Annotated in this window: 107 protein-coding genes, 2 tRNA genes, 1 pseudogene, 1 riboswitch and 1 other annotated feature (2 of these 112 cut by a window edge); of the genes and pseudogenes, 77 read left to right on the top strand and 33 right to left on the bottom strand. The window is 44.7% G+C overall.

The window, feature by feature from the left end; translation table 11 throughout:
• Positions 1 to 469 carry the 3' portion of a two-component system response regulator TorR gene (torR, locus tag FKN08_RS07290; protein WP_005390726.1) on the top strand. The gene continues 242 nt to the left of window position 1, outside the view, so 469 of the gene's 711 nt are visible here — the last part of the coding sequence; the start codon falls outside the window, past its left edge; it ends in the stop codon at positions 467 to 469.
• A gap of 72 nt (positions 470 to 541) precedes the next feature.
• On the opposite strand, the gene elyC is transcribed toward torR, so the two are convergent.
• Positions 542 to 1,327, bottom strand: a complete 786-nt coding sequence (gene elyC / locus FKN08_RS07285) for an envelope biogenesis factor ElyC (RefSeq protein ID WP_170891649.1) — start codon at positions 1,325 to 1,327, stop codon at positions 542 to 544.
• Between the two features lie 114 nt (positions 1,328 to 1,441).
• Here elyC and cmoM point away from each other — a divergent pair, with 114 nt between their 5' ends.
• Genes cmoM through mukB form a run of 4 tightly spaced genes read left to right on the top strand, consistent with a single transcriptional unit; the run spans position 1,442 to position 8,745 of the window.
• On the top strand, positions 1,442 to 2,233 hold the full coding sequence (gene cmoM / locus FKN08_RS07280) for a tRNA uridine 5-oxyacetic acid(34) methyltransferase CmoM (protein WP_012841987.1): 792 nt from the start codon (positions 1,442 to 1,444) through the stop codon (positions 2,231 to 2,233).
• Positions 2,234 to 2,235: 2 nt separating this feature from the next.
• Positions 2,236 to 3,573 (top strand): chromosome partition protein MukF, encoded by a 1,338-nt coding sequence (mukF, locus tag FKN08_RS07275; RefSeq protein ID WP_170891648.1) that lies wholly within the window; start codon positions 2,236 to 2,238, stop codon positions 3,571 to 3,573.
• Positions 3,554 to 4,279 (top strand): chromosome partition protein MukE, encoded by a 726-nt coding sequence (mukE, locus tag FKN08_RS07270; protein WP_170891647.1) that lies wholly within the window; start codon positions 3,554 to 3,556, stop codon positions 4,277 to 4,279. The genes mukF and mukE overlap by 20 nt, the downstream gene beginning before the upstream one ends.
• Positions 4,280 to 4,281: 2 nt before the next feature.
• Positions 4,282 to 8,745: a chromosome partition protein MukB gene (gene mukB / locus FKN08_RS07265; protein ID WP_170891704.1), complete on the top strand. Its 4,464-nt coding sequence runs from the start codon at positions 4,282 to 4,284 to the stop codon at positions 8,743 to 8,745.
• A gap of 142 nt (positions 8,746 to 8,887) precedes the next feature.
• On the opposite strand, the gene FKN08_RS07260 is transcribed toward mukB, so the two are convergent.
• From FKN08_RS07260 to FKN08_RS07230, 7 genes are all read right to left on the bottom strand, one after another.
• Positions 8,888 to 9,040: a hypothetical protein gene (locus FKN08_RS07260; RefSeq protein WP_005390736.1), complete on the bottom strand. Its 153-nt coding sequence runs from the start codon at positions 9,038 to 9,040 to the stop codon at positions 8,888 to 8,890.
• A 219-nt stretch (positions 9,041 to 9,259) separates the two neighbouring features.
• Positions 9,260 to 10,228: an alpha-L-glutamate ligase-like protein gene (locus FKN08_RS07255; protein WP_161446152.1), complete on the bottom strand. Its 969-nt coding sequence runs from the start codon at positions 10,226 to 10,228 to the stop codon at positions 9,260 to 9,262.
• A gap of 3 nt (positions 10,229 to 10,231) precedes the next feature.
• Positions 10,232 to 11,737, bottom strand: coding sequence for an inactive transglutaminase family protein (locus FKN08_RS07250; protein ID WP_005390741.1), 1,506 nt, complete (start codon positions 11,735 to 11,737; stop codon positions 10,232 to 10,234).
• 11 nt (positions 11,738 to 11,748) lie between these two features.
• Positions 11,749 to 12,495: an ATP-dependent zinc protease gene (locus FKN08_RS07245; RefSeq protein WP_012841986.1), complete on the bottom strand. Its 747-nt coding sequence runs from the start codon at positions 12,493 to 12,495 to the stop codon at positions 11,749 to 11,751.
• Between the two features lie 276 nt (positions 12,496 to 12,771).
• Positions 12,772 to 13,743 carry a tRNA 5-methoxyuridine(34)/uridine 5-oxyacetic acid(34) synthase CmoB gene (gene cmoB / locus FKN08_RS07240; protein ID WP_167426749.1) on the bottom strand — a complete coding sequence of 324 codons (972 nt, stop codon included), beginning with the start codon at positions 13,741 to 13,743 and terminating at the stop codon, positions 12,772 to 12,774.
• Positions 13,744 to 13,828: 85 nt separating this feature from the next.
• Positions 13,829 to 14,566 (bottom strand): carboxy-S-adenosyl-L-methionine synthase CmoA, encoded by a 738-nt coding sequence (gene cmoA / locus FKN08_RS07235; RefSeq protein ID WP_012841984.1) that lies wholly within the window; start codon positions 14,564 to 14,566, stop codon positions 13,829 to 13,831.
• 93 nt (positions 14,567 to 14,659) lie between these two features.
• Positions 14,660 to 15,526 (bottom strand): DUF72 domain-containing protein, encoded by an 867-nt coding sequence (locus tag FKN08_RS07230; RefSeq protein ID WP_170891646.1) that lies wholly within the window; start codon positions 15,524 to 15,526, stop codon positions 14,660 to 14,662.
• A 273-nt stretch (positions 15,527 to 15,799) separates the two neighbouring features.
• Between FKN08_RS07230 and aspS the strand changes: the two genes are divergently transcribed.
• The 21 genes from aspS to FKN08_RS07125 all read left to right on the top strand — a co-directional run bounded on the left by aspS (position 15,800) and on the right by FKN08_RS07125 (position 34,824).
• A complete protein-coding gene (gene aspS, locus FKN08_RS07225; RefSeq protein WP_170891645.1) occupies positions 15,800 to 17,578 on the top strand; it encodes an aspartate--tRNA ligase in 1,779 nt (592 codons plus the stop codon).
• Between the two features lie 143 nt (positions 17,579 to 17,721).
• Positions 17,722 to 18,468: a YebC/PmpR family DNA-binding transcriptional regulator gene (locus tag FKN08_RS07220; protein WP_012841981.1), complete on the top strand. Its 747-nt coding sequence runs from the start codon at positions 17,722 to 17,724 to the stop codon at positions 18,466 to 18,468.
• 102 nt (positions 18,469 to 18,570) lie between these two features.
• The gene (ruvC, locus tag FKN08_RS07215; RefSeq protein WP_012841980.1) at positions 18,571 to 19,092 is read left to right on the top strand and encodes a crossover junction endodeoxyribonuclease RuvC; all 522 of its coding nucleotides are present in this window, start codon (positions 18,571 to 18,573) and stop codon (positions 19,090 to 19,092) included.
• Between the two features lie 67 nt (positions 19,093 to 19,159).
• A complete protein-coding gene (gene ruvA / locus FKN08_RS07210; RefSeq protein ID WP_012841979.1) occupies positions 19,160 to 19,771 on the top strand; it encodes a Holliday junction branch migration protein RuvA in 612 nt (203 codons plus the stop codon).
• Positions 19,772 to 20,060: 289 nt separating this feature from the next.
• Entirely contained in the window at positions 20,061 to 21,065 is a 1,005-nt protein-coding gene (gene ruvB / locus FKN08_RS07205; RefSeq protein ID WP_031780162.1) for a Holliday junction branch migration DNA helicase RuvB, read from the top strand.
• Between the two features lie 461 nt (positions 21,066 to 21,526).
• Complete coding sequence (gene cydA / locus FKN08_RS07200) at positions 21,527 to 23,113, top strand: cytochrome ubiquinol oxidase subunit I (protein WP_012841977.1); 1,587 nt, start codon at positions 21,527 to 21,529, stop codon at positions 23,111 to 23,113.
• 17 nt (positions 23,114 to 23,130) lie between these two features.
• Positions 23,131 to 24,267 carry a cytochrome d ubiquinol oxidase subunit II gene (gene cydB / locus FKN08_RS07195; RefSeq protein ID WP_006742909.1) on the top strand — a complete coding sequence of 379 codons (1,137 nt, stop codon included), beginning with the start codon at positions 23,131 to 23,133 and terminating at the stop codon, positions 24,265 to 24,267.
• Positions 24,268 to 24,279: 12 nt separating this feature from the next.
• The gene (gene cydX / locus FKN08_RS07190; protein ID WP_000270284.1) at positions 24,280 to 24,387 is read left to right on the top strand and encodes a cytochrome bd-I oxidase subunit CydX; all 108 of its coding nucleotides are present in this window, start codon (positions 24,280 to 24,282) and stop codon (positions 24,385 to 24,387) included.
• A complete protein-coding gene (gene ybgE / locus FKN08_RS07185) occupies positions 24,380 to 24,682 on the top strand; it encodes a cyd operon protein YbgE (RefSeq protein WP_170891644.1) in 303 nt (100 codons plus the stop codon). Before cydX ends, ybgE begins: the two co-directional genes overlap by 8 nt.
• 172 nt (positions 24,683 to 24,854) lie before the next feature.
• Positions 24,855 to 25,274, top strand: a complete 420-nt coding sequence (ybgC, locus tag FKN08_RS07180) for a tol-pal system-associated acyl-CoA thioesterase (RefSeq protein WP_012841975.1) — start codon at positions 24,855 to 24,857, stop codon at positions 25,272 to 25,274.
• Positions 25,264 to 25,962: a protein TolQ gene (gene tolQ, locus FKN08_RS07175; RefSeq protein ID WP_005378301.1), complete on the top strand. Its 699-nt coding sequence runs from the start codon at positions 25,264 to 25,266 to the stop codon at positions 25,960 to 25,962. The genes ybgC and tolQ overlap by 11 nt, the downstream gene beginning before the upstream one ends.
• A gap of 3 nt (positions 25,963 to 25,965) precedes the next feature.
• On the top strand, positions 25,966 to 26,409 hold the full coding sequence (locus FKN08_RS07170) for an ExbD/TolR family protein (RefSeq protein WP_005378298.1): 444 nt from the start codon (positions 25,966 to 25,968) through the stop codon (positions 26,407 to 26,409).
• 13 nt (positions 26,410 to 26,422) lie between these two features.
• A complete protein-coding gene (tolA, locus tag FKN08_RS07165; RefSeq protein ID WP_065645383.1) occupies positions 26,423 to 27,490 on the top strand; it encodes a cell envelope integrity protein TolA in 1,068 nt (355 codons plus the stop codon).
• A gap of 12 nt (positions 27,491 to 27,502) precedes the next feature.
• On the top strand, positions 27,503 to 28,855 hold the full coding sequence (gene tolB / locus FKN08_RS07160; RefSeq protein WP_005390758.1) for a Tol-Pal system beta propeller repeat protein TolB: 1,353 nt from the start codon (positions 27,503 to 27,505) through the stop codon (positions 28,853 to 28,855).
• A 30-nt stretch (positions 28,856 to 28,885) separates the two neighbouring features.
• Positions 28,886 to 29,410, top strand: a complete 525-nt coding sequence (gene pal / locus FKN08_RS07155; protein WP_005378293.1) for a peptidoglycan-associated lipoprotein Pal — start codon at positions 28,886 to 28,888, stop codon at positions 29,408 to 29,410.
• Between the two features lie 15 nt (positions 29,411 to 29,425).
• Complete coding sequence (ybgF, locus tag FKN08_RS07150) at positions 29,426 to 30,178, top strand: tol-pal system protein YbgF (protein WP_047008561.1); 753 nt, start codon at positions 29,426 to 29,428, stop codon at positions 30,176 to 30,178.
• A 253-nt stretch (positions 30,179 to 30,431) separates the two neighbouring features.
• On the top strand, positions 30,432 to 31,493 hold the full coding sequence (gene nadA, locus FKN08_RS07145) for a quinolinate synthase NadA (protein WP_046874745.1): 1,062 nt from the start codon (positions 30,432 to 30,434) through the stop codon (positions 31,491 to 31,493).
• A gap of 118 nt (positions 31,494 to 31,611) precedes the next feature.
• Positions 31,612 to 32,655 (top strand): potassium channel family protein, encoded by a 1,044-nt coding sequence (locus tag FKN08_RS07140; protein ID WP_170891643.1) that lies wholly within the window; start codon positions 31,612 to 31,614, stop codon positions 32,653 to 32,655.
• The gene (locus FKN08_RS07135) at positions 32,655 to 33,071 is read left to right on the top strand and encodes a DUF350 domain-containing protein (RefSeq protein WP_005390766.1); all 417 of its coding nucleotides are present in this window, start codon (positions 32,655 to 32,657) and stop codon (positions 33,069 to 33,071) included. The genes FKN08_RS07140 and FKN08_RS07135 overlap by 1 nt, the downstream gene beginning before the upstream one ends.
• Before the next feature lie 8 nt (positions 33,072 to 33,079).
• Complete coding sequence (locus tag FKN08_RS07130; protein ID WP_005390768.1) at positions 33,080 to 33,649, top strand: DUF1190 domain-containing protein; 570 nt, start codon at positions 33,080 to 33,082, stop codon at positions 33,647 to 33,649.
• A gap of 8 nt (positions 33,650 to 33,657) precedes the next feature.
• Positions 33,658 to 34,824: a glutathionylspermidine synthase family protein gene (locus FKN08_RS07125; protein WP_139059952.1), complete on the top strand. Its 1,167-nt coding sequence runs from the start codon at positions 33,658 to 33,660 to the stop codon at positions 34,822 to 34,824.
• Positions 34,825 to 34,897: 73 nt separating this feature from the next.
• Here the strand turns inward: FKN08_RS07125 and FKN08_RS07120 are convergent, their stop codons facing one another.
• The gene (locus tag FKN08_RS07120) at positions 34,898 to 35,509 is read right to left on the bottom strand and encodes a YecA family protein (protein WP_139059953.1); all 612 of its coding nucleotides are present in this window, start codon (positions 35,507 to 35,509) and stop codon (positions 34,898 to 34,900) included.
• Between the two features lie 53 nt (positions 35,510 to 35,562).
• On the opposite strand from FKN08_RS07120, the gene FKN08_RS07115 reads away from it, so the two are divergent.
• The 4 genes from FKN08_RS07115 (at position 35,563) to FKN08_RS07100 (ending at position 40,981) form a co-directional block, all read left to right on the top strand.
• Positions 35,563 to 37,983, top strand: coding sequence for a hybrid sensor histidine kinase/response regulator (locus FKN08_RS07115; RefSeq protein WP_170891642.1), 2,421 nt, complete (start codon positions 35,563 to 35,565; stop codon positions 37,981 to 37,983).
• A 519-nt stretch (positions 37,984 to 38,502) separates the two neighbouring features.
• Positions 38,503 to 38,952 carry an L-alanine exporter AlaE gene (locus FKN08_RS07110; RefSeq protein WP_170891641.1) on the top strand — a complete coding sequence of 150 codons (450 nt, stop codon included), beginning with the start codon at positions 38,503 to 38,505 and terminating at the stop codon, positions 38,950 to 38,952.
• 144 nt (positions 38,953 to 39,096) lie between these two features.
• Positions 39,097 to 39,184 (top strand) — tRNA-Ser (locus FKN08_RS07105).
• Positions 39,185 to 39,277: 93 nt separating this feature from the next.
• The gene (locus tag FKN08_RS07100; RefSeq protein WP_170891640.1) at positions 39,278 to 40,981 is read left to right on the top strand and encodes a site-specific integrase; all 1,704 of its coding nucleotides are present in this window, start codon (positions 39,278 to 39,280) and stop codon (positions 40,979 to 40,981) included.
• Between the two features lie 127 nt (positions 40,982 to 41,108).
• On the opposite strand, the gene FKN08_RS07095 is transcribed toward FKN08_RS07100, so the two are convergent.
• Positions 41,109 to 42,047, bottom strand: coding sequence for a hypothetical protein (locus tag FKN08_RS07095; protein WP_233267817.1), 939 nt, complete (start codon positions 42,045 to 42,047; stop codon positions 41,109 to 41,111).
• A 192-nt stretch (positions 42,048 to 42,239) separates the two neighbouring features.
• Positions 42,240 to 42,794: a recombinase family protein gene (locus FKN08_RS07090; protein ID WP_170891639.1), complete on the bottom strand. Its 555-nt coding sequence runs from the start codon at positions 42,792 to 42,794 to the stop codon at positions 42,240 to 42,242.
• A 268-nt stretch (positions 42,795 to 43,062) separates the two neighbouring features.
• Between FKN08_RS07090 and FKN08_RS07085 the strand changes: the two genes are divergently transcribed.
• Positions 43,063 to 43,260 carry a DUF2158 domain-containing protein gene (locus tag FKN08_RS07085; RefSeq protein WP_139059957.1) on the top strand — a complete coding sequence of 66 codons (198 nt, stop codon included), beginning with the start codon at positions 43,063 to 43,065 and terminating at the stop codon, positions 43,258 to 43,260.
• Between the two features lie 21 nt (positions 43,261 to 43,281).
• Here FKN08_RS07085 and FKN08_RS07080 read toward each other — a convergent pair whose 3' ends face one another.
• Positions 43,282 to 44,097, bottom strand: a complete 816-nt coding sequence (locus FKN08_RS07080) for a hypothetical protein (RefSeq protein WP_139059958.1) — start codon at positions 44,095 to 44,097, stop codon at positions 43,282 to 43,284.
• A gap of 157 nt (positions 44,098 to 44,254) precedes the next feature.
• On the opposite strand from FKN08_RS07080, the gene FKN08_RS07075 reads away from it, so the two are divergent.
• The 5 genes from FKN08_RS07075 to FKN08_RS07055 all read left to right on the top strand — a co-directional run bounded on the left by FKN08_RS07075 (position 44,255) and on the right by FKN08_RS07055 (position 51,783).
• A tRNA-OTHER gene (locus tag FKN08_RS07075) sits at positions 44,255 to 44,372 on the top strand.
• 358 nt (positions 44,373 to 44,730) lie between these two features.
• Positions 44,731 to 46,368 (top strand): methyl-accepting chemotaxis protein, encoded by a 1,638-nt coding sequence (locus FKN08_RS07070; protein WP_170891638.1) that lies wholly within the window; start codon positions 44,731 to 44,733, stop codon positions 46,366 to 46,368.
• Positions 46,369 to 46,831: 463 nt separating this feature from the next.
• Positions 46,832 to 47,971 (top strand): efflux RND transporter periplasmic adaptor subunit, encoded by a 1,140-nt coding sequence (locus FKN08_RS07065; protein WP_005390787.1) that lies wholly within the window; start codon positions 46,832 to 46,834, stop codon positions 47,969 to 47,971.
• A 2-nt stretch (positions 47,972 to 47,973) separates the two neighbouring features.
• Positions 47,974 to 51,135, top strand: a complete 3,162-nt coding sequence (locus tag FKN08_RS07060) for an efflux RND transporter permease subunit (RefSeq protein ID WP_046874752.1) — start codon at positions 47,974 to 47,976, stop codon at positions 51,133 to 51,135.
• Positions 51,136 to 51,327: 192 nt separating this feature from the next.
• Positions 51,328 to 51,783, top strand: coding sequence for a MarR family transcriptional regulator (locus tag FKN08_RS07055; protein ID WP_161445607.1), 456 nt, complete (start codon positions 51,328 to 51,330; stop codon positions 51,781 to 51,783).
• Positions 51,784 to 51,827: 44 nt separating this feature from the next.
• Here FKN08_RS07055 and FKN08_RS07050 read toward each other — a convergent pair whose 3' ends face one another.
• Positions 51,828 to 52,784 (bottom strand): AEC family transporter, encoded by a 957-nt coding sequence (locus tag FKN08_RS07050; protein WP_170891637.1) that lies wholly within the window; start codon positions 52,782 to 52,784, stop codon positions 51,828 to 51,830.
• A gap of 601 nt (positions 52,785 to 53,385) precedes the next feature.
• Here FKN08_RS07050 and trpS point away from each other — a divergent pair.
• On the top strand, positions 53,386 to 54,408 hold the full coding sequence (gene trpS / locus FKN08_RS07045; RefSeq protein ID WP_170891636.1) for a tryptophan--tRNA ligase: 1,023 nt from the start codon (positions 53,386 to 53,388) through the stop codon (positions 54,406 to 54,408).
• Positions 54,409 to 54,499: 91 nt separating this feature from the next.
• Here the strand turns inward: trpS and FKN08_RS07040 are convergent, their stop codons facing one another.
• Both FKN08_RS07040 and FKN08_RS07035 read right to left on the bottom strand, forming a co-directional pair.
• A complete protein-coding gene (locus tag FKN08_RS07040) occupies positions 54,500 to 55,456 on the bottom strand; it encodes an ATP-dependent dsDNA exonuclease (RefSeq protein ID WP_170891635.1) in 957 nt (318 codons plus the stop codon).
• Complete coding sequence (locus FKN08_RS07035; protein ID WP_170891634.1) at positions 55,453 to 56,781, bottom strand: sphingomyelin phosphodiesterase; 1,329 nt, start codon at positions 56,779 to 56,781, stop codon at positions 55,453 to 55,455. Before FKN08_RS07035 ends, FKN08_RS07040 begins: the two co-directional genes overlap by 4 nt.
• A 292-nt stretch (positions 56,782 to 57,073) precedes the next feature.
• Here FKN08_RS07035 and FKN08_RS07030 point away from each other — a divergent pair, with 292 nt between their 5' ends.
• The gene (locus tag FKN08_RS07030) at positions 57,074 to 57,340 is read left to right on the top strand and encodes a hypothetical protein (RefSeq protein ID WP_012841963.1); all 267 of its coding nucleotides are present in this window, start codon (positions 57,074 to 57,076) and stop codon (positions 57,338 to 57,340) included.
• Between the two features lie 155 nt (positions 57,341 to 57,495).
• On the top strand, positions 57,496 to 59,124 hold the full coding sequence (locus FKN08_RS07025; protein ID WP_170891633.1) for a methyl-accepting chemotaxis protein: 1,629 nt from the start codon (positions 57,496 to 57,498) through the stop codon (positions 59,122 to 59,124).
• A gap of 129 nt (positions 59,125 to 59,253) precedes the next feature.
• On the opposite strand, the gene FKN08_RS07020 is transcribed toward FKN08_RS07025, so the two are convergent.
• Positions 59,254 to 60,024, bottom strand: a complete 771-nt coding sequence (locus FKN08_RS07020; RefSeq protein WP_170891632.1) for a tRNA isopentenyl-2-thiomethyl-A-37 hydroxylase MiaE — start codon at positions 60,022 to 60,024, stop codon at positions 59,254 to 59,256.
• 97 nt (positions 60,025 to 60,121) lie between these two features.
• Positions 60,122 to 60,886 (bottom strand): hypothetical protein, encoded by a 765-nt coding sequence (locus FKN08_RS07015; protein WP_005390808.1) that lies wholly within the window; start codon positions 60,884 to 60,886, stop codon positions 60,122 to 60,124.
• A 313-nt stretch (positions 60,887 to 61,199) separates the two neighbouring features.
• Here FKN08_RS07015 and cysB point away from each other — a divergent pair, with 313 nt between their 5' ends.
• Positions 61,200 to 62,174 carry an HTH-type transcriptional regulator CysB gene (gene cysB / locus FKN08_RS07010; RefSeq protein WP_006742885.1) on the top strand — a complete coding sequence of 325 codons (975 nt, stop codon included), beginning with the start codon at positions 61,200 to 61,202 and terminating at the stop codon, positions 62,172 to 62,174.
• Between the two features lie 53 nt (positions 62,175 to 62,227).
• Entirely contained in the window at positions 62,228 to 63,424 is a 1,197-nt protein-coding gene (locus tag FKN08_RS07005) for a methyltransferase (protein WP_170891631.1), read from the top strand.
• A gap of 93 nt (positions 63,425 to 63,517) precedes the next feature.
• Here FKN08_RS07005 and ald read toward each other — a convergent pair whose 3' ends face one another.
• Entirely contained in the window at positions 63,518 to 64,642 is a 1,125-nt protein-coding gene (gene ald / locus FKN08_RS07000; protein WP_005378241.1) for an alanine dehydrogenase, read from the bottom strand.
• A gap of 156 nt (positions 64,643 to 64,798) precedes the next feature.
• On the opposite strand from ald, the gene lrp reads away from it, so the two are divergent.
• The 8 genes from lrp to FKN08_RS06960 all read left to right on the top strand — a co-directional run bounded on the left by lrp (position 64,799) and on the right by FKN08_RS06960 (position 73,728).
• Positions 64,799 to 65,293 carry a leucine-responsive transcriptional regulator Lrp gene (lrp, locus tag FKN08_RS06995; protein WP_005378234.1) on the top strand — a complete coding sequence of 165 codons (495 nt, stop codon included), beginning with the start codon at positions 64,799 to 64,801 and terminating at the stop codon, positions 65,291 to 65,293.
• 152 nt (positions 65,294 to 65,445) lie between these two features.
• A complete protein-coding gene (locus tag FKN08_RS06990) occupies positions 65,446 to 68,496 on the top strand; it encodes a DNA translocase FtsK 4TM domain-containing protein (RefSeq protein ID WP_124008698.1) in 3,051 nt (1,016 codons plus the stop codon).
• Between the two features lie 74 nt (positions 68,497 to 68,570).
• Positions 68,571 to 69,197, top strand: coding sequence for an outer membrane lipoprotein chaperone LolA (gene lolA, locus FKN08_RS06985; RefSeq protein WP_139060898.1), 627 nt, complete (start codon positions 68,571 to 68,573; stop codon positions 69,195 to 69,197).
• A complete protein-coding gene (locus tag FKN08_RS06980) occupies positions 69,198 to 70,553 on the top strand; it encodes a replication-associated recombination protein A (protein WP_212762630.1) in 1,356 nt (451 codons plus the stop codon).
• Between the two features lie 91 nt (positions 70,554 to 70,644).
• On the top strand, positions 70,645 to 71,952 hold the full coding sequence (gene serS, locus FKN08_RS06975) for a serine--tRNA ligase (RefSeq protein ID WP_053807197.1): 1,308 nt from the start codon (positions 70,645 to 70,647) through the stop codon (positions 71,950 to 71,952).
• 206 nt (positions 71,953 to 72,158) lie between these two features.
• Entirely contained in the window at positions 72,159 to 72,890 is a 732-nt protein-coding gene (locus FKN08_RS06970; RefSeq protein ID WP_085343595.1) for an ATPase, read from the top strand.
• Entirely contained in the window at positions 72,884 to 73,324 is a 441-nt protein-coding gene (locus tag FKN08_RS06965) for a hypothetical protein (protein ID WP_085343596.1), read from the top strand. The genes FKN08_RS06970 and FKN08_RS06965 overlap by 7 nt, the downstream gene beginning before the upstream one ends.
• A 137-nt stretch (positions 73,325 to 73,461) precedes the next feature.
• Positions 73,462 to 73,728, top strand: a complete 267-nt coding sequence (locus tag FKN08_RS06960; RefSeq protein WP_104971493.1) for a DksA/TraR family C4-type zinc finger protein — start codon at positions 73,462 to 73,464, stop codon at positions 73,726 to 73,728.
• Positions 73,729 to 73,797: 69 nt separating this feature from the next.
• On the opposite strand, the gene bioA is transcribed toward FKN08_RS06960, so the two are convergent.
• On the bottom strand, positions 73,798 to 75,078 hold the full coding sequence (gene bioA, locus FKN08_RS06955; protein ID WP_085343597.1) for an adenosylmethionine--8-amino-7-oxononanoate transaminase: 1,281 nt from the start codon (positions 75,076 to 75,078) through the stop codon (positions 73,798 to 73,800).
• Between the two features lie 130 nt (positions 75,079 to 75,208).
• Between bioA and bioB the strand changes: the two genes are divergently transcribed.
• The 4 genes from bioB to bioD are packed head-to-tail and all read left to right on the top strand — an operon-like array spanning position 75,209 to position 78,888.
• The gene (bioB, locus tag FKN08_RS06950) at positions 75,209 to 76,261 is read left to right on the top strand and encodes a biotin synthase BioB (protein WP_167426728.1); all 1,053 of its coding nucleotides are present in this window, start codon (positions 75,209 to 75,211) and stop codon (positions 76,259 to 76,261) included.
• A complete protein-coding gene (gene bioF, locus FKN08_RS06945; protein WP_170891629.1) occupies positions 76,248 to 77,399 on the top strand; it encodes an 8-amino-7-oxononanoate synthase in 1,152 nt (383 codons plus the stop codon). The genes bioB and bioF overlap by 14 nt, the downstream gene beginning before the upstream one ends.
• Complete coding sequence (gene bioC / locus FKN08_RS06940; protein WP_046874764.1) at positions 77,399 to 78,205, top strand: malonyl-ACP O-methyltransferase BioC; 807 nt, start codon at positions 77,399 to 77,401, stop codon at positions 78,203 to 78,205. Before bioF ends, bioC begins: the two co-directional genes overlap by 1 nt.
• Entirely contained in the window at positions 78,202 to 78,888 is a 687-nt protein-coding gene (gene bioD / locus FKN08_RS06935; RefSeq protein WP_170891628.1) for a dethiobiotin synthase, read from the top strand. Before bioC ends, bioD begins: the two co-directional genes overlap by 4 nt.
• A gap of 76 nt (positions 78,889 to 78,964) precedes the next feature.
• On the opposite strand, the gene FKN08_RS06930 is transcribed toward bioD, so the two are convergent.
• Positions 78,965 to 79,168, bottom strand: a complete 204-nt coding sequence (locus FKN08_RS06930) for a hypothetical protein (RefSeq protein WP_162860661.1) — start codon at positions 79,166 to 79,168, stop codon at positions 78,965 to 78,967.
• Between the two features lie 473 nt (positions 79,169 to 79,641).
• On the opposite strand from FKN08_RS06930, the gene htpX reads away from it, so the two are divergent.
• The 9 genes from htpX (at position 79,642) to FKN08_RS06885 (ending at position 86,876) form a co-directional block, all read left to right on the top strand.
• On the top strand, positions 79,642 to 80,511 hold the full coding sequence (gene htpX, locus FKN08_RS06925) for a protease HtpX (protein ID WP_005390832.1): 870 nt from the start codon (positions 79,642 to 79,644) through the stop codon (positions 80,509 to 80,511).
• 225 nt (positions 80,512 to 80,736) lie between these two features.
• A complete protein-coding gene (locus FKN08_RS06920; protein WP_170891627.1) occupies positions 80,737 to 81,156 on the top strand; it encodes a nuclear transport factor 2 family protein in 420 nt (139 codons plus the stop codon).
• Positions 81,153 to 81,878 (top strand): SDR family oxidoreductase, encoded by a 726-nt coding sequence (locus tag FKN08_RS06915; RefSeq protein ID WP_170891626.1) that lies wholly within the window; start codon positions 81,153 to 81,155, stop codon positions 81,876 to 81,878. The genes FKN08_RS06920 and FKN08_RS06915 overlap by 4 nt, the downstream gene beginning before the upstream one ends.
• Before the next feature lie 12 nt (positions 81,879 to 81,890).
• Positions 81,891 to 83,201 carry an NAD(P)/FAD-dependent oxidoreductase gene (locus tag FKN08_RS06910; protein ID WP_170891625.1) on the top strand — a complete coding sequence of 437 codons (1,311 nt, stop codon included), beginning with the start codon at positions 81,891 to 81,893 and terminating at the stop codon, positions 83,199 to 83,201.
• 1 nt (position 83,202) lies between these two features.
• Entirely contained in the window at positions 83,203 to 84,021 is an 819-nt protein-coding gene (locus tag FKN08_RS06905) for a DUF1365 family protein (RefSeq protein WP_170891624.1), read from the top strand.
• A complete protein-coding gene (locus FKN08_RS06900; protein ID WP_170891623.1) occupies positions 84,015 to 85,271 on the top strand; it encodes a cyclopropane-fatty-acyl-phospholipid synthase family protein in 1,257 nt (418 codons plus the stop codon). Before FKN08_RS06905 ends, FKN08_RS06900 begins: the two co-directional genes overlap by 7 nt.
• Before the next feature lie 6 nt (positions 85,272 to 85,277).
• Entirely contained in the window at positions 85,278 to 85,790 is a 513-nt protein-coding gene (locus tag FKN08_RS06895; RefSeq protein ID WP_170891622.1) for a DUF2878 domain-containing protein, read from the top strand.
• Positions 85,750 to 86,343: a hypothetical protein gene (locus FKN08_RS06890; RefSeq protein WP_053807208.1), complete on the top strand. Its 594-nt coding sequence runs from the start codon at positions 85,750 to 85,752 to the stop codon at positions 86,341 to 86,343. Before FKN08_RS06895 ends, FKN08_RS06890 begins: the two co-directional genes overlap by 41 nt.
• An 11-nt stretch (positions 86,344 to 86,354) precedes the next feature.
• Positions 86,355 to 86,876: a DUF3833 domain-containing protein gene (locus tag FKN08_RS06885; RefSeq protein ID WP_170891702.1), complete on the top strand. Its 522-nt coding sequence runs from the start codon at positions 86,355 to 86,357 to the stop codon at positions 86,874 to 86,876.
• A 116-nt stretch (positions 86,877 to 86,992) separates the two neighbouring features.
• On the opposite strand, the gene purB is transcribed toward FKN08_RS06885, so the two are convergent.
• The 3 genes from purB to mnmA all read right to left on the bottom strand — a co-directional run bounded on the left by purB (position 86,993) and on the right by mnmA (position 90,263).
• A complete protein-coding gene (gene purB / locus FKN08_RS06880; protein ID WP_005390853.1) occupies positions 86,993 to 88,363 on the bottom strand; it encodes an adenylosuccinate lyase in 1,371 nt (456 codons plus the stop codon).
• A gap of 147 nt (positions 88,364 to 88,510) precedes the next feature.
• Positions 88,511 to 89,128, bottom strand: a complete 618-nt coding sequence (gene hflD, locus FKN08_RS06875; protein ID WP_170891621.1) for a high frequency lysogenization protein HflD — start codon at positions 89,126 to 89,128, stop codon at positions 88,511 to 88,513.
• Positions 89,129 to 89,138: 10 nt separating this feature from the next.
• Positions 89,139 to 90,263: a tRNA 2-thiouridine(34) synthase MnmA gene (gene mnmA / locus FKN08_RS06870; RefSeq protein WP_005390857.1), complete on the bottom strand. Its 1,125-nt coding sequence runs from the start codon at positions 90,261 to 90,263 to the stop codon at positions 89,139 to 89,141.
• Positions 90,264 to 90,451: 188 nt separating this feature from the next.
• Between mnmA and FKN08_RS06865 the strand changes: the two genes are divergently transcribed.
• Positions 90,452 to 90,721, top strand: coding sequence for a hypothetical protein (locus tag FKN08_RS06865; protein WP_005390859.1), 270 nt, complete (start codon positions 90,452 to 90,454; stop codon positions 90,719 to 90,721).
• Between the two features lie 117 nt (positions 90,722 to 90,838).
• Complete coding sequence (locus FKN08_RS06860) at positions 90,839 to 92,143, top strand: inosine/guanosine kinase (protein ID WP_005390861.1); 1,305 nt, start codon at positions 90,839 to 90,841, stop codon at positions 92,141 to 92,143.
• 127 nt (positions 92,144 to 92,270) lie between these two features.
• Here the strand turns inward: FKN08_RS06860 and FKN08_RS06855 are convergent, their stop codons facing one another.
• Positions 92,271 to 92,678, bottom strand: a complete 408-nt coding sequence (locus FKN08_RS06855; RefSeq protein WP_005390863.1) for an H-NS family nucleoid-associated regulatory protein — start codon at positions 92,676 to 92,678, stop codon at positions 92,271 to 92,273.
• 582 nt (positions 92,679 to 93,260) lie between these two features.
• Positions 93,261 to 93,443: riboswitch (Lysine riboswitch) on the top strand.
• A 109-nt stretch (positions 93,444 to 93,552) separates the two neighbouring features.
• Here FKN08_RS06855 and tet(35) point away from each other — a divergent pair.
• Positions 93,553 to 95,154 carry a tetracycline efflux Na+/H+ antiporter family transporter Tet(35) gene (gene tet(35) / locus FKN08_RS06850; RefSeq protein WP_005390865.1) on the top strand — a complete coding sequence of 534 codons (1,602 nt, stop codon included), beginning with the start codon at positions 93,553 to 93,555 and terminating at the stop codon, positions 95,152 to 95,154.
• Between the two features lie 327 nt (positions 95,155 to 95,481).
• Here the strand turns inward: tet(35) and FKN08_RS06845 are convergent, their stop codons facing one another.
• Positions 95,482 to 96,435: a sigma-54 dependent transcriptional regulator gene (locus FKN08_RS06845; protein WP_005390867.1), complete on the bottom strand. Its 954-nt coding sequence runs from the start codon at positions 96,433 to 96,435 to the stop codon at positions 95,482 to 95,484.
• A 365-nt stretch (positions 96,436 to 96,800) separates the two neighbouring features.
• Positions 96,801 to 96,938: a sequence feature (His leader region), on the top strand.
• Between the two features lie 53 nt (positions 96,939 to 96,991).
• Between FKN08_RS06845 and hisG the strand changes: the two genes are divergently transcribed.
• The 8 genes from hisG to hisIE all read left to right on the top strand — a co-directional run bounded on the left by hisG (position 96,992) and on the right by hisIE (position 104,162).
• A complete protein-coding gene (gene hisG, locus FKN08_RS06840; protein ID WP_005390869.1) occupies positions 96,992 to 97,888 on the top strand; it encodes an ATP phosphoribosyltransferase in 897 nt (298 codons plus the stop codon).
• Between the two features lie 5 nt (positions 97,889 to 97,893).
• Positions 97,894 to 99,186 (top strand): histidinol dehydrogenase, encoded by a 1,293-nt coding sequence (gene hisD / locus FKN08_RS06835; protein WP_005390871.1) that lies wholly within the window; start codon positions 97,894 to 97,896, stop codon positions 99,184 to 99,186.
• 18 nt (positions 99,187 to 99,204) lie between these two features.
• Positions 99,205 to 100,245 (top strand): histidinol-phosphate transaminase, encoded by a 1,041-nt coding sequence (gene hisC, locus FKN08_RS06830; RefSeq protein WP_170891620.1) that lies wholly within the window; start codon positions 99,205 to 99,207, stop codon positions 100,243 to 100,245.
• 65 nt (positions 100,246 to 100,310) lie between these two features.
• Positions 100,311 to 101,384, top strand: coding sequence for a bifunctional histidinol-phosphatase/imidazoleglycerol-phosphate dehydratase HisB (gene hisB / locus FKN08_RS06825; RefSeq protein ID WP_006743043.1), 1,074 nt, complete (start codon positions 100,311 to 100,313; stop codon positions 101,382 to 101,384).
• Between the two features lie 26 nt (positions 101,385 to 101,410).
• Positions 101,411 to 102,025, top strand: a complete 615-nt coding sequence (hisH, locus tag FKN08_RS06820; protein WP_047008596.1) for an imidazole glycerol phosphate synthase subunit HisH — start codon at positions 101,411 to 101,413, stop codon at positions 102,023 to 102,025.
• 12 nt (positions 102,026 to 102,037) lie between these two features.
• The gene (gene hisA, locus FKN08_RS06815) at positions 102,038 to 102,775 is read left to right on the top strand and encodes a 1-(5-phosphoribosyl)-5-[(5-phosphoribosylamino)methylideneamino]imidazole-4-carboxamide isomerase (RefSeq protein ID WP_005390889.1); all 738 of its coding nucleotides are present in this window, start codon (positions 102,038 to 102,040) and stop codon (positions 102,773 to 102,775) included.
• On the top strand, positions 102,757 to 103,530 hold the full coding sequence (gene hisF / locus FKN08_RS06810; protein WP_004749837.1) for an imidazole glycerol phosphate synthase subunit HisF: 774 nt from the start codon (positions 102,757 to 102,759) through the stop codon (positions 103,528 to 103,530). Before hisA ends, hisF begins: the two co-directional genes overlap by 19 nt.
• Positions 103,527 to 104,162, top strand: a complete 636-nt coding sequence (hisIE, locus tag FKN08_RS06805; protein ID WP_170891619.1) for a bifunctional phosphoribosyl-AMP cyclohydrolase/phosphoribosyl-ATP diphosphatase HisIE — start codon at positions 103,527 to 103,529, stop codon at positions 104,160 to 104,162. The genes hisF and hisIE overlap by 4 nt, the downstream gene beginning before the upstream one ends.
• A 434-nt stretch (positions 104,163 to 104,596) precedes the next feature.
• Here hisIE and FKN08_RS23775 read toward each other — a convergent pair.
• From FKN08_RS23775 to FKN08_RS06790, 5 genes and pseudogenes are all read right to left on the bottom strand, one after another.
• Positions 104,597 to 104,944, bottom strand: a pseudogene (locus tag FKN08_RS23775) (transposase); the annotation flags it as partial.
• A 98-nt stretch (positions 104,945 to 105,042) separates the two neighbouring features.
• Entirely contained in the window at positions 105,043 to 105,348 is a 306-nt protein-coding gene (locus tag FKN08_RS23770; RefSeq protein WP_282136932.1) for a hypothetical protein, read from the bottom strand.
• A gap of 20 nt (positions 105,349 to 105,368) precedes the next feature.
• Positions 105,369 to 105,632 (bottom strand): hypothetical protein, encoded by a 264-nt coding sequence (locus tag FKN08_RS23765; RefSeq protein ID WP_249373362.1) that lies wholly within the window; start codon positions 105,630 to 105,632, stop codon positions 105,369 to 105,371.
• 283 nt (positions 105,633 to 105,915) lie between these two features.
• Positions 105,916 to 106,935 (bottom strand): DUF2955 domain-containing protein, encoded by a 1,020-nt coding sequence (locus FKN08_RS06795; RefSeq protein WP_048625735.1) that lies wholly within the window; start codon positions 106,933 to 106,935, stop codon positions 105,916 to 105,918.
• 9 nt (positions 106,936 to 106,944) lie between these two features.
• Positions 106,945 to 108,009: an HlyD family secretion protein gene (locus FKN08_RS06790; RefSeq protein WP_005376744.1), complete on the bottom strand. Its 1,065-nt coding sequence runs from the start codon at positions 108,007 to 108,009 to the stop codon at positions 106,945 to 106,947.
• Between the two features lie 99 nt (positions 108,010 to 108,108).
• Here FKN08_RS06790 and FKN08_RS06785 point away from each other — a divergent pair, with 99 nt between their 5' ends.
• Both FKN08_RS06785 and FKN08_RS06780 read left to right on the top strand, forming a co-directional pair.
• Positions 108,109 to 108,969: a LysR family transcriptional regulator gene (locus FKN08_RS06785; protein WP_005376746.1), complete on the top strand. Its 861-nt coding sequence runs from the start codon at positions 108,109 to 108,111 to the stop codon at positions 108,967 to 108,969.
• A gap of 150 nt (positions 108,970 to 109,119) precedes the next feature.
• On the top strand, positions 109,120 to 109,662 hold the full coding sequence (locus FKN08_RS06780) for a hydrolase (RefSeq protein ID WP_005457944.1): 543 nt from the start codon (positions 109,120 to 109,122) through the stop codon (positions 109,660 to 109,662).
• Positions 109,663 to 109,701: 39 nt separating this feature from the next.
• Here the strand turns inward: FKN08_RS06780 and FKN08_RS06775 are convergent, their stop codons facing one another.
• Complete coding sequence (locus tag FKN08_RS06775) at positions 109,702 to 110,598, bottom strand: 1-aminocyclopropane-1-carboxylate deaminase/D-cysteine desulfhydrase (protein WP_170891700.1); 897 nt, start codon at positions 110,596 to 110,598, stop codon at positions 109,702 to 109,704.
• Positions 110,599 to 110,878: 280 nt separating this feature from the next.
• Between FKN08_RS06775 and FKN08_RS06770 the strand changes: the two genes are divergently transcribed.
• Positions 110,879 to 112,117, top strand: a complete 1,239-nt coding sequence (locus FKN08_RS06770) for a leucine-rich repeat-containing protein kinase family protein (RefSeq protein ID WP_170891618.1) — start codon at positions 110,879 to 110,881, stop codon at positions 112,115 to 112,117.
• Positions 112,118 to 112,197: 80 nt separating this feature from the next.
• Here FKN08_RS06770 and FKN08_RS06765 read toward each other — a convergent pair whose 3' ends face one another.
• Together FKN08_RS06765 and FKN08_RS06760 are read right to left on the bottom strand one after the other, a co-directional pair.
• Entirely contained in the window at positions 112,198 to 113,502 is a 1,305-nt protein-coding gene (locus FKN08_RS06765; RefSeq protein WP_170891617.1) for a HAMP domain-containing sensor histidine kinase, read from the bottom strand.
• Positions 113,499 to 114,176, bottom strand: coding sequence for a response regulator transcription factor (locus tag FKN08_RS06760; RefSeq protein ID WP_005457963.1), 678 nt, complete (start codon positions 114,174 to 114,176; stop codon positions 113,499 to 113,501). The genes FKN08_RS06765 and FKN08_RS06760 overlap by 4 nt, the downstream gene beginning before the upstream one ends.
• A 578-nt stretch (positions 114,177 to 114,754) precedes the next feature.
• Between FKN08_RS06760 and FKN08_RS06755 the strand changes: the two genes are divergently transcribed.
• On the top strand, positions 114,755 to 115,343 hold the 5' end (the start) of the coding sequence (locus tag FKN08_RS06755; protein WP_170891616.1) for a methyl-accepting chemotaxis protein. It continues 1,508 nt past the right edge of the window; only the first 589 of its 2,097 coding nucleotides appear in the window; it begins with the start codon at positions 114,755 to 114,757; the stop codon falls past the right edge of the window.

Here is a 115,343-nt window from a genome sequence, read left to right as displayed (position 1 = left end):
ACGCACGGATAGCATTGATAAAATCGTAGGCCTAGAAATGGGCGCTGACGATTATGTGACAAAACCTTTTGAACTGAGGGAATTGTTGGTTCGCGTTAAAAACTTGCTGTGGCGTATTTCAGCAGCGCGTAGCGGTAGCGCGAAAGCGAACGAAACCAGTGAAGAACATATTGTACGTTTTGGAGAGTGGACATTCGACATTCAACGTCGTGCGCTGAGCCGTAACGGCGAACCCGTAAAATTGACCAAAGCAGAATACGAACTTTTGGTGGCGTTATCGTCTTACCCTAACCAGGTGTTAAGTCGCGAGCGTATTTTGAATATGATCAGCCACCGAGTTGATGCTCCCAATGATCGTACTATTGATGTTCTTATTCGACGTATGCGCGCAAAAATGGAGTTTGATCCAAAGAACCCGCAAATTTTTGTGACGGTGCACGGCGAAGGCTATATGTTTGCTGGTGATTAAACTGAACAAACCTAAGTCTTAAAAAGAAAAAGGAGAGCTTTGGCTCTCCTTTTTTGTGGTTTCAAGATAGTACTACTTTGCTTCAACCATTGGTGTTTGGCCGACAGTATCACGCAATCTTTGCCAAATGCTGCCCAAGTACTCATGCCAATAAAGCTCTGTTTGTTCTAAGTAACGCGCTTTAGGTGAGTATTTATCCCAAGGTTGACTGATTTCGCTAATAGCTAAGAAGTTGGTCGGGGCTGGGATTGGTTTAATGCCTGCTGCGTTGAACTCATACAATGCACGGCTCATGTGACTCGCAGAAGTGACTAACACCATCTCCTTTTGTTGAACGAATGCAGCCGCTTGACGCGCCTCTTCCCACGTATCTTTCGCATCTTCTAATAAAATGATATCGGATTTCGCGACTCCCAACGCAAGGGCAACGTTCGCCATCATTCTCGCGTGGCTAATTTCAGATCCGCCAGCATAGCCTGACAAAATTAATTTAGCACCTGGATACATTCTTAAAATACGAATGCCTTCAGTTAAGCGCATTAATGCTGCACGGCTTAACTGCGAGGTGGGTGGAATTTCGTCATCAATAACATGACCATTCCCTAAAACCATCACGTAGTCGATGGTGCCAGAAACTGGCAAAAAGGCTTTATGCTCTCGCTCTAATGGCATAAGAAGCTTGGTTGAAACAGGTTGGAAGGCAACAAGAAAAATGCCAACAAAAGAGAATAGAACAACGAAGCAGCCAGTTTTACGTTTTGTGGTAAAACTAATGAGAGCAAGACCCAACAAGCCTATCAGCAGCAATGCCGGAAGTGGCATAAGCAAGGCTGACACTACTTTTTTCAGCTCAAACATACATAAATAGTCCGAAAAAACATCAATTGATAATAAAAATGAGGGTACCCCTCTTTATTCCTGCTTTCCTTGTGCCAGAATAGCGGCACAATCCGTTATGATAACTCAGCAGAAGTGACAGAAGACCGCAATTTCGACGATATCGCCCACAAATTTGCAAAAAATATTTACGGCTCCGACAAAGGGGAGATCCGCCAAATCATTGTGTGGGAAGATTTTCTACAGATTCTAAGTGAATTAGATGCTGACCAGCAACCCCTAGAGGTGTTGGATGCTGGTGGTGGTTTGGCACAAATGTCGCAAAAGCTTGCTAAGCTCGGACATCGAATCGCTTTATGTGATCTATCTTCGGAAATGCTGCAGTTGGCTAAGCAGGATATTGAAAAAAACGGTTTGCTTGAGCAGTATCGCCTGATTCATTCGCCTGTCCAATCCATTGGTGAGCATATGGATGAACAGGTGGATCTTGTTATGTTTCACGCCGTCATGGAGTGGTTGGTCGATCCTAAGGCCGCACTTGAAACGGTACTAGAACAAGTAAAACCGGGAGGCATTGCATCAGTGATGTTCTATAACCACCATGGTTTAGTCTATAAAAACGTGGTTTGTGGCAACATTCCTCATATATTAGACGGCATGCCCCACCGAAAAAGATTTAAACTACAGCCGCAAAAAGGCTTAAAACCTGAAGAAGTCTACCAATGGATAGAAGATTCAGGCTTTAGTATTTGTGGCAAATCTGGTATCCGCTCATTTAGTGATTACATAGGTAATATGCAATACATGGGCGATTACGAGTTTGAAGATGTGTTGGCGCTAGAAAAACAACTTTGTCGACAAGAGCCATACCTCTCATTAGGCCGCTACATTCATGTGTGGGCTAAAAAGAACGATAAACAGGAATAACAATGAGTGAGATGACTCTCAATGCTGCAGAGCAACCAATCGATGAGTTGGTTGGCTGGGTTAAGCAGCACGATTTCTCGTTGAACCTGACCACAGAGCGATTGGCATTCTTGATAGCCATTGCCGTACTGAGTAATGAAAGGTTCGATGAAGAATTGGGTGAAGGTGAATTGCATGATGCGTTTGCCATCGTCACTCGATTATTTGATGAGACTGGCGAAGCCTCCGCTTTTCGTGCGAACAACGCCATCAACGAGATGGTCAAGCAGCGCCTTATTAGCCGTTTTGTCAGTGAGATTACTGACGGAGCGAGCATTTACCGCTTGTCGCCTTTAGCGATAGGAATTACGGATTACTACGTGCGTCATCGTGAGTTCTCGAAACTGCGCCTTTCTATTCAACTGTCTATGGTGGCAGATGAAATGGCGAAAGCGATTGAGGCAGCACAAAAGGGTGGCACACCGGGCCACTGGAAGAAAAACGTATACGGAGTTTTAAAATATTCTGTAGGCGAAATCTTCGATCAAATCGATCTTAACCAGCGTGTTATGGATGAGCAGCAGCAATCTGTAAAACAACAAATTGCCGACCTGCTAAATAAAGACTGGCGCGAAGCGATCAACAACTGTGAAGCGCTCCTATCAGAAACATCAAGCACGTTGCGTGAACTTCAAGATACGCTGCAAGCCGCCAGTGATGAACTGCAAACTCAGATCCTAGATATTCAAGAAATTGTGTACGGCGATCCTGAGCTGGAGTTCATCGAAGAAGCTTTGTTTGGTCTGCAAATGAAGCTGGATCGAATCACAAGCTGGGGCCAGCAAGCGATTGACCTTTGGATTGGTTACGACCGACATGTGCACAAGTTCATCCGTACTGCAATTGATATGGATAAGAACCGTGCGTTTAGCTCGCGTCTACGTCAATCCGTCAAAGATTACTTCGATGCGCCTTGGTATCTGACTTATGCAGATGCGGAAAGGCTTTCTGACCTTCGTGATGAGGCCCTAGTCCTGCGTGATGACGAGGTAACGGGTCAAGTTCCGATGGAAGTAGAATACGAAGAGTTTCAACAAGTCAATGATGAGTTGTCTGAACGAATTGGTGACATGCTAAAAGCGCATAAAGATCAAGGCACACCAATCGATTTGAGCGTGGTACTGCGAGATTACCTTGCACTCCGCCCTTACACTCATCATTTTGATTTAGCTCGCATTATCGTTGATCAAGCCGTACGTCTGGGGTATTCAGAATCGGATTACCAAGCGATTCAACCGGACTGGAAAGCGATCAACGAATTTGGGGCAAAGGTACAAGCGAATGTCATCGACCGATACTAATGAATACATGTCAGAGAATCTGGCAAAAGCAATCTCTAACCCTCTGTTCCCAGCGCTAGACAGCATGCTACGAGCAGGGCGTCATATCTCAAGTGAAGATCTGGATAACCACGCGTTGTTGTCGGATTTCGAACTTGAGCTTTCTTCTTTCTACCAGCGCTACAATACCGAATTGGTGAAAGCGCCAGAAGGTTTCTTCTACCTTCGTCCTCGTTCAACGTCTCTGATTGGCCGTAGTGTCCTTTCTGAACTGGATATGCTGGTGGGGAAGGTACTGTGTTTCCTTTATCTAAGCCCAGAGCGTCTTGCTCACGAAGGCATCTTCACTAACCAAGAGTTGTACGACGAGCTACTTGCTCTGGCTGATGAAAACAAGCTGATGAAGCTGGTGACCAACCGTGCTACCGGTTCTGACCTTGATAAAGAAAAGCTGTTTGAAAAAGTACGCACGTCACTTCGTCGTCTACGCCGCCTAGGCATGATCATCAACATTGGTGAGACCGGTAAATTCAGCATCAGTGAAGCGGTATTCCGCTTTGGTGCCGATGTACGTATTGGCGATGATATGCGTGAAGCGCAGCTACGTCTGATCCGTGATGGTGAAGCGGTAGTGCACACCAAAGAGCCAAGCCAAGGCAGCCTATTGTCTGAAGAAGATCAAGACGACCAAGCCCAAAAAGAAACAACAGAAGAGGGTGAAGCATGAGCATGATTGAACGCGGTAAATACCAATCGCTGACCATGGTCAACTGGAACGGCTTCTTTGCCCGTACTTTTGACATCGATGGTCTGGTCACCACGCTATCAGGTGGTAACGGTGCAGGTAAATCAACCACAATGGCGGCGTTCATCACCGCATTGATTCCTGACCAAACGCTACTGCACTTCCGTAACACCACAGAAGCGGGCAGCAGCCAATCGTCTCGCGACAAAGGTTTGTACGGTAAGCTACAACCGGGGGCGTGTTATGCAGCGCTAGACGTGGTGAACTCACGCAATCAGCGCCTACTGTTTGCAGTAAAACTGCAGCAAGTAGCGGGTCGTGATAAGAAAGTAGACATCAAACCGTTTGTTATTCAAGGCCTTCCAAGCCATATAAAACCAACAGATATTTTGGTTGAAAGCGTATCTGCGACGCAAGCTCGTGTACGTCAAATCAATGAAGTAAAAGAATCAATCGCGGAATTTGAAGGCGTTCAGTTCAAAGCGTTCTCTTCTATCGTGGATTACCACGCACAAATGTTTGAATTCGGTGTAATTCCGAAGAAACTGCGCAACTCTGGTGATCGCTCTAAATTCTACCGTCTGATCGAAGCATCGCTTTACGGTGGTATTTCAAGTGCGATTACGCGCTCGCTACGCGACTACCTTCTGCCACAAAACGGTGGTGTGAAGAAAGCGTTCCAAGATATGGAATCGGCGCTGCGTGAAAACCGCATGACGCTAGAAGCGATCAAAACTACGCAAGCAGACCGTGACTTGTTCAAGCACTTGATTACAGAGTCGACCAACTACGTGGCAGCGGATTATATGCGCCATGCCAACGAGCGTCGTAAAAAACTAGAACAGACACTGTCTTTGCGTTCAGAGTTATTTGGTTCTCGCGAGACCTTGATTGAGCAAAACAACCTGCTTAACCGCGTTCAAGAAGAGCTGGAACTGCTGATCGAATCAGAATCTTCTTTAGAGCAAGACTACCAAGCGGCTTCGGATCACTTGCAACTGGTGCAAAACGCGCTGCGTCAGCAAGAGAAGATCGAACGCTACCAAGAAGATCTTGAAGAGCTGAGCGAGCGTCTTGAAGAACAAATGATGGTAGTGGAAGAAGCGCAAGAACGCGTGATGATGGCTGAAGAGCAAGCGACCGTTGCAGAAGAAGAGGTGGACAGCCTTAAGACGCAACTTGCTGATTACCAGCAAGCTCTTGACGTTCAGCAAACTCGCGCGCTTCAATACCAACAAGCGGTTCAAGCGCTGGAGAAAGCGAAGCAGCTACTTGACGATGACAGCCTAACGGCGGAATCAGCACAAGCGTTAGTAGCGGAGCTGAAAAACAAAGAGTCGGAAAATACCAATACGTTGTTGTCTGTGAAACATAAGCTCGATATGTCATCAGCTGCGGCAGAGCAGTTTGATACTGCATTGAAGCTTGTACAGAGCATCGTTGGCCCTGTTGAGCGCAAAGAAGCCTCTGAGCACGCAAAATTGGCAATCGCTAAAGCTCGAGAATCACAGCAAATTGCACAAAACGAACAGCAATGGCGAGCGCAGCATCGCGATCTTGATCGTAGCCTCAATCAGCAACGTCAAGCGCGTGAACTGGTTGCTGAATACAAAAAGCAATATCACGTCGAGCTAACCGATGAAGTTACGTTTGAACAAGAACGTGAACGTCATGCGATGCAAATCGAATCACTAGAGATAGCTCAAGAAGAAGTTCGTGATCAGCGTGGTGAACAGCGCCGTCTAGAGCAAAACGCGGCGGCAGAAATCAGTAAACTTGAAGCGATAGCGCCAGCTTGGATTGCGGCTAATGATGCGCTAGAGAAACTGAGAGAGCAGAGCGGGGCAGACCTTGAAGATCGTCATGCGGTAATGAACCACATGCAGGTTGTTCTTGAGCAAGAAAGGGCGCTGTCCTTAGCTAAAGATAAGCTTGCTGAGCGCCGTAGCCAGCTTGACACTGAGATTGAACGTCTTGCTTCTCCTGGTGGTTCAAACGACCCTCGCCTGAAAGGTTTGGCTGATACTTTAGGCGGTGTATTACTGTCCGAGATCTACGATGACATCACGATTGATGACGCGCCTTACTTCAGTGCGATGTACGGTCCGGCTCGTCACGCTATCGTTGTTTCTGACCTGTCAGGTATCGAAGAGAAACTGGTAGAGCTAGACGACTGTCCAGAAGACTTGTACATCATTGAAGGTGACATCGATGCCTTTGATGACAGCTCGTTCGATGCAGAAGAGTTAGAGGGCGCGGTTTGTGTTCGCATGAACGATCGCCAAATGCGTTACTCTCGCTTGCCTGAGATCCCATTGTTTGGTCGTGCAGCACGTGAGCAGCGTCTTGAGTTGCTGCGTAACGAACGAGAAGAAGTGGTAGAGAAACACGCTAAAGCGGCGTTTGATTCTCAGAAAATGCAGCGTTTGTACCAAGCATTTAACCAATTTGTGTCTAACCATATTCAAGTTGCTTTTGACGCCGATCCAGAACAAGCACTGGCAACCATTCGTGATAAGCGTAACCAAATCGCTCGCGTGCTGGCGGATCTGGATGCAAAAGAGCAGCAGCAACGCTCTCAGCTTCAAACCAGCAAGCAAGCACTGTCTTCTCTGGACAAGCTAGCATCACACATGGTGCTTGTTGAAGATGAATCATTGCAAGCGCGTTTTGATGAGCTAGAAGAGAAAATCGCTCAGCTTGCAGAGGCGAAAAACTTCTTAAACAATCATGCAAAAGCCGTCGCGCAACTACAGAATATTGCGTCTGCGCTTGATGCTGACCCAGAGCAATTCGATGCACTAGAAGCAGAATACAAAGCAGCAGATGAACAGTTACAAGATCTTAAGAAGCAAATCTTTGCACTCTCGGATCTGGTTGAACGTCGTCACTACTTCGCTTACTCAGACTCGGTTGATCTTCTGAACAAAAGTAGCGAACTGAGTGAGCAGCTCAAAGCGAAGTTGATTCAAGCTGAACAGACTCGTTCTCGTTCTCGTGAAGAGTTGAAGCAAGCACAAGGACAAATGAACCAATACAACCAAGTATTGGCGTCTTTGAAGAGTTCGCATCAAGCTAAGCAAGAAACCGTACAAGAGTTCAAACAAGAGCTGCAAGAGTATGGCGTAAATGCCGACGAAGGCGCGGAAGAGCGTGCAATGCGCCGTCGTGACGAGCTGCACGAACGCTTACATACTTCACGTAGTCGTAAGAGTGAATACGAGCGCACGATAACGTCGACCGAGCTTGAGATGAAAGGCTTAGCGAAACGTCTGAAGAAAGTGCAGAAAGAATACGCAGAGCTGCGCAAATTTGTCGTTGCAGCGAAAGCGGGTTGGTGTTCAGTACTTCGCTTAGCGCGTGAAAACGATGTTGAGCGTCGTCTACACAAACGTGAACTGGCGTATATGTCGGCAGATGAATTGCGTTCCATGTCGGATAAATCATTGGGTGCGCTGCGTCTTGCTGTTGCAAACAATGATGACTTGCGTGATGCACTCCGTTTGTCTGAAGACAACGCTCGCCCAGAGCGTAAAGTTCTGTTCTACATTGCGGTATACCAACACCTTCGTGAGCGTATTCGTCAGGATATCATCCGTACTGATGACCCAGTTGAAGCAATCGAAGAGATGGAAGTGGAACTGGCGCGTCTAACGGAAGAGCTAACGCAACGTGAAAACCGCCTAGCGATCAGCTCTGAGTCGGTAGCGAGCATCATCAAGAAGACGATTCAGCGTGAGCAAAACCGTATTCGTATGCTGAACCAAGGCTTGTCGAACATCTCGTTCGGTCAGGTCAAGGGCGTACGTCTAAACGTGAAAATTCGCGAAAGTCACGAAGTGCTACTGAACGGTCTAGCGACACAACAAGAGCAGCATAAAGATCTGTTCGAATCGACTCGCTTTACCTTCTCTGAAGCAATGGCGAAACTGTTCCAACGTGTGAACCCACATATCGATATGGGTCAACGTTCTCCTCAGGTTCTGGGTGAAGAGCTACTGGATTACCGTAACTACCTAGAGCTAAGTGTAGAAGTGAACCGTGGTACAGATGGCTGGCTACAGGCTGAGTCTGGCGCACTATCAACAGGTGAAGCGATCGGTACCGGTCAGTCAATTCTATTGATGGTCGTGCAAAGCTGGGAAGAAGAGTCTCGTCGTCTACGCAGCAAAGACATTGTGCCTTGTCGTTTACTCTTCTTGGATGAAGCAGCGCGTCTGGATGCGAAATCGATCGCGACATTGTTCGAATTGTGTGACCGTCTGGATATGCAACTTCTTATCGCGGCACCAGAAAACATCAGCCCAGAGAAAGGGACTACCTACAAGTTGGTGCGTAAGGTGTTTAAAGACCATGAGCACGTACACGTAGTTGGTCTACGTGGTTTTGGTCAAACGGATAAGCCTAAGACTGAAGCGCAAGAGATGATCGAAGAGTTTGAATCGTAAACTCCGAATCTAGCAAAACGCCCGCAATGAACGCGGGCGTTTTTGTATTTGTTAGCGGGAGGCTTCAAAGCGTATAAAATAAGCCGAGACTGTAGGACGACAGTCTCGGCTTATTAATAGAACTTAGCGGGGAGGCTAAGTTTTATTCCTCTGAAATATCGTCTCTGATATCGATCATTTCAGCAAGCTCTTCAAGTGCTTGGACAGAAAGCTCAGACAAGCGTTGTAAATGCTGGTCTAAGCTCTCTTGTTCTTCAAGCTCTGGTTCATCGTTATCTGTTTCTTTTGTTAGCATTTCTCAACCTCTCAAGTTGAGTAAGGGGAGACCTCATCATACTCAAAAGTTAAAGGAGAAAAGAAACGATCTATGTTGATTCTGTTAGCTCGATCATTGATTCAAGTTATAGGTGAGATGAGTTTGTTTAATAAGATGAGTAGGTAGACGGTTTTGGAAACGGAAACAAAAACGCCAGCAATCCGAACAATTACTGGCGAATGATATTGTGATTGGCGATTAGAACTGTGGTTTTACCCCAAACTGCTCTGCTGCGTAGGCGACACGTTCAATCGGCTTTGGATACTCGGCAGGTGTGCCGAGGCTCTCTATGTGTTTCAAACGAGGAAGCAAGCCCGCACCATTAGCGATTTGGATTGCTAAGCCAGGACGAGCGTTGAGCTCTAAAACCATAGGTCCTTCTTCTTTATCTAACACCATATCAGTGCCCATGTACCCCAACCCTGTCATCTCCCACGCACTAGACGCAAGCTCAAGCAAGCGCTCCCAGTGCGGGACTTGGAGGGTAGAAAGGTCTTTGCCTGTATCCGGATGGTGGGTGACTGGATGGTCGAATTGCACCGCTCGGATTGCTTTACCTGTGGCGATATCAATGCCCACGCCCACAGCGCCTTGGTGTAGGTTTGCTTTACCGTCCGACGCCGCCGTAGAACAGCGCATCATTGCCATAACAGGGTAGCCTTTAAATACGATGATTCGAACATCAGGCACACCTTCATAACTGAAGCCATCGAAACAATCATCAAACTTAATCAGGTTCTCAACGACTGCGACGTCGTTTTTACCACCAAGAGAGAAAAGGCCAGCAAGCGCATTACTGATATGACGTTCAACTTCATCCTTACCAATTGTAGAGCCGGAAGGTTTGGTATAGACCCCATCTTTATGCGAGGTAATAACCAAAATACCCTTACCACCACTACCTTGAGCGGGCTTGATAACAAAACCAGGCCAATCTTGCACCATCTTATGGATGGTCTTTACTTCTGCTTGGTTATGAATAACACCGATCAGGGCAGGGACGGTCGCCCCTGCTGCCTGCGCAATAATTTTAGTCTTGAGCTTGTCATCAACTAATGGGTATTTAGAACGATCATTGTAACGGCCGATATAACTGTGGTTACGTTTGTTCATCCCCATAATGCCTTTATGGCGAAGCTTAGCTGGCGAAGTAAAACTTTCTAACATCGTTTAGTCCTCCGCTAGTGGTTTGAAACGACGTAACTCAGTTAGACGGTAACCTGTGTAAGTACCTAGTAATAGAATACCGGCCAGAACAATCAACTGTAGACCAATGAAGTTAAAGGTTAGGTGCTGAATGTATGAGTTCGTCATCGCTAAGTAAACCAATACTGCGGTGAGCAGTGAGCCCCCACCTTGCAGAGCGACTTCTTTCGCACCTTCTTCTTCCCATAGGATAGACATACGTTCAATTGTCCATGACAAGATGATCATAGGGAAGAACGTAATTGTTAAGCCTTCCGTTAAGCCCATCTTAAATGCGACTACTGTGAACACCGAAATGATCATAATAACGGTAATAATGACCGCTGATATCCGTGCTACAAGCAGTAAGTTCAACCTCGATAAGTAACTTCGAATAATCAAGCCTGTGCCAACGATCAGTAAGAAACCGACAATACCCGTTAATAGCTGGGTTTGAACAAACGCAACAGCAATCAGTACTGGCATGAAAGTACCGGATGTTTTTAGACCGATAATCACACGCAAGAACACCACGATAAGGGCACCGATAGGGATCAGCATGATGGTCTTAAACATCGCTTGTTCTTCAAGAGGCAAGCTATGAATTGAAATATTCAGCAGCCCATCAGCTTCTATCTTGTTGTTCGTCGCTTGCTGTGGAGTCATTTCTTGTTTGATCATTGAAAAATGAACTTGGCTATTTTTACCACCAACAAGATCAAGCAGGGATACATTCGACTCATCCCAAACTAATAAGTTTGGTTTCACGGCTTTCTGTTCGGAATTTGGTGAGAACAGCACCCAATCTTTACCCGACCAAACCTGAACCATTGGTTGAATGGTTTGGCGTCGACGTCCATCTTCTAGTTCGATAACACCGACGGTTTTGCTCTGTATACCTGCGGTAAGCAAAATATTATGTAGTGCATCAGTACGGCTGAAGTCATTCAGTAGTAGCGATGAGTTTTGACTGTCTGGGTCATTAAGCGCTTTGATGAGCTCACGAGTAAAGGTCACATTGTCGGCAGAACGACTCATCGCACGCTCTACAAGGGCATTTGCCGCCGCAGCTTGTGGCGCTGATAGCGTTGGTGGCGTAATGTCTTCAGTTGGTGGTAGAGGCGTAACTTTAGCCTGAGGGTCCACTAAGAACTGCGCTTTGTAGTAAATGGTTTGAGGACCTTTGGCCTGACGAATTGACCACTCGGCACGACGTCCAGAATCAGAATTAATGTAGGAAACGCCATAACCAGAAGAGGAAGCGGATTCACCGATAAGCGTATAACCACTTTGTGTATGAGGTGCTGCGAGTGAAGCTTTGACTTCATTGCCGTTAGCATTGAACTCAATACGTGCCTCTACATCCCATACCTGACGAGTTTCGCCTGGTGTCCAAGGCACGCCGTAGTTTTCATGTCTGAAAACACTCAAAGCAATGCCCGCAATCACCAATAAGATGATTGAAAGGTAAAACGGTATTTTTGACGTCATAATCTACCTTATTATTTTTTATCTTCGTCCGTTTGGATATAGGTACGACTTACATCGACAAGTGCGATGTCGCGCATAAATTCTCTACCCAGTAAAATAGGATGGTTCATATGCGAGCGATCTGCCAACGTAAATTGCGCTTTTTCATGAATTTTTCCAACGCGCACCCAAAGTTCGACTACAGCGCGACGTTCTAGTTCTTCACTGGTAACTTGGCGAATTTTTACGTAACGAATGACTGGCGCTTCGATCCAAGTATTTTTTTCTTCTTCAGATTTACTGGTATCTGCCAGGTGGAATCGAACCCAGTTTTTGCCGTTTCTTTCGAACTCTTCAATATCAACTGCATTTAAAGATGAGGTTGCGGCACCGGTGTCGACACGTGCATCAAAAGTCTGCTTAATGGAGTCGATAGTGACCTTTTCAATTGAGCCAAGGACAATATCATGAGTTGGTGTTGGTTCCACAGGAGCAGGAGATTGGACAATAATCGGCTCTTTTGGCTTTTTCACTTCTGCCATTGCTTCATCACGAAATGTCAGAAGTTCAACCTGTAGTTTATCGACTTGTTCTTCAAGGCTGTCGATATAGTCCGATTGGTTGCTGAGCTGAAGCTCTAAGTTAGTAATGCGATTATTGACATTCGCTTCTGAAGTTTGAATAGCCGCTAACGTTTCTTGGTGGTACTGTTCGCCTTTGGTTAGTGAGCATCCAGATAGTAAGGCGATGGCAACAATCGGGGTCAATCGTAATAACATTGAAAACCTTGGGATTGGATTAAGTTGTTTATTTTTTAGGAGTTTAGCTCATATCGATAAAGCCTCACAAGTAAGAATGTTTCTCTATTACTTATTGTTTGAGGAATAGTGATGAAAAGCTAAAAATCAAGGACATAAAAGCGCATCCTTATTTAGAGCGTGCTTATGTTTTGATGTAACAAATGGACTCGAAAAACAAACACGCTCAGTACGAGGAAAGAGGGTAATGTCTTAACTCGTAAAATGAGTTAAGACAATGTCAGGAATCTCAGCGAATTATGGTTTGCGAGCGACAAGAACCGCGCGGCGAGGGGCAGGGTAACCTTCTACAGTCTTGCTTGGGTCGTTCGGATCTAGATAGTCTGGTAGAGAGTTATGCGTCATCCAATCTGTGGTACGTTGCTCATCAACCGAAGTGACGCTTTCATCAACGATGCGCACATCTTCAAATCCTACCAACTCTAACCACACTTTCAGCGCTTTTGCTGAAGGGAAGAAATAGACATTACGCATTTGTGCGTAACGAGAAGTTGGAACCAACACTGCATTCTCATCACCTTCAATCACGAGTGTTTCCAATACTAGTTCACCACCAGACACTAATTGATCTTTTAGCTGCACCAAGTGATCCAGTGGAGAGCGACGGTGGTAAAGTACGCCCATGCTGAATACCGTGTCGAACGCTTCTAACTTAGGTAGTTGTTCAATACCCAACGGCAGTAGGTGCGCACGTTGGTCATCACCCATTAGTTTACGAATTGCTTCGAACTGAATTAGGAACAGGTGAGATGGATCGATACCGACGGTTAAGCGGGCACCTTCACCCAGCATGCGCCACATGTGGTAGCCGTTACCACAACCAACATCGAGTACGCTGCGGTTTTTTAATGGAGAAATATGCGGAAGCACACGGTCCCATTTCCAGTCACTGCGCCACTCAGTATCAATATGAATGCCGTGTACGTGGTATGGCCCTTTGCGCCATGGGTGGAATGTACGAAGTAAGTTCTCTAATTTCTTTAGCTCACCTTCATGGAAAGGTGTGTCGTTGCTGATGGTCACTGAATTCTTGATATCAATTTGATCCGGTGAGCCTTCTGGAATCTTGTTCAGTGCTTTCAACCAGCGACCAAAGTCACCGTGCTCTGCATTTTGCCAATCCGTTAGCTGTTGTGGTAGCACATTGAGCCAAGGTTGAAGACGTGTGTCTTGGGCAATCAATTGGTAGAAGTTTGCAAAGTTAAACATAGTTAGTTAATCGCTGAGTTGATGGTATTAAAATTATTAAATAACAGCCTAAAGTGGCGTAATTCAGGGCCTTTGTATGCACGGTTTATTTAATTGCGAACATAGAGCCAAAGTTAAAGCATTGGAACCAAACATCGTAGCTAGAAAAGCCAATTTTAGCGAAACGCTCTTTATGCTCTTTCTTGGAATCTGGGCGCATTACGTTTTCTATCGCGCTGCGCTTTTGGCTGATTTCTAGTTCGCTATAACCATTTGCACGTTTAAAGTCGTGGTGAAGGTCAATTAATAGCTCGTTTGACACTTCATCTTCGAAGACGAATTTCTCCGACAAAATCAAAATTCCGCCAGGACGTAGACCTGCATAGATTCGTTCAAGCAGGGCGTAACGATCGTCTGGAGAAAGAAATTGCAGAGTAAAGTTCAGTACGACAACTGATGCGTTTTCAATATCGATATTACGAATATCCGCTTCAACCACATCTACAGGAGTATCGCTTCGGTACGCGTTGACGTGAAGTTTACAACGCTCAACCATCGCAGGAGAGTTGTCCACTGCGATGATTTGGCAACCTTCTTGTTTGATATGGCGACGCATAGACAATGTTGCAGCACCCAAAGAACAGCCAAGGTCATAGATGTTTGAGTGGGGCTTTACAAAACGCTCTGCCAGCATACCAATTGCAGAAATAATGTTGCTGTAACCCGGCACCGATCGTTGAATCATGTCAGGAAATACTTCCGCTACGCGTTCATCGAACGTGAAATCCCCAATTTTATCGATTGGAGCCGAAAAAATAGTATCTGGATTGCTCTTAGGGTTCATAACCAAGTCTCTGCATACAAGCCGCCTGAAAACGTCAGGCACCAAAAAAGGCGCGTATTTTATGGGAATTTCACGCCTCTGTCATGTGTTGCGTTAGAACATCTGCAACTGCGAGTTGCCATCGTTAGCCGGGAAAGAGGCTAAGTCAGGAAGTGTTATACGCTTTTGTATGTCTTTATACAGATTGGCTGCCAACTCCGGCGCAATTATATTGTCCGCAGTATGGATCATGACATACGGCTGTTTACCTTCTGCAATCCATTGCGGCAACTTGCTGAGCCATGGTGTAAAAAACTCGTAATTTTGCTGTTCTTCTGGATGACCAATAAAGCGAATCAAAGGGTGTGAAGCGGTAGCAATGGCGTGGACTGGTACTCTTGGTTTTTTCATTTGCGCATCAATGATCGCTTCATTGTTTGGCTTAGCGGCAAAGACAGGGCGGCTATCCATAATAATGCGGTCAATGTTATTTTCTACTAACCATTGGTTAAGCGCTCGCTCTTCTTCACCTTTGGAGAAAAATGCCATATGACGAACCTCAACACCAAGAGGGAAGTTAGGTGGAAAGCTCGCACAGAACTTTTTCAATCGATCAAGGTGCTCAGGACCAAAAGCGGCTGGCAATTGAATTGTCCATTGCCCCACACGGTCATGCAACGGCTCCATGATTTTCATGAAGTCTCTCAGTTGTTCGCTGCAACCTCTTAGCATTTGCTCATGAGTGATGGCTTTAGGAAGTTTGAAAGTAAAGCGAAAATCATCGTGGGTTGCTGCTCTCCAGTTTTGCACCGTGTTGAGCGTCGGCGTGGCATAAAATGTCGTGTTGCCTTCCACGGTATGGAACACCTGTGCATACTTTTCTAAACGTTCAGCGGGCTTTGTCCCGCTGCCGTAAAAGCTTTGTTGCCATTGATTGTGCGACCACATCGTCAATCCAAGTCGAAGAGGTAAGTTATCCATTATTCTTTACTGCTTGCTACTCGTGTGAATACTTTACGAGAGTTTTGCTGAAATAGGTAATTTCACGCTATAATCCCCACCAATTTTTTCGCTTTGGTGCGCTTTTGAACATTTGTTGTACTAAAAAGCACCAGTGAATGATAAAACACACGTAATTGTATGTTGAGTAGTCGATTTTCGTGGACATTCAGCGTATAACTGAATCTTTACTCTGCTTGGCAATGAGGCTGACAGAGCGTAGTTAACAACATTTGAGAGATTGGGAATTTCATTATGCGTACCCATTACTGTGGTCACCTGAACAAGTCCCTTGCAGGACAAACTGTAGAACTTTGCGGCTGGGTTAACCGTCGTCGTGATTTAGGCGGTCTTATTTTTATTGATATGCGAGATCGCGAAGGTATCGTTCAGGTAGTTGTTGATCCAGATATGGCGGATGCGTATGAAGTGGCTAACACACTTCGTAATGAATTCTGTATCAAACTAACGGGTGAAGTACGCGTTCGTCCAGAAAGCCAAGCAAACAAAGACATGGCAACAGGTGAAGTTGAGATCCTTGCGACAGGTCTTGAAATCATCAACCGCAGTGACGTTTTGCCTCTAGATTTCAACCAAAAGAACTCTGAAGAGCAACGTCTGAAGTACCGTTACTTAGATCTACGTCGTCCTGAAATGAGCGATCGCATCAAGCTACGTGCTAAAGCGTCTAGCTTTGTTCGTCGTTTCCTAGACGACAACGGCTTCCTAGATATCGAAACACCAGTACTAACGAAAGCGACACCAGAAGGCGCGCGTGACTACCTAGTACCTAGCCGTGTTCACAAAGGCAGCTTCTACGCGCTTCCTCAGTCTCCACAGCTATTCAAACAGCTTCTAATGATGTCTGGTTTTGACCGTTACTACCAAATCGTTAAGTGTTTCCGTGATGAAGACTTACGCGCTGACCGTCAACCAGAATTCACTCAAATCGATATCGAAACGTCATTCATGACGGCTGAGCAAGTACGTGAAGTGACGGAAAACATGGTTCGCGATATGTGGCAAGAGCTACTAAACGTAGACCTAGGTCAGTTCCCAGTAATGCCATTCAGCGAAGCGATTCGCCGTTTCGGTTCTGACAAGCCAGACCTACGTAACCCGTTAGAGTTAGTTGATGTCGCTGACCTAGTGAAAGACGTTGAGTTCAAAGTATTCTCTGGCCCAGCAAACGATGAGAAAGGTCGCGTTGCCGTTATTCGCGTTCCAGGTGGTGCATCTTTGACTCGTAAGCAAATTGATGGCTACGGTGAATTCGTTGGTATCTACGGTGCGAAAGGTCTAGCATGGATGAAGGTTAACGACCGTGCTGCAGGCATGGAAGGTATCCAGTCTCCAGTGGCTAAGTTCCTAAACGAAGACGTGATCAACGCTATCCTAGATCGCACTCAAGCGGAATCTGGTGATATCATCCTATTTGGCGCTGATAAAGCGGGTATCGTTGCAGAAGCTATGGGCGCACTGCGTCTGAAGCTAGGTAAAGATCTAGAGCTAACTGACGAATCTGCATGGGCTCCACTGTGGGTCGTTGACTTCCCAATGTTCGAAGAAGATGACGAAGGCAACCTACACGCGATGCACCACCCATTCACGTCACCTCTAGGTGTGACTGCGGAAGAGCTAAAAGCGAACCCAGCTGCGGCAAACTCTAACGCTTACGATATGGTTCTAAATGGTTACGAAGTTGGCGGCGGTTCTGTTCGTATCCACAACGCAGATATGCAAGAAGCCGTATTTGATATTCTAGGCATCACTCCTGAAGAGCAACAGCTTAAGTTCGGCTTCCTGCTTGATGCACTGAAATTCGGTACGCCTCCACACGCTGGTCTTGCATTCGGTCTTGACCGTCTAGTGATGCTGCTATGTGGTACCGAGAACATCCGTGATGTTATTGCATTCCCGAAAACAACAGCAGCGGCGTGTCTACTGACAGACGCACCAAGCATTGCGAACCCAACAGCGCTAGAAGAGCTAGCAATCGCAGTGACTGCAGCGAAAGAAAAAGACGCAGAATAAGCGCACAACAATTTGAAGAAAACTCCCGCAACTGCGGGAGTTTTTGTTTAAATAAACCCAAGAAACTTCCAAAGCAATTTCCCAAGCAACGCTTTTTAGCTCATGTTTGCTATTAAGCGTCAAAATACATTAAAAGGTGAATTATGGCAGGTCATAGTAAATGGGCGAATATTCGTCACCGTAAAGCAGCGCAAGATGCGAAGCGCGGCAAAATCTTTACCAAATTAATCCGTGAAATCGTTGTTGCAGCAAAAGAGGGAGGCGGTGAGCCAGAAAATAACCCACGTTTGCGAGCTGCAATTGATAAAGCGTTGTCTAACAACATGACGCGTGACACTGTCAACCGCGCTGTCAGTCGAGGTGCTGGTGGTGAAGGCGATGACAATATGGAAACCGTAATCTATGAAGGTTATGGTCCGGGTGGCACTGCGGTCATGGTCGAATGTATGACGGATAACCGAAATCGCACAGTATCTGGCGTACGCCATGCGTTCTCGAAGTCAGGAGGCAATCTGGGTACGGATGGTAGTGTAAACTATCTTTTCGACAAGAAAGGCGTGATCTCATACGCCCCAGGTTTAGATGAAGATGTGGTGATGGAAGTGGCGTTAGAAAGTGGCGCTGATGACATCGAAACATCAGAAGATGGCTCGATTGATGTTTACACCGCGCCAAGCGATTTTGGACTCGTAAAAGATGCCCTTGATGCTGCAGGTTTTGAGGCGGAAAACGCCGAAGTGTCGCTTATCCCTTCAACGAAAGCAGAACTGGATGTGGACACTGCGCCAAAACTGCTTCGTTTGATTGACGCTTTAGAAGATCTGGACGATGTTCAGGAGGTTTATCACAACGGTGATATCTCTGACGACGTTGCGGCCTCTCTAGAGTAAACTCAATGTGCAGTGAGCGGTATTCGCTCCGAAGTTAGAAAGTAAGCTAAAAGTAATAATAAGAAATTGAGGCCGCATTCGGCCTCATTTTTAGGAACATTCATGTCAATTATTTTGGGCATTGACCCAGGTTCACGCATTACCGGTTATGGGGTCATTCGTCAAAATGGACGCCATTTGCAATACCTTGGTAGTGGCTGTATTCGTACTTCAGAAAAAGAACTTCCGGGCCGTCTTAAGCAGATTTACGCTGGCGTCACGGAAATCATTACTCAGTTTCAACCGGACGTATTTGCGATTGAACAAGTGTTTATGGCTAAAAATGCGGATTCAGCATTAAAGCTTGGCCAGGCTCGTGGCAGCGCAATTGTTGCTGCGGTGAATGCAGAGTTGCCGGTATATGAATACGCCGCGCGTCTTATTAAGCAAGCTGTAGTCGGTACTGGTGGTGCGGACAAAGCGCAAGTTCAGCATATGGTTCAGCAGATGCTTAAACTGCCCGCCAAGCCTCAAGCGGATGCAGCCGATGCTTTAGGTGTGGCGATTTGTCATGCCAATACGAACAAAACCCTCGTTGCCTTAGCGGGCAAAGCAACCAGTGCTAGAAAAGGGCGCTACCGATAAAATTAACTGGATGTCTATCCAGTTCTTTATTATCCTGTCGCAAATTCATTTCCAAAGAGTATTTATAGTGATTGGACGTCTTCGTGGCACACTGATTGAAAAACAACCACCTGAAGTATTAATTGAAGTTAATGGCATCGGTTATGAAGTCCAGATGCCAATGAGCTGTTTTTACGAGCTGCCAAATGTTGGCGAAGAAGCCATTATTTATACTCACTTTGTCGTCCGTGAAGATGCACAATTGCTATACGGTTTCAACACAGTAAAAGAACGCGCACTTTTCCGTGAAGTGATCAAAGCCAATGGCGTTGGTCCTAAACTCGGTCTTGGTATTCTCTCTGGTATGACAGCAACGCAATTTGTTACTTGTGTGGAACATGAAGACGTTTCTACGCTGGTTAAGCTTCCAGGCGTTGGCAAGAAAACCGCAGAGCGATTGGTTGTTGAAATGAAAGACCGCTTGAAAGGGTGGGGCGCTGGCGATCTATTTACACCATTTACGGATGCTGCTCCTGCGGATTCTGGTGCGACATCCAACAACGCGGAAGAAGAGGCAATTAGCGCGCTTCTAGCTTTGGGTTACAAGCCGACTCAAGCGTCGAAAGTGGTGTCTCAGATCGCTAAACCGGACATGAGCAGTGAGCAAATGATCCGTGAAGCTCTAAAATCAATGGTGTAACGCTGGTTTCACAGTGAGCATTTGTTCAAGATAACTCATTCTCTAAGGTTAATGCCAATCGCTTAACGATATTTTTTGTGTCATTCCAGCGAGCCTAGCGAGACTGGGAATCTAATAGCAGCACGCTGAGCGGTTAATGAAACAATTTGACCATAAACCGCTCGGATAGAAGATCCTGTATCACGCTCCTTCGTCGCTGTACAGGATGACGAGATATAGAAAAAATATGCCACTTGCTGTTAAACGAGCGGCATTATTCTCTCAGGTAACCATTTTTCAAGGTAAAAAGATGATTGAAGCCGATCGTTTAATCGCGCCAGAAAACCCTGCCTTTCGTGATGAAGATGTCATTGACCGTGCTATTCGGCCAAAAAAATTAGCGGATTACCAAGGTCAGGACCATGTCCGTGACCAAATGGAGATCTTCATTAAAGCTGCTCAGTTACGTAGTGAAGCTCTTGATCACCTTTTGATTTTTGGTCCTCCAGGTTTGGGTAAAACCACACTTGCGAATATCGTTGCCAATGAAATGGAAGTGAACATTCGCACCACTTCGGGCCCTGTACTTGAGAAAGCAGGGGATTTGGCCGCGCTGTTAACTAACCTAGAAGAAAACGATGTGTTGTTCATCGATGAGATTCACCGCTTGAGCCCGATGGTTGAAGAGGTTCTGTATCCGGCGATGGAAGATTATCAACTGGATATTATGATCGGTGAGGGTCCGGCCGCTCGTTCTATTAAGATCGATTTGCCGCCGTTTACTTTGATTGGTGCAACGACCCGAGCAGGCTCTTTAACGTCACCATTACGCGACCGTTTTGGTATTACTCAGCGTCTTGAGTTTTATAAGATAAAAGACCTACAAGATATTGTGCAGCGCAGCGCGGATTGTTTAGGTTTGTCAATGGAACCTGAAGGCGCCTTGGAAGTGGCAAGACGTGCACGTGGCACACCACGTATTGCTAACCGTCTACTACGTCGTGTTCGCGATTATGCGGAAGTGAAAGGAAATGGTCACATTTGTGCAGAGGTTGCCGACAAAGCGTTGAATATGCTTGATGTGGACGCCGAAGGTTTCGATTACATGGACCGCAAACTACTACTCGCAATTATGGAGAAATTTGGTGGTGGTCCGGTCGGACTCGATAACATGGCGGCAGCGATTGGTGAAGAAAAGGATACCATCGAAGACGTTCTTGAGCCTTATCTTATTCAGCAAGGTTATTTACAACGCACTCCACGTGGAAGAATCGCGACAGATCGTGCGTATTTGCATTTCGGAATTGAAAAATAAGATTCCCTCGCTGGGCCTTTGCGGCCCAGTGCTTCATTAAAGTTGACCAAACTCACATTTTTTGAATTTCTTCTCATATCAGTTTAGTAAGTAAAAAGCATTGATTGTTAACTCTATGTTTGCTCGCAACTGGTTAATTTCTCTCCTGATTACTCTCTCTTAACATCCGTATCTAATACTGGTTGATCTGGATCAATGTGATGGATTTTTGTGCAAATTCCGCGCATAAACATTGATGTATATCAAAGCGCATTCCGGCTATAAACCTTTTGAAACAATCTGTTTTTACAAGTAATATTAGCCCTAGCTATATTAGCTGATGCTTAACAATTAACTAACCAATGAAGCACATTTTTGCAACAATGAGTTGTGATAATTCAACATTTTTCAAGTGTAAATAACACTTGAGTATGGATTGCAATATGTAGAGAGTGTCATTCAGCCGACACATAGGAGTTACCATGATTGACGTAGTTGATCTATCGCGGTTGCAGTTTGCACTGACAGCGATGTATCACTTCCTATTCGTACCATTGACCCTTGGTATGGCCTTCCTTCTGGCCATTATGGAATCGATGTACGTAATGACGAACAAGCAAATCTACAAGGACATGACCAAGTTCTGGGGTAAGCTATTCGGTATTAACTTTGCACTTGGTGTGGCGACAGGCCTTACCATGGAATTCCAGTTTGGTACGAACTGGTCTTACTACTCCCACTATGTAGGTGACATCTTCGGTGCGCCGCTAGCGATCGAAGCCCTTGTCGCATTCTTCCTGGAGTCAACTTTTGTTGGTCTATTCTTCTTCGGGTGGGATCGTCTATCTAAACGTCAACACTTAGCGGTTACTTGGCTTGTGGCGCTGGGCTCTAACTTCTCTGCACTTTGGATTCTTATCGCAAACGGCTGGATGCAAAACCCAGTAGGCGCGGACTTCAACTTCGAAACCATGCGAATGGAAATGGTAAGCTTCTCTGAAGTTGTACTAAACCCAGTTGCTCAGGTTAAGTTCGTGCATACGGTTGCTTCTGGTTACACTTGTGGCGCAATGTTTATTCTAGGCATCAGTTCATACTACCTATTAAAAGGTCGTGACATTGCGTTTGCTCGTCGTTCATTTGCCATCGCTGCTTCTTTCGGTATTGCGGCTATCTTATCTACCATCGTTCTTGGCGATGAATCTGGCTACGAGCTTGGTGAAGTTCAAAAAGTGAAGCTTGCTGCAATTGAAGCAGAGTGGCACACAGAACCAGCTCCAGCAGCGTTTACGTTGTTTGGTGTTCCTAACCAAGAAACCATGCACACAGATTACGCAATCAAGATCCCTTACGTAATGGGTATCATCGCGACACGTTCTTTTGATGAGCAAGTAACAGGTCTTCGTGACCTACGTGATGAGCACGTCGATCGTATTCGTGACGGTATGTACGCTTATGAACTTCTTGAGAAGCTTCGTGCGGGCGACAAGTCAGAAGAAAACATGACTGCGTTTGATGAAGTGAAGGGTGACCTAGGTTACGGTCTACTTCTAAAACGCTACACAGACAATGTTGTTGATGCGACAGAAGAGCAAATCCAAGCTGCTGCGGATGACTCAATCCCAACAGTATGGCCGCTATTCTGGTCATTCCGTATCATGGTTGCTTGTGGTTTCATCATGCTATTCGTTTTCGGTGCGGCATTTATTCAAACGTGTCGTCAGAAGATCGAACAGAAACAATGGATTCTTAAAGCTGCACTATTCAGCATCCCACTACCGTGGATTGCGATTGAAGCGGGTTGGTTCGTCGCTGAGTACGGTCGTCAGCCATGGGCTGTTGGTGAAATTTTACCAGTGCACGTTGCAGCTTCTGCATTAACTGCTGGCGAAATCTGGACTTCACTATTCGCAATTCTGGCGCTATACACGGTATTCCTGGTTGCAGAAGTTTACCTAATGTTGAAATTCGCTCGTAAAGGCCCAAGTAGCCTGAAAACGGGTCGCTACCACTTCGAGCAAAATGCTGACTCTGTTGAAGACAAAGTTAGTCGCCAAGTAGAAGCGTAAGGTAAGGAGATAACAAGATGTTTGATTACGAAATCTTGCGACTCATCTGGTGGGTACTAATCGGTGTTCTACTAGTTGGTTTTGCAGTAACAGACGGTTTCGATATGGGTGTAGGCGCGCTTGTACCTATTATCGGTAAAAACGACACGCAACGTCGCGTCATGATTAACTCAATTGCCCCTCACTGGGATGGTAACCAAGTTTGGCTTATCACTGCTGGTGGTGCATTGTTTGCAGCTTGGCCTTTGGTTTATGCAACGTCATTTTCAGGCTTCTACTTAGCGATGATTTTGACACTAGCAGCGCTATGGCTTCGTCCTCTGGGCCTAGACTACCGCTCTAAAATCGAAGATCCAAAATGGCGTAATACCTGGGATATCTGTATCTCAATCAGTGGTTTTGTTCCACCAATCATCTTTGGTGTAGCGTTTGGCAACCTACTACAGGGCGTACCATTCCAATTGAGTGAGTTCTTGATGCCAACATACCACGGCTCATTCTTTGGTCTTCTAAACCCATTTGCACTGCTGTGTGGCCTAGTTAGCTTGTTCATGATTTTGATGCAAGGTTCGACTTGGCTACAAATGAAAACAACGGGCGAAGTGCATGTGCGTGCTCGCAACGTTGCTCAGTTGGCAGGTTTACTGACGGTTGCAGCGTTTGTAGCGGCTGGTTTCTGGATCCAAAATATCGATGGTTACGTCATTGTTGGCGGTATCGACACTAATGCAGCTTCTAACCCTCTAAACAAAGAGGTAATCCGTGAAGCTGGTGCGTGGATGAAGAATTTTGAAAACTACCCACTACTATGGGCTGCTCCTGTACTAGGTGTTGCAATGCCGCTTCTTGCCGTATTGGCATCTCGCCTTGAAAAGTGTGCGATTTCGTTCATTACTTCAAGTCTGGGTGTTGCTGGCGTTATCTTTACTGCAGGTTTTGCGATGTTCCCATTCATCATGCCTTCAGACTTAATGCCAAGCCACAGCTTAACAATGTGGGATGCAACGTCATCTGAACTGACTCTGAACCTAATGACAGGCGTTGCGTTTGTTATGGTACCAATCATCCTTGGTTACACGTCTTGGACTTACTACAAGATGTTTGGTCGCCTTGATGATCAGTACATTGAAGACAACAAAAACTCACTTTACTAAGGAGCATTTACTATGTGGTATTTCGCATGGATTCTAGGTGTACTACTTGCTTGTGCATTCGGTATCATCAACGCTCTTTGGTTAGAGCACTCAGAAATGATGGATAAAGACAGTGAGTAATCTCGCTGATAAGGTAGCGCAACTTCACGCTCCGATGGATAAGACTCTGTTAAGAGTCTTATCTCTCATCCTTGGCTTTATTCATGTAGGATTGGTGATGTGGGATCCTGAAGCTTACCATCAAGCAATTGGTGGTTTTAACTCAATCATCGCACCAGCACTGATTTGGTCTGTATGCTCAAGCATGGTTTACGGTGTGGGCTTCAAACCGAGAAACTGGTACTGGCAAGTTTTGTTTAGTCCCTACTTTTCGTTAGCTATCTTAATTTATTTAACGGCACTTTATTTCTTTTAGGCTGAAATACGCTGTAATAAAGTCGGTTACTAAATCATCGAATAAAAGCTAGGTATTTCGCCTAGCTTTTATTTTTTCTACAAATTTCAAAAATATTCCCTTAGCTCGGTACCAATTGCTGTCGCTTCAGTTATAGTAATTACTTTAAAGAATTGAATATATTGGGACTCCCTTGCAAGGCACATCAAATCTCTTTCGCTGGCCGATCACCGTGTACTATGAAGACACCGATGCGGGCGGCGTTGTATATCATTCTAATTATCTAAAATTCTTTGAGCGCGCGCGGACAGAAATGTTACGTGCTAAAGGCATTTCTCAACATGTGTTATTGGAACAAAATATCGGCTTTGTTGTCCGACACATGGATATTGATTTCAACCAAGGTGCAAGGCTGGACGAGCATTTGACAGTATTAACCCGAGTGTCAGAAATAAAACGTGCTTCCCTGCAATTCTGTCAAGAGTTGGTCAATGATCAAGGCAAGATATTGTGCAAGGCCTCTGTTAAGGTAGCATGTATCGATAATAAGAAAATGAAACCAATAGCTATTCCAACCTTTATAAATTCGGAGCTAACAAATAGTGACTGCTGATATTTCCATTTTAGATCTCTTTCTTCAGGCCAGTCTGTTGGTAAAGCTTGTGATGCTGACGTTGCTTGGCATGTCAATTGTGTCATGGGCAATGATCATCAAGCGCAGCAAAGTGCTTTCTCAAGCGTCAAAGAATGCAGAGCAGTTTGAAGACAAATTCTGGTCGGGTACTGATCTTTCTCAGCTTTACCAAAAAGTAAAAGCGCGTAAAGACGAAATTGAAGGCACAGAAGAAATTTTTTACGCAGGTTTCACGGAGTTTGCTCGTCTACGTAAGAGCAACGCAAACTCACCAGCGTACATCATGGAAGGCACTGGCCGCGCAATGCGCGTTGCTGTCTCTCGTGAAGTTGATGAACTAGAAACAAGCTTACCGTTCTTAGCGACAGTCGGTTCTATCAGTCCTTACATCGGCCTATTTGGTACCGTTTGGGGCATCATGCACGCTTTTATTGCGTTGGGTGAAGTAAAACAAGCTACGTTGTCTATGGTTGCACCGGGTATCGCCGAGGCATTGATCGCGACAGCGATGGGTCTATTTGCGGCTATTCCGGCTGTAATGGCCTACAACCGCCTAAGCAATAAAGTGAGCAAACTAGAGCACACTTACGCAACATTCTCTGAAGAATTCCACAGCATCCTTCATCGTCAAGCGATGGCTGGCCGAGACAGCGCGGATAAGGAATAAAGCATGGCGGGTTATCAACCTAAAAAGCGAAAAATGACAGCGGAGATCAACGTTGTTCCGTATATCGACGTAATGCTCGTACTGTTGATCATTTTTATGGCGACCGCTCCATTTGTGACTCAAGGCGTCGATGTTGATCTTCCGAAAACATCGACCGCTGAATCTATGCAAGACCTTGCTGGCGAAACTGACAGTAGTTTTATCATCATCGAAATTGATAGCGAGGGTAATTTAGGCCTAAGCGTAAACGATGAAGAAGTTCAGCGAGGTTTGTCGTTGCAAGATGTTATTGTGCGAGTGAAAGCGGAGCGAGAGGTTAAGCCAGATTCACCAGTTGCGGTAGGTGGCGACGCGGCAACACCATATGCCGATGTTGTCCTATTACTGGATGAACTAAGTCGAGCTGGTATCCCTAAGGTAGGTCTAATGACCGATATCAGGGAATAGACATCAATTATCTATGAAAGATCACAAGAAGAAACCCAACCAATATGCCAAACCGATAGCAATATCGGTTGGTTTGCATGCAATTCTCGTTGCAGCCCTGCTTTGGGGGACGGACTTCAACATGTCTAAACCAGAGCCTACAGGGCAAATGGTTCAAGCTGTTGTCATCGATCCAAAACTTGTGCAGCAACAAGCGAAAGAAATTCGCCAGCAACGTGAAAAGGCAGCAAAAAAAGAACAAGAGCGTCTTGATAAATTGAGACGCGAAGCAGAGCAGCTAGAAAAAAACCGTAAAGCTGAAGAAGAGCAAATTCGCAAGTTGAAAGAACAGCAAGCGAAAGATGCTCAAGCGGCACGAGAAGCAGAAGCAGCACGTAAGAAAAAAGAGCAAGAGCGCAAGCAGGAAGAAGAACGCGTTCGCAAAGAAAAAGAGCGAGCTGCTAAGCTAGAAAAAGAGCGCAAGGCAAAAGAAGAAGCCGTGCGTAAAGCTGAGCAGGAGCGTTTAGCAAAAGAAGCGGCTATAGCAAAAGCTGAGCAAGAACGTTTAGCTCGTGAAAAAGCAGCAAAAGAAGCGGAAGAAAAAGCACGTCGTGAGCGTGAAGCTGCTGAAAAAGCTGAACAAGAGCGCATCGCAAAAGAGAAAGCGGCAAAAGAAGCGGCAGAGCGAGAGCGCAAAGCGAGAGAAGCTGCAGAACGTGCAGAACGCGAGCGTAAAGCGCAAGAAGCCGCGCTAGATGATATTTTTGCAGGCCTTGAGGATGAGGTTAGTAAAAATAGTGCTGCTCGAAATCAATTTATTGACGACGAACTTTCTCGAATGTCATCCATCTATACTCAAAATATTCAGCAAAAGTTGATTAAGGATGACTACTTGCTGGGAAAGGAGTGTAGGGTAAACATCAAATTGATTCCGACAGGAACTGATATGATGGTCTCTGGTGTTACCGTTTTGAGTGGCGATACTCGAGTATGTGCAGCGGCGAAGCGAGCGATAGCTCAGGTAGGGACGTTCCCTAAATCTTCAGAAGCTGCGGTAAACGATAGACTAAAAGACATCAACATAACTGTTGCTTTGGACTAAAAGGAATAAGACGTGATTAGACGCCTTTTACTAGGAATGTTTGTACTGTTTAGCAGTATGACAAATGTGGCGAATGCCGCATTAGAGTTGGTCATTACCGATGGTATTGATTCAGCACGACCAATTGCTGTTGTTCCGTTTAAGTGGGAGGGTACTCAAGCGCTTCCAACGGATATTTCTGCTGTTATTGCCTCGGATTTGCAACGCAGTGGTAAGTTCAGCCCCGTTCCAACGAGCAAGATGCCACAAACTCCGTTCAGTGAATCAGAAGTCAATTTTGATGCCTGGACTAATTTAGGTGTAGATGCTCTGCTGACTGGCTCAATCAAACAAAATGCTCAAGGTGATTACGTTATCAACTACCAACTTGTTGATATTGTGCGTGGCCAACTAACGGGCGGGAAAAGTAAAGCGCTTGGTAGCGATGGCGAATTAGTACTGTCAAAAGATCATGTGCTGTTCAATAAGGTCGCGACCGTTCAAGGTCCTCGCATGCGAGAGTACGCTCACCGCATCTCTGATTTGGTGTATGAGCAGTTAACGGGTGACCGTGGCGCCTTCATGACCCGTATTGCATACGTGGTGGTGAATGATAAAGACCGTTTTCCTTACCAACTTCGTGTGGCTGATTACGATGGTTACAACGAGCGCTTGGTTTTACGTTCTAAGCAACCATTAATGTCACCAGCATGGTCGCCAGATGGTAAAAAGCTTGCGTATGTTAGCTTCCAAAATGGTCAAGCAGAAATCTTTATCATGAACATCTACACCGGTGAGCGTGAGAAGATTACTTCATACCCACGTCATAATGGTGCGCCAAGATTTTCGCCTGACGGCAATAAGTTAGCGATTGTTCTCTCTAAGACAGGCTCGCTTCATGTTTACACGTTCGATCTTAACACTCGCAAGCTGACGCAAATTACGCGTGGCAGATCAAATAATACTGAACCGTTCTGGCATCCAGATGGAAAATCGTTGATTTTCACATCGGATAGGGGTGGTAAACCACAGATTTATCAAGTAAATTTGGGCAGCGGTTCTATTGACCGTTTGACTTGGCAAGGCAGCCAAAATTTGGGTGGCCAGATTACTCCTGATGGGCGATTCCTAGTAATGGTGAACCGCAGCAACGCAGGATTTAACTTGGCGAAACAAGATTTGGAAACTGGTGCTCTTCAAGTCTTAACTAAGACCTTGCTTGATGAGTCTCCTAGTATTGCCCCAAACGGTGGCATGGTTGTGTATAGCTCGATTTACAACAAGAAAAACGTACTATCGATGGTGTCAATTGATGGTCGATTCAAAGCTAGATTACCGGCAACAAATGGGCGTGTTAGAGCGCCTGCATGGTCACCGTTTTTGTAGTAATAAGTTTGATTAATAAAGGAAAATAAGATGCAACTGAACAAGGTTCTAAAAGGGCTACTAATCGCGCTTCCTGTAATGGCTGTTACAGCGTGTAGTTCAAGCGACGACGCTGCTTCTAACACTGGTGCAGCAACAAACAACAATGGCGCAGTTGAAACAACAGTAGCTACGCCAATTGATCAAAGCGGTCAGCTAACAGAGCAAGAGCTAAAAGAGCAAGCGCTACGTGAAACTCAAACAATCTACTTTGCTTTTGATAACTCAACAATTGCAGCAGATTACGAAGAGATGCTTGCAGCTCATGCTTCTTACTTAAGCAAGAACCCAGCTCTTAACGTAACTATCGAAGGTCACGCTGATGAGCGTGGTACTCCTGAGTACAACATCGCTCTTGGTGAGCGTCGTGCACAAGCAGTAGCGAACTACCTGCAAGCACTAGGTGTTCAAGCTGACCAAATCTCAATCGTTAGCTACGGTGAAGAGAAGCCACTTCTTCTAGGTCAATCAGATGAAGTTTACGCTAAGAACCGTCGCGCGGTTCTAGTATACTAATTCGAGGTAATCCTCATGTTCAGTAACACTAAGCGCGCTGTTGCGCTTACGTTACTGGCAAGTGCAGCGAACTTTGCGTTCGCTGCACCAGCTCCAGTATCCGATCTCAACAGCACATCATCCGTCTCTAAGAGCCGTTCATCTGAAACGGAAGTAGAGCGTCTAGAGCGCTTGCTACAAAACCGCAATCGCGTTCAGCTCCAAATGCAACAGCAAATTGACCAAATGTCACAAGAGATCAGTGAGTTACGTGGTCAATTAGAGCGAAATAGCTACGAAATGAAGCAAATGTTGCAACGTCAACGAGAGTTGTTTGTCGAGCTAGATCGTGTGCGTGGAGAAATCAAATCCGCGCCTGCGCAAGATGCGAAACCGGCTAAAACAGGTGGTCAGTACACACCAAATGTTGATGAGCAAACGGCATACCAAAATGCAGTCGACCTCATTCTCAAGAAACGTGACTACACTGGCGCAATTGCAGCGTTCCAGCAGTTCCAGAAAGATTATCCTGACTCCACATACTCAGCGAATTCTCACTATTGGCTAGGCCAATTGTACTTCGCTAAGAAGCAGGACAAAGATGCTGTAAAGAGCTTTGCTGCGGTGGTGTCTTATAAAGACTCCAATAAGCGAGCCGATGCTTTGCTCAAGTTAGGTGAAATCGCTGAGCGTAATAACAATGCAGCTCAAGCGAAAAAGTACTACCAACAAGTGGTTGATGAATACCCAGGTAGTGCATCTGCAAAACTTGCCAGCTCTAAGCTGTAAGACGTTATGTTTTAAAAAGGAAGCTTCGGCTTCCTTTTTCTTTTCCGTTTCTTTATCGGTGGTGATCGAATAAATCGAGAGGAATGGCATCGAGCCTTTTATCCCCATCTTGCAACGGATCCTTTCAATCAGAAATGCTACCTGTAACAAAGATATACGGCTAGATAGCTAGAAATCCCCGCGACAAGTTGGTTTTTGAAAATTAACGAGGTTACAATACTCGGACTAAAGGAAGTTGCGTAGAGCAAGAGCAATGAGCCATATATTAGATAAAATCGACACTGTTTACCCATTCCCACCGAAGCCAGTTCCATTAAGCGAAGAAGAAAAAGCGTCTTACATTGAGCGCATTAAAAAGCTGCTAAAAGAAAAGGATGCGGTACTTATCGCGCACTACTATACCGATCCTGAGATTCAAGCCCTAGCGGAAGAAACGGGTGGTTTTGTTGGTGACTCGTTGGAAATGGCGAAGTTTGGTAATCGTCATCCTGCAAGCACACTGATCATTGGCGGTGTTCGCTTTATGGGCGAGTCGGCCAAAATCCTAACACCAGAAAAGCGAATTCTAATGCCAACGTTGGAAGCGGAATGTTCGCTCGATCTTGGCTGTCCAGCGGATAAGTTCAGTGAGTTCTGTGATGCTCACCCTGATCACACGGTTGTGGTTTATGCAAATACCTCAGCAGCGGTTAAAGCCCGTGCCGACTGGGTCGTTACATCAAGCATTGCGCTTGAAATCGTAGAACACTTAGACGCTGAAGATAAGCCAATTATTTGGGGACCGGACCGTCACCTAGGGTCGTACATCGCTAATAAAACTGGCGCAGACATGCTGCTATGGCAAGGTGAGTGTGTGGTTCATGATGAGTTTTCTGCTGATGCGCTACGCAAAATGAAGAGCGTGTATCCAGATGCGGCTATTTTGGTTCACCCTGAATCACCAGCAAGTGTCGTAGAACTTGCCGATGCCGTTGGCTCGACGAGTCAGTTGATCAAAGCAGCGAAAGCGCTTCCTCATAAACAAATGATCGTTGCGACAGACAAAGGCATTTTCTTTAAAATGCAGCAACTTGTGCCAGAGAAAGAACTTATCGAAGCGCCAACCGCAGGTGCTGGCGCAACATGCCGTAGCTGCGCACACTGCCCTTGGATGGCAATGAACGGTTTGAAAGCGATAGAGAAAGCGCTTAGTGAAGGCGGTGAAGAACACGAGATCTTTGTTGATGAAGAATTGCGTGTTAAATCGCTCATTCCGTTAAATCGTATGTTGGACTTTGCTGAGCAGCTAAATATGCAAGTGAAAGGTAATGTTTAAAAAGTAGGCGTAACTGAAAGTAAATCTCAAAAACCAGCCGAATATGGCTGGTTTTTTTGTGTCTTACTATCAATGAGTTACTATTGATGCAATCAATGAATATCGAGGTTATAAATTTATGGCGGTGTGGTTAGTAGTTAAAAAGTGGCTTAGTTCACACCTTTTTAAATTGAGCAACCGAAGTCTTCTCATCTTTAGTGGCTTATATGTGAGCCTTTCTTGGGGGCTGCTCATTCTCGCTGGTGAAACCGCATTAACAGACAGCTTCTCTAACTTTATCTATTACCTTATGGTTACGGCGAGTACGGTTGGCTATGGCGATCATTCTCCAGTGACAGATTTGGGTAAATGGGTTGTTGTACTGTTTGTGATCCCAGGCGGCTTGAGCCTATTCGCTGCATTATTGGGACGTGTCGCTGGAGCAGCGATGGATTACTGGCGAGCGGGTATTTTAGGAAAACGGAGAGTAAGAGTGGAAAACCATATTGTATTGTTGGGTTGGAATGGATCGAGAACGATGCACCTTATTCGCATGTTACAACATGAAGAAGAGGGGAAGCGTCCGATTGTTTTGTGCAGCCGTTCAGAAATAGAAAACCCGTTACCAGGCGAGATCAGTTTTATCAAAGTGACCAGCTACACGGATTCGCAAGAGATGAAAAACGCCAATATTGCTGAAGCAGCTTGCGTTATTGTTGATAACCTCTCGGACGATATCACGCTGTCAGCCGCGCTGTACTGTGCTTCTGTGAATCCTTCCGCACATTTGGTCGCTTACTTTAAAGATGAGGCGTTAGGCCGTCTTTTAAGTCAACACTGTCCTAAAGCGGAATGCATACCTGCAGTTGGCGCAGAAATGCTGGCAAAAGCGGCGGTAGATCCAGGCTCAAGTGCACTTCACCAAGAGCTATTAGCTTCAACACGAGGCATGACTCAATACTCGGTTATTTATCCTGAAAGGCTGCCACTAACTACTGTTGAGAGTCTCTTCGTTTTTCTCAAAAGACGTCATCATGCCACGCTAATTGCTTTTGACATTGGCCATGGTATCCAACTCAACCCAGATTTAGATGCAGAAGTACCACCGAGTACCAAGCTGTTTTACATTGCAGATGAACGTATTGAAGATTTTGCATGGAAAGAAATGAACAAGGAACAATAATGCACATGATTGCTGACCTGTTAGCAGGTTTTCCCAATTTTTTACTCTATTTTTCTGTTTCTATTATTTTCGTTTTGGCGTTTAAGTTCATCTACGTCAAGCTTACGCCTTACGATGAATGGCACCTGATCAAAGAAAAGCAGAATACAGCGGCAGCGATTGCACTAAGTGGCGCATTTCTTGGTTATTGTATTGCGATTTCGGGGGCTGCAAAAAACTCAGTCAACATTGTCGATTTTATGGTGTGGGGCGTTGTTGCAATGCTGGCGCAGATCATTGCATTTGCGATTGTACGTTTTGTTTTACTTCCAAAAGTGACTGAGCGTATCGAAAAAGATGAGCTGCCTGCCGGTATTGTATTAGCGGCTGTTTCTATATCGGTCGGTGTATTAAATGCCGCTTGTATGACGTACTAGGAGGAACGATGAAGCGGAGTTCTAACGTTAAACGTTCTTCCATGGACAAAAGTTTAAAGCTTGGGAAAATTATTCCCTTTGCTGCTTTTGGCGGTATTTTCTTCTTTGCGACACAAGAATCGAAAACCGAGGGCTACATTTTTTCTGACGCTGATGAATGCAAATCAAACTCGCCAGAGTTCAGTGAGCAGTGTGACATTGCTTATCAAGAAGCTTTGGCTCGCGCCGAACGAAATGCCCCTCGCTACAACAATGAGTTCGAATGTGAAAATGATTTTTACGAAGACGATTGTTACTACAGTTCCAGTTCCCGAGCTTATGTGCCTCACTTTGGGGGCTTCTTTTATAGTCGCGCACTGAGCGGTTTGAAAGGTTACAACAAGAGCTATTACTCTGAACCAATGTATCGCTATAAATCCAAATTCTATAATGGTGCCGGACAATTTTTTGGTTCCTATCGTAATCAGCCGACGAAGGTTGCGACCAGTAACCTAAATAAACGTGGTGGCGGAACTATTGGTAGAGCGATGTCTCGAGGCGGGTTTGGTAAAGCGGTATCGGTCAGCCGAGGCGGTTAATAAGCACTATGTTTCGACGAGAAATACAAGAACGAGAAAACTGGCGTGAGTTAGCACGCCAGTTTGGTTTTGGCTTCCATTCCATGTATGACCAACCGTATTGGGATGAGAGTGCTTACTATCAATTCACGCTTGAGCAAATAGAGAACGATATTGAAGCGCCCACTGAAGAGCTGCATCAGATGTGTCTGGCTATTGTGGATGAAGTAGTTCGGAGTGAGCGGTTGCTGACGCAATGTGCGATCCCTGAATTTATGTGGGAGCAGGTCGCTTCTTCGTGGCACCGAAATGAACCCTCGCTCTATTCGCGTCTGGATTTTGCATACAACGGAACTTCGCCAGCTAAGTTACTGGAAAACAATGCGGATACGCCGACCAGCCTGTTTGAAACGGGTTTTTGGCAGTGGGTGTGGTTAGAGGATGTTGTAAATAAAGGTCTAATTCACCAGAGCGCGGATCAATTCAACATTCTTCAAGACTTTTTGATTGAGCGTTTTTCCGAGATAGCCAAATATCAACCCGGGCAAACCCTTCACTTTAGCTGCTGCAAATACACTGAAGAAGATAAAGGGACTGTCCAGTATTTAGAAGATTGCGCGCGCGAAGCTGGGTTAGCGACGGCGTTTGTTTATGTCGAAGATATTGGTGCGACGGAAGATGGTCAGTTCGTGGATGCAGATGACAGAGCGATTCGTTGGATGTTCAAGCTTTATCCGTGGGAGTTTATGTTTGAAGAGGAATATGCGAAATACCTAGCGACCGCGAAAGTGAATTGGTTAGAACCCATGTGGAAGTCGATTCTATCCAACAAAGCACTTTTACCGTTATTGTGGGAGCGCTTTCCGAATCATCCTAATCTTTTACCTGCCTATTTTGCTAACGATTCAAAAGCGAACACTTTGAAAGACTATGTAATCAAACCACTATTCTCTCGAGAAGGCGCGAATATTGAGATCGTCAAAGGTGGGAAACGCATACTCAAAACAGCAGGGCCTTATGAATCTAAATTCAATATCGTCCAGCAGTATCATCCGTTACCCAAGTTTGGGCAAAGCCATACATTAATTGGCAGCTGGTTAGTCAACGATAGAGCCGCTGGGATTTCGATTCGGGAAGACACTAGCTTAGTCACGCAAGATATGGCGCGATATATTCCACATGTGATTTTAACATGATCAAAAAAGCTCTCCATCCAGAGAGCTTTTGTCTATTCTGCGGTTCAATCTTGATGGTCGACAGCGTTGTGTCTTATTGTTCTTCAGCTAATGCAACACCGCGCTGAGTAAGACCACATAGCATCACTGGCATGGCATTGAAGATCTCTTCAAACTGTTCTAAGCCTTCCATGCCTTGTTCTGCCAACGTTTCAATGGTCGTTTCTGGATCGTAAAGCATCGTAAGAGAAAGCAAAACACCGCCGAGCAGAGCATTATCTTCGCTGTCCTCTGGCATTAGCGTTTCCCAGTCATCACGAGCAAGTTGCCAACCTTGTAATACACCTTCACAGAAATCACGGGTCTGGCTTGTTACAATATCTTGTTCATCTAACGCGCATCCTTCAGGCCACTGCCAAGATCCTTCTAGAAGAGCAGGACGAGTTTGGTTCCACATTTGTACAATCTCATCAATGTATTGCTCTAATTGCTCACCGTCAGTAAATGGCGCTGTTTCTTCACCACCCCATAAGAATGGCAACCACTCTTGAGGCATTAATACGTTTGGCGCAGCAGCCATCGCTGTTACAAAGCCTTGAGTTTTTGCTAGGTTTAGTAGTTTACCGTCAAGTTCTGGGAGAGAAAGGATGTCTTGTAGTTTCAAAATAGAATACCATTTGTTAATGGGCTGGTTGATTACGCTCATCTTACCAATCAATTTGTGATAAATCGATATTAGGGAATGATTCACAGACATCTATGGAAATTCGCTCATCACTTAGAAAAAAAAGCATTCTCGCCTTGACACTGTACCTGTGTTTCTTTATCGCAACGATTGGTTCTGTTGCCTATTTGGTTGTCGAGCCTCCGGTTAGGCAAAAGCTAGAGCAAAACCTAGAGTTACGCACCCAACTGCTTGCACTAGAGATTAAAGAGCCTCTCCTTAGCTCTACTGGTGTATTGAGCAGCCTAGCAGGACTCGCCCAGGGGACTGAAAAAATTCAATCTCTCAACACGATAATTCCGCATATTCTCCAATTGAGTGATGAGATGCTCGTCAGTGGTGGCGTATGGCCTAAACCAGAACTCAAAGCTGAACAATGGCGATATAAAAGCCTATTCTTCAATAAAAACAGTGATGGCGGTATTGACCAAATTCACTCCTACAATAATCCTGAATCTGGCGGCTATGATAATGAACCATGGTATAAGGCAGCAGCTGACGCGCCAGTTGGTTCTGTGAGTTGGTCTACGGTTTATATCGACACTTTTACTCAGGTTCAGATGATTACTGCGTCTTCCCCATATTATCAAAACGGTCAATTCGCTGGCGTTGTAACGGTAGACTTATCACTTGATGCACTTTTTCAGTTTATTCGAGAGCACACGAACCTGCATTCTTTAGGTGTGGTGGTTCGCGATGCTGAATCGAACGTGATTATTGAGCACAACTTCCAACTAACAGACGAAATTTATGTCAGTGAGCTTGATTTTGGAGAATTCGATTGGCGTATGGAAGTTGTCAACGCGAAAGCTAAAGTAGCCGATCAAGTGTTTGAACAAGTCATGAGTGTTGAGGGGAGGATCATTCCATTCTTACTCTTGTGTGTACTGGTCGGGTATTACTTGCTGAATCGTTACATTGTCGAACCGATTGTCCGTATTGCCGCTAAGATTGATGACTCGAAAACTGGCGGGATCATAGACATTGATTACGATAGCGAAGATGAAATTGGACAGCTCATCGAGAAGTTCAATGAAAAAACCATCTATCTAGAGCAAGAGAGAATAAAAGCCCAGGCTTCGACGAACGCTAAAACGGCATTTTTAGCCACATTATCCCATGAGATTCGTACGCCAATGAACGGTGTATTAGGAACCGCTCAGATATTGTTAAAAACACCACTCACCGATGATCAACGTAAGCACCTGAGAACACTTTATGACTCAGGTGATCATATGATGACGTTACTTAATGAGATTTTAGATTACTCAAAAATTGAGCAAGGGCATGTTGAATTCGAAAATACGCCTTTCCCAATTGAGTCGATCATCGGCAGCATAAAAAGTGTTTATCAAACACTATGTGCAGAAAAAGGCCTTCGTTTTAGAGTCGTGTCTCATTTACCAACAGGGCGCTGGTACAACAATGACAAAGCCCGTCTGCGCCAAGTATTGTTTAACCTACTAAACAACGCTGTCAAGTTCACCGACCGAGGCATCGTAGAGGTAGAGCTGACCGAGAAATCGAGCAAGGCAGGTACCAAGTTTATTCTCGCGGTGAAAGATACCGGTATCGGTATTTCTCAAGAAGCGCAAAAACGCATTTTCCGTCCTTTTGAACAAGCGGAGTCCTCGACGACTAGGCGGTTTGGTGGTACAGGGCTTGGTTTGGCGATAGTAAAAGAAATTGCCGAGCATATGGGAGGGTATGTGATTGTGCAGAGTCAAGAGAATGTCGGGACAACCTTTACCGTCGAGATCGCGCTTACGCCTTGTGAGCCTGGGAAAGTGGAAGCAGTCAATGCACATAAGCTGAATTGCAAAGGTTTGAAAGCGCTCATTGTCGAAGACAACCGAACAAATGCGATCATTATGGAAACTTTCCTAAGAGCCAAAGGCTTTGAGTGCACAAGTGTTGAAAATGGTCAGCTTGCCGTCGATGAGGTGGCCGTTCAGTCATTTGATTTGATATTAATGGACAATCATATGCCTGTTCTTGATGGTGTTGGGGCGATATCAGCCATTCGAGCGATGAGTTCGCCTGTAAAGTCGGTACTGATCTTTGGCTGCACAGCGGATGTATTCAAAGAAACACAAGAGCGCATGATAAATGTAGGAGCTGACCACATAATTGCGAAACCAATTGTGGAGTCTGAATTAAATGATGCGTTATATCTCCATGCAGCACGGTTATACCAATACCAGTCGGACTTTGGCGATAATACAACGAATATCCTTGATGCGGAAAAGTGGCTACTAAACTTCTATGTTGCTCTAGATAATGGTCATCTCAACGAAGCGCTAGAGGCTATTTCAGCGATTATTGCTCAAGTCACTCCAGATGCTAATAAAGACGTTTCTTTAGTTGCCGAGCGAATAAGGCGTAACTTAAAGCGTCAGCAGTCTCCAAACCAAGATGATATCGATACATTAACGCTCTTGCTCGCATCATCATAGCTTAATCCATATAGCGCGATTCAACGCAATCATGAATTGTCTTTACTCTTCATACCTAACCTTTGGCTGAATCGTCTATTTTTTCCTTACTTTCAATGAGCTTAGCGCTGCTGTTGGATTCTGTCATAAGAGAAACGGTGCGGCTCTCAGTTGCGCTCACATCGGGAATACTCTGAATTTTTACAACTCAGTAGCATAAGTTATTAGAATGATCGTTTATTCCCCGAACTTTATCCTAACCCTCCATCCAAACAATCACTTATCCCACTTTTTGTGTAAGTTAAATCCGTATTTTTCTACCATTTTTACGTCATTTTAGGCGTTTTTAGTTGTTGTTGGTGAAAAAAACCACTTTCATTTTAAAAAATGGTTATAAATTTACAACTTGATTTCAAATACAGTGCCATACGCTGCTTTTTATGTGGTTTAATTGCCTTATTAACTGGTCATGTATTTGTTTGATGGTTGATAGTTTTATTTTGTTTATTGTTAGTGGTATTTAATTTTAGGGGTTGGTTAATGAAGTCTCGCGGACCATTTTGTATTCGTCACGCCGCAGCGGATACCTTTGCTATGGTTGTTTTTTGCTTTATCACAGGGATGATTGTCGAGATTTTGATTTCAGGGATGACGTTTGAGCAATCTTTAGCATCACGTACACTATCTATTCCAGTGAATATTGCTATTGCTTGGCCGTATGGCGTTTTTCGTGATTGGGTGCTACGTCAGGGCAAAAAGGTATCGCCGTCTTCATTTATGAAAAACGTATCTGATCTGGTCGCTTATGTGCTTTTTCAGTCTCCAGTTTATGCAGGAATTTTATTCGCAGTTGGTGCGTCTACAGACCAAATAGTGACCGCGGTGACAAGTAACGCCATTATTTCTTGCGGTATGGGTGTGTTGTATGGGTACTTCTTGGACATGTGCCGCCGTTGGTTCCGTGTTCCCGGTTATTCTCAAAGTATCTAAATGACCCAGTTTTGCTCAATTTAGTTACTTAGTGAGCAATCGAGTGGAAAAGGGCGCTTTTTTTTATGTTTAGCCTTGACCATCAGGCACATAATCATTAAATTAGCGCCTCGTTAGCAAATGATGCTAACCAAAAATTGATTCGGTGAGTTGTCCGAGTGGCTGAAGGAGCACGCCTGGAAAGTGTGTATACGGCAACGTATCGAGAGTTCGAATCTCTCACTCACCGCCACATTCTATAAGCCCTTGTAGTGTAAGAACTTCTTATAATACAGGGGTTTGGTGTTTTAATGTAAGCTGCCTACTGGTACAAAGAGTAGGTACAATGTCGAACATCATGGCAAGTCCTTATAAGCATCCTCAAACTGGTGTTTACTACTTTAGAATGGCTGTCCCAAAAAAGCTGGTTCCTATAATCGGTAAGACAGTCTTCAAGAAATCTCTTCAAACGAAAAACCTTTCTGAAGCAAAGCAGCGATTTCCTCAGCATCTTGATGATGCGCTCAAGCAAATCGACTTCGCTAATTTAAAGCTATCTAATTCATCTGATATTGAGCTTAATGTCCGTGATTGCGCGATCATTGCTGAGCGTTGGTATCTGCGTGTCAAAGATGAGGTTGATGGTAATGGTAACTATGATTGCTATCTTCGATATGAATGGTATGGCGTTGAGGGCGATAAGCGTCTCCACGTATTCGGCTTGTCTGACACATTTGAGTTTAGTGGTTTAGATGCGTCAAAAGCTACTGAAGAGGAATACCAAGAGCTTTTGGAAGGTTTTAAAGACTTCATTGAGGAGCAGCTAAAGATAGAAGGTTTAGTTGTATGTGAGACAAGCGCTTCATATAGACGTTTGGTCTGTGCCTTTTACGATTACGCCCGTCGAGTTGAGTCTCTCTGCTTGGCTCGTCACAAGCGAGACTTTGGGTATGAGCCAGTAACCAGTTCAATCGCTAGTGAGCCCATTTCAGTACCTAGGCCTGATAAGATACCGTCTAGGGCTTTGAAACCATCTCAGAACTCCATTTCGAGTCTATTGAAGCGTTACCTTGAGTCTGCATCTATTAATGGCAAAGCTTCTCAATCCTTGGCAGAGGTTGAGTCACAGATAGAGCGTCTTATTGAGATAATAGGGGATCTAGACGTTGCTGATGTAACCAGAGGTCATATCTCAAAGTACAAAGATACCTTATTACAATTGCCTAAATCTAAATCCAAAGAGATTAGAAATAAATCAGTGCCTGAGCAGCTTGAGCTTGTTAAAACAAAAGGGCTTGAAACAATCGCTCCTTCAACCGTTAAGACTATTCTCAGAAAGACTTCTCCTGTATTTGGCTATGCTGTTGAGCTTGGTTTGATAGACGTCAACCCATACAAAGGCGTAACACTTCCTAAAGTACAGAATAAGTCTGCGGTAGCTGAAGCTAAAGGGTTTACTCCTAGCGAGATCAATCAGTTGTTTAAGCTAGATATATTCACGGATGTGACTGCTAGTAAGCCTTATGGCATGGCTTGTTATTGGGTGCCTCTTCTATGCAGATATACGGGTTCTCGGATTGAAGAAATGGTTCAACTTAGAAGTTCAGATATACAACGATCAGACGAAGGTATTCACTTTATTTATGTTCGTGAGGGTGAAGAGCAGAACGTAAAAAACGTTAAGTCAGTTCGACAAGTGCCGATTCATGATCATCTCATTGATTTGGGTTTTTGGGATTATGTGGCGTCCTGTGGAGAGTTTCTATTCCCTGAGCACAAGCCAAACAAACACGGTAAAAGGTCTGGTGCTATTGGTAAGTGGTGGAGTAAACAGGTCAAGAGGTTGGGCATCACCAAGCAGCCATCACACTCGTTTAGGCACTCTTTGAGAACAGCTTTGCGTGGTCTAGGAGTAGTTGATTCTGTTAGTGATGCTATCACTGGTCACGCTCCGGCTAATATCGGAGCAGCATACGGTACGGTTGATATGAAGGCTAAGAAGAAAGCAATAGACTGTTTGCCTAGGTTGGCTGTCCCACGTCTTTGGTAGTTTTTCGTTAATGTCTTTACACTGTTGTGTACACCTAAAGTCTCCCCACTGTACACACGTGTACACTTTGGTTTGAATTAGCCCGTAGGCCTTGTGGTATAAGGCTTACGAGCTCACAATGTCATTTCTATAACTCGTAGTTTTCTGTTACGTTAGGGGCTTTATTTCCACTATTTTTATCTTGAATACTTCCTTCGATAGTCCCAGCTTTTTCCAGCCACTTACTCCGTTGAGATATCGAGATACCTAGTTGAGAGCCCCTAGTGAACTTCCTTAAGCCTTCCCTGAAGATATCCTCTCCAAAGAACTCAACGAGGCGGCTGATGCTCTTTGAGACGTCTTTAATTTGCTTTTGCTCCCACTGCTCATCATCTTTGTCAGGCACATACTCCTTACCCTTAAAAGCATCTGAGAGTCGTCTAATCTTCGGGAAACCCTTAGAGTCCCAACAGCTTTGGGGTAGGTAATAACGTGACTCCAAGCCAAACTTGAGGTTTTCAACAAAGCTCTCTAAGTCGTTCATCTCGATGTCATTCCCTAATGCTTCTTTGCAAGCTTTTAAGCCGTTAGCGATGTGTCCAGCTTGACCACGGCTACACCCAACAAGCTCCTCTATTTGAGAGACGCTTAGGTCAAACTCTCGGTTAACAATTAGCTTGCGAAACTTAGCTTGCGTTGCTTCATCTTTAGTAACTCCAACCCCATGTGCTTGGTTGACATCTTGGGCTGCTGAGAATGCCTCAGCGTAGGTACGGTTTTCTATGATCAACGAGTTAATCATCAATTCAGCATCGGGGTTTTCTTCAAGGTACTTCAAACAAGCTCCAGTGCGGTGGAAACCATCCACTACGTAATACTTGTCATCAATCACAAAAACAGTGATAGGTTGCCTTATAGGCTGTCCATTACGAAGGTCTTCAAGAATCTCCTTACTTTGGCTCTCTTGCTTAATCTCTTGCGCTGAACGTTCTCGTTTGTCTTTTATGAGTTCAACGTCACGGGCTTGCATCGCGGGATCGAGTATGAGAGTTCGAGGGTCTAAATACGCAAATCTGCTATCTGCCATGAATTGATTCATAGTGTGTTATGTACCTGTAGGTCAATGATTAATTATTAATGTTTCTCTTTTTGGTTTGATTGGAACCCTAGGAGGGGGGGAGGGTTCGGGGTAATACATATCGAATACGATTGCGGCGTACCGTTACGCACACACAAAACGGGATTTATAAAACTTCATTTTTTTGGTAATTACGGTGTACTAAGTCTTTGCTAAGGCTCTTTGGACTGTGGATAAGGAGACTCCTATTTCGGAGGCAATCTTTCTCAAGGAAAAACCTTGTGAGCGTAGCTCAGCGATACGCTGGTGGTTAGTTGTGTTAGTTGGTCTACCTTTATATTTCCCTGCTGCTTTAGCTTTCTCAATGCCTTCCTGACGTCTTTCCTGAATCATTGCTAACTCGAATTGAGCTACAGCTCCTAGCATGTTCAGCATGAGCTCAGACATATGATCACTTCCACCAGCATTAAAGCTTAGGTTTTCCTTGTGGAATCTCACGCTAACACCTTGGCTAGTCCAGTCGTTTATTAGTTGCTTCAAATCAACCAAATTACGAGCTAGGCGGTCGATGCTATGAACGTGGATTGTATCTCCTTCTCGAACGTAGCCTTTAAGAGCTTCTAATGCTGGTCGTTTAGTTGAGCCACCACTGCATTTATCTGTAAAGCTCTTATCAAAGGTGATACCAGAATCTGTAAGTTGACGGTCTGTATTTTGGTCTGTGGTCGAAACTCGCAGATAAGCTATGTGTGCCATTAGGTGTACCCGTTTAACTCTAAGATGTTAGAAATTTTATTGTGGTCACAATTTTAATTCAACCCTAATGGGTACTGTTTGATCAAGGTTTGACCGTAGTCGTTTGGGTATACCTAATGGGTACTCCTGAATACATGGTGTTTATCCTTTGCACGACGACTTCTAATTTGTATCAGTGTGTAGATCACACTTAATAGTAAACAGGTTGAGTATTTTGCTGAATGAGCAATGCTTACTTACGTTAGTAAACAAACATAAGGAAACGATAATGTCTTTCAGTAAAGGTGATGTTGTAAAACTCAAATCAGGAGGTCCTGAAATGACGGTTGTAGAAGTTGATGACGAAGAGTGCTTTTGTAGGTGGTTTGATAGTAAAGGGCAACAGATGTCTGACAATTTTGAACAGGTAGGCTTAGAGAAAGTAGAGCGCAATAAGCCTATGGGCTTTAGGACCACAAGAGCTTAACTAGGGCGGTGCTTGTCACCGCTATCCTAATCTTGTGATAACTTCGTTCATTGTATAGTGGACGAACTCTCTTCCGAGTTCTGTAAGTTCATATCGTTTAGTGTCTTCAAATGGTGATTCCATAGTATTTGAGTTTGATCTGGTTTTAGTTTGTTCTTTCATAAACTGGCCTTGGTGATTTTTTCTTCTAGACTGTCGTAGAACTCCTCCAGTACTAAGGTCTCTAATCACAAGGCTGAATAAGCCAGCGTCAGAAGAGTCATCTCGCGGCACACTATCAGAAAAAGACAACCATATTTGTCTTCTTGTTATTCCATCTGTATTTACAATAGCCTTAATTACAATGAAATGAATTTCATTATACTTGTCTATCCATTCGTTGAAGTGGCGTATTTGGTCATCGGGGCAAATAGAACTAGTTGCGGCATTTGTTAATAAATTCATTATGTACTTACGCTTCTCTTCTGTTTCTGCGTGGTCCCATGAACGAAAGGCTTTTCGTACCAACGACAAATAGCTTTCTGACTCCAACCTTGAGTCCAACTCCTCTTGATACTCCTCAACCCTTACAGAAAACTCATGCAGGTCTTTATATAATGCTTCAATCTTGATTTTATGAGTGTTCAACCACTCCTGATAAAGTTGGTTTATTTGTCCTTGCTCTTTGTCATTATGGATTGCATTTCCTGCCGCAATTACACCACCTACCCAAGGAATGACGCTCATAGCGTTAGCTGCAACTTTAAGTTTCCCTTTATGTTTCCCACCTTCAAGCAAAGCTAGTTCGTGAATAATAAACTCTTCTGCTCTAGGTGTATTGCTAACTAAATCTGACACTTTATCACCCCCTTATTTTATCAGTTGTACCGCTATGCAATTAAATTCTAGCGTTGTTACTTAAGCCTAAGAGTGTGAGGTTCTTAAAATGTGGCTACCATCTCAGTATGCTCCTCAATTGGTATCTGGACTCTCAAGTCTTCTACTGGAGCACGCTTTAGTTGTACAAAAAACTGGTACAAACCTTTAAAGTGATATATCTTTAAGTGGTTGATTTTAATTGTTTTAAACTTGGTAGCTAGCAATCGAGAGTTCGAATCTCTCACTCACCGCCACATTTGAGCCCTAGCAGAAATGCTGGGGCTTTTTCGTATTACGCGACAAGTTCAATCCCAGAGCTGTATATCGTATTGATTCTCAATTACTCATTGAGTCGGCAAGCCCTTCAAAAAGCCTCCTTTTTATTCATCTTTTGTTACACATTTTCCGTACAGGTAGTGCGTTTTTATTCGCATGTTGTGATGAGCGTTCCTTATTAAATTTTCCATAAAATCAATTAATTGTTGAAATTAGAACGCTTGTCAAAAAGTCATCAGATATCATGTTTAATAGAGTCTTTTACCTAATGGGATACTCTATTTGTTTGATATAATTTCTGGCAGTTTGTATACCATAATTAAAGAGAGTCTATTCATGTTCCAGAACTTAACGATCAAGCAGAAGATAGTGATTCCGCTGTCACTGATTATTGGATTGTTTATTGTGAGCTCTGTATTAAACGTTATGACAAGTTGGAAACAATCTGAGTTGAGTGAAACACTTAACGAACAGATAGTGCCGAACTTATTAACGATTGAGGATGCTTACCGCGACCTTTACCAAGCTACATCTGCAATCCAAGGTGTTGCCCTTTCTGATACTCAAACCGATATTGACCACCACATCGGTGAATATAAAGACAACGCATACAAAGCGCTGCCTCGTATGGAGAAAATGATTGAGCTATCGCAAGCTGGCGTGATGCCTTCTTCGCACGGTAATGAAGTGAGAAAGCTTGTCTCCCTAGGTGAAAAATGGTTGGCGAGTTATGAAGCGATGTTGCGTTTACCTCAATCACAATGGCTTGGTTACTACAACGAACACAAACACACCTTTGAAAATCAGTTTATCGAGGTAAGAGCGCAACTTAATGTTGTAAAAGATGCGATAGAAGAAAAACAAAGCCTATTGAAAGATGAAATCTCAGCAGCCGCAACACGAGCAGAGTTAATTCTTGAAGCGGGCATTGTGATTGTTATTCTGGCCGCTATTGCGATGGCGTTTTTGTTGTTGCAAACCGTCGTGAAGCCTATCAACGATATCAAAAATGCGATGACAGAAATTGCTTCTGGTGAAGGTGATTTAAGCCAGCGAATCGATGTGAAAACACAAGACGAAATTGGCAATTTAGCGAACGCGTTTAATCAGTTTGTGTCTAAAATCCAAGCGACAGTTTCTCAAGTAATTGAAAGTTCGAATACCTTGCGTAATGAGATGGAAAATCTTAGCTCGTTGACCACGACCATCGCGAATTCGACCGTTTCACAGCAAAAAGACAGCGAGGCGGTAGCGGCGGCAGTGCATGAAATGCAAGTCACCAGCAGAAATGTCAGCGATAGCGCTAACGAAGCTGCGGTTGCGAGCCAAACAGCGAATGATGAACTTACCAATACCAATGTTATTTTGGATCAAACCGTTAGCTCAATTCGTAGCCTCGCAAGTGAAATCGAAAGTGCAAGCCACGTCATTAACACATTGGATCATGATGTGAGTAACATTGCTTCTGTATTGGATGTCATTCGTGGTATCGCAGAGCAAACGAACTTATTGGCGCTTAACGCAGCGATTGAAGCGGCTCGTGCAGGAGAGCAAGGGCGAGGTTTTGCTGTTGTCGCAGATGAGGTTCGCTCGTTAGCCAGTCGCACACAACAGAGTACGGGTGAAATCCAAACCATGATTGAAAAGCTACAATCTGGTGCGGGACAAGCCGTAGAAGTGATGCGTGGTAGCCAAAATAGCAGTGATGAAACAATTCAATCGGCAGGGAGAGCGAGTCAATCCCTTTCTGAAATCTTGAACGCGATTTCACGTATGAACGAGATGTACACACACATTGCAACGGCTGCAAGCCAGCAAAGTACGGTAAGTGACGAAGTAAATAGCAACGTACAAGGCATTGCGGATAGCAGTACATCTATTGTGGAAATCGTAAATCAAGCGCAAGCATCTTTAGCCATGTTATCAGAGCAAACCCAGCGCTTAGATCATCAGGTTAGTCAGTTCAAAGTATAAGCTTGAGAACTGCAGTATCACTGACGAAATAACCCGCTTCTTAGCGGGTTATTTTTTAGATAAGGGTCGAACCTGACTTGTGAAGGCTCGACTATATTTACATTCCTCTTTTACTTAACTTTGTATACCAGAGGTGCAAATAATCCTAGACAGCGGTGACAAACTCTGTGCAGCGTGATGATGCTTTTATCATCACTTTTGCTGCTTTTTAACCATTGCAATTGCTCACAGGAAAGTGTGATTTCCAACCCAAAATCTTCAAATTTGAGAACTTCATTACACCTTTACCATAAACGTTTTTCGTAAGCGTATAGAACTGTAAATTTTGTTGTATGTACAACACTGGGTAATTATCATCCTAATTAATTTGTTCTGGATATACATCCGTTAGTCATCATTAAGTCATTCTAGAAGTTTTTAGCAAGGAATCTTGAAGGCTTGTAGGTAAAAGAGAGAAAAATTCATGAGACGTAAAACCACGCTATCTCTGCTGATTGCGTCGAGCCTTTTTGTGGTTGGATGTCAACCTAGCGAAGAAGGATCGAGCCAAGGTAGTGGTCCTGCGCCCGCAACCGAAGTTGAAGTGTTAACGGTGGAACCAACTCGCCAAGCGTTAACTGTCGAGTTGCCAGGTCGTAGCCGTGCATTCAAAGAAGCGGAAGTTCGTCCGCAAGTTACAGGCATTATTTCAGAGCGAAATTTTGTTGAAGGGGGCCTTGTTGAACAAGGACAGTCCCTATATCAAATTGATGATTCATCATTTCAAGCGGATTTGCTGAGCGCTGAAGCGGAATTAATCCGAGCTCAAGCAGCGGCAGAATCGACCCATGCCACAGTGAAGCGTTACAGAACCTTGATCACCAAAAAGTCCATCAGCCAACAAGATTTGGATGAAGCAGAAGCAGCATATAAGGAAGCGCAAGCACAGGTCCTAGTCGCAAAAGCGAAGATCAATACGGCAAAAATCAATTTAGATTACACGCAAGTGAAAGCTCCGATTAGCGGTGTGATCGGTAAATCGAGTGTGACGGCTGGTGCGTTGGTTACGGCTAACCAAGCAGCCAAATTAGCGACCATTCAGCAGCTTGATCCTATCAACGTTGATATTGTGCAATCATCCGCGCAACTGCTGCGTTTAAAAGCGGCTCTTTCCCAAGGTCATATGCAAGAAGATGACTCTGCGCAAGTTACATTGATGCTTGAAGATGGCAGCACGTACGAACATAAAGGCACGATGAAATTTACCGAGGTCAATGTGAACGAAAGTACGGGTAGCGTGACGCTTCGTGCTGAATTCCCAAACCCTGACGGTTTGTTACTACCAGGAATGTTTGTTCGTGCGACGGTTATTACTGGTGTTGACCCTGACGCGATTCTGATACCACAAAATACCGTTTCTCGCGATGCGACAGGCAAAGCGACAGTGATGATGGTGAATGGTGAAAACAAAGTGGAAGCGAGACCAGTGAAGACAGCCGAAGCGATCAATAATCAATGGCGTATTATTGATGGTTTGAAAGCGGGCGATAAAGTCATTACTGCTGGGTTACAAAAGGTAGGTCCAGGCAGCCCTGTAACTATCCAAAACGGTGAACAGGAGTAATCATGGCACGATTTTTTATCGATCGTCCGGTATTTGCTTGGGTTCTCGCGATTCTAACGATGTTGGCGGGGGTAATGTCATTATTCAATTTACCCGTCTCGCAATACCCAACGATTTCACCGACAACGATCACCATCAGTGCACGTTATCCAGGTGCATCAGCGAAAACCGTTGAAGACTCGGTAACGCAGGTTATCGAGCAAAATATGACGGGATTAGATTATCTTCGCTACCTATCATCGAGCAGTGATGCATTCGGTAATGCGACAATTACCCTGACGTTTGATAGCGAAGCTGATCCTGATATCGCGCAAGTACAGGTGCAGAACAAACTGCAATTGGCATTGACATCATTGCCGATGGAAGTACAAAACCAAGGTATCGTCGTGAATAAATCCAATACGGCGTTTCTCATGGTGGTGGCAGTTTATTCTGAAGATCCTGACTTTACAGAAAACGATATCGGTGACTTTGTTGTAACGAATATTCAAGACCCGATAAGTCGTGTAACTGGCGTAGGACAAGTGCAGGCGTTTGGTGCGCAGTATGCGATGCGAGTTTGGCTGGATCCATTTAAGCTTACGCAGTTCAACTTGACCGCAATCGATGTAGCAAATGCTATCAGTGAACAGAACGCGCAAGTTTCTTCAGGTCAACTTGGTGCAGCACCTGCGCAGGAAGGCCAGCTGTTGAATGCAACGATTTCGTCTGCAAGTCGTTTGAGCAGTGTGGAAGAGTTCCAAGACATCATTCTTAAGTCTGACGCCAGTGGTTCTAATGTTTATTTGAAAGATGTTGCTCGTGTTGAACGTGGTGCAGAAAGTTATGATATTCGAGGCCAATATAATGGCTTCCCAGCATCGGGTTTAGGTATTTCATTAGGTACTGGCGCAAACGCGCTTGAGACAGCCAATGCGGTAAAAGAGCGCTTAGACCAACTGAGTGCTACGTTCCCAGAAGGGTTGCAGATTGCTTACCCATTTGAAACGACGCCATTCGTCAAAGCCTCGATTCAAGAAGTGGTTAAAACGCTATTAGAAGCCATTCTCCTTGTGTTCTTAATCATGTATCTGTTCTTGCAGAACTTCCGTGCGACGATCATTCCAACGATCGCAGTGCCTGTCGTACTGCTCGGCACCTTCGCTATTTTGTACGCGACTGGATTTAGCGTAAACACGTTAACCATGTTCGCGATGGTTCTGGCTATCGGTTTGCTGGTGGACGATGCCATCGTTGTGGTGGAAAACGTCGAGCGTGTGATGCATGAGGATGGGTTAGAGCCCAAAGAAGCGACCAAAAAATCGATGGGGCAGATCACTGGTGCTCTGATTGGTGTAGGTCTGACGCTTTCTGCGGTATTCGTCCCTATGGCGTTTATGTCTGGTTCTACAGGGGTTATTTACCGTCAGTTCTCGATAACGATTGTGGCGGCGATGACACTTTCAGTTTTGGTGGCGATAATTCTGACTCCAGCATTATGTGCAACATTACTGAAAAAAGGCGATGCTGAGCTTCTAGAAAAGAAAGGCTTCTTTGGCTGGTTTAACCGCAAGTTTGATGCGATGACAGCTGGCTATGAAACCGGCGTTGCTAAACTCCTAAAGCGCACAGGTCGTATGTTGGTTGTATTCTTGGCAATGAGTGCAGGTGCGGGCTGGCTGTTTATGAATCTTCCGACATCATTCTTGCCGGATGAAGACCAAGGCACGGTATTCTCAATGGCCATTTTGCCGCCTAACTCAACGCAAGAGCAGACGGAAAAAACACTTGAGAAAATGCGCGACTTTTACCTTGTGGATGAGAAAGACAACGTGAAATCCGTCTTCTCCGTTGCGGGCTTTAGTTTTGCAGGCCAAGGCCAAAACATGGGGATGGCATTTATCGGTCTGAAAGATTGGTCAGAGCGTGAAGCGCCGGGTGCTGATGCAGCTTCCATTACGGGTCGAGCGATGGGGTACTTCTCAACCATCAAAGAAGCACTGGTGTTTGCATTTGCACCTCCTGCGATTCAAGAATTGGGTAACTCGACAGGCTTTGATTTCTATCTTCAAGATTCGTTGAACAAAGGTCACGACGCATTGGTCGCTGCGCAAGGTCAACTGCTTGGCATGGCTGCACAAAACCCGAAACTTGTCGGTGTTCGTCCGAACGGCCAAGCAGATGCGCCAATGTACAAAGTGAACATTGACCACGTTAAACTGCGTGCTCTGGATGTTAGCATTAATGACGTCAACCAAATCCTGTCAGCGGCATGGGGCGGAGCGTACATTAACGACTATATTGATCGCGGTCGAGTGAAAAAAGTCATGATGCAAAGTGATGCGGAATACCGTATGCAGCCAAAAGACTTCGATTCGTGGTACGTGCGCAACTCAAAAGGTGAGATGGTGCCTTTCTCTGCCTTTGCGAGCGGAGAGTGGACGTATGGTTCACCTCTTTTGCAGCGTTTTGATGGTTTGCCAGCGATGAATATCCAAGGCGGCGCAGCTCCTGGCGTCAGTACTGGTGAAGCCATGGCAGAAATTGAAGCAATGGTAGAAAAATTACCAGAAGGCTTTACGGTGAACTGGAATGGTATTTCGTATGAAGAGCGCCTTTCCGGAAACCAAGCGCCAATGTTATATGCGCTGTCTATCCTCGTCGTATTCTTAGTTCTCGCCGCTTTGTATGAAAGTTGGTCAGTACCTTTCGCCGTGGTGTTAGTTGTGCCTCTTGGTGTGCTTGGTGCTGTGCTCGCGGTAATGACGCGAAGTATGGACAACGATGTATTCTTCCAGGTGAGCTTATTAACGACGGTCGGCTTGGCAACTAAAAACGCCATTCTGATTGTTGAGTTTGCGAAAGATTACTACGAGAAAGGCGCTGGCCTTATCGAAGCAACCCTGCATGCCGTTCGTGTTCGTCTGCGCCCAATTATTATGACATCGCTTGCCTTTGGTCTAGGTGTAGTACCGCTTGCTATCAGCTCTGGCGTGGGCTCAGCAGGTCAAAATGCGGTAGGTACTGGTGTACTTGGTGGCATGATCAGTGCGACGATCTTAGGTATATTCTTTGTGCCAATCTTCTTTGTGGTGGTTGAGCGATTGTTTGATCGACGTGCGAGAAAAGAATCGGAGGCAGAGTTGTCTGAGACTAATCCTAAACCGGCTCAGCAAAGCGAGTAAGACTTGGTTGCTGTAACTGAGTTATACTGGTGATAATAAACACGATAAAAGGGCGCTTCGGCGCTCTTTATTTTATGTTTTCACTTGGTGGTTACCGTCTTTGACGCAAACTTGAAGGGGGAGAGTTTTGCCTTATGCAGAATCTGTTTATTCCTTCCGACCGAATGAAAGCCTAAAGAAGAACAAACGACGATGAAAGATCAGAAAATCTCCCCAATTTCCGTTTTGGATCAAAGCCCTATGTTTGTCTGCGGTGTGATGCAGCGAATGTACCGCAATCGTGCTCAAGCCGAGCTCTCTCGGCAAAATTTGATGACACTAGAAATGGCAAGTGCACTGGCCGCTTTGGAAGAGTTTCAACCCATGAGTCAGCAAGCGTTGGCTGACGCGGTTCGAACTGAGCGAAGTGTAGCAAAGCGAATGGTGGATAATTTGGAAAAGCGAGGGTTTGTTCAAGTTTCTAAAAGTACATCGAATCAGCGTCTTAAAATGCTCAGCATGACAAAAGAGGGGGCAAACGCTTTAAAGCAAGTTCATCAAATCATGACGAATTTACAGAAAGAGTTTTTTTCTTGTTTGTCGGAATCTGAAGCGAGTGAATTTTTTCGTCTGGTAAGAAAGCTCACTTTTGCGAATCACGACCAGTAACTTACATCAATGCCGTCTAGCGTCTTTATTTTATCGCTGGCCAATTATATTAAGTTGTAGAACTTAAGAAATAGGATGCCCAACGTACAGGTCACGGAAGAAAGCACCGTAGTGAGTGCGATGATATTTGCGGCTAATGTGGCATTGCCTCCCATGGAACGCGCCATGACATAGCTGGCAGCAGCGACTGGAGAGGCGTTCATAAAGAAAAGAATACCTAGCTCAATTCCTCGAAATCCTACTAAGTAAGCACCCATGGTGATGATGACTGGTGCCACGATGAGCTTGTAACTGCTCGCAAACCAAGATGGACCTTTCTCTTTTCTCATCAAGCTAAAGTCAAGTGAGCCACCCGTACACAACAGCGCCAAAGGCAATGTCATTTCGGACAAGTAGTCTCCTGCGTCAATAACCACATTCGGTACTGGAATAGCGAGTAAATAAAAAGCCATTCCTAGAACAATGGAGATTATGAGCGGGTTCCTAGTCAGTGTTCGACCCATCATCTTTGCTGCTTGCGAGGCAGACGTTGCCCCCTTGGGCGATAAGCAAATTACCGCTTGGACGTTATAAATAAATGTGGTGATCGCGACATAGAGCGCTGCTAGCGCCACACCTTGAGAACCATACGCATTGGCAACGTAAGCGATGCCAATAATACCTGTATTTGCTCGGAACCCACCTTGGATAAGAACACCTTGGTCAGGCGATGCTTTGAACAGAAGCTTGACCGAAAGGTAGGTGAAAATGAAAAACGAAATGCTAGCGATGACGCCGAAATTGACAAAGCCACTCGCCGCGGAAAAATCGTGTTCTGAAGCCACAATACTGACAAATAACATTGCAGGCAAGGTAACTTGAAACACCAGTTTAGAGCCTACTTCGATAAAATTATCGTTGATTAGACCAAAGCGCTTAAAAAGAACGCCAAGTACCAACATCAAACAGATAGGTCCGGTTATCGACAAAGAGAATTGCAACTGATGTAAAACAGCTTCCATGTAAGTATCCGCAGCAAAAGAAAAAAGTGTTCCTGCTGCCTATTAAGCCACAAACCCGGAGGGTAGGACAGTAACGTGATGAAATTTTCTTCTGTTGTAGGTTCCGGAGTCATTTACACTCCAAGTTATGGACGAGGTCCCAATTTAACAAAGCGGTACTGGTCCTACGTGCGATATGTTGGTTAACTCGTTGTCGTGATGCATCCACATGCGTATTAGATGTGAGGGCTGGTCATCGTAGTTATGGATAGGAGTTCATCAATGAAAAGGAAACACAACAAAACTGTACTGTGTGCGTTTGTCTCTGGTTCGGTATTTGGTGCGGTTTTGGTCATTGCGATGTCTTTACCAATGTAATCCTATTAATTGGCTGTTGGAACACTCACACTAATTCAGTACAAAACAGATTGAGTTCTGCGGTATGTGCTGTTAGTTTAAAAAACATGAAAATACACGTTCGCCCTTCATTAACAACCGTCTCTTGGTGGCGCTCTAAATAGAGCGGCGCGGAATACTCACATTCTTAAGCCGCTGGATGGTAGCTAAGAGTGTTTGATCTTTTTATCTCCAGTAGCGATCTATTAAATACTTGGAGATAAATATGAACACCATTCAAAGTACATCACAGCGTGAAATTATCCTGACCGGCGATCGAGCGACAGGTCCGTTACACCTCGGACACTATGTCGGTTCATTGCAACAACGAGTCAAATTGCAAACGGAGCATGAGCAAACGATCTTGGTCGCGGACATGCAAGGTTTGACGGATAACGCCCACAATCCATCAAAAGTATCCTCCAATATTCTCAATGTCGTTGCGGATTATCTGGCCGTTGGTATCGACCCCACACAAACCACGATCACGTTGCAATCTCAAATACCAGCGTTAGCTGAGTTAACGATGTATTACAGCAATCTTGTCTCTATTGCGCGTTTAGAGCGTAATCCCACGGTTAAAAATGAGATTCAAAGTAAAGGCTTTGAACGCTCTATTCCCGCTGGTTTTTTAACGTATCCAATTTCTCAAGCTGCCGATATTACGGGGTTCCACGCGACGTTGGTTCCGGTAGGTGATGACCAACTGCCGATGTTGGAGCAAACTAATGAAATCGTAAGAAAAATAAACCACCTGGGTGGAAAAGAGGTTCTTAAAGAGTGCCGTCCTTTACTTAGTGATGCACCTCGTTTGCCGAGTACTGACGGTAAAAATAAGATGTCTAAAAGCATGGGGAATGCAATCAACCTAGGGGCGTCTGAAAAGGAGATTTCTGCGGCGGTGAAATCTATGTATACCGACCCCAATCACCTGAAAATTGAGGACCCTGGCCAAGTCGAAGGTAATATCGTATTTACCTACCTCGATGCCTTTCACCCTGATAAAGATTATATCGAACAGCTAAAAGAGCATTATCGACGAGGTGGGTTAGGTGATGGTTTGACCAAGAAAGTGTTAGAAGAATGCCTACAAGAGATGCTTCGACCTATTCGAGAAAAGCGCACTATGTATTTGAATGATAAAGCACAGCTGATTGATATTTTAAAACAAGGCAGTCAGCGTTCTCGTGAGAAAACTGAACAAGTGCTATTTGATGTGAAAGATGTATTTGGTTTGAATTTGTTCTGAATTAAAAAGCAGGGTTCTGAATAAAAGGCACGGCTGTTTATTCGTAACGTGCCTTTTTGGACTTTAAATTCCCATCAATGAAAGCTGACGTTTAAGAAGAAAAGAACTCGCGGCGAAAATCCGCTATTTCTTGTTGGTAATAGCTTTGCCATTCCGGATCTGATAAACCAGCATGGCTGGTGGCTCTCTCTTTTCTGAGTCTGGACTCAAGTTGTTGTAATGCTTGTTGGTAATCTCTGACTTGCTCTTTTTGCTCGGCAATTTGTTGCTGACGCTCGTGAATCTCTTCGCTTTCGTCCTTCGTTAAGTAAGTTTTTTGCAGCTCTGCGATGATGGTTTGGCGATCTGGAAAGCTCATGCTATTGGGTATTAGGGCGACTGCACGCTCATATTTTGCTTGGTCGTTTGTAAGCCCGATAGCCTCTGCATTTTCTTGCCAGTCTATGATGAGTTGCTCGAAAGCTTGCAAAAAGCTTTCTGGACTTTGCGTGTTGAGCTGTTGGGCCTCTAAATTGAAATCGTATAGGGCGAACTCATCCGCGAAAATAACATCAGCCAACTCGCCCCAAATGCCTCTCGCCTCGGCTTTAAGTTGTGCAATACGTGAGGCTAGTGGTTGTTGCTCATCAAACAACAAATTACCCACACTTTCTTGCCATTGACTGTTGAGTTGATGGTAGCTCGCCAAAAGTTGAAATCGTGCTGAAGATAAATAAGGCTCGAGCAAGGCTAACTGTTCCTCACAGTCGCGGTTCGACATGCACTCATGCCAAAATGACTCAAGCTCTGCGACGAGTTCTCTCCCTTTGAGCAGAGTTAGTCTCTCAGTCGTTATTTGAGTCGCAGAAGGGAGCTCTGCGGTCTGTGGTGAAGGATCTACACTGGGAGCGATATTGCTTGTTTTTAGTGATGTACTGGGGACGTTCTTATTTTTTGTCTTCGGAGCAGAAGCGGACGCGGCCGTTTCTTGCTGCCCATCTTGACTGAAAGTTAAAAACATCATGCCCGCCATAATGGCGGACATGATTATCAACGCGATTTTCTTCATGGCTTGATTGTTGCGCTAACTGGGAAATGGTCAGAAAGATTGTAGTGTTTCCATAAACTCTCTGCGGTTGTGCGCGGCACGTCTACACGGTTGTCATTGAATGATTTCACCCTGTATTCACTACTCACCATGACATAGTCAAGGTATTCCACGTTTTCGCCACCTGATAACGGTTCACCTGCGAAGTTATTGATGCGGGGATCAAAGGTTGACTCCGTGTAACCAGAATACTGAGGCTCTATGGCGCTTAAGTTGGCGATCATTTGTTGGTAGTCACCAGGGAACTTTCTTTTGTTTACGTTAAAGTCGCCGCTATATACCACAGTTTCGTTTGAGGGAATGTTGAGAGATTTAGCGAGTGCGCGGATTTGTTTGAACTGGCGCTGACGATACTCGCGAGCGGTGTCTGTATCGAAAGATGCGGTATGGGTAGCAAACACATGGTAAGCCTGACCACCTTTAATAATTTCCGCATAATTCACGCCTTTGTCGGCAAAGCAGTCTGTGCCAGAGCAGTCGGGGAAGACATATTGCGCTTCATTCACGATAGGATAGCGACTGACAATGATCACCCCACCATCATGAATATTAACGCCTTCTTTATCTAACATTTTAGTTTGGTACGGATATTCCTTAGCTAACTCACGTAGGAATGCTTCACGACCGCTTGCAAACACTTCTTGCAGCGCTAATACATCATAACCTTTGACGTATTGAGGAATCAGTTCGTAACGATCACCGATGTGCGATGCAATAGCCGTAAGAGCCCAGATGTTGTATGTCATCAACTTAAGGTTTTGTTCTTCGTTATCGACAGATTCATTTACTTTGCTTGGTGTGATGGTGTAATAAAGATCGTCGTATCGAGCGGTACTGTCTGACTTAAATGCCAGTTCGGTTTCTCGGATGCCAAAAGCGTTAGTGTTGGCACGATGAATATTACGATCATCTTTAAGAGATAAATCTACATCGGCCGCCGATAAGCCATATTCAATGGTTGAATTATACCAATGACCTTCCATGACCTGATTGAGTGTTATGCTTTCACCTTTAGGGCTAGAAACCACAGTTTCAAAACGGTAAGTTTGGTTGGATTTCACGCCTTCCCAACGATTGAAGCTCAATACAGGTTTGGTTTCCCACGGACCAAGTACTTGTACATGTTGCTGCCACTCTTCTCCATATTGAAGTAAATCACTGCCTTCGTGCTTTACTTGAATAGTTAAAGGCTGATCAGAGTTATTGGTTAGATAAACATCTGTATCTGCAATGCTTGGCAATGCCACCAAGCCACTTAATAAAAGACCCCACTGCGATAATTTCATCTTATTTTTCCATCATTTGAACTAGAGCAATCATTCTTGTTTATAAATATTACTTGCACGTTAAATATGGATGACATCGAAGCCAGTACTGAAAATTGTTATCAGAATGTGATCTTTATTCAATGGTGAGGAGTCGGGGTAGAGAGTTAATGGTTGCTTAAGCGGCTGTAAATAATAGCGATGGTTAACGAATCGTACTCACTGCAATCAAGTTGTCATCTTCGCTCTATAAGTTGTGCGGCGTCATTCATCCAGCCACATGGCTAGAACTTAAATTGATAGATGGAGCACCATGGCTAGAGCAGTAAATCCAATCGATGAAACCATCATTAAATTACTACAAGACCAAGGTTTGATTAGAAGCGAAGCAGAAGCTCGTTTAAAGAAAGAGGTATACCGCTTACAGCCTAATGAGATTGAAAAAGTCAAAAATTATGCCCAGCACTTTGGCATCAACGCTAAAGAAAAACTCATCGATGAGATCTTAGAGTTGCGCCGGGAAGCGCTCATAAAAAAATGTAGACACAATACGGAGCATGCGAGCCTATCTCTAAAATAGCACGTGACAAAAATATCAATTACTGGTCAAGATTTGATCTCTCAGGCCGATGTATATAAGAGCGCTCAATGATATCGAGCGCAAAAAACAGTGTGTTTTAGAGGTTAAGCTTTCACTTAAGTGAGAGGTTTGGAAAGGCTGCAGGGAGAAAGTGCATGCGTATTAAAGACTTAAGTGTCGTAAAGAAAATATCGGTTAGTTATTTAACCGTTTTTGCCGTGTTTGGTTTAGTGTCAGTAATGTTGGTGCAAGGTTTGTTAACACTGAATAAAGACATCTCAGTGCTAACAGATAAAAGCTTACCTTCTGTTGCGATTTTGAAAGGTATCCAAGTTGATATTACTAAAGTGCGCAAAGATGAGTTCTCTTTATTGCCAAACGCAAATCACCCCAAAATTGGTGAGTGGTTAAAAGGCCTCGACCAATGGCGTTCTGATGTGCAGGCTGGTATTGCAGAATACGAAAAGCTCGACCTTAATCAGCGTGAAACGCAGTCTTTTAACGTTTTTAAAGAAACTTGGAATCAATACATCAAGGAAACGAAGACTTACAACGCACTGCTAAGCCAAGGTGATGCTGAAAGTGCAAATGATGTGATTTTATCGAGTTTCAATACTTACTCAAAAGCGTTGAGCAGCTTGGATGATACCCTCGCGTTGAACGATGAGTTGGTGAATTTGATTGGCGAAGAAGTACAAAATGAAGCGGCATTTACACAATACAGCGCTGCTGTTGGTGCGCTTGTCGTCGCATTGGTCATGGTAATGTCTGCCATGTTGCTTTCTCGAGTCATTTGCGGGCCTGTTGACCGAGCATTGGAATTCGCTTCCAAAATCGCCAAGGGTCAGTTGAATAATCAAATCGACGAAAGTGAATTGAGCAAAGACGAGTTAGGAACGTTGCTCAAAGAGCTTGTCGGTATGCAAACAAACTTACATTCGTTGGTTTCTGAGATTAATGACTCAACGATTCAGCTAACGGCTGCAGTAGAGGAAGTGAGTGCTATTTCTTCTCAGACCGCTTCTGGTATGCAAAATCAACAAATTGAACTTAGCTCGGTGGCTTCTGCGATGACAGAAATGCAAGCTGCTGTAAGTGAAGTGGCACAAAATACCGAAGTTGGCGCGACCTCTGCTTACTCGGCAACGGAAGTGGCTAAACAAGGAACAGCGACGTTACAACAAACTATCGCAGTAATTGAGCGTGTATCACATACGATCCAAGAGTCAGATGAACTGGCACGTGAGCTTGAATCTAGCTCAAACAATATCAATGTGGTCGTAGATGTGATCCGCGGGATTGCGGAGCAAACAAACTTGTTAGCACTGAACGCCGCAATAGAAGCCGCTCGGGCCGGTGAACAAGGACGTGGGTTTGCTGTTGTGGCAGATGAGGTTCGTTCTCTGGCGCAACGCACTCAAGACTCCACTTCACAAATTGTGGAAATTGTTAATCAACTACAAGAGAGCAGCAGCAAAATAGGGCATTCAAGCCGTGATTGTCAGGAGGGCATTTCTCAGTGTGTTGAGCAAGTCAATGACGCTGATAGCCAGATAAAAGAAATTGAACATTCTGTCGATAACATAGCGCAAATGAGCACACAAATCGCAACGGCTTGTAGTGAGCAGAATTCTGTATCCGAAGAGCTGAATCGAAGTGTGGAGCATATTAATAGTGCCTCAACAGAGATGGCTGAGGGAGCTTCGCAAACGGCTGTGGCTTGCCAGCAGATCAGTAGCCTAGCGCACAACTTGAAAACTCGAATGGGTTCATTCCAGCTCTAGTTGTTGTGTTTCAGCTTTATTCCTAACCTCATTGCTACAAAAAATAAGCCGGACGAAATGTCCGGCTTATTTATTCTCTGCCTATATAAATAAGTTCAGAGCATGCTCAATCTTGGGAGAATATGCTCGCTAGGCTGGAATACCACTATGGAACTTAAAATCTGTATCTGGCGTAGAAACTAAATCTGCCTCAACTCGGCCAAAATAGGCTATGCGTTCGCTGATGTCTTTCCCCGCGATTTGCTCTGCCAATACAAGATAATCTTGATAGTGGCGTGCTTCTGAGCGCAGTAAAGAAACGTAGAATTTTGCGATATCGTCATCCATATGTGGTGCTAGTTTGGCAAAACGCTCACAAGATCGGGCTTCGATGTACGCACCAATGATGAGCTTATCGATCAGCGTTTCCGGTTCATGAGTCTTCATATGCGAAATGAGCCCTTTAGCATAGCGACTTGCTGGAATATTTTTATACTCAATTCCACGACTTTCCATGATCTCTAAAACTTGATAAAAGTGGTGCAATTCCTCTTTAATCAAAAGCACCATTTTATCGATTAAATCTTGGCTGTACGGTGAGTTGGACTTAGCCATGATCGCTTTGGAAATATTGCTCTTACCTTTTAAAGTTTCTAGTGAGCCTACATTGCGATAAGCAAAATCTTCATAGGGTTTAAACCAGTCAAGCAGAGCATGTGAACTGGATTGGTCAACGGCATACTTACGAATTAAAAACATCGCAGATTGGCCAGCTTTTAGCTCACACAGTAGATGGTCTAATAAAATGGTTTGAAGGTTTTCTGGTTTCTTTGCTTCCTCTACCCATTCATCAGGTGTGCTGCATTGCAGAAATTGGTTAATGGGAGCAAGAAGATATTGATAGGCGTCTAGATTCATCATTTTAGTTTTAGTACTTCACATTCTAATTGGGCATATCCGCTATCTTACGGATAGAAAAAAGGCTGCGATTGCAGCCTTTATTGACCTTAAGTGAATGTTACCACTTTTTCTTCTCGCCGAAGAGTGCTTCCATGTCATTGTCGCGCTCTTTATCGGCGATCTGCTGCATTTCAGCATCACTTTTATCTTGGCGTTTTTTATCTAGGTCGCCCAGCATGTCTTCAAGCTTCTGTTTCGCTTGAATAGAGTAGGGATCGCTCTTTGTACTCAATGCATCGATACCTTTGCGTAGCAGTTGAAGTGCTGTACCAGGTTGACCTCGAGCGATTGAGTCGTTTGCTCTTTTAATGACGTTTTCGATGTTGATACGAATCTGCATCGTTTCTAAACGCGCATTTTCAGCGACGTAAGTCTGGGTGTCGATACGGCCTTTATTGTGTTCGTTACGGATAGTATCACGGAGGCGTTTCACCAACTTAAGCATGACGATGGCTTGTTTATCACTGCTCGGCATTTTGAACGTGGTACTCTCGCCAGTGGGACCATTCTCTTTCAGTTGATCAATCTGTTGCTTCATGTTTTCGATACGTTGAGCAAGCTGCTTATTCTTCGGGTCAAGCTCATGCATGCTTTCTAGCGCGTCAAGAATACGATTGTTTAGACACAGCAACAGCTCCTTGCTAAAAGGGATATGGTGCGCATGACCAATCAACTCTTCAGTGCCATCAATCAAGGCAACATAGCGTGCGGACTCCTGTCTTTTCGCAGTCTCTACCTTGACCTTATACTGCAACATAATGTTATAGCCTAGGATCAACACCAGTAGGATGGCTACCAAAGCGATTATTAAACCAATATTCATATCTTTGCGTCTGCTTTACTTTTCTACGGCTAGCGTTAAAGAATACATGAATCTTATCTTACTCGGCACCCTATTTGTTTGATTATTTTGTCTCTCCCACGTTTTAGCTACTGATAGAAGTCACATCATAGAACTTCAGTCATTTATTGGCTCAACTTTGTGCATATTGTTTCTATGTTGAGGATTATCAGTATGTGATTGAGGTATAAGTTAGAAATTACTGTTCATTTCGATTTGAACGCGTTATAACTAATTATTATATCGCTCGTCCGAGTGGCCAATAAATTCTCTCATGAACAAGTAAGGGATTACGATGAAACTGCAGCAGCTGAAGTATATTGTTGAGGTTGTAAACCATAATCTGAATGTATCCGCGACGGCAGAAAGCTTGTATACGTCTCAGCCAGGTATCAGTAAGCAGGTTCGGTTGCTGGAAGATGAGTTAGGCATTCAGATTTTTGAACGTAGCGGTAAGCACTTAACGCAAGTGACACCTGCTGGTGAAGAAATTGTACGCATCTCTCAAGAAATTCTCGCTCGTGTAGAAAGTATCAAAGCTGTAGCAGGGGAACACACCCACCCAGAAATGGGGACGCTGAATATCACCACGACACACACGCAAGCGCGTTATGCTTTGCCGGATGTCATCAAAGGTTTTACTTCTCGCTACCCAAAAGTGTCATTACACATGCATCAAGGTACGCCGTCACAAATGTCTGAGGCGATTGCCAAAGGTACGGCGAACTTTGCGATTGCGACAGAAGCGCTTCACTTATATCAAGATGCCATCATGCTGCCTTGTTATCACTGGAACCGTTCAATTGTCGTGCCTAAAGATCATCCATTAGCGAAGAAAGATAAGGTAACGATCAGCGATCTTGCCGCTTATCCATTGGTCACTTATGTGTTTGGTTTTACGGGCCGTTCAGAGTTAGATACCGCATTTAATCGTGAAGGTTTAACCCCGAGAGTGGTGTTCACTGCAACTGATGCGGACGTTATTAAAACGTATGTTCGCATGGGTATTGGTGTTGGTGTGATTGCGAGCATGGCTGTGGATGAAGAGCAGGACAGCGATTTAGTCGCAATAGATGCGAGCCATTTATTCGGGGCTAGTACGACAAGTATTGGCTTTCGTCGCGGCACATTCCTGCGCTCATACATGTTCGATTTTATGGAACGCTTTGCCCCTCATTTAACTCGCCCAGTTGTAGAGCAGGCGATTTCTTTGAAATCTAATGCAGAAATCGAAGAGATGTTTAAAGACATCGAGCTCCCAGTGAGATAACACTTCATTGATGTTTCGATTCCCTCTACAATGCGCTCGTTGTAGGGGGAACTATGAAAACGCAATTTCAATTTATTAATGACTGCTTATTGGAAAACGAATCGCTATGGCGGTTTGAACCATTTAAAAGTAGCATTCACACCTCATTACCTTGGCAAGAGCAACACCCTCAGTTGTGCCAGTGGTTAGTGTCTCTTTCTCCCTCTCAAATCGAAGAGTATAAAGCGGAACCTGAACTCGCCTTAAAAGCGATAAGCGCGTTCGTGCCTCAACTCGAACAACTCGCTTATCACACGCGTTTAGAGTCTTTGACCTTAAATGGTTTGGCACTCGCTCGTGGTTTAGACAACGGCATTCCCGGACGTAAGCTGGAGCAAATCAGCTCGATGGGTGAAGCTGCAATTCAACAACACTGTGGCGAAGAATGGTTAGAGTGGTGTTCAGGCAAAGGTTATTTAGGACGAATCTTGGCAACACAAACCGATCAGCCTGTGACCAGTTTCGAATATCAACAAGCACTGTGTGATTCCGGGCAACAAGCTGCGAATGAACACCATTGGAAAATGACGTTTATTCAAGGTGACGCGTTTGATAGCAAAGCAAAATCGATATTCAAGCCAACGCAACACGCGGTGGCACTGCATGCGTGTGGTGACCTCCATGTTCGTCTAATGCAGTACGGCAGTGAGAATGGGATTGCTGCGATGACCATCTCACCTTGTTGTTATCACTTGATTCAGTCGGAACAATACCAGCCGATGTCGAAACCGGGGAGGGCTTCTTCTCTCTCATTGTCTAAGCAAGAACTGCGTATCCCGTTACAGCAAACGGTGACAGGGGGAGAGCGTGTACGTCGCCATCGTCAGCAGGAAATGGTGTTTCGTCTTGGCTTCGATTTGATTACTCGACGAGCGTTAGGCATGGCAGAGTACCAACCTGTCCCCAGTATTCGTAAGTCGCAATTAAGTGAAGGCTTTGAATCTTTGTGTCGCTGGGCGGCGGAGCAGAAAGGTATCGTTCTTTCTCAAGAAATCGATTTCGATCATTTTGAAAAGTTAAGCGAACAACGCTTCTGGCAAATGGAGAGAATGAGCTTAGTGCAACTGGTTTTTCAACGTCCATTGGAGATCTGGCTCGCATTGGACAAAGCACTTTATCTTGAAGAACGTGGTTATCGTGTTAGATTGTCAGAGTTTTGCCCTAAATCGGTTACACCTAGAAATATTTTAATTTGCGCATATAAGAATTAGTTATCTTTTATAGCTAAACGCTCTATATAAAAAAGCCCACTTATGCGTGGGCTTTTGTAAACAAAACGTGACAAATTGTGTTTTATTTTGTCATTAATTGAACATAGCGATAGCTTGAGTTGGTTCAACGTATTCCAAGTCAAAGCTTTCTGCTACTTCTTTACATGTTACTTTTCCGTGAATAACGTTTAGACCTTCAAGGAAGCCTTTGTCTTCTAGAAGTGCCTCACGGTAGCCTTTGTTTGCGAGTTTCACAATGTAAGGGAGTGTTGCATTGTTCAATGCGAAAGTTGAAGTACGTGCAACCGCACCAGGCATATTTGCTACGCAGTAGTGAACCACTTCATCAACGATGTAAGTTGGATCTGCGTGGGTTGTTGCGTGAGATGTCTCGAAACAGCCACCTTGGTCAATAGCCACATCAACCACTGCCGCACCAGGTTTCATCTTAGCAATGTGCTCTTTTGTTACCAGCTTAGGCGCTGCTGCTCCAGGAATTAGAACGGCACCGATAACAAGGTCAGCTTCTAGAACATGCTTCTCGATAGCATCTTCAGTAGAATAAACCACTTTAGCGCGACCTTGGAATTCTTCGTCAAGCTTACGAAGTGTATCTACGTTGCGGTCTAGAATGGTTACGTCAGCGCGAAGACCAACAGCCATACGAGCTGCGTTTGCACCAACAACACCACCACCAACGATGACGACTTTCGCTGGCTCAACACCAGGTACGCCACCTAGTAGCAGACCACGACCGCCGTGTGATTTTTCCAATGTTTGCGCACCAGCTTGGATAGACATCCGACCTGCCACTTCTGACATTGGTGCTAACAGTGGCAAACGACCCATATTATCTGTTACAGTCTCATAGGCTATACAGACAGCTTTGCTCTTGATTAGCTCATCAGTTTGTGGAAAATCTGGTGCTAGGTGTAAATAAGTAAATAAAATTTGCCCTTCGCGGAGCATTGCTCTCTCTACTGCTTGGGGTTCTTTTACTTTTACAATCATGTCTGCTTGCGCGAATACGTCTGCAGCATGAGGGAGAATGGATGCGCCGACAGCGATGTAATCATCGTCTGAAAAACCAATGCCGGCACCTGCATTGGTCTCAACTAAAACTTGGTGACCATGTGAGATGAGTTCTCTCACGCTTGCTGGGATCATACCAACACGATATTCGTGGTTCTTGATTTCCTTAGGTACGCCAATGATCATCCTGTATCCTCTTTCTATAATGGTTGTATTAACTGTTTGTAGGGTGTTATTGTCGAATTAATAACTAGTATAGTTATAGATTTGTAAAATTTGGCACCAAATATTAAAAAGTTGTAGTATATTTTTTTGCAAGGAAGTAATAAGGTGGAATAAAAAATGGCAGACAACTATAAAAAGCCGTCCAAGGAACTAGACCGTATCGACCGCAACATTCTTAATGAACTGCAGAAAGACGGTCGTATTTCAAACGTTGAGCTTTCAAAACGTGTGGGACTTTCTCCAACGCCATGTTTGGAGCGTGTACGTCGCTTAGAGCGTCAGGGTTACATCACAGGATACACTGCATTATTGAATCCGCAGTTCCTAGATGCGTCACTATTAGTATTCGTTGAGATTACACTAAACCGTGGTGCGCCGGATGTATTTGAGCAGTTTAACTCAGCTGTTCAAAAGTTAGACGACATACAAGAGTGTCATCTTGTATCAGGTGACTTTGACTATCTTCTTAAAACCCGTGTATCAGATATGGGTGCTTACCGCCGACTATTGGGCGATACGTTACTACGCCTACCCGGCGTAAATGACACTCGCACATACGTTGTAATGGAAGAAGTGAAACAATCTAACCAGCTTGTGATCAAAACTCGTTAATTTCTTGCAAAGAAAGCGGTATATGCTTCCGCTTTCGCCAGAGAGTAATTGGGTTTTTCTCTTTGATATGGTTAAATCAATTTACCGAGCGGCTTGATGCCGCTCGGAATGTTTTGCAATTTCCTATTTCATTTCCATATTCAAGTTGATTTATGTTCAAAGAGAACGCAAAGAAAGTCGAAACCATTATCAAAACCAGTGAAGAGCCCCAGTCTTCACGCTTAAATGGCTTCCAACGCTTAAAAGAGTGCTGCTTTATCGTTGGCGTTCTTAGCTCGGTATTGCTTGCGGTTGCACTATTTACCTTCAGTCCGGCCGATCCTTCCTGGTCCCAAACCGCATGGGGAGGGGAGATCGACAATGCTGGTGGCCTTTTCGGCGCTTGGCTTGCGGACACACTATTCTTCACATTTGGCTCTCTCGCTTATCCCATCCCTTTCTTGCTAGCTGCGGCTGCATGGGTGATTTGCCGTAAACGAGGAGAAGATGAGCCAATTGATTTCATGTTATGGGGTACGAGGTTACTCGGCCTTGTCGTCCTTATAATGACTAGCTGTGGTCTAGCCGATATTAATTTTGATGATATTTGGTATTTCTCGTCCGGTGGTGTCGTCGGGGACGTGTTGTCTAGCCTAGCTTTACCTACATTGAATGTACTTGGCACGACATTGGTACTGCTGTTCTTATGGGGAGCGGGTTTTACTCTCTTTACTGGCATCTCATGGCTTAATATTGTGGAGTGGCTTGGTGATCGTGCATTAGCGCTAATTGCGGCGCTTGCAAATAAGATAAGAGGCTCTGAGCAAGAAGTTTTAGAACCTCAGTTAGATGAGTTCGTGGAAGATAAAGTCTCTACGCCTAGACATAACGTAGACCATGACATTGATGATGAACCGCTTCCTCATTTAACGGCGTTCGATGTCGATGAGCCGAAAGAATCGGCGCCTGCGCATGAGTATCCTATTTATATGCCGCAAGCTAAACCTGAGAAACCAGCGGAACAAATGATAGTGGAACCAACGCCACCACAACGCAAGGCTACGGTTAATGCTGCGCCAGTTTATGCTCATGAGCCCCAAACGCAACCTGTCCATGCGGTGAATACTGATAACGTTGATCCGCTTCTGGAGCGTACCAAGCAGCTGAATGTCACGATAGAAGAGCTTGAAGCTGCAGCGCAACAAGCAGATGACTGGGGAGCTGAAGAACAGGCTGCCCCATCATTTGCAGACACTTACTCTTCCTATGTAGAGCAACATACAGCTACAGAAGAACCGATCAGTGTTGAACCAGATTATGCGGAGTACGAACAATTTGAAGCAGAGCAAGTACAGCAGCCAAGTATTGAGCATCCTGTGCATGAAGAGCCTGTAATTGATTCCGCTGCGCTAGATAGCATCACGGAGCAAACAGAATCGAGCCAACACATTGAACCTACGATCTCTGATTTTGACGTGTTAGACGATGAAGACGAAGTGGAGTCACAGTCTGTACAACAAGTACAGCCAGCTCCAGCAACACCTCATCAGCAAGTGGCAACACCTTCAACAACATTTGAACCTGCACTTCAAAAAGCGGAGGTTGAAGAGGTTCAAGACGGCGACGAAGATGTAGCGGCATTCCAAGACATGGTTTCTAGTGCGCAAGCCAAAGTAGCAGCGACACAGAACCCATTTTTGGTACAGAAAGAAGAAAACTTGCCTGTTCCAGAAGAACCACTTCCAACGCTCGAGTTGCTTTACCATCCAGAAAAACGCGAAAACTTTATCGACCGTGATGCGCTAGAGCAGGTCGCTCGATTGGTTGAGAGCAAGCTAGCGGACTACAAAATCAAAGCCGACGTGGTGGGGATTTATCCTGGTCCAGTGATCACTCGTTTTGAGCTTGATTTGGCGCCGGGGGTAAAAGTAAGCCGTATTTCTGGTCTTTCAACTGACTTAGCGCGTGCATTGTCTGCAATGGCTGTACGTGTTGTAGAAGTAATCCCTGGCAAGCCTTACATCGGTTTGGAACTGCCAAACATGAGCCGTCAGACGGTCTATTTATCTGATGTAATCAGTAGTCCTCAGTTTGAGCAAGCAACGTCACCCACAACGGTTGTGTTAGGTCAAGACATTGCGGGCGAAGCTGTTGTGGCCGATCTCGCGAAGATGCCTCACGTGCTAGTAGCAGGTACAACAGGTTCTGGTAAGTCGGTGGGTGTGAACGTGATGATTTTGAGCATGCTGTATAAAGCAGGTCCAGAAGATGTGCGCTTCATCATGATTGACCCGAAAATGCTAGAGCTTTCTATTTACGAAGGTATCCCTCATCTTCTTTCTGAAGTTGTGACTGATATGAAAGACGCATCAAACGCTCTACGTTGGTGTGTGGGTGAGATGGAGCGTCGGTATAAATTGATGTCGGCATTGGGCGTTCGCAATGTGAAAGGCTTTAACGAGAAGTTGAAGATGGCGGCAGAAGCGGGTCACCCAATTCATGATCCATTCTGGCAAGAAGGCGACAGTATGGATACGGAACCGCCATTGCTAGAAAAACTGCCGTATATCGTTGTTGTTGTGGATGAATTTGCTGACCTGATGATGGTGGTGGGTAAGAAGGTAGAAGAACTGATTGCACGCTTGGCACAAAAGGCGCGTGCGGCAGGTATTCATTTAATTCTTGCGACTCAGCGTCCATCGGTGGATGTTATCACTGGTCTGATTAAAGCGAATATTCCAACTCGTGTTGCGTTTACGGTATCGACTAAAACAGACTCCCGTACGATTCTAGACCAAGGTGGTGCAGAATCACTGCTTGGTATGGGTGATATGTTGTACTTACCACCAGGCTCAAGCCATACGACTCGTGTCCACGGTGCATTTGCATCAGATGATGATGTTCATGCTGTTGTAAACAACTGGAAAGCGCGTGGTAAACCGAACTACATTGAAGAGATCATCAGCGGAGATCAAAGTCCAGAAAGCTTATTGCCAGGTGAGCAAATGGAAGCGGATGAAGATGTGGATCCACTCTTCGATCAAGTCGTTGAGCACGTGGTTCAATCACGTCGAGGTTCGGTTTCCGGTGTTCAGCGCCGATTTAAGATCGGTTACAACCGTGCCGCCCGTATTGTTGAGCAACTCGAAGCACAAGGTATCGTGAGTGCACCGGGTCACAACGGTAACCGCGAAGTTTTGGCTCCTGCGCCACCAAAAGATTAATGAACTTGTGTTACTCACCTCAGTCCAACTGAGGTGAGTAACTTTAGGTCTTTGACCCTCTGATAGGTATCTGAATGAAAAAACGATTTTCAGCGAAACTTTTCTCAGCGCTAGTTTTAAGCGTTTCTTTCTTCTCAGCTGCGAATGCAGCATCTCCAAAAGATGAACTCAATAAACGTCTCGCAATGAACGAAGGTTTCAGTGCCGATTTCTCCCAGCAAGTGATCAGCCCTGAAGGTGAAACGGTAATGGAAGGTGAGGGCACGGTTGAAATCGCTCGTCCAAGTTTGTTCCGTTGGAGTACGACTTTCCCAGATGAAAACCTTTTAATATCTGACGGTAAGACGTTGTGGTATTACAGCCCATTCATTGAACAAGTAAGCATTTACTGGCAAGAGCAAGCGACCGAGCAAACACCATTTGTGCTGTTAACTCGCAATAGAGCAAGCGATTGGGATAACTATAAGATTTCTCAGAAAGGTAATGAGTTTACGCTCATTCCAACGGCAATTGACTCTACTCAAGGCCAATTCCAAATTAATATTGATACAAAAGGCGTAGTGAAAGGCTTTAACGTCATTGAGCAAGATGGTCAGAAAGGGCTGTTTACTTTTAGTAATGTTAAGCTTGGTAAACCAAAGGTAGACAGATTTACATTCACAATTCCAGATGGCGTGGAAGTGGATGACCAAAGGAATTAATTGGTAGTGAGTAATTACACGTTAGATTTCTCAGGGGACGAAGATTTTCGTCCCCTTGCTGCTCGTATGAGACCACAAACAATCGAACAGTATATTGGGCAGCAGCATATTTTAGGTCCGGGTAAACCCCTACGCCGAGCGCTAGAGGCTGGACACATTCACTCGATGATTTTATGGGGACCACCAGGCACAGGCAAAACGACATTAGCGGAAGTGGCAGCAAACTATGCCAACGCCGAAGTTGAGCGTGTATCTGCGGTGACGTCTGGCGTTAAAGAGATCCGTGCTGCGATCGACAAAGCGCGTGAGAACAAAATGGCAGGTCGCCGCACTATCTTATTCGTGGATGAGGTGCATCGCTTTAACAAATCGCAGCAAGATGCGTTTTTACCGCATATTGAAGACGGTACGGTTACGTTTATCGGTGCGACCACAGAGAACCCTTCGTTTGAGTTAAACAACGCATTACTCTCGCGTGCTCGCGTTTATAAGTTGACTTCTCTTGACCAGAGCGAAATATCGCTGGCGCTTGATCAAGCGATTAACGACAAAGAGCGCGGCTTGGGGAATATACCAGCACATTTCGCCGATAACGTACTAGATCGCCTAGCAGAGCTAGTGAACGGTGATGCTCGCATGTCTCTCAACTACCTTGAGCTGCTATACGATATGGCAGAAGACAACGCGCAGGGTGAAAAAGAAATCACGCTTAAGTTGCTTGCGGAAGTGGCTGGAGAAAAGGTCTCTCGCTTCGATAACAAAGGTGATATCTGGTACGACTTAATCTCTGCAGTTCACAAATCCATTCGTGGTTCAAATCCAGACGCCGCTTTGTATTGGGCTGCACGTATGATCGCCGCAGGTTGTGATCCGCTCTACATCGCTCGCCGATTACTTGCGATAGCATCGGAAGATGTTGGCAATGCGGACCCTAGAGCCATGCAAGTCGCACTCTCCGCGTGGGATTGCTTTACCCGTGTTGGTCCGGCAGAAGGTGAACGTGCGATTGCACAGGCGATCGTTTACTTAGCGTGCGCGCCAAAAAGTAATGCGGTGTACGTGGCATGGAAACAAGCGCTCACAGATGCTCATAACTTACCTGAATATGAAGTGCCTCATCACCTTCGAAATGCACCTACCAGTTTGATGAAAGACATGGGTTATGGAGCAGAGTATCGTTATGCTCACGATGAGCCGGGTGCCTATGCAGCCGGTGAGCAATATTTGCCACCAGAAATGGCGGATCGTAAGTATTATCAGCCAACAAATCGCGGTCTAGAAACCAAAATCGGCGAAAAGTTAGATTACTTGGCTAAATTAGACGCAAATAGCCAACAAAAGCGCTATGAAAAGTAGGCGTTTTTGGATACATTTGTTCAGTAAATTTTTTTAACGCGTACGCTTGGAAAGTGCGCGTGATTTCACAACAAAAAGCATAGGATTAACAATGCTGGATTCTAAATTACTTCGTACAGAGCTGGATGAAACAGCTGCTAAACTGGCGCGTCGTGGCTTTAAGCTAGACGTAGAGACTATTCGTAAACTTGAAGAACAACGTAAGTCCATTCAAGTAGAAGTAGAAAATTTACAATCCACGCGTAACTCCATCTCCAAACAAATCGGCCAAAAAATGGCGGCTGGCGACAAAGAAGGCGCAGAAGAGATCAAGAAACAAATCGGTACTCTAGGTAGCGATCTTGATGCGAAGAAAGTTGAACTTGAGCAAGTAATGGCTCAACTAGACGAATTCACGCTTTCTGTACCAAACATCCCGGCAGATGAAGTGCCAGATGGCAAAGACGAGAACGACAACGTTGAAATCTCTCGTTGGGGTGAACCAAAGACTTACGACTTCGAACTGAAAGATCACGTTGACCTAGGTGAAATGGGTGGCGGTCTAGACTTCGCAAGTGCAGTTAAGATCACTGGCGCACGTTTCATCGTGATGAAAGGCCAATTTGCTCGTCTACACCGTGCAATCGCTCAGTTCATGCTAGATCTTCACACAGAAGAACACGGCTACACAGAAATGTACGTACCTTACCTAGTAAACTCTGACAGCCTATTCGGTACTGGTCAGCTTCCTAAGTTCGGTAAAGACCTTTTCCACACAGAGCCTCTAGCGGAAAAAGTAAACGACGAAGAACCACGTAAACTGTCGCTAATTCCTACGGCAGAAGTACCTGTAACGAACCTAGTTCGTGACACGATTTCTGACGAAGCGGATCTACCAATTAAGATGACAGCTCACACGCCATGTTTCCGTTCAGAAGCGGGTTCATACGGTCGTGATACTCGTGGTCTGATTCGTATGCACCAGTTCGACAAAGTTGAGCTAGTACAAATCACTAAGCCAGAAGATTCAATGAATGCGCTCGAAGAGCTAACAGGTCACGCTGAGAAAGTTCTACAACTTTTAGAGCTTCCTTACCGTAAAGTGGTTCTTTGTACAGGTGACATGGGCTTCGGCGCTCGTAAAACTTACGACCTAGAAGTTTGGGTTCCTGCTCAAGAAACTTACCGTGAAATCTCTTCATGTTCTAACATGTGGGATTTCCAAGCTCGTCGTATGCAAGCGCGTTTCCGTCGTAAAGGCGAGAAGAAACCTGAGCTTGTACACACGCTAAACGGTTCTGGTCTAGCAGTTGGTCGTACCATGGTTGCTATCCTAGAAAACAACCAAGAAGCAGACGGTCGCATTGCAATCCCTGCAGTACTTCAGAAGTACATGGGCGGCGCAACGCACATCGGTTAGTGCATTAGCCACTAGAACACCAAAACCCAGCCATAGTGCTGGGTTTTTTGTTATTTGCGTCGAGTGAAAATACGTTGTTATGTAATTAGCACACGCAATAGTGAAGAGCTCGCCCAGAATCTGGCAGTACGAGACAAATGATATTTTTCTAAACGGTTTTTCACGTGACAAGCTAATGGCATCATTTGCCCTTGTTGTTAAACGTTATGCCAGTAAATCATCTTTCATTGCTTGTTATTTTTGCGCTTACTTTGCTCGTTAGTAAGAGTGTTATCGCAAGTGAACTTATTCAGCCTCAATACTTAGATAGTGAGCGAACCGATCGCTTTTTCGCGCGCGAAATAGCGCAACCTTCCAAAGAAAATATGCAACTTCGTAACTCACTCGATTGGGGCTATGAACTTGAATTGAAACGTGCATCTGATGAAGAAAAACTAGTATCTAATTGCCAAGACTTAGCTACGGCAAACTCTACGGGCTTTACTGCGGCAAAAGCCTATGAATACGGCGCGTTTAAAGCATATTTAACTCAGTGCCAAACATGGAGTGAGATGGCAAAGTTAGCTGCCTCTAAGCGCTCATTTATATCAGACTTTAAGTTAGACGATACCTTTCCTAATTTCGCTCCAAGTGCACTTGCTTTTGTTATTTCTGACGAAAGTGCAGAGAAAGCAACGACACTATCAACGTGGGATGAAGCAGACCATATCCAAAGAACTCAGGTCATCAGTGAAGTCAGAGCAGAGTATTACGATTCGACTGATGGCTTTCAGGTTATTACCGTTACCGCAAAAGGTGATTACAACGCTGACGGCATCGAGGATATCGTTATTGAGAAAGAGAATAGTGTACTCAGTGGCTCGTATTCATCTTCACACGGATATGTATTAACCCGTATGTCTGAACAAGCGCTATTTACAGTGTTGGCTGAATGGTAATGAAACGATTGGCAGTCACTTTGGGTTTAAGTGTTGCGATGATGAGCACGTTTGCTGTTGCTAACACCTCGCCCAGAAAAGTCTTTGAATGCTCAGTGAACCAAACTATGAACTTTAGTATTTTTATAGAGCAAGGCAAAGGTGGGATTATCTTTAATGAGTCCATTGAGAATCAAAGCTCTGTTTTACAGCGGATAAAACCTCAAGATTATCGTGTTGAACATTATCATCGAGCGTTGGTAGATGAGAAGTCTTTGGAATTTAGTATTGGTGAGCGCGTCATATTAGTCAGTGAGTACTTTAGCGAGGAGTTTGGTGAGGTAGAGAAGATACTCAGTGTTACTTTGAGAGAGCCTGAGCAAACGCAGTACTTTGAATGTGAGGAAGGGAGTATGAGTAACCTTGCATTGCTTTTCCATGAGAGTGCCGAATAATCGATTGCAGAGTAATTATTACCAAAGCGTAATAGTGTTTTCGAATTTACCCTAATTATCTTATTATTTGTAATCGATATAATCATCCACCTTACCACGGTAAGTAGATTTTCTCACTCAAGTAACGAGGAGGGCTTATGGCCGTAGGGTGGGCAAACGACGATAGCGTCAGCCAACAAATTCAAAACACAATAGACGACGAAATTTCCCGTGTTCGTGGCAGTATCACAAAGGGTGAGAGCGCCTATTACTGCGATGAGTGTGGTGATGAGATTCCGGAAGCGCGTCGTCTTGCAATGAAAGGCGTTCGTTTGTGTATCGAATGTCAGTCAACTATCGAATTGGTCTCTCAACGCCAAGTATTATTTAATCGACGAGCGAGTAAAGACAGTCAACTTCGATAGCTTTACTGCTCTAATAAATAACGAGACGGTTTGAGTATCATACTCAAACCGTTTTCATGTTGAATTGAACTATGAAGCGAAGCAGTCTTTGCGTTGTAACGCAGCATCAATCGCATTCACTAACTTTTCAATATCTTCCGGCTTGCTGATGAACGGCGGCATCATATAAATCAGTTTGCCAAATGGACGAATCCAAACACCGTGCTCAACAAAGAGAGCCTGGATGGTTTCCATATTCACAGGGCGATGCGTCTCCACTACGCCAATAGCACCCAACCAACGGGTGTTTTTCACCAAGTCGTATTCTTCAAGTTTTGGTAGTAACTCAGAAAACAGCGTTTCAATTTGTTGGGTTTGTTGCTTCCAATCACCTTGCTCGATCAATTCCAAACTTGCAGTAGCTACAGCACAAGCGAGTGGATTCCCCATAAAGGTTGGACCGTGCATAAAACAACCAGCATCACCACCACAAACAGTGTCTGCTACGTGTTTGCTCGCGAGGGTCGCAGAGAGGGTCATGTAGCCGCCTGTGAGTGCTTTCCCGACACACAAAATGTCTGGTTGAATATCTGCATGTTCGCAGGCAAACAATTTGCCTGTGCGTCCAAAACCGGTAGCGATCTCATCTGCAATCAATAACAAACCGTATTTGTCGCAAAGTCTACGCACGCCTTTGAGAAATTCTGGATGGTAGATGCGCATGCCACCTGCGCCTTGAACGATAGGCTCTAGGATCACCGCAGCGAGTTCTTGATGATGTGTTTCAATCTTGTGCTCAAAGTCAGCAAGATCTTCAGATTTCCACTCATCCCAAAAGCCACAAGTTGGCGACTCCGCAAAGATATGCTCAGGCAGAAAGCCTTTGTAGAGAGAGTGCATGGAGTTATCAGGATCGGTTACCGACATGGCCGCAAAGGTGTCACCGTGATAACCGTGTCGTAAAGTAAGAAACTTCGGTCGGCGTTCACCTTTTGCATGCCAATATTGCAGTGCCATTTTTAAGCTGACTTCTACGGCAACGGAGCCTGAATCGGCAAGGAATACATGTTCAAGATTACTTGGCGCTAGGGGTAGCAACTTCTTACACAAACTGATTGCTGGCTGGTGGGTAATCCCGCCAAACATCACGTGAGAGACTTGATCGATTTGCTGGTGAGCCGCTTGATTTAAGTGCGGATGGTTATAGCCGTGGATCGTCGACCACCAAGAAGACATGCCATCGATAAGCTCAGTACCGTCTTCCAATTTAATGTGAACACCACTTGCTGATTCTACTGGGTAGCAGGTCAGAGGTGTTAATGTCGAAGTGTAAGGATGCCAGATATGCTGGCGGTCGAAGGCGAGATCCATGTGCGATTCCAATAACAAATGAGATTAAAAAACAAACAGATGTAAACTTTGTTGTTTTGTGTTGTGTTGACAGTTTATCGAGACTCAGTAGACTGTCAACACAACAAAAAAAGTGATTAAAGGAATACACGTGGAAGTTCGTCATAACTGGACGCATGCTGAAGTGCGCGATCTCATGGAAAAACCATTCATGGATCTCCTATTCGAAGCGCAGCTTGTTCATCGTCAATACCAACAAACCAACCATGTTCAAGTAAGCACGCTTTTGTCGATTAAGACAGGTGCTTGTCCAGAAGATTGTAAGTACTGTCCTCAGAGTGCTCGTTACACCACAGACATCGAGAAAGAGCGTCTGATGGAAGTAGAACGCGTACTCGATGCTGCGCAAAAAGCCAAAAATGCTGGTTCTACTCGATTCTGTATGGGTGCCGCATGGAAAAACCCCAAAGAGCGTGACATGCCGCATTTGACCGACATGATCAAAGGCGTGAAGGGCATGGGTTTAGAAACGTGTATGACATTGGGCATGTTGACGCCAGATCAAGCAAAGCAATTGGCAACAGCAGGTCTGGACTACTACAACCATAACCTCGATACCTCACCTGAGTTCTACGGCAACATCATTACCACCCGTACTTACCAAGACCGTTTAGATACGCTTTCTCACGTTCGTGATGCTGGTATGAAGATTTGTTCCGGTGGCATAATCGGCATGGGTGAAAGTGCTAACGACCGAGCAGGTTTGTTGGTTGAATTGGCTAACTTGCCGGTACACCCTGAAAGCGTTCCAATCAACATGCTCGTGAAGGTAAAGGGCACACCATTGGAAGAAGTGGACGACGTTGAGCCGTTCGACTTTATTCGTCTGATTGCAATAGCACGAATCATGATGCCTCAATCAGCCGTTCGTTTATCCGCTGGCCGTGAAAACATGAACGAACAAATGCAAGCGCTGTGTTTTATGGCGGGTGCCAACTCCGTCTTCTATGGCTGCAAACTTCTGACCACGCCAAACCCTTCTGAAGACAAAGACATGATGCTGTTTAACAAGCTCGGCATTAACAGCCAAGAGGTGTCTCAAAAACCTGATGAAGTCGAAGAAAACGAGTTGCTAGATCGCGTCGTAGAGCGCGTTGCTGCCCGTCCGACAAAAGACGACCTTTTCTACGATGCCAGCGTTTAAATCTCGTATCGAGTCCGCCCTTGCCGATCGTAAAGCGCAGGGGCTGAATCGTTCTATGAATGTGGTGTTTGCCGGTAACCAGTCCGTTTTGGAACACGAAGGCAGACGCTACATTAATTTCTCAAGTAATGATTATTTGGGATTGGCCAATGACCAAGCGCTTGTTCGGGCTTGGCAGCAAGGTTTAAGCGTATACGGCAGCGGTAGCGGCGCGTCTCCAATGGTCACCGGTTTTAGTGCAGCGCACAGCAATTTAGAAGCAGCACTAACTGAATGGCTGGGTTACGAAAGGGCAGTCCTGTTTGGCTCTGGATTCAGTGCCAATCAAGCTTTGTTATTCACCTTGCTAGAAAAATCAGACTTACTCATTCAAGACCGTTTGAACCATGCCTCGTTGATGGAAGCGGGGGCGTTGTCACCAGCTAAAATGAAGCGCTTCAAGCACAATGACATCGAGCACCTAAAGTCGCTGCTGAATAGCGAAGACAATCACTTAGTCGTGACTGAAGGGGTGTTTAGTATGGACGGGGATTGTGCACCACTTGCTGATATAGCGGAAGTCGTTCGCAGTCATGATGCTTGGTTCGCCGTCGATGATGCACACGGTATCGGCGTTCTTGGCCAATCTGGTGGTGGTTCTTGCGAGTTGGCAGCGGTTAAACCCGAGATACTGATCGTTACTTTCGGCAAAGCGTTTGGTATGTCTGGCGCGGCTATTTTATGTGACCACGCAACGGGGGACTTTTTAACTCAGTTTGCTCGTCACCATGTGTATTCCACGGCGATGCCTCCGGCACAAGCCTACGCGCTAACGCACGCAGTTTCTATGGTTCAAGAGCAGTCTTGGCGACGTGAAAAGCTCACAGAGTTAAGTGAAGTGTATCGAGATAGCCTCAGCGACGTTGAGGGCTTTGTTGAGACTCAAACTTCGATTAAGCCGTTTGTGATTGGTGAATCTGATTTGGCTTTGCGAGTGGCAGGTGCTTGTCGCCAAAACGGTATTTGGGTTACTGCTATTCGCCCTCCAACAGTACCGAAAGGGACGTCTCGTCTTCGAATCACACTCACTGCTAATCACACTAACGAACAAGTTAAAACGCTTTCAATGGCGTTGAAGCAAGCATTAGGAACGCAGTAATGGATAATGCAGAGCAAATGAAGTTGGATTGCTTACTGCCTAATAAACAAGCGATCGCCGCTTCCTTTAGTAAGGCAGCTAACACGTACGACAAACATGCCGCTTTCCAGCGTGATGTCGGCCATCGCTTACTAGACAAACTTCCGAATGACTTAACTCATAAACGTGTTTTGGATTTAGGATGTGGTACTGGCTATTTTTCTCAACTTCTTCAAGAGCGTGGCGCTGAAGTGTTTTGTGTGGACATCTCTCAAGAGATGTTAAGCAAAGCTATGGTGCGCTGTGGCCATGAACGAATGAATTATGTGCTAGCCGACGCAGAAAACTTGCCTTTCGACGATACAAGCTTCGACTACGTATTCTCTAGCTTGGCTTTGCAATGGTGTGCCGATTTAAGTTATCCCCTGAGAGAAGTTCGTCGTGTACTAAAAGCTAATGGGAAGGCGGCTTTTTCTACCCTAGCTGAAGGGTCACTGTGCGAGTTGCGTGCATCATGGAAAAAAATTGATGCATATCAACACGTCAATAACTTTCTATCGCTCAATCAGGTAAAAATTGCGTTAGCGCAATCTCGATGTGACAACCATCAACTAGACTTGACCACCATCACAGTTTGGTACGACTCAGCATTTTCAGTTATGCGTGACCTCAAAGGTATAGGTGCAAATCACGTAAGCGGGCGCTCACATGGTTTAACCAGTCGAGAGACTTTGTTGCAAGTTGAGCATGAGTACCAAGCGTTTAAAAATGATCAAGGTCTTCTACCTGCAAGTTATCAGGTTTGTTTTGGAGTAATACATCTATGATTGATGCTTTTTTTATTGCTGGTACGGATACTGATGTAGGAAAAACGGTAGCGTCTAAAGCCATTTTGCAAGCGTTGGCAGCAAAAGGACTAAACACTATTGGTTATAAACCAGTGGCAGCAGGGAGTGATAAGACTGAAGCTGGATGGCGTAACTCTGACGCCTTACATTTACAAGCGGCCGCGACACTCGATGTCGCTTATGATGATGTGAATCCATACGCTTTAGAATTGCCAGCTTCTCCTCACATCGCGGCAAAACATGAACATGTCGAAATAAAATACGGACTCCTCAGTGAAAAGTTGGCTCAACACAAGCAGCAAGCTGATGTCGTTCTCGTTGAGGGCGCTGGTGGTTGGCGTGTGCCTGTGTCAGATACCGACTGTTTATCTACTTGGGTACAAGCAGAGCAGTTACCCGTGGTCTTGGTGGTTGGTATTAAATTAGGTTGTTTGAGCCATGCTTTACTCACGGCAGAGAGTATTAAAGCAGATGGCTTGAATCTTGTTGGTTGGGTGGCAAACCGAGTGAACCCTGGCACCGAGCACTATGCTGATATTATCGAGATGCTTGAAGCGCGTATTGGTGCGCCTAAGCTTGGCGAAATCCCATACATTCCAAGTGCTAAGCGCAAAGAGCTAGGCAAGTACATTAATATCGAGCCTTTGCTAAATACTGACTGATTGTGTTTAAAATACTAAAAACCAAAGGGCTGCGTAATGCAGCCCTTTTTTTATTGGTGTAATCTATAACATCAGATTACTTATCTTGGCTAAGCCCCATCAATGCTTGCTGAGTTTCTGCAACACGCTGGGACATATGATGATCGGTTGAAATACCAAGTTGTTGCTTCGCCTCATCCTCTGAGATGCCTAGATGACAACGTAGTAAATCAATAGCCATTTGATAATCGTTAGTTTCTACCATGGTTTTTCCCTCAATACATGGAAGTTTTGAGCTCACCTAATGTACCTTTTTAATGTACTTAGAGTGGCTCTGTTTTGTTCATCTCACTTGAATCTAGCATGTCCATGTCGCCGCACAATAAGACCAAAGTCTATAGCGGGGCTAACATACTGTTTTTGGTCTAGTAAAATATTTCTAGCTAACTTGCCTAGAGGTGATAGATTTAACATCAAGGTCATCCATTGATAGATGAGGTGCGATTCAAAGTACTTTTCATTACGGAAAGGAATGAATATGAATGGAAGTAATGGCTTTTATCAGCACGTGCCTAGAAATCGCTTGAACATAATCTTTCAGTCTCGAAAACAAATGTTGCAATTTATTGCTTAACCTTGTTTTTATCGCGGATAGACTATATCTATAACGCACGGAGCATGAAACTTAGCGGAATTGGCTTTTACAGCGATTACCACCTGTTCCTTATAACAATCCGTTTTAAAAAAAACGATAAGCTTCCTCGGAGAAAAGTAATGAAGCGAATTATGTTATTCCTAGCAACTAACCTAGCTGTCGTGCTAGTGCTGAGTGTTGTTCTGAATATTGTTTACGCTACCACTGGAATGCAACCTGGCAGTCTTTCTGGTTTGCTAGTTATGGCCGCCATATTTGGTTTTGGTGGTGCACTTATTTCGTTGATGATGTCAAAGGGCATGGCACTGCGCTCGGTTGGCGGTATGGTCATTGAAAGTCCGCGTAACGAAACTGAGCATTGGTTAGTCGAAACTGTGGGTCGTCAAGCTCAGCAAGCGGGTATTGGTATGCCAACGGTGGCTATTTATGACTCACCAGATATCAATGCATTCGCGACGGGTGCAAAGCGAGATGACTCTCTTGTCGCGGTTTCCACTGGCCTTTTACATAATATGACTCGTGATGAAGCAGAAGCGGTACTGGCCCACGAAGTGAGCCATATTGCAAATGGTGACATGGTCACGATGACATTGATGCAAGGCGTTGTGAACACGTTTGTTATCTTCCTATCCCGTTTTATCGCCAATATTGTGGCATCGAACGATGATGAAGAAGGTCAAGGTACAAACATGATGGTTTACTTCGGTGTATCTATGGTGCTTGAGCTAGTGTTTGGTTTCTTAGCAAGCTTTATTACCATGTGGTACAGCCGTCATCGCGAATTCCATGCCGACGCAGGTGCTGCTCACTTAGTTGGTAAAGAGAAAATGATCGCGGCATTGGAACGTTTGAAGATGAGTCACGAATCTCAACTTGATGGAACAATGATGGCATTCGGTATCAATGGCAAGCAGTCATTGACTGAGCTACTGATGAGCCACCCTCCGCTAGATAAACGTATTGCAGCGTTACGTAGTCAGCAATACTAGTTGTAAAAAACTGACAGCGCACACGAAAGTAATCGTTAATTTCCTGAAAAGGCTTGGTTTTGACCAAGCCTTTTTTTTGAACGATTGATCGCTTGCGAGATTCATCACGTATCTACCTACAGAAACAAAGTTATACAAAATAATTTTTGTACAACTTTTAAAGAATGAACTATCTTGTACATATAATAATTTTGTACAACTTGATGGGCATGTAGGAGTAAACACATGGACATACAGTCTGTTGGCAATATCTATCAAAAGCTGAATAAAGCGAACTTACATCTGCTTAAAGACGTATATCACCAAGATGTCGTCTTTGAAGATGCTGCCCATCGTTTAGAGGGGTGGCCTGCACTTTCAGATTATTTCACATCATTATATGCCAACGTCATAAGCTGTGACTTTGTTATCCACGAACATCAACAAGTCGGAGATACTGGCTTCCTAACGTGGACCATGGATCTTCAGCATCCCAAACTTCAAAAAGGTGCACCTATTTTCGTTAATGGTGTGTCGCATCTTAAGTTCAGCGAAGGCCAAGTTATTTATCACCGAGATTACTTTGATCTCGGAGAAATGCTTTACGAAAACTTACCTTTACTTGGCTCAGTCGTAAAAACCATCAAGCAGAGGTTAGGACAATGAACAATACTATCTTAATCACGGGCGCTACCTCTGGAATAGGGAAGCAACTGACTTTAGATTACGCGAACTCTGGTTGGAGCGTTATTGCTTGTGGGCGAAACAAAGACGTTCTTGCTGAATTGGGGGCTGCTTCTTCTAATATCTATACATTGCAGTTTGACGTGACAAACCATGAACAAACTCAGCAGGCGCTATCCAGTTTGCCTTTCACGCCGAGTACCTGGGTTTTTAATGCAGGGGATTGTGAGTATATGGACAAAGGCGTGGTTGATGCGAAACTCATGGCGCGTGTGATGAATGTAAACGTCATTGGTGTTGCCAACTGCGTAGAAGGTTGCCAACCACACTTAGATAAAGGGCATCGCATCGTTATCGTGGGTTCTATTGCTTCAGAAGTCGCGTTGCCAAGGGCTGAAGCCTACGGCGCTTCTAAGGCCGCTGTGAGCTACTTTGCTCGCACATTAGCTGTTGATTTGAAGAAGAAGGGCATTCAAGTGGTGACTGTGTTCCCAGGCTTTGTGGAAACCCCGTTAACTGACAAAAATGACTTCGAAATGCCGATGATTATTTCTACTCAGCAAGCCTCGAACTCTATCAGAAAACAGTTGGCTGCCAACAAGACTCACATCTATTTCCCCGCGAGGTTTACCAGTATTTTACGTTTTATCTCGTTACTTCCATACAGTTGGCAAGCTCGCCTAACTGCTAAACTCGTATCATAAGAAGGAATAAAAATGAAAACAGTAGGAAGAAAGAAGATAGCGATTGTGGGAACCGGAATTTCTGGCCTTACGTGTGGTTACTATCTACATAAAGAGCATGATGTCACCGTATTTGAAGCTAACGATTACATTGGCGGGCACACCGCGACGGTGGATGTAAAACTCGATGGTAAAGAATATGCGATTGATACGGGCTTTATCGTTTACAACGATCGCACTTACCCTAATTTCATCAAAATGATGAACGAGATTGGTGTCGAAGGATTGCCAACCCAGATGAGCTTCAGCGTAAGAAACGACGGCAATGGCTTGGAATATAACGGTCATACCGTGTCGACATTATTTGCTCAAAAGCGCAATTGGGTAAATCCTAAGTTCTATCGCTTTATCTTCGAGATCCTTCGTTTCAACAAACTTGCCAAAAGCGTCGCTAGCAAACAATCGAGTCATTCTCAGACGCTAGGTGAGTTTCTTGATGAGCACAACTTCAGTACTTTCTTTTCAGATAACTACATTTTGCCGATGGGCGCTGCAATTTGGTCTTCGACTTTAGCGGATATGCGCGCATTTCCGCTGATGTTTTTCCTTCGCTTTTTCTTAAATCACGGATTGCTTGATGTCACTAACAGGCCGAAATGGTATGTCATTAAAGGTGGCTCTCGTGAGTACATTCCACCTTTGACTCAAGGTTTTATCGATAAAATTCGACTCAATAGTCCGGTAGAAAAAGTGCTCCGTAGTGAGAATGGTGTGGGTTTAAAAGTTAACGGTGAAATGCACTGGTTTGATGATGTCATCTTTGCTTGTCACAGTGATCAAGCGATGAACATGTTAGGTGACATTATCCCAGTCGAGCAAGAGGTGCTGGGTAATATGGCTTATCAAGCGAATGAAGTGGTGCTTCACACTGATACGAGTTTACTTCCAAAGCGTAAAGCGGCGTGGGCTTCGTGGAACTACCTACTGGAGGGCAGTGAAGACGAACAGCAACGTCTCCCTTCGCTCACTTACAACATGAATATTCTCCAACATGTTCAATCTGAGCACACATTCTGTGTCACGCTAAATAGCACTGAGCAGATCGAACCGAGCAAAGTATTACGGACGTTTACCTATCACCATCCAGTGTTTTCTACCGATTCTATCGCTGCACAGCAACGTAAAGAAGAGGTGCAAGGGCTGAACAATACTTGGTTTTGCGGCGCTTACTGGTACAACGGTTTCCATGAGGATGGCGTTCGCAGCGCGTTGGACGTAGTGAAAGGGCTTGAAGAGAAATATCGCGTTCAAACTGCTGTCAACTTAGAAAAAGGTGCAGCGTGATATGGATAGCCAAATGAACAGCCAGTTGTTTGTTGGCAACGTTCGACATCGCAGGTTCACGCCGATAAAACATGAATTGAACTACTCATTGTTTATGCCAGCTATTGACGTCGATGAGCTAAAAAAACTAGAGGAAAAAGTTTGGGGTTTTGGCTCTCGTTGGTGGCATTGGGCACGCTTTAAACGCAGTGACTATGTTGGTGAGGGCTGCTTAAAGGTGGCCGTACACGACAAAATTGAAGAGTTAACAGGTGTTCGTTGTACCGGCAAAGTCATCGCTGTTTGTCATTTGCGCTATTTAGGACTTTATTTTAGTCCGGTGAATTTCTACTACGTTTATAACAAAGAAGGGGAATGGAAATACCTCTTAGCTGAAGTCAGCAATACACCTTGGAACGAGCGTCATTACTACGCAGTCGCTGCTGAGCAAAACGATGAAAACTTTGGATGGGAACAAGAGAAAGCCTTTCATGTTTCTCCGTTTAATCCAATTGACCAACAGTATCATTGGAGGATTAAACCACTGACGGACAAGTTAAGGATTCATCTTGAATGCCACAAAAGCGAAAAGCACTTTGATGCGACGATGACAATGAAAGCTCAAGTGTTTTCGAGCAAAAGCTTATTGAAGTGTTTGATCGTTACGCCAATACAGACGGTAAAATTAATGGTTGGTATTTATTGGCACGCATTAAAACTTTGGGTGAAAGGCGTGCCTTTTTATTCTCATCCTAAATATTCAATACACGACGAAATAGAAGCCGACACTAAAAAAACAGACAAAAAAAATAAAAAGCACAAGGAGAATTCTGCATGTTAAATACCAGTTCTATGACATTGCCGCGCAAATTGACGACAACACAAAAGGCGGCTCGCGGAGTTATTTTTCAATGTCTGCAAAAAATGGAAATCGGCTGCTTAACTGTTATTGAAAGCTTTAAGACGGAAACGACAGAAAGAAGCGAGCGCTTTAATGCGCCCAACGGTGAATACAGCGGTCAGCCTGTTGTGGCGACGATTGAGGTAAAGCATCCTGGCTTTTACTCGCGAATCTTGCAAGGTGGCAGCATTGCAGCGGGTGAGGCTTATATGGATGGTTGGTGGGACAGCCCGGATCTAACCTCGTTAATGAAACTTATGGCTCTCAATATGCGAGCGCTAGATAAACTTGAAGAGAAAGGAAGTTGGCTGACTAAAATACTGTACAAGTTCAGTCATTGGACCAACCGCAATTCTCAAGAGAACTCTCGTAAAAACATTCATGCGCATTACGACTTGGGCAACAATTTGTACGAGTCATTTTTAGACGACAACATGCTGTACTCATCGGCCTTATATGTGCAAGACAACGATACTTTGGAACAAGCGCAAATCAACAAAATGGATCGTTTGTGCCAGCAACTTGAGCTTCAACCATCCGATCGAGTGATTGAGATAGGTACAGGTTGGGGGGCTATGGCCATTTACATGGCAGAGCAATATGGTTGTCATGTAACGACAACGACGATTTCTGAAGAGCAGCATGCCTACGCTGAACAAAAAATTAGAGAGCGAAATTTGGGTGATAAGATCACTCTATTAAAACAAGACTATCGAGACCTTTCGGGTCACTACGATAAGTTAGTCTCGATAGAAATGATCGAAGCGGTTGGAAAACAATTTTTGCCTTCCTACATCAAGCAATGCAAATCACTACTCAAGCCGGGTGGTTTAATGGCAATTCAAGCCATCACTATCGCTGACCAGCGTTATGATTACTACAGTAACAACGTTGACTTTATCCAGAAATACATCTTTCCAGGTGGTTTTTTACCTTCGGTTACATCTTTAACTCAAGCTGCGACCAAACACAGTGACTTGGTGGTGAGAGACTTATTTGATATTGGTCTGGACTATGCGAAAACCTTGAGCGAGTGGCACTCTAGATTTAATCAAGCTGAAGAGCACGTACGCTCTCTCGGTTATGACGACCGCTTTGTCCGCATGTGGCGCTACTACCTGAGCTATTGTGAAGGTGGCTTTCTAGCTCGAAGTATCAGTGCCGTTCACATGACATTCCAGCGACCTTAAACCGTTATGAAGTTACTGATTGCCTCTACATGGTTCCAGCTCTGTTGGTTCTCTGCAGTGTTTGGGACCTATCAATGGCAGTGGCTAACACTGATTTTAACATTTCTTACTCTTGTCTATTGTTGGAGGACGGACGCTTCTGCCTTGAAGCACATCGCGAGTATCGTTTTGGCGGGTGTAGTGCTCGATACGCTCAATCAACAGTTTTCTGTTTTTGTCTTTCCAACACAATGGCTACCCATTTGGTTGTTGTGCCTTTGGGTTTTGTTCTCTTGGTATGCCTATCAGCTCAAGCCTGTTTTGTACCGTTTCCCAAAAATCTACGTATCAATTGTAGGTGGCGTTGGAGGAACCGTTAGTTACTACGCCGGTTACAAGCTCCAAGTCGTTGAATATGGATTTAATACTAGCGTTACGTTGATCATTCTATTTGCTGAATGGTTTGCCATGACACTTTTGATACTCAAGGTATACGGATATGAAAAGCTTGAAGAGAGATTTAACCCAGAGGCTGATTAAGGTAGTTGCTTCTCTAGTAGTTATGGGCTCCTTTGCTCTACAAGCTCAGCCAGTTGGAAACAGTGAAAACGCAGATAAGATGTCGAGTTGGAAGGGGTGGAAAACCGTCGGTGAGGCACAACTCACATGGTTCATCTTCGATATATATCAGTCTCGACTAAGAGCACCTGATGGAAAGTTCATTGTAAATGGCGATGTATCACCACACCCTCTGGCATTGGAGATTAACTATCAAAGAGACATCAGCAAGCAGCAGTTGCTTGATGTAACTGATGAGCAATGGGCAAAACTTGGTTTTACTGAACCATATCGAAAAAGTTGGATCAGTGAACTAAACCGTATGTTCCCTGATATAAAAAAAGGCGATGAGCTTACTTACTTAACCGATGGTAAAACTGGTCAGCTTCTTTACCGACAAGCTGGCATTGCACAAATCAAGACAGTCGGCTTCGTTCAAGATGAGCGAATGAACGATGCGTTTTTGTCTATATGGTTGTCACCTAATACAGAGTTCCCAAAACTTCGAAAACAATTAATAGGGCAGGTTAGATAGTGCTTAAACGAATTTTAAAATCAGTCGCCTTGGCTGCTGCGGCCTTACTTTCAGCATGCTCAGCAGGTATCGATAATTATCAATCATCTACACCGACTTTTGATTTATTCGGCTATTTTGAAGGCGAAACAAAGGCGTGGGGGATGGTCCAAGATTACACTGAACAACAAACTCGTCGTTTTGAAGTCGACATCGTGGGTACTGTGGAAGGTAACACGTTGACGCTGGTGGAAGACTTTGTGTTTGATGATGGAGAGGTTGACCAGCGAATTTGGGTTATTACCAAATTAGAAGATGGACGCTATGAAGGTAAAGCAGAGGATATTATTGGTGTAGCAACAGGGGCTGAGCAAGGCAATGCGTTGCAGTGGCGGTATGACTTTGAGTTGCAAATGGATGACTCAACAGTAACGGTCGCTTTTGATGATTGGCTTTATCGTCAGGACGAGAAGCATGTTTTCAACCTCACCAAAATTAAAAAGTTTGGTGTAGAGGTCGGGACAATAACCTTATTCTTCCAAAAACAGCCATAATAGTTGAGGGATTTATCCTCTTGCATTACTACCAAATAACCGAAATTATTTCTTCCTAACTAAAAAGGTTGACGCTTTCACGTCAACCTTTTCAATTGCAGATCATCAAGGTGTGATTACAGCTTATCTGTCAGCTCAACCGCTTGACCAATGTAGTTCGCTGGCGTCATCTCTTTCAGACGTGCTTTCTCGTGCTCAGGGAGCTCAAGACCGTCGATGAAGTTGCGCATTGCTTCGCCGTCTACACGCTTACCACGAGTTAGCTCTTTTAGCTTCTCATATGGCTTCTCGATGCCGTAACGACGCATAACTGTTTGTACTGGCTCTGCTAGTACTTCCCAGTTTTTATCCAGTTCAGCAAGAAGCGCTTCACGGTTTACTTCTAGCTTGCTGATACCTTTTAGCGTAGAAGTGTAAGCGATGATTGCGTAGCCAACACCAACACCAAGGTTACGTAGAACCGTTGAGTCAGTTAGGTCACGTTGCCAACGAGAGATAGGCAGCTTTTGTGCTAGGTGGCCGAATACTGCGTTCGCAAGACCTAGGTTACCTTCAGAGTTTTCAAAGTCGATTGGGTTAACTTTGTGCGGCATTGTTGAAGAACCGATCTCACCAGCAATGGTTTTTTGCTTAAAGTGGCCTAATGCAATGTAACCCCAAACGTCACGATCGAAGTCAATCAGGATAGTGTTGAAACGAGCGATAGCGTCGAACAGCTCAGCGATGTAATCATGCGGCTCGATTTGTGTTGTGTAAGGGTTCCAAGTTACGCCTAGAGACTCTGTAATGAATTCTTCAGAGAACTTGTGCCAATCTAGCTCTGGGTAAGCAGAAAGGTGTGCGTTGTAGTTACCTACTGCACCGTTGATTTTCGCTAGGATCTCAACGTTTTCGATTTGCTTGAATTGACGCTCCATACGGTACGCCACGTTTGCCATTTCTTTACCCATTGTAGATGGAGAAGCAGGCTGGCCGTGTGTACGAGATAGAAGAGGAATGTCGCGGTATTCAACTGCGAGTGCTTTGATAGCGTCAATTAGGTTACGGATTTCTGGAAGAATCACTTGCTCACGTGCTTCTTTTAGCATTAACGCATGAGAGGTGTTATTGATGTCTTCAGAAGTACATGCAAAGTGGAAGAACTCATTAACAGCGTGCAGTTCAGGAACGTCTGCTACTTTCTCTTTTAAGAAGTACTCAACCGCTTTAACGTCGTGGTTAGTTGTACGCTCGATTTCTTTAATACGGCGTGCATCTTCTTCAGAGAAGTTAGCAGCAAGGTCGTCTAGGAATTGGTTAGCTTCTGCGCTGAATGCTGGCACTTCTGCAATTTCAGCAGTAGCCGCTAGCTTCTGTAGCCAACGAATTTCTACGATAGTACGGTATTTTAGTAGACCGTACTCGCTGAAAATTTCGCGTAACGCAATCGTCTTACTTCCGTAACGGCCGTCTACTGGTGAAACAGCAGTCAATGCTGACAGTTCCATGATGTTCTCCTGAATTGGGTTTCTAAATTTCGTGAGCGTTATACCAATAACTGTGGCAATTGTCACGAATATTGCGCAAACGTTTGCGCGGGATTTGTTTTATTCGAAAAAAAGTAGCTCGCGATAAACGCGAGCTAGCAGAGTATTCTACATTCTGGCTAACAGGATTTGAGCCTGTTCGACCATTTTCTTTCGGCCAAAAATTAGATGACGACGTTTACCGCCTACTTGGCGCCACAGAACAGCACTACGAATACCAGATAGCAGTAGAGCACGGACTTTGTGTTGGCTGGCCGTTTGTTGCAGTACAGAAGGCGTGCCTGTTACTTGAATGCGTGGTCCAATAGGGCTAACAACATCTAAGTAGATGCTTGCTAAATTGCTGATCATTTGATCATCTAGCAGCTCAAAATGCTCTGACTGACGTTTGGCCATTTGGATACGGTCACCAAGCTGGGACATGGCATCGTTGCGAGCGCTTAACTTACGCTCTAGCGCCATTAAGCTAATGATGTAACGAGTGATCTCACTGCCTGATGGGGTGCTATCAATCCCTTTAACCAGACACTCCAGACCGAGCTTTAGATCGGCTTCGCGACCGAATACGCCAACGGTGTTAGCAGGGTTTGTGCTCAAAATAGCGTTGATTGATGTTTCAAAAGCATCTTGATCACAATGCCCGTTTCTCGCAACTTGTTGAACCAAAGCGACAGCTTGGCAAATACCAGCGAAAGCGATAGTACGGTCATAAAGTGTATTCGCCACGTAACGACTCCTAAGCTTGAGAATATTTAATGCGTTGCTCGATGATGCCGCCACCTAGACATACGTCATCTTTATAAAACACTGCTGATTGACCAGGCGTCACTGCAATTTGTGGTTCATCAAAGATCACTTTAATGTTTTCATCATCGATCGGGATGATTGTACAAGGAATATCTTCCTGACGGTAACGAGTTTTCACTGTGCACTTCATAACATCGCGAATTGGCTCACGATCTACCCAGTGAAGTTGTGACGCAAGTAGACCTTCTGATTTTAGCATCGGGTGGTCTTTACCTTGGACTGCGATTAGCACGTTACGCTCTAGGTCTTTTTCACCAACAAACCACGGCTCTTCGTTACCACCGCCGCCTTTACGGCCACCGATGTGTAGACCTTTACGCTGACCTAGTGTGTGGTACATCAAACCTTGGTGTTGACCGATCACTTCGCCTTCTGGCGTTTCGATATTACCAGGCTGAGCAGGAAGGTAACGACCTAGAAAGTCGGTAAATTTACGCTCACCGATGAAACAAATACCTGTCGAGTCTTTCTTCTTCGCTGTTACTAAACCTTGCTCTTCCGCAATACGGCGTACTTCAGGTTTCTCTAAATCACCAACAGGGAAGAGGCTACGGCCAATTTGTTCGTGGCTTAGTGTATATAGAAAGTAGCTCTGGTCTTTGTTGCCATCTAGGCCACGCAACATCGCTGGTTTCTCACCGTTATCCGGGAAAGAGCGACGTACGTAGTGACCCATTGCAATGTAGTCAGCATCAAGCACTTCATCAGCGAATTCTAGGAATGCTTTGAACTTGATTTCTTTGTTACAAAGAATGTCAGGGTTCGGTGTACGACCCGCTTTGTATTCAGCAAGGAAGTACTCAAATACGTTATCCCAGTATTCGGCAGCAAAGTTGATGGTGTGTAGATGAATGCCTAGCTTGTCACATACTGCCTGAGCATCAGCAAGATCTTCTGCTGCTGTACAATATTCTTCGTTGTCATCTTCTTCCCAGTTCTTCATGAACAGGCCTTCTACTTGGTAGCCTTGTTGCTTGAGAAGATACGCAGAAACAGATGAATCAACGCCGCCGGACATACCGACGATGACTTTCTTTTGGCTGTTATCAGACATTACTAAACACCACTTAAATAAACGGGATGCAGATTCTATCAGAATCCACAGACCGGTGACAGATCCGAGATCGAAATCACAATTCGTTTCGCTGCATTTTTCTTCAACAGAAATTCGAACGGGCAATTTCGCAAGTATAGAAGAGGTATATATGGCATAGTTGGCAAAAATCCAAGAGGAAAGTCCAAATGACCGAAGAAAACCAGTTTATGCAAGAAGCCGAGTTGATTGAAATTGTTGAAAACCAACTTGAGGACGGCAATCCATTAAAAGTTAAAGAGACGCTAATGCGCTTAATGATGACAGGTACACCTAGAGAAGAAGCGGTTGCAATGATGGCATGTGCCATGTCGATTGAAATTTTCGATGTGATGAAAAATGAAGGTGAGTTCAACCTAAAGCGTTACTGCGAGCACCTTGAGCAACTGCCAGATCTAAGTTTTATGGAAGGTGAATAAGGAGTCTAGAAGAAAAAAGTGGCTAGCAAACGTTTGCTATAATTGCTTTTATTGCCGCTTTATTATTAGCGGTATAGAATCCGTTCTCCTTTTCATCCCCTTACTCAGACTGACAATATGAAATTTCCTGGACAACGCAAATCGAAGCACTATTTTCCTGTTCATGCTCGTGACCCGCTGGTGAGCCAAGCACAAGAAAGCAAGAAGATGACGCGCACTCACATCATTGGTATTGACCAAACTTTGGTTGATATTGAAGCTAAAGTTACAACGGATGTGATTGAAAAGTACGGTCTGAGTAAAGGTCACTCTTTGGTTATTGATGACGAAAGAGCAGAAGAGTTGTACCAGCAACTTAAAGAAGAGAACTTAATTACCAATGAGTATGCGGGTGGCACAATTGGTAACACGCTACACAATTACTCTGTGCTAGCAGATGATCGCTCTACGCTGCTTGGAGTGATGAGCCAGGATATCAAAATTGGCAGCTATGGCTACCGTTACCTTTGTAATACATCAAGCCGCATGGACTTGAACTACCTACAAGGTGTTGATGGCGCTATCGGTCGTTGTTTCGCTCTTATTACAGAAGATGGTGAACGTACTTTTGCGATCAGTGAAGGGCAAATGAACCAACTGCATCCTGATAGCATTCCAGAAAAAATCTTTAAAAATGCATCGGCGCTTGTACTAACGTCATATTTAGTACGTTGTAAAGAAGGCGACCCAATGCCTGAAGCAACAATGAAAGCGATTGAGTACGCGAAAAAGAATGATGTACCTGTTGTTCTGACTCTTGGGACGAAGTTCGTTATTCAAGATGACCCGAAATATTGGCAAGAATTCATTCGAGATAACGTTTCAGTCGTTGCGATGAATGAAGATGAAGCAGAAGCACTGACGGGTGAGTCAGACCCACTTGCTGCATCTGATAAAACACTGGAGTGGGCAGATCTAGTATTGTGCACCGCGGGGCCTGTAGGCCTATTTATGGCGGGTTATACGGAAGACAGCGCGAAGCGCGAAACTTCTTTACCATTACTTCCGGGGTCAATCGCTGAATTTAATCGCTATGAATTTAGTCGTCCGGCGAAAAAAGATACATGTGAAACACCAATAAAAGTGTACTCACATATCTCGCCATATATGGGTGGTCCAGAAAAAATCAAGAATACCAATGGTGCAGGTGATGCTGCGTTATCTGCTGTTCTTCATGATATGGCGGCAAACAAATACCATAAAGAAAATGTGCCTAATTCGAGCAAGCACAGTAACGAATATTTAACTTACTCTTCTTTTTCTCAAGTATGTAAATACGCAAACCGTGCGAGCTACGAAGTTCTCGTGCAACATTCTCCACGTTTGTCACGTGGGCTTCCTGAGCGAGAAGATAGCCTAGAAGAAGCATACTGGGAACGTTAATACACAGTAGTTTAATTAACCATTCTATAACTAAAGTAAAAGGCGCATTAAAAAATGCGCCTTTTTTATTTGTAATGAACCAAATAAAAAAGGCTCCCATTGGGAGCCTTTTAAAAATAGCGCGGATTTAGATCAGGAAATCATCCAGAGATTTACCTGCATCAAGTTGCTCTTGAATTGCAGAAGGTGTACGACCTTGGCCTGTCCAAGTCTTCTCATTACCGTTTGAGTCTGTGTATTTGTATTTAGCTGGACGAGGTGCACGCTTCGCTTTGCCTTTCGTCTTAGTTTCGCCAGATAGCGCAGTAATAAGCGCTTCTACGTCAATACCGTCTTGAGCAATTTTCTCTGCGATCTCTGCTAGCTTAGCTTCTTGCTCAGCTTGTGCTGCACGTTCTGCTTCTTCTGCTTCACGACGCTCTTCTACAACAGTAGTTAGTTTATCTAGAGCTTCTTCCAATTGTTCTAGAGTCAGCTCACGAGAAAATGCACGAAGGCTACGGATATTTAGAAGGGTTTTAGTCAGCTCTGACATAACGATTCCTATTAAAAGGTTAATGTGTTGGGCACTTTTTATCGTTACGATTAAATAATGCCAATCTATAAATAAACAAAGAGTCCTTATATTTAACTTTATCTTTTCCTTATGTGCAAATACTAAATCAAGATTTTGTTTAAATTTAGCTATTTTTTTAAAGCAATAAATATTATTACACTCGAAATAAATCTTATTAGATGAGAATTGAAATCAACACTCGTTATTGTATAGAGATAGAGCCAGCTTGGTTTTTATAAAAAAAGTTGAGTTATTACTTAAAAATATGAAGCGTCCATCTTTGATGGAGTGTCATATATCCTTAATTTATTGATACAAGATAAACCATGATATTTTTAAGGTAGTAATAATGTTTCATAAATAACAAAATTGATGTGATTTCAGTTGCACAAAACTAACTTGAAGTAGACAAGGTTTATAAATTATCTCAGTCATTATTTATTTGTTTAATTTAGTTTGATGTGTTGCATTGACTCTCATCATAAGTACAATGGCTGCTACCTGATGCAATATTGCAGACAATTTGTTGTTAATTTGTACAGTTAGTGGTTAATTGTTTGTTGTTGCCGTAGAGGCGCGGTCTCGAAGAGTAGCTATTATTGGGGTGATGCCAATGAATAATAGTGGAAGGCGAAGATTGCCGAAGTAAGTAACTCATCAAAGTTACTTGCTGGGGTTGTATCTGAAAGGAACAACACTGCCATAGTATATATTCACATTAAACTATGGAGCGCTACTGTAGGGTTGGGTGGAGTGTTCGCTTCCCTGTCGCTAAGTTCAACATGAGCACGTATCGTATGCTACGTGACTTGTCTGCAGTAGATCTCTAGCCAAACTTTGGTTTTTGAAGATCATGAATTTAATAGATTTTTCTAGTTCTCCTGTTTCATTATTGCCACCTATTGTCGCTTTGACTTTGGCGATTCTGACTCGACGTGTATTAGTTTCCTTAGGTGTAGGTATCGTGCTGGGTGCGGTTCTACTTAATAGCTGGTCTATCGGTGATACCGTTAGTTACGTGAGTTCTCAAGTTTCTTCTGTCTTTATTGAAGATGGCGGAATTAACACTTGGAACATGAGCATTGTTGGTTTCCTAATCTTATTAGGTATGACAACTGCATTATTAACGCTATCTGGTGGTACTCGTGCATTTGCCGAATGGGCACAATCTCGAGTGAAGAGTAAACGCGGCTCCAAACTTCTTGCTGCCTTTTTAGGCGTATTCATTTTTGTCGACGATTACTTTAACAGCCTTGCTGTTGGTGCCATTTCTCGTCCAGTAACCGACCGTTTTTATGTGTCTCGCGCGAAGCTTGCATACATTCTAGACTCAACCGCTGCACCAATGTGTGTGATCATGCCTGCTTCTAGCTGGGGTGCTTACATTATTACGATTATCGGCGGTATCTTAGTCTCACATGGGATCACTGAGTATTCGGCTCTTGGCGCGTACGTTCGTCTTATTCCAATGAACTTCTACGCAGTTTTTGCACTGCTTATGGTGTTTGCTGTGGCGTGGTTTGGCCTCGATATCGGTAAGATGCGTGAGCATGAAATCTCTGCATCTCAAGGCCGCGGCTTTGATAAAGACAAAGAAAACGACTCGCAAGAAGCGCATGATCTAAACGAAGAGCTAGATATCCGTGAAAGCGAAAAGGGTAAAGTGTCAGACTTGGTACTTCCTATCGTGACGCTGATTATTGCGACTATCGCTTCTATGCTTTACACGGGTGGCCAAGCATTGGCTGCTGACGGCAAAGAGTTTGCGCTTCTAGGTGCGTTTGAAAATACAGATGTAGGCACATCACTAATCTACGGTAGCTTGCTTGGCTTAGCTGTCGCATTATTTACTGTTGTGAAGCAAGGTCTTCCAATGGGTGAAATTGCACGCACACTTTGGATTGGTGCTAAGTCTATGTTTGGGGCGATTCTAATCCTAGTATTTGCTTGGACTATCGGTTCGGTTATCGGTGACATGAAGACGGGTTCTTACCTTTCTACAATGGCTCAGGGCAATATCAATCCACATTGGCTACCGGTTATCCTATTCTTGTTGTCTGGTCTAATGGCATTTTCAACAGGTACTTCTTGGGGTACGTTCGGCATTATGCTTCCAATCGCGGGTGATATGGCTGGTGCAACCGATCTTGCACTAATGCTCCCAATGCTAAGTGCAGTTTTAGCCGGTGCCGTTTTTGGTGACCATTGTTCACCTATCTCCGATACCACTATTCTGTCGTCGACTGGTGCACGTTGTAATCATATTGATCACGTATCGACCCAGTTGCCTTATGCATTGTCCGTGGCGCTAGTTTCCTGTGTTGGCTTCATTACTTTGGGAATGACTGCGTCAATTGCATTCTCATTCATCGCTGCATCAATCACATTTATTATTGTATGTGGAGCACTTTCTTGGTTGTCTAAGTCTAAAATGGCATCGTGCCAAAATGTCTAGTACAGCTCAGTATTTTTAATAAAGAGGAAGCTCCGCTAAATTTAGCGGAGCTTTTTTTTAACGCGATTTAGGTGAGGGGGGGCAATCGCGTTTTTGGGGATAATCGTTTCGTGTTAAAAGCGAGCTATTTGTGTTCTGAGCACTCCTTTCTGTGCTGTGATAGAAAATCTATCAACCGACTTCTTCTTAGCTCTAAGCAAAGACTATGCCTAGTTTAAGTTGTTGATTTTAAAGGCGATAATATCAAGAGGTTTATGATGAGGGGCTAAGTAAATGATATATGATGAGTTGTCTGTTACACAGTGTCACGTTACACCTGTACAGCAACTAAACATTTAAGTTGTATTTCTTTATTAGACGATAAAGCGTTGTTCTTGAAATACCAAGATGACGTGCAGCCGCACTCATATTGTGCTTATTTTCTTCGATAGCTTGCAGTAGGTAGTCGAGATCAATTTGGTCCACTGAAGGGAGTAATTGCCTTTCATTATTATCAAGGCCCAAGTCAGCGACGAGAAGCGTGTGATCTTCACACATGACAATCGCTCGTTGAATTACATTTCGCAGTTCTCTTACGTTACCTGGCCAACGATGCTTGAGGAGCTTGGCTTTCACTTTATCCGACATTTTTTGTACCTGACCATGAGACAAATCTGTTAAGAAGTGTTCTGATAACATAAGGATATCTTTCCCACGCTTTCTCAGTGGAGGAATAGTTAATGGCAAGATATTAAGCCGATAGAATAAATCTTCACGGAATCCGCCTTGTACAACCTCATTTTTCAAATCCACGTGGCTCGCAGCAATGACTCTACAGTCCACGTCAATGAATTTATCAGCGCCGACTTTATGGATTTGCTTACTCTCTAAAAAGTGCAGAAGGTGGATTTGTAGATCCGGTGGCATATCACCAATCTCATCTAGGAATAGGGTACCTTTATGCGCTTTTTGAATAAAACCGATACGATCTGAAATCGCTCCTGTAAATGCTCCTTTTTCGTGACCGAAAAGTTCGGACGCAATAAGACCACTTGGAATTGCGCCGCAGTTAACTTCAACAAAAGGTGCCGAGTGTCTGTTCGACAACTGATGAATAAGACGAGCACAGAGACCTTTGCCCACCCCTGTTTCACCCTGAATGAGTACTTCAGCATCACATTGAGCGTACTTTTGGATTGCCGTGCGAAGTTCTTGGATACATGCACTATTGCCGATTAATGGGTATAGTGTTGTATCGCTGAAATCCACAGCTTGTTTGTTACTACCGTTACGCAGTTTCATGGTTAATCACTATTTTTTGCCCCACTAAAATAATAGTTTTGAATGAGTCGTCTCAAACGTGAGCGGATGTCTCTTTATTGAGAATGATGTCAATTACTAAGGGCGGTGAGATCTAAATAGTTGTTTTGATGAAAATTCATACTATTCTTCTTTTTCTTTAAGAATAGGGTTGAATAGAAACTTAATTTCTACCCAGACACTCAACTGAAATTAAATTTAAATCCTTTAAAATCAAGTAACTATAAAAAATAGTTAGAAAATGCTAAATTCAGTATTGAAAAATATAGAATCCTTGGTTAGTGTGGTTACTAACGAAGCAACTCAATAGAGCCTTAAATAAGTATGCGTAATTTTGTAATGAACATTCATCACCATCATCACCCAATCTAGTCTTTCGGGCGATGTACGCATACCCGGGAGGCAGGAAACTCCCGGAGGTGAAATCAAAGTAAAAGCAGATTTTAAACCCTCGGGAGACTCCAATCTCTCGAGGGTTTTTTAGTTTTATTAATTCAAAAATTACTTAGAGATCAAAATCTTGCACAGGGAAAAAGCAATGCAAACACAACGCTTAAGAATCGCAATTCAGAAAAAAGGTCGCCTTAGTAAAGAGAGCCAAGCTCTGCTAAAACAGTGCGGCGTAAAATTTAATGTAATGGGTGAGCGTTTAGTGGTTCACTCGGAGAACATGCCAATTGATTTGCTTTTGGTTCGTGACGATGACATCCCTGGTCTGATTATGGATGGTGTTGTTGACTTAGGTTTCATTGGTGAAAATGAATTGGAAGAAGTTCGTCTAGATCGTAAAGCTCTGGGTGAACCATGTGAGTTTGTACAACTTCGTCGACTTGACTTTGGCGGTTGTCGTTTGTCTATCGCTATCGACAAGGATGAAGAGTACAACGGTCCACAAGACTTAGCTGGTAAGCGTATTGCCACAACTTACCCTCAACTCCTGAAAGCTTACATGGATGAAGCAGGCGTTCCATTCTCCACATGTATGCTAACTGGCTCTGTAGAAGTTGCACCTCGCGCAGGTCTAGCTGACGCTATTGCTGATTTGGTATCGACTGGCGCAACGTTAGAAGCGAATGGCTTAAAAGAAGCGGAAGTGATCTTTAAATCTAAAGCGACGCTGATTCAACGTATCGGTGAGTTTGATGCGGACAAAACAGCACTGATTGAAAAACTACTGACTCGCATGCAAGGCGTACAACAAGCGAAAGAGTCTAAGTACATCATGCTTCACGCGCCAGCTGAAAAGCTCGATCAAATCAAAGCACTACTTCCTGGTGCTGAGGATCCTACTGTTCTTCCTCTTTCTGCAGATAAGCAGAAAATGGCTGTTCACTTAGTGAGTTCTGAAAACCTGTTCTGGGAAACCATGGAACAGCTAAAAGAGTTAGGTGCTAGCTCAATCCTAGTGCTACCAATTGAAAAAATGATGGAGTAAACATCATGAGAACAGTCGTTTGGCAATCTTTAAGTGAAGAGCAGCAAGATTCGATCTTAGAACGTCCTGCTATTGCAGAAGGTGCAAATATCACTGCAGCAGTGTCTGAGGTTATCGCTAAAGTTAGAAATGAAGGCGACTCTGCTCTCAACGAGCTGACAGAAAAGTTTGATCGCGTTAAACCTGAGTCCATTCGTGTTTCTTCTCAGGAAATTAAAGCCGCTTCAGAGCGCTTGTCTGAATCAATGAAAAACGCATTAGAGCAAGCTTATGCCAATATTTCTAAATTCCACAAAGCGCAAAAGCCACAGCCAATTAAAGTCGAAACTCAACCGGGTGTGCTTTGTGAACAGGTAACACGTCCAATTCAAAAAGTGGGTTTGTACATTCCTGGTGGTAGTGCGCCACTGCCATCGACGGTTTTGATGCTGGGCGTGCCTGCGAAAATTGCCGGTTGTCGTAAAGTTGTGCTTTGCTCTCCGCCTCCAATCGCTGACGAGATCCTTTACGTAGCAAAATTGTGTGGCATTGATGAAGTGTACAACGTCGGTGGTGGTCAAGCTGTTGCTGCAATGGCATATGGTACAGAGACCGTATCAAAAGTTGATAAGATTTTTGGCCCGGGTAACGCTTACGTGACGGAAGCAAAGCGCCAGGTGAGCAATGATTTCCGTGGCGCAGCGATTGATATGCCAGCGGGTCCTTCGGAAGTTCTTGTGATTGCGGATGAAACAGCGGACCCAGATTTTATTGCGGCGGACCTTCTAAGTCAGGCAGAGCATGGACCTGACTCTCAAGTTGTACTTGTGACGCCATCAGCCATTATTGCAGATCAGGTGACAGATGCCGTTCGTCGTCAATTGAAAGAGTTGTCTCGTTCAGAGATTGCAGAAAAAGCGCTCGCATCGAGTTTAATCATTATTGCTGAATCGATCACCCAAGCGATCTCTATTTCTAATTATTATGGCCCTGAGCACTTAATTGTTCAGACTAAGAACCCACGCGAGCTTCTGCCTCTATTAGACAACGCAGGTTCGATCTTCCTTGGTGATTGGTCGCCTGAATCTGCAGGTGATTACGCATCGGGCACTAACCACGTTCTTCCTACTTACGGTTACACACGGACATATTCAAGCTTAGGTTTGGCTGATTTTTCTAAACGAATGACGGTTCAAGAGCTTTCAGCTGACGGTCTTAAAAATCTTGCGCCAACGGTTGTCACCATGGCTGAAGCAGAAGGTCTGGACGCCCACAAACGTGCTGTTACTATCCGTGTAGAAAAATTAGCAAGTAAGTAAGAATAAGAGAGTAAAGAGATGGAAAAGCTAGCGCGTAAACAAGTCCAACAACTAACACCTTATCTTTCGGCTCGCCGAATTGGTGGAACAGGTGACGTATGGCTGAACGCCAACGAATCGCCATTCAACAATGAATACAAAACAGACTTTGCTCGTCTTAATCGTTACAGCGAATGTCAGCCGAAAGAACTGATTTCTGCTTACGCCGCGTATGCTGGAGTGAAGCCAGAACAAACGCTGACTTCTCGCGGTGCAGATGAAGGTATTGAGTTATTGATTCGTGCTTTCTGTGAACCGGGTGAAGACGCGATTTTATACTGCCCACCGACTTACGGTATGTACGCCATCAGTGCAGAAACCATCGGTGTAGAGCGCAAAACGGTGCCGCTAACGTCAGATTGGCAACTAGACCTCGCAGGTATCGAAGCGAGCCTGGATAACGTGAAACTGGTTTTCGTATGCTCGCCAAACAACCCAACGGGTAACTTAGTTAAGCGTGACGATATTGTCTCTCTGCTTGAAATGACAAAAGACCGCGCAATCGTGGTGATTGACGAAGCGTACATTGATTTTTGTCCAGAAGCGTCAACAGTAGATTTACTGGCAGAATATCCAAATCTAGCGATTCTGCGTACTCTGTCGAAAGCTTTCGCGCTTGCTGGTCTTCGTTGCGGATTTACGCTAGCAAACGAAGAACTGATTAACGTCCTTCTTAAAGTTATTGCACCATATCCAGTACCGGTGCCAGTTGCAGAAATTGCCACTCAAGCGCTCTCTGAAGCAGGCCTAGCGCGAGCGAAGTTCCAAGTTCTCGATTTGAACGCGAACCGAGCTTACTTACAAGTTGGTTTGTCGATGATTCCGGGTCTGGAGGTTTTTGAAGGGTGGGGTAACTACGTATTGGTGAAATTCCCAGATGGCGATGCTCTTTTCAAAGCCGCTTGGGATACGGGCATTATCCTGCGTAACTCGCCAATTGAGAACTGCGTGCGTATCAGTGTTGGTAACCGCGACGAGTGTGAAAAGACACTGGGTTTCATTAGAAACTACTATTCATAAATAGAATTCTCAGCGTTCTCGGTTTATGCCGAGAACGAAACAAGATTAGTAATAAGGAAGTTCGAGTGAGCAAGCAACAAAAAATCCTATTTATCGACCGAGATGGCACCTTAATTGTTGAGCCGCCAGTTGATTTTCAAGTAGACCGTTTAGATAAGCTAAAACTAGAGCCATTTGTTATCCCAAGCCTGTTGTCGTTGCAGGATGCTGGATACCGTCTAGTGATGGTCACTAACCAAGATGGTTTGGGTACTGACAGCTACCCACAAGCTGATTTTGATGCACCGCACAACATGATGATGGAGATCTTCGAGTCTCAAGGTGTGAAGTTCGATGACGTGTTGATTTGTCCTCACTTTGAAGAAGATAACTGCTCTTGCCGTAAGCCTAAGCTAGGCATGGTGAAAGAGTACCTTCAAGGTGGCAAAGTTGATTTCCAAAACTCTGTCGTGATTGGCGATCGTCAAACCGATCTTCAACTTGCAGAAAACATGGCGATTCGCGGTATTCAATACAACCCAGAAACCATGGGCTGGAAACAGATCCTGAAAGACCTGACGGTGAAAGCTCGTATTGCTGAAGTGATTCGTACCACGAAAGAAACGGACATCAAAGTTGCGGTTAATCTTGATGAGCAAGGCGGTAATGACATCTCAACGGGTCTTGGTTTCTTCGATCACATGTTGGATCAAATTGCGACGCACGGTGGATTCCAAATGGTGTGCAAAGTAGAAGGTGATCTACACATTGATGATCACCACACAGTAGAAGATACCGCGCTGGCCTTGGGTCAGGCGTTGAAAGAAGCGCTGGGTGACAAGCGTGGTATTGGTCGCTTTGGTTTCAGCCTGCCAATGGATGAGTGTTTAGCACAATGTGCGCTAGACCTATCTGGTCGTCCTTACCTTAAGTTCGACGCGCAGTTTAGTCGTGAGCAAGTGGGGGACCTTTCAACAGAGATGGTGGTTCACTTCTTCCGTTCTTTAACTGACACACTAGCGTGTACACTGCACCTGTCTTCTGCGGGCAACAATGATCACCACATCATTGAGAGCCTATTTAAAGCGTTTGGTCGTACTCTGCGTCAAGCAATCAAAGTAGAAGGCACTGAGCTACCGAGTAGTAAAGGCGTACTTTAAGGCTAACGTTAGCAAGGAGAAAAACAGTGACAGAACAGAAAGTTGTCATTATCGATACTGGCTGTGCCAACGTTTCTTCGGTGAAGTTTGCCATTGAACGCCTAGGCTATGACGTAACGATTTCAAAAGATCCACAAGTTGTATTGGCGGCTGACAAGCTATTTCTACCGGGCGTGGGAACCGCCAGCGAAGCGATGAAAAACCTAGAAGAGCGTGACCTTATCAGCTTGGTAAAACAGGTAGAAAAGCCGCTATTAGGTATCTGTTTAGGCATGCAGCTGTTGGGCAAAGTGTCTCAAGAAAAAGGCCAGAAAGCCGACGAGTTAGTTGAATGTCTCGGACTTTGTGATGGCGAAGTGAAGCTGCTACAAACTGGAGACTTGCCGCTGCCGCATATGGGTTGGAATACCGTTTCTGCAAAAGCAGGCAATCCGTTGTTCAAAGGCATTGAAGAGGGTGAGTACTTCTATTTTGTGCACAGCTTTGCGATGCCAGTTGGAGACTACACCATTGCTGAATGTGATTACGGAAATCCATTCACTGCTGCGGTTCAAAGCGGTAACTATTATGGTGTGCAATTCCACCCAGAGCGTTCTTCAAAAGCGGGCGCGAAGCTTATTCAAAACTTCTTAGAATTATAAAAGGGATTTAGTGTGATTATTCCAGCTCTTGATTTAATTGAAGGACAGGTGGTTCGCCTTTATCAAGGTGATTACGGCCAAGTAACCGAGTACAAAGTCGACCCAGCAGAGCAGTTCAACTTGTACCACCAAGCGGGTGCTAACTGGCTGCACTTGGTGGATTTAACTGGCGCGAAAGACACGACAGCACGCCAGCTTGATTTGATTGCAAAGCTATTAGCAAGCACGCCAGCGAACATCCAAATCGGTGGCGGAGTGCGTACAGAGCAAGACGTGATTGATCTGTTAGAAGCCGGTGCGCAGCGTGTTGTAGTCGGTTCTACAGCAGTAAAACAACCAGAGCTTGTGAAAGGTTGGATGGAAAAATACGGCGCAGAGAAAATCGTTCTCGCGTTAGACATCAACATCGACCAAGACGGCACGCGTAAAGTGGCGATCTCTGGTTGGCAAGAAGACTCAGGCGTGACCATCGAAGCTCTGATCAACGATTACCTAACGGTAGGTTTGCAGCACGTGCTTTGTACGGACATTTCTCGTGACGGTACGCTAGAAGGCTCAAACGTAGAGCTTTATGTCGACCTATGTAAACAGTACCCACAAGTGCAGTTTCAATCTTCAGGCGGTATCGGCTCATTAGCAGATATCGAAGCGCTAAAAGGCAGCGGTGTGGCTGGTGTGATTGTTGGTCGTGCGCTGTTAGATGGTAAGTTCACAGCAGAGGAGGCATTTGCATGCTGGCAAAGCGAATAATTCCATGTCTTGATGTCCGTGATGGACAAGTGGTAAAGGGCGTCCAGTTCCGCAACCACGAAATCATTGGCGACATCGTTCCTCTGGCGCAGCGTTATGCAGAAGAGGGCGCTGACGAGCTTGTGTTCTACGATATTACTGCTTCAAGTGATGGTCGTGTCGTCGATAAAAGTTGGGTCGCGCGCGTTGCTGAAGTGATTGATATTCCTTTCTGTGTGGCTGGTGGTATTAAATCAGCAGAAGACGCAGCGCGCATTCTGGAGTTTGGTGCAGATAAGGTATCTATTAACTCTCCTGCCTTGGCGAACCCTCAGTTGATTACTGACCTTGCTGATAAGTTTGGTGTGCAATGTATCGTCGTTGGTATCGATTCATACTATGACAAAGAGACGGGCAAGTATCAGGTTTACCAGTTTACTGGTGATGAAGAACGCACCAAAGCGACCCAATGGGAAACGCGTGATTGGGTGCAAGAAGTACAAAAACGCGGTGCTGGTGAAATCGTACTGAACATGATGAACCAAGACGGCGTGCGTAACGGCTACGATATTGAACAACTTAATATGGTGCGTGAAGTGTGTAACGTGCCATTGATTGCATCGGGTGGTGCAGGTGCCATGGAGCACTTCGCAGAAGCCTACCAAAAAGCAAATGTGGATGGCGCGCTTGCCGCATCGGTATTCCACAAGCAAGTCATCAATATTGGTGAACTAAAGCAGTATTTGAAACAACAAGGCATTGAGGTACGACTATGAGTGTGAAAGCCGCCGAAGTAAGTTCGCTAGCTGAGCGAATCAACTGGGAAAAGGTGGATGGTCTGGTACCTGCCATCGTACAAGATTTCCAATCAAGCCAAGTGCTGATGATGGGTTACATGAACCAAGATGCGTTGGCAAAAACGGGCGAAACAGGTCAAGTGACGTTTTTCTCTCGTACCAAGCAGCGTCTTTGGACGAAAGGAGAGACCTCTGGCAACGTATTGCAACTAGTGAACATGCAGCTAGATTGCGACAGCGATACGCTACTGGTAAAAGTGAATCCCATTGGTCCTACGTGCCACTTGGGTAACACAACTTGCTGGGATGTGGACCCTCAAGAGGAGTCACAAATGGTGTGGCTTCATCAACTTGAGCAGCTACTGGCTGCCCGCAAGAGTGCCGACCCAGATTCCTCTTATACTGCCAGTCTTTATGCCCGTGGCACCAAGCGTATTTCGCAAAAAGTGGGCGAAGAAGGCGTTGAAGTCGCGCTTGCGGCGACGTCGGGCGATAAGGCGGAGTTAGTGTGTGAATCTGCAGATTTGATTTATCACTTAATGGTATTGCTTCAAGACCAAGGCTTATCGATGAATGACGTAGTGAGCAAACTGAAAGAGCGTCATAAGTAAGCTTGCGATAGATAAGTGAAAGTCCCTATGCTCTCGAGCCTAGGGGCTTTTTTAATTTAGTGTTCTTGATTCGGGGCAAAAACCGGCAACAGTGCTGGTGGCGATTAGATTCCGAATCACACTCGTCCCTTGCTGTTCAGAATGACGGTATATTTTGTAACGGTATTTGAAGTCGCGTTATCTATTTCAAATCGAAGCACACTTCACGTCATTCCGTATATGGACTCCCTAGTTATTACAACTGGTTTAGCGAGAATAGATTAGATGCATGCGTATATTCGGGTTTTAATGAGTAGCTAACTCGACCCTCGATGCATTCGCACCTTGATGCCATTTCGCGAGCGCGGAAATAATCCAAAGGAATGCTCTGGCTCTTCAAGGTCGGTCTTACCTGTTCTTCGCTATACCAAGATGTAAGTAACGTCTTTGACTTACTACTCGTAAGTTAGAGGCGCTTGATACTCACTACCATAATGAAGCAACGCCCCAACCGTTCTTGTGATCTTATTTGCTAAAGCAACCGCGGCTTTCATTAAACCTGCACGCTGAATCAGTGACTTGAGCCAAGTCTCTTTAACATTCCTTGGCTCTCGTTTATTTACAACCTTCGCAACGGTAAGCGCTCCCTGTATCAAGCTTGAACGTAACTTCTTCTGTCCAACTTTTTTGCTGATACCCCAAAGGGTAACCCTTCCTCCAGTACTATGCTGCTTTGGAGTAAGCCCAATACAAGCCGAAGCTTCTCGACCATTTTTGATGTTACCGCCATTGGCTCCTAATGAAAGATAAAGCCCTAAAGCATTGACTGGACCAACGCCCTCTAGAGCTTCAAGTTTTCTACATGCATCATGGTGCTTGAGGTGTTGGGTTAAGCTCGTTTCTAAATCTGCCCTCTTTTTGCCAAGGTTTCATGCAAATGAAATACGTTTGCTACGTGTTCTCTTAAGATATCAGGAAGTGAGTTCTGACCATCTTCCAGAATTTCAATAATGTGCCTTTTAAAGCCACTATGTCCTTTGGGGATATTGAAGCCGAACTCTGAGAGCAAGGAACGAACCATGTTACTTGTCGCTGTCATCGAATCGGTTAAGTGCTGTCTTATCCTATCGATCGATTGTAGTGCCTGTTCATCAATAGACTTTAAAGCGACAAAATGGGCGTTAGCTTGCTGAGATGCGACAGCAATCGCTGTTGCATCATTCTTATCTATTTTTTGTCCCGTTCGATATGCCGTGACATATTTGGGGCAATGAGGCGAACCGAATGCTCATGGTTGCAACAGAACCGTCCCCAATAATGGGCGGTAGAGCATGCCTCCATAACCACGGTCGTTGGAGGTTGTTGTATTAACCAAGCTTTTAATTTATCGCGAGTAAATGCTTTATTAAACTCATCAGAACTTCCATGAAGCTTACAAACTTGGAAAGAGTGCTTTACTAAATCAATGGCGATAGTAGTAGACATTGTCATGTATGGACTCCTTAGATTTAGGCTTTGACACTATAAATTCTAGCTCCCTCCTGGGGGGAGGGAGTCCATACATCGCGAGTCTAGACGAGACTAGGAATCTGCTAACAACTCGCTGGGAGATGGCGATAAGCTAGGAACTTCAAAGCTCTCGGTGGGTAGATCCTGAATCACGCTCGTTCCTCGATGTTTAGGATGACCGTTTTAAATAAAAATGCCGCTCGCAGTAACTCGCAGTAAAGTGAGCGGCATAGTTTGTTTTCCGTTTTCAGCCCTCGGCCAAGGCTTAATTCAACTCCACGTTCCTCATCTCAGGATGCTTTAGCAACATCACACGAATCCAGTGATGCACCACCCACATCACCATCGCGGTGAGCAGAACCGCGACGAAAATCGAGCTGAAACGGTACAAGATCGAAAAGAACGCGTCTTTTTGTTCTGGCACCAATGAGGTCGTCAGCGGAACCGATAGGGCAGACATGGCAGAAAACGCGATAGCCGCTTTAATTTGCCCCTTGGTGAGCCATAAGCAGAATGGCCCCATAGCAATGGTAAAGGCGAGCCAAAAGAGTAGCCCATGCCCATACCAACTGCCCAATATGAGCTGAACAGCCATCCCTGCGATGCAGCCTAGTGCGGTGCCGATGATGCGAATTTTTGCCATGGCGAGCGAGCCCGCTAAAGTCATTGGGGTTAGGATGATCAAAATGGAAGCTTGTGCGGATAGCGAGTCATATAAGTCCGCTACTTGGAATACGATAAACGCAGCCATCGCCACTACCCAGCCCATGGCAACTTGGCTGATGTAGTCAATATCGCTTTTTACTGGGGTCGACATCTCAATGTGCTCGGCGGGGGATTTTGGCTCCGGGAACAACCAATACGCGAATGCGCAAACAAAAATATTGCTGAACGCCATCACCCACATGTTGACGTTGAACTCTTCAATATCCATGAAGTTATAGCTGGCAAAATTCAACACAATTGAACCCACCAACAGCCCCATGTAACCAAACAAATAGGTTTTCTGGTTCATCATTGCAATGCACTTGAACAGCATCATGATTCCGACGGCAACGGTCATTAATGTTGGATGAAACTGCAAGTATTCCAGCAAAAATGTGGCTTGTATGGTTGTCCACACCGCAGAGAAAAACACGATCAATAAAGCCGAAAGATTAAAGTGGTCCATTCTGCCCAAAATAAACAGCGGCATCATGATGGCAAAAAATCCGTAAGACCAACCGAAGATCATGCTTAGCGCGAGCCCTAAAGAGCAGCCGAACCAAATTCGTAAGGTTTTCATTGTCGCCGCCTAGTAAATGAAGTGGAACCAGCTTGCGAGGTGAATCTGTGCTTGCGCCATCAACTGCCAGAAAATGCTGTTGTCTGGGTACAAAACAATGGTAGCGCGAGAGCCGACAAACAGTGCTGGTGGTAACTCTTCGCTGCTGGTTAGGTTCACTCGTGTACGCTGCGCATCACGTACCCAGCGGTTGTTCACTTCCACTTTGGTTAGTGCGCCATTAGGCGTTTGTTGTGCGGCTGCTACACCGTAATCGCGGCTAGCTAAATCAAAGTCGTACACCGAACCTGGGTTGGCATCAAATGTGACCAAGGCGTGGAAAGTCTTGTCTACGTTCGCGACGGACTTTTCACGAAAATCAGCGGCTACCCAGAGTGATCCTGTTGGTACAAATGTCAGCAATGGCATGTTGGTGTTTGCCATCGTGCCAACTTCTAGTTGCAGGTTGGTCACGACACCATCACTGGGAGCGAGTACTGCGGTATTTGCCAAATCAAGTTGCGCCTTTTCGATCCCGTTTTTGGCAATTCGAACGGCGGTGCTTTGACCTTTTTGATCGCCTAATTGCGCTTCAATGACTTTTAAGTTTTGTCTTTCCGCTTTAAGCGCTGCACGTGATACCTGATTTTGGGCAAAGGCATTATCGAGTGTCGATTGAGAGATGACTTTCTGCTTCGATAGCGTCAGTAAGCGGTTGTACTCGCGGTGTGCATTATCAAATGTCGCTTGTGCGCGGGCAATATTGGCAAGAGCGGCTTCGCGTTGAGAATACAGCGTTGCTTCTTTTTCATAAGCGGATTGCAGAGACAGCTCCGCCTGTTCAAGTGCTATCTTGTATTTACGATCATCAATCGTAAACAACACATCGCCTTTTTGAACGGACTGGTTATTCTCGATGAGAACGTCGGTCACTTTACCAGATACCTCGGGCGCGACTTGGACAACGTATCCTTGCACTCGTCCTTCGGTCGTTAAGGGGGCGTGGCGGTCAGCAATGATAATGTACAAAAATAGTACGATGAACAGGACAATCAAAGTTCGCATCCAGTGTTTGAATTTTTGGTCAGCCGTCATTACAAGTTCCGTTAAACATATTGGATAGCGGATTATAGAGAAGTCACTCACAATTCAGTAGAATGATAATACGAACATAAATGACCTAAAAATAGGACAATGAACGTTAGTTTTGATGATATTTACCTATTCACTCAGACGGTGGTTCACGGCGGTATAAGTGCAGCGGCAGAGGCGAATCAACTACAACGCTCAAAAGTGAGTCGTCGCCTGCAAGAATTAGAGAAATCGCTCGGGGTACAGCTTTTGATCCGCACAACACGCAGCATTGAGTTGACGGAGCACGGGAAACGCTTGTTTGAGTTGGTGGGGCAGCCTATTGACCATATTCAGCAAGGTTTAAATGCCATGCACGAATATCAACAAGAGCTGACGGGCAAGGTGCGTTTAGCCATTCCTTCCGCATTGATGAGCTCTGCCGCGTTTAACGCGATCATCACCGAGTACACAACGCGGTATCCGGAGATTTCGGTCGAGATTGAAAACCATCAAGAGAGTGTCGATCTCAAGCGTCAATCGTTTGATTTACAGCTTCTTCCGAGCGTGGTCAAAGTCACCGATGACAGCTATGTGCAGTTCAGTCTTTTGCCTTATCGTAGTCACTTTGTTGCGTCAAAAGCCTATCTAGAATCGCATCCGCCAGTAAAAACGGTGGAAGATCTTAAGCAGCATCGCCTTTTAACTAATCGTTACAATGCCGATTTGCTCGATTCAGATTTGCATGTGGCGTTGCGTTCGGATGACCTCAACTTGCTGCGCTCGATGGCGATAGCAGGAAACGGCATCGCGTTTATTCCTCAAATTCATTCCAAGCCAGCACTGAGAGACGGTTTGTTGGTCGAGGTGCTGCCTCAATTCGCGCATCCGAAGCAGCATCTTACTCTGATTTATCCCTCGGCCTTATTTCTGCCCAATAAAGTCAAAGCCTTGATTGAACTAATTCGAGAGAAATTTAAATAGTCAGTTCAAACCACCCTTACCTAAGGGCAAATGTGTGAGCGAAGGTCATCTTTCTAGGTTTTATTGCTCTAACATGAAAGGGTTCTGATACATTAACTTTTACTCAACTTGTTGAGTATGATTTGTGGTCGCACAAGATAGGAGATGGAAATGTTATCGAAAGGAAACACGGGCCTGATTGTGGTGGATGTTCAGGGCAAACTCGCTACATTAATGCATGAAAGCGACGCTCTGATTGAAAATATCACGAAACTGGTAAAGGGTGCCAAAGCACTAGATTTGCCTATTCTGTGGCTAGAACAGAATCCAGAAAGGTTGGGCCCAACCGCGGAGCCGATTCGTGAAGTGCTTGAAAGCACGCATTTACCTATTACCAAGTACACGTTTGATGGCTGCAAAGAGGCGACGTTTAAGGTCGCGGTGGAGAACGCAAAAGTGGATACCTGGTTGGTTTGCGGTATTGAATCCCACATTTGCGTCTATCAAACCGCGGTTTCTCTGCGCCAGTCCGGTTATCGCGTTGAATTAGTCACGGATTGTGTATCTTCCCGAACCGCTGCCAATAAAGCGCTCGCTCTTGCGAAGTTAACCGCTAACGGTGTGGTGCTCACTGGGCTAGAAATGTGTTTGTATGAAATGGTCGAAGATTGCCGAGCACCTGAATTCAAAGAAATTCTGGCGCTCATCAAATAGTGTAATCACTGGAATCAACAACAACTTTATCTGAACACGCTATTCAAATTCTCGTTGATATCTTGGCAACATCGACTCGTTGCCAAGTAACCCGCCTTGGTGAATGTAAATCACCGTTTTATCTGTGTTCTCTTCCAACCAAGGGGTGAGGCATTGCCACATATACGGGTCGTATAACAGGTCAAATTCGAGGTCGGTTTGCTCAAAGAGTGCTTTCCATGTGATGTAATCTTCTTCGTACAAGCGGCCAAAATGGTGTTTGTTGCGCACGGTTAAAATGGTTGGGTGGCTGTTTTCACCGAGCTGGTTGAACTGTTCAGTTAAGTAATCTGCATCGCCTACGCAAGGGCAAGTTAGCACTTCTATGCCGTGTGGGCTTAAATGTTTATGAAGATATAAAGCGGTCGTGCCGGTGCCTGATGGCAGGGCGACCGTAAACTGCTCTTTACCTCTCAATCGCGTCCAATCAAGAATTTCTCGTGCTAACTGTTTGATGCCAGCTTCAGCGAGGTGGGAACGTCCACCTTCTGGAATAAGCAATGTCGACTCATCTAATCTTCGTACCTGGTGGATGTATTCACTAGGGTGGAGTTCGCTACCGATGTCTTGCATGGCGGTGATTTTCATACCCAAATCGAGAGCGCCGCGATAGTTTCCGATGGGGGAGCTTTTTAGCCAAGATGGAATGTGATGAACATAAAACTCAAATGCCCAACCTTTAATCTGGGCGAGAGCCGCTAGCGAGTAAATGGCATTAGATTGAGCGGAGCCAAAGCTTATTAACGTGGTGATGTCGGGATTTTGCTCTTCCATTAACGTCATAAACTTACGTGCTTTGTTCCCAGAAAAGTGGGAGTGGAGCATGTCGTCACGTTTAAGGAAAAATTTGCGCCCATTAAAGCTATGTTGGGTGATAGGACTTTCTGAGAGTTTCATGTCGATGCTGACGGAATAAACCGTGTCACCTTTGCCATTTAAAAAGGGCGCGTAGTGTAACGCCATTAAACCAAGATAAAAAGTCTGGGTTTCAGGACTTCCATTTCGGTTATTCCTGATGTTTTGACTCGCACTCACCGGTGCTGTAATACCATTGCAATGGTTTCACTTCTATCCTTTGGTTGCTTTGATTCCATGCTATTCCACCCCATGTCTCGCCTTTCTGCCTCAAGCCACGTACACTACTCAGCTTATTTCCATTCAATCAGAAGGCTTGGTTTTGCAGACTCTAGAACAATTAAAAACAGGACAATTAGTAGGAATAAAACAACTGAAGTTGGCGGAAGGGCTAACTGAGTTCCCTATGGAAATTTTAGAGCTTGCAGACTCGCTTGAAGTGTTAGATTTATCCGGCAACGCATTGTCAGATTTGCCACAAGAACTGGAACAGTTGACCAAACTAAAAATCATTTTTGCTTCCAATAATCAGTTCACCCATTTACCAGAGGTATTGGGCAAGCTGCCAAACCTTGAGATGGTTGGATTTAAAACCAACAAGATCAAAGTGGTGAGTGAAGCCTCACTACCAAGTCAGTTACGTTGGCTGATCCTGACTGACAACGAGATTGAAACGCTACCAAACAGTCTGGGTGAAAGACCGCGCTTAAGAAAGCTTGCACTGGCGGGGAATCGCATCAAACGACTGCCAAGTAGTATGGAAAACTTAGTTAATTTGGAACTGATTCGTCTCTCTGCGAATCAGCTAGAGCACTTTCCGGATGTGTTGATGAAGCTACCTAAATTGGCATGGTTTGCTTTTGCAGGTAATCCATTCTGCAAACACCCATCTTCGCTAAACAGTGTGCCGAAAGTGACCACAAATAGTTACTCGCTTAACCATGTTCTCGGCCAAGGGGCAAGTGGCGTGATTTCTCACGCTAACTGGACTGATGCTCAATACAACTTTCCGAGTGAAGTTGCGGTAAAAGTGTTCAAGGGCGAGGTCACCAGTGATGGCTACCCTCATGATGAACTTGAAGCGTGTTTGCAAGCTGGGCATCACAACAACTTAGTAAAATCCATCGCGCAAGTGGATGACGGTAAAGAGCTTGCTTTGGTGATGGAGCTGATTCCAAACAGTTACTACAACTTAGGTTTGCCGCCAACGTTGGAAACCTGCACCCGAGATACGTTCCCACAAGGGTTTACGCTGACAGTCGAGCAAATGAATTCTATTGTTGAGCAGATGGTGGACGTATTTAATCACCTACACGACAACAAGGTGTGTCATGGTGATTTGTATGCGCACAATACGTTGGTGAACGAGCAAGGGGAGATGATCTTCGGTGACTTTGGCGCGGCGAGCATTTACGGCTATTTATTGGACGAGCAGCAAGCTGCAATCAGAGCCATTGAATCCAGAGCGTTGAAGTACTTTATCGAAGATGTGTTTTCTGTGTGCGAAGCGTCGGAATCGGCATCGCAAGCATTCGAACGACTAGTTGCGCTTGCGGCATAAGATTTCATTCAATCGAATCAGAAAGAGGTATCGAACTGCCCGTTTTGATACTGAGCAAATGAGATACCTCTTGATTGAATCTAGTGCTGAGGAAGTGACTTTGAGCAAGCTTCATGATGCTCTGACGAAAGGTCAATCACTGCCTCACATCCCCCCTCAGAATGTGTATCAATAGTGAATTGCCAGCCATAACGCCGGCATAAGTCGTCCACAATCATGAGCCCCAAACCATGGCCTTCGGCATCTGGCACGGAAGAGAAGCCTTCGCCTTCATCTCTCACCGACAGTGTGGTATCGGTCATGGTGATATGAATCGTTCCCGCTGACGTGGCTGCAATGCCGTTGCGAATTAAGTTACTCAACGTAATGTTAAGAACTGCAGTGGTCGCTTTGGTTTGCGGGTGACCCCATATCTGTACATTAAATTCCAGCGACTTTTCATCGGCTTGCGCTTGGCTAAGGGCAACGATGTTGTGAAGCTCTTGCTCTGAGATGGTTCGAACGGGGCTGTCGTCGGTGTTGCGTTCATATCGAACCAAACCTAACAAAGCATCAACCATGGTCGACATCTGCAAAGTGGCATCTTGAATACGGCCAATCTGACGTTCTTGAAACGATGTACTTGGGCTTCTGGCTAGCAAGCTGCTTGAGCCTTTCATCACTGTGAGTGGTGTTCTCAGTTCATGGCTGGCATATCGTGCAAAAGCTTGTTCACGTTTAATCACTTGATTGATTTGATGTCGATATTCATTAAGCTGATTTGCGAGCGTTTGGAATTCATTTGCAGAGCCTTCAGGGACAACAAATTTTTGTGTAGTGTCACCTTGATGGCGGTCCAGTTGCGTTTTAAGGGCACTAACAGGTTCAATGAGACGCAGAGAAAGTCTCGATAATAGGCTGCCAAAAATCAAAAGTAACCCGATTACAACCGCAAGCACCATAACGAGAACAAACATGAACTCGTTAGATGTAATTTCTATCTCATCAATCAGAGAGATCAGAATAATAGGATGTTCCTCTCCATCTTGCGTGTAGGTGCTCATGTAAATCATGCGAGTGTCTGGTTCGTCAGCAACTTCAGCGAGAAAGTACTTTTTATCTTGAATGAAGGGTTGATAGAGCTCAGGGACGAGATTGATGTCGTTGTATGCCGTTGTCAGTAAATCGAGTTTGATGATTCCGCTATCAGGATGGTTTCGAAAGTGCTCAATCGCCTCTTTTTTATCGATCATAATGCGTCGTTCACCGACGCGATCTTCCGACCATAATAGCGCTCCGCTAACCAATGCGAAGCATAGCAAGCCAATCACAACCGACACTAGAAGGAAGAAGAGTTCAAGGCGTCCGGTTAAGCTTTGTGTATTGTTAAATAAGCGGCGAATCATGCCCCGGGCTCCAATCGGAAGCCGACTTTAGGGATGGTTTTCAATAAATGTTCTTCAAAGGGTTTATCGAGTTGACCGCGCAGTTGATAAATGTGGCTGCGCAAAACGTCATTGTTTGGCTCATTTTCTTGCCATAAGCGGAATGCGATTTCTTCACGCGTCACAACTTCGGGGGCATTTTTGACCAGCATTTCTAGAATCGTATACGTGGTTGGATTCAACGCCAACAGCTTATCTTGACGGTAGGCTTGATGCGTTTTTTGATCGATAGACACTTCGCCATACTGGAGTTTGGTTGATGCAACCGTACCTCGGTAGCGTTTAATCAATGCAGTCATGCGTGCTTCAAGAATATCGAGATCAAACGGTTTGGTTAGGTAGTCGTCGGCGCCGTGTTGGAAGCCTTTGAGCATGTCGTCTCGGCTATCAAGTGCTGTCAGCATCAACACCGGAGTGTTATTACCTGCATCGCGTAGCTTGTTGCACAGTGTTAGGCCATCCATGCGCGGCAGCATGAGGTCGAGCAAAATGATGTCAAACGCATTATCCATCGCCAGTTTTAAGCCTAGCTCACCGTTGTCGGCATAATCCAGCTGCATGCCAGCACACTCAAAATAATCGAACAACATTCCCGCTATTTCACGATTATCTTCTACCAAAAGTACACGTTTCATTTATTCTTATCCAATCTCGATAAATTCGAATGCTGATCTTAACGAACATTATTCACTATAGGTGTGAAAAAGTTGTCGACATGATTTTCTCACCTTTGTATCGGTTTTCAATGTCTAGCTTAAATACCGTCTTATTATCCAAGTAAATCTACGACCTTTTGTTCATATCTATCAATTTTTCTTGGTGTATAAATGAGGCAGATTGTTTGATTCTGTTAACTCCATATAAAACATGAAGATACTGAATTATTTATGTGACACTGAGCACATTATTAATAATTGCCAATCTTCACAAGTGCACTTGATAGGGAAGGTTCTTACTTTTTATAAAACCATTTTTTAGATATGGTTATTGCGTTTAAATACAAACGCTTAGATTCTCCTTTTTGAGATAATTCAATCAAATCAATGGCTTCATGTATAAGCGAAAATCTGCATTATTTTATTTTCATTAATAAAATTACATTTTCTGTTCTTGCTCTGTTCATAAATGAAAGCCTTCCATTAACTTTACTTGTTTAAAATCCATGATCCTTCCAATGCTTAATGCCAGATAAAAATCAATTTGTGAGGCGATCATGTTTAACAGTATACGCACTCGAATTGCTGTCAGTGCGGGTGGGGCAATGGCCTTCACTCTATTGATTGCAATGGGTATGACAACCAATGCGTTCACTCAAGTGAATGAACAAATCACTACAAAAGTAAAATCTCAACTGACCGAAGCCACCACGACCGACCTGAGTAATACGGCGATTCAGCAAGGGCTGAATATTTCCAAGCAGTTAGAACCAGTGTTGGCGAACTTAAAGCAAGCGCGTTCAATTATCGAATTAAGCGCAGAGACGACCGCGACGCCAGACATTATTATTAAACAGTTTATTGCGTCGCTAGAAGCTCAGAACAAAGCGGTGTTTGCTGGTTACATGGTGTGGGAAAAGCCATCGTGGGTTGAGCCAACGATTCAAGACAAAAGCCTTGGCTTTAATAGCGAAGGCTACTTAGCGCCATTCTTTTCGCCAAATTCGCACAACAGTTTTGATGTCGTGGCGATGGATAGCTTTAGCAATACTGAATTAAACAACAACGGTGAGCGTAGAGACGATTGGCACTTGATGCCTTACGAAACGGGCAAAACGTTCGTTATGGAACCGTACATGTATCCGG

Origin of the sequence: Vibrio sp. 1-2 (7-a) (assembly GCF_013048515.1) — a bacterium.
Classification (GTDB): Bacteria; Pseudomonadota; Gammaproteobacteria; order Enterobacterales; family Vibrionaceae; genus Vibrio; species Vibrio diabolicus.
This window is presented reverse-complemented; position numbering and strand designations above follow the sequence as displayed.

Coding starts and splice junctions, on each gene's coding strand:
- elyC (WP_170891649.1), bottom strand. CDS start 1,327: ATGTTTGAGCTGAAAAAAGTAGTGTCAGCCTTGCTTATGCCACTTCCG.
- mukF (WP_170891648.1), top strand. CDS start 2,236: ATGAGTGAGATGACTCTCAATGCTGCAGAGCAACCAATCGATGAGTTG.
- mukE (WP_170891647.1), top strand. CDS start 3,554: ATGTCATCGACCGATACTAATGAATACATGTCAGAGAATCTGGCAAAA.
- mukB (WP_170891704.1), top strand. CDS start 4,282: ATGATTGAACGCGGTAAATACCAATCGCTGACCATGGTCAACTGGAAC.
- FKN08_RS07260 (WP_005390736.1), bottom strand. CDS start 9,040: ATGCTAACAAAAGAAACAGATAACGATGAACCAGAGCTTGAAGAACAA.
- FKN08_RS07255 (WP_161446152.1), bottom strand. CDS start 10,228: ATGTTAGAAAGTTTTACTTCGCCAGCTAAGCTTCGCCATAAAGGCATT.
- FKN08_RS07250 (WP_005390741.1), bottom strand. CDS start 11,737: ATGACGTCAAAAATACCGTTTTACCTTTCAATCATCTTATTGGTGATT.
- FKN08_RS07245 (WP_012841986.1), bottom strand. CDS start 12,495: ATGTTATTACGATTGACCCCGATTGTTGCCATCGCCTTACTATCTGGA.
- cmoB (WP_167426749.1), bottom strand. CDS start 13,743: ATGTTTAACTTTGCAAACTTCTACCAATTGATTGCCCAAGACACACGT.
- cmoA (WP_012841984.1), bottom strand. CDS start 14,566: ATGAACCCTAAGAGCAATCCAGATACTATTTTTTCGGCTCCAATCGAT.
- FKN08_RS07230 (WP_170891646.1), bottom strand. CDS start 15,526: ATGGATAACTTACCTCTTCGACTTGGATTGACGATGTGGTCGCACAAT.
- aspS (WP_170891645.1), top strand. CDS start 15,800: ATGCGTACCCATTACTGTGGTCACCTGAACAAGTCCCTTGCAGGACAA.
- FKN08_RS07220 (WP_012841981.1), top strand. CDS start 17,722: ATGGCAGGTCATAGTAAATGGGCGAATATTCGTCACCGTAAAGCAGCG.
- ruvC (WP_012841980.1), top strand. CDS start 18,571: ATGTCAATTATTTTGGGCATTGACCCAGGTTCACGCATTACCGGTTAT.
- ruvB (WP_031780162.1), top strand. CDS start 20,061: ATGATTGAAGCCGATCGTTTAATCGCGCCAGAAAACCCTGCCTTTCGT.
- cydA (WP_012841977.1), top strand. CDS start 21,527: ATGATTGACGTAGTTGATCTATCGCGGTTGCAGTTTGCACTGACAGCG.
- cydB (WP_006742909.1), top strand. CDS start 23,131: ATGTTTGATTACGAAATCTTGCGACTCATCTGGTGGGTACTAATCGGT.
- cydX (WP_000270284.1), top strand. CDS start 24,280: ATGTGGTATTTCGCATGGATTCTAGGTGTACTACTTGCTTGTGCATTC.
- FKN08_RS07170 (WP_005378298.1), top strand. CDS start 25,966: ATGGCGGGTTATCAACCTAAAAAGCGAAAAATGACAGCGGAGATCAAC.
- tolA (WP_065645383.1), top strand. CDS start 26,423: ATGAAAGATCACAAGAAGAAACCCAACCAATATGCCAAACCGATAGCA.
- pal (WP_005378293.1), top strand. CDS start 28,886: ATGCAACTGAACAAGGTTCTAAAAGGGCTACTAATCGCGCTTCCTGTA.
- ybgF (WP_047008561.1), top strand. CDS start 29,426: ATGTTCAGTAACACTAAGCGCGCTGTTGCGCTTACGTTACTGGCAAGT.
- nadA (WP_046874745.1), top strand. CDS start 30,432: ATGAGCCATATATTAGATAAAATCGACACTGTTTACCCATTCCCACCG.
- FKN08_RS07140 (WP_170891643.1), top strand. CDS start 31,612: ATGGCGGTGTGGTTAGTAGTTAAAAAGTGGCTTAGTTCACACCTTTTT.
- FKN08_RS07135 (WP_005390766.1), top strand. CDS start 32,655: ATGCACATGATTGCTGACCTGTTAGCAGGTTTTCCCAATTTTTTACTC.
- FKN08_RS07130 (WP_005390768.1), top strand. CDS start 33,080: ATGAAGCGGAGTTCTAACGTTAAACGTTCTTCCATGGACAAAAGTTTA.
- FKN08_RS07125 (WP_139059952.1), top strand. CDS start 33,658: ATGTTTCGACGAGAAATACAAGAACGAGAAAACTGGCGTGAGTTAGCA.
- FKN08_RS07120 (WP_139059953.1), bottom strand. CDS start 35,509: ATGAGCGTAATCAACCAGCCCATTAACAAATGGTATTCTATTTTGAAA.
- FKN08_RS07115 (WP_170891642.1), top strand. CDS start 35,563: ATGGAAATTCGCTCATCACTTAGAAAAAAAAGCATTCTCGCCTTGACA.
- FKN08_RS07110 (WP_170891641.1), top strand. CDS start 38,503: ATGAAGTCTCGCGGACCATTTTGTATTCGTCACGCCGCAGCGGATACC.
- FKN08_RS07100 (WP_170891640.1), top strand. CDS start 39,278: ATGTCGAACATCATGGCAAGTCCTTATAAGCATCCTCAAACTGGTGTT.
- FKN08_RS07095 (WP_233267817.1), bottom strand. CDS start 42,047: ATGGCAGATAGCAGATTTGCGTATTTAGACCCTCGAACTCTCATACTC.
- FKN08_RS07090 (WP_170891639.1), bottom strand. CDS start 42,794: ATGGCACACATAGCTTATCTGCGAGTTTCGACCACAGACCAAAATACA.
- FKN08_RS07085 (WP_139059957.1), top strand. CDS start 43,063: ATGTCTTTCAGTAAAGGTGATGTTGTAAAACTCAAATCAGGAGGTCCT.
- FKN08_RS07070 (WP_170891638.1), top strand. CDS start 44,731: ATGTTCCAGAACTTAACGATCAAGCAGAAGATAGTGATTCCGCTGTCA.
- FKN08_RS07065 (WP_005390787.1), top strand. CDS start 46,832: ATGAGACGTAAAACCACGCTATCTCTGCTGATTGCGTCGAGCCTTTTT.
- FKN08_RS07060 (WP_046874752.1), top strand. CDS start 47,974: ATGGCACGATTTTTTATCGATCGTCCGGTATTTGCTTGGGTTCTCGCG.
- FKN08_RS07055 (WP_161445607.1), top strand. CDS start 51,328: ATGAAAGATCAGAAAATCTCCCCAATTTCCGTTTTGGATCAAAGCCCT.
- FKN08_RS07050 (WP_170891637.1), bottom strand. CDS start 52,784: ATGGAAGCTGTTTTACATCAGTTGCAATTCTCTTTGTCGATAACCGGA.
- trpS (WP_170891636.1), top strand. CDS start 53,386: ATGAACACCATTCAAAGTACATCACAGCGTGAAATTATCCTGACCGGC.
- FKN08_RS07040 (WP_170891635.1), bottom strand. CDS start 55,456: ATGAAGAAAATCGCGTTGATAATCATGTCCGCCATTATGGCGGGCATG.
- FKN08_RS07035 (WP_170891634.1), bottom strand. CDS start 56,781: ATGAAATTATCGCAGTGGGGTCTTTTATTAAGTGGCTTGGTGGCATTG.
- FKN08_RS07030 (WP_012841963.1), top strand. CDS start 57,074: ATGGCTAGAGCAGTAAATCCAATCGATGAAACCATCATTAAATTACTA.
- FKN08_RS07025 (WP_170891633.1), top strand. CDS start 57,496: ATGCGTATTAAAGACTTAAGTGTCGTAAAGAAAATATCGGTTAGTTAT.
- FKN08_RS07020 (WP_170891632.1), bottom strand. CDS start 60,024: ATGATGAATCTAGACGCCTATCAATATCTTCTTGCTCCCATTAACCAA.
- FKN08_RS07015 (WP_005390808.1), bottom strand. CDS start 60,886: ATGAATATTGGTTTAATAATCGCTTTGGTAGCCATCCTACTGGTGTTG.
- cysB (WP_006742885.1), top strand. CDS start 61,200: ATGAAACTGCAGCAGCTGAAGTATATTGTTGAGGTTGTAAACCATAAT.
- FKN08_RS07005 (WP_170891631.1), top strand. CDS start 62,228: ATGAAAACGCAATTTCAATTTATTAATGACTGCTTATTGGAAAACGAA.
- ald (WP_005378241.1), bottom strand. CDS start 64,642: ATGATCATTGGCGTACCTAAGGAAATCAAGAACCACGAATATCGTGTT.
- lrp (WP_005378234.1), top strand. CDS start 64,799: ATGGCAGACAACTATAAAAAGCCGTCCAAGGAACTAGACCGTATCGAC.
- FKN08_RS06990 (WP_124008698.1), top strand. CDS start 65,446: ATGTTCAAAGAGAACGCAAAGAAAGTCGAAACCATTATCAAAACCAGT.
- lolA (WP_139060898.1), top strand. CDS start 68,571: ATGAAAAAACGATTTTCAGCGAAACTTTTCTCAGCGCTAGTTTTAAGC.
- serS (WP_053807197.1), top strand. CDS start 70,645: ATGCTGGATTCTAAATTACTTCGTACAGAGCTGGATGAAACAGCTGCT.
- FKN08_RS06970 (WP_085343595.1), top strand. CDS start 72,159: ATGCCAGTAAATCATCTTTCATTGCTTGTTATTTTTGCGCTTACTTTG.
- FKN08_RS06965 (WP_085343596.1), top strand. CDS start 72,884: ATGGTAATGAAACGATTGGCAGTCACTTTGGGTTTAAGTGTTGCGATG.
- FKN08_RS06960 (WP_104971493.1), top strand. CDS start 73,462: ATGGCCGTAGGGTGGGCAAACGACGATAGCGTCAGCCAACAAATTCAA.
- bioA (WP_085343597.1), bottom strand. CDS start 75,078: ATGGATCTCGCCTTCGACCGCCAGCATATCTGGCATCCTTACACTTCG.
- bioF (WP_170891629.1), top strand. CDS start 76,248: ATGCCAGCGTTTAAATCTCGTATCGAGTCCGCCCTTGCCGATCGTAAA.
- bioC (WP_046874764.1), top strand. CDS start 77,399: ATGGATAATGCAGAGCAAATGAAGTTGGATTGCTTACTGCCTAATAAA.
- bioD (WP_170891628.1), top strand. CDS start 78,202: ATGATTGATGCTTTTTTTATTGCTGGTACGGATACTGATGTAGGAAAA.
- htpX (WP_005390832.1), top strand. CDS start 79,642: ATGAAGCGAATTATGTTATTCCTAGCAACTAACCTAGCTGTCGTGCTA.
- FKN08_RS06920 (WP_170891627.1), top strand. CDS start 80,737: ATGGACATACAGTCTGTTGGCAATATCTATCAAAAGCTGAATAAAGCG.
- FKN08_RS06915 (WP_170891626.1), top strand. CDS start 81,153: ATGAACAATACTATCTTAATCACGGGCGCTACCTCTGGAATAGGGAAG.
- FKN08_RS06910 (WP_170891625.1), top strand. CDS start 81,891: ATGAAAACAGTAGGAAGAAAGAAGATAGCGATTGTGGGAACCGGAATT.
- FKN08_RS06905 (WP_170891624.1), top strand. CDS start 83,203: ATGGATAGCCAAATGAACAGCCAGTTGTTTGTTGGCAACGTTCGACAT.
- FKN08_RS06900 (WP_170891623.1), top strand. CDS start 84,015: ATGTTAAATACCAGTTCTATGACATTGCCGCGCAAATTGACGACAACA.
- FKN08_RS06895 (WP_170891622.1), top strand. CDS start 85,278: ATGAAGTTACTGATTGCCTCTACATGGTTCCAGCTCTGTTGGTTCTCT.
- FKN08_RS06890 (WP_053807208.1), top strand. CDS start 85,750: ATGAAAAGCTTGAAGAGAGATTTAACCCAGAGGCTGATTAAGGTAGTT.
- purB (WP_005390853.1), bottom strand. CDS start 88,363: ATGGAACTGTCAGCATTGACTGCTGTTTCACCAGTAGACGGCCGTTAC.
- mnmA (WP_005390857.1), bottom strand. CDS start 90,263: ATGTCTGATAACAGCCAAAAGAAAGTCATCGTCGGTATGTCCGGCGGC.
- FKN08_RS06865 (WP_005390859.1), top strand. CDS start 90,452: ATGACCGAAGAAAACCAGTTTATGCAAGAAGCCGAGTTGATTGAAATT.
- FKN08_RS06860 (WP_005390861.1), top strand. CDS start 90,839: ATGAAATTTCCTGGACAACGCAAATCGAAGCACTATTTTCCTGTTCAT.
- FKN08_RS06855 (WP_005390863.1), bottom strand. CDS start 92,678: ATGTCAGAGCTGACTAAAACCCTTCTAAATATCCGTAGCCTTCGTGCA.
- FKN08_RS06845 (WP_005390867.1), bottom strand. CDS start 96,435: ATGAAACTGCGTAACGGTAGTAACAAACAAGCTGTGGATTTCAGCGAT.
- hisG (WP_005390869.1), top strand. CDS start 96,992: ATGCAAACACAACGCTTAAGAATCGCAATTCAGAAAAAAGGTCGCCTT.
- hisD (WP_005390871.1), top strand. CDS start 97,894: ATGAGAACAGTCGTTTGGCAATCTTTAAGTGAAGAGCAGCAAGATTCG.
- hisC (WP_170891620.1), top strand. CDS start 99,205: ATGGAAAAGCTAGCGCGTAAACAAGTCCAACAACTAACACCTTATCTT.
- hisF (WP_004749837.1), top strand. CDS start 102,757: ATGCTGGCAAAGCGAATAATTCCATGTCTTGATGTCCGTGATGGACAA.
- hisIE (WP_170891619.1), top strand. CDS start 103,527: ATGAGTGTGAAAGCCGCCGAAGTAAGTTCGCTAGCTGAGCGAATCAAC.
- FKN08_RS23765 (WP_249373362.1), bottom strand. CDS start 105,632: ATGACAATGTCTACTACTATCGCCATTGATTTAGTAAAGCACTCTTTC.
- FKN08_RS06795 (WP_048625735.1), bottom strand. CDS start 106,935: ATGAAAACCTTACGAATTTGGTTCGGCTGCTCTTTAGGGCTCGCGCTA.
- FKN08_RS06790 (WP_005376744.1), bottom strand. CDS start 108,009: ATGACGGCTGACCAAAAATTCAAACACTGGATGCGAACTTTGATTGTC.
- FKN08_RS06785 (WP_005376746.1), top strand. CDS start 108,109: ATGAACGTTAGTTTTGATGATATTTACCTATTCACTCAGACGGTGGTT.
- FKN08_RS06780 (WP_005457944.1), top strand. CDS start 109,120: ATGTTATCGAAAGGAAACACGGGCCTGATTGTGGTGGATGTTCAGGGC.
- FKN08_RS06775 (WP_170891700.1), bottom strand. CDS start 110,598: ATGAAACTCTCAGAAAGTCCTATCACCCAACATAGCTTTAATGGGCGC.
- FKN08_RS06765 (WP_170891617.1), bottom strand. CDS start 113,502: ATGATTCGCCGCTTATTTAACAATACACAAAGCTTAACCGGACGCCTT.
- FKN08_RS06760 (WP_005457963.1), bottom strand. CDS start 114,176: ATGAAACGTGTACTTTTGGTAGAAGATAATCGTGAAATAGCGGGAATG.